The 115343-nt window shown below is 63.2% G+C and carries 103 protein-coding genes (2 of these 103 cut by a window edge); 47 read left to right on the forward strand and 56 right to left on the reverse strand.

Translation table 11 applies throughout. From position 1 onward, the window contains the following. A protein-coding gene (locus tag HU772_RS19500) for a PhoX family protein (protein ID WP_186658477.1) crosses the window boundary here: on the forward strand, positions 1–1711 show its 3' portion. Its footprint begins 341 nt before the window's first position; 1711 of the gene's 2052 nt are visible here — the last part of the coding sequence; the start codon falls outside the window, past its left edge; it ends in the stop codon at positions 1709–1711. A 182-nt stretch (positions 1712–1893) separates the two neighbouring features. Here HU772_RS19500 and gspK read toward each other — a convergent pair whose 3' ends face one another. Continuing rightward, positions 1894–2859 (reverse strand): type II secretion system minor pseudopilin GspK, encoded by a 966-nt coding sequence (gene gspK, locus HU772_RS19505; RefSeq protein ID WP_186658475.1) that lies wholly within the window; start codon positions 2857–2859, stop codon positions 1894–1896. A gap of 135 nt (positions 2860–2994) precedes the next feature. Between gspK and tatA the strand changes: the two genes are divergently transcribed. The 3 genes from tatA to tatC are packed head-to-tail and all read left to right on the forward strand — an operon-like array spanning position 2995 to position 4225. After that, complete coding sequence (tatA, locus tag HU772_RS19510) at positions 2995–3213, forward strand: twin-arginine translocase TatA/TatE family subunit (protein ID WP_186658473.1); 219 nt, start codon at positions 2995–2997, stop codon at positions 3211–3213. Further along, the gene (tatB, locus tag HU772_RS19515; RefSeq protein ID WP_186658471.1) at positions 3213–3491 is read left to right on the forward strand and encodes a Sec-independent protein translocase protein TatB; all 279 of its coding nucleotides are present in this window, start codon (positions 3213–3215) and stop codon (positions 3489–3491) included. Before tatA ends, tatB begins: the two co-directional genes overlap by 1 nt. After that, positions 3491–4225 carry a twin-arginine translocase subunit TatC gene (tatC, locus tag HU772_RS19520; protein ID WP_186658469.1) on the forward strand — a complete coding sequence of 245 codons (735 nt, stop codon included), beginning with the start codon at positions 3491–3493 and terminating at the stop codon, positions 4223–4225. Before tatB ends, tatC begins: the two co-directional genes overlap by 1 nt. Positions 4226–4284: 59 nt before the next feature. On the opposite strand, the gene HU772_RS19525 is transcribed toward tatC, so the two are convergent. Both HU772_RS19525 and HU772_RS19530 read right to left on the reverse strand, forming a co-directional pair. Then, positions 4285–4527: a DUF3077 domain-containing protein gene (locus tag HU772_RS19525; RefSeq protein WP_225923058.1), complete on the reverse strand. Its 243-nt coding sequence runs from the start codon at positions 4525–4527 to the stop codon at positions 4285–4287. Continuing rightward, a complete protein-coding gene (locus HU772_RS19530) occupies positions 4524–4754 on the reverse strand; it encodes a DUF3077 domain-containing protein (RefSeq protein ID WP_186658454.1) in 231 nt (76 codons plus the stop codon). Before HU772_RS19530 ends, HU772_RS19525 begins: the two co-directional genes overlap by 4 nt. Before the next feature lie 529 nt (positions 4755–5283). Between HU772_RS19530 and HU772_RS19535 the strand changes: the two genes are divergently transcribed. The 6 genes from HU772_RS19535 to HU772_RS19560 all read left to right on the forward strand — a co-directional run bounded on the left by HU772_RS19535 (position 5284) and on the right by HU772_RS19560 (position 14573). Then, positions 5284–6015, forward strand: a complete 732-nt coding sequence (locus HU772_RS19535; RefSeq protein ID WP_186658451.1) for a GntR family transcriptional regulator — start codon at positions 5284–5286, stop codon at positions 6013–6015. 11 nt (positions 6016–6026) lie between these two features. Beyond that, entirely contained in the window at positions 6027–7115 is a 1089-nt protein-coding gene (nagA, locus tag HU772_RS19540) for an N-acetylglucosamine-6-phosphate deacetylase (protein WP_186658448.1), read from the forward strand. Between the two features lie 8 nt (positions 7116–7123). Continuing rightward, positions 7124–8134: an SIS domain-containing protein gene (locus HU772_RS19545; protein WP_186658646.1), complete on the forward strand. Its 1011-nt coding sequence runs from the start codon at positions 7124–7126 to the stop codon at positions 8132–8134. Positions 8135–8152: 18 nt separating this feature from the next. Beyond that, on the forward strand, positions 8153–10696 hold the full coding sequence (ptsP, locus tag HU772_RS19550; protein WP_186658437.1) for a phosphoenolpyruvate--protein phosphotransferase: 2544 nt from the start codon (positions 8153–8155) through the stop codon (positions 10694–10696). Between the two features lie 12 nt (positions 10697–10708). Next, positions 10709–12373 carry an N-acetylglucosamine-specific PTS transporter subunit IIBC gene (gene nagE / locus HU772_RS19555; RefSeq protein WP_186658435.1) on the forward strand — a complete coding sequence of 555 codons (1665 nt, stop codon included), beginning with the start codon at positions 10709–10711 and terminating at the stop codon, positions 12371–12373. A gap of 214 nt (positions 12374–12587) precedes the next feature. Next, on the forward strand, positions 12588–14573 hold the full coding sequence (locus HU772_RS19560) for an HET-C-related protein (RefSeq protein WP_186658433.1): 1986 nt from the start codon (positions 12588–12590) through the stop codon (positions 14571–14573). Positions 14574–14648: 75 nt separating this feature from the next. On the opposite strand, the gene HU772_RS19565 is transcribed toward HU772_RS19560, so the two are convergent. Both HU772_RS19565 and purL read right to left on the reverse strand, forming a co-directional pair. Further along, entirely contained in the window at positions 14649–14960 is a 312-nt protein-coding gene (locus HU772_RS19565) for a YqfO family protein (protein WP_186658431.1), read from the reverse strand. Positions 14961–14963: 3 nt separating this feature from the next. Then, positions 14964–18863: a phosphoribosylformylglycinamidine synthase gene (gene purL, locus HU772_RS19570; protein ID WP_186658429.1), complete on the reverse strand. Its 3900-nt coding sequence runs from the start codon at positions 18861–18863 to the stop codon at positions 14964–14966. 289 nt (positions 18864–19152) lie between these two features. Between purL and mltF the strand changes: the two genes are divergently transcribed. Continuing rightward, positions 19153–20610 (forward strand): membrane-bound lytic murein transglycosylase MltF, encoded by a 1458-nt coding sequence (gene mltF, locus HU772_RS19575; RefSeq protein ID WP_186658426.1) that lies wholly within the window; start codon positions 19153–19155, stop codon positions 20608–20610. A gap of 127 nt (positions 20611–20737) precedes the next feature. Here the strand turns inward: mltF and tadA are convergent, their stop codons facing one another. The 3 genes from tadA to HU772_RS19590 all read right to left on the reverse strand — a co-directional run bounded on the left by tadA (position 20738) and on the right by HU772_RS19590 (position 23310). Further along, a complete protein-coding gene (tadA, locus tag HU772_RS19580; protein ID WP_186658423.1) occupies positions 20738–21217 on the reverse strand; it encodes a tRNA adenosine(34) deaminase TadA in 480 nt (159 codons plus the stop codon). After that, entirely contained in the window at positions 21217–22599 is a 1383-nt protein-coding gene (locus HU772_RS19585) for a multicopper oxidase family protein (protein WP_186658419.1), read from the reverse strand. Before HU772_RS19585 ends, tadA begins: the two co-directional genes overlap by 1 nt. Positions 22600–22722: 123 nt before the next feature. After that, positions 22723–23310, reverse strand: coding sequence for a TetR/AcrR family transcriptional regulator (locus HU772_RS19590; RefSeq protein WP_186658417.1), 588 nt, complete (start codon positions 23308–23310; stop codon positions 22723–22725). A gap of 122 nt (positions 23311–23432) precedes the next feature. Between HU772_RS19590 and HU772_RS19595 the strand changes: the two genes are divergently transcribed. Beyond that, entirely contained in the window at positions 23433–24632 is a 1200-nt protein-coding gene (locus tag HU772_RS19595) for an MFS transporter (RefSeq protein ID WP_186658415.1), read from the forward strand. Between the two features lie 208 nt (positions 24633–24840). Here HU772_RS19595 and HU772_RS19600 read toward each other — a convergent pair whose 3' ends face one another. From HU772_RS19600 to HU772_RS19640, 9 genes are all read right to left on the reverse strand, one after another. Further along, positions 24841–26589 carry an ATP-binding protein gene (locus tag HU772_RS19600; protein WP_186658412.1) on the reverse strand — a complete coding sequence of 583 codons (1749 nt, stop codon included), beginning with the start codon at positions 26587–26589 and terminating at the stop codon, positions 24841–24843. Then, the gene (locus tag HU772_RS19605) at positions 26586–27623 is read right to left on the reverse strand and encodes an SIR2 family protein (protein WP_186658410.1); all 1038 of its coding nucleotides are present in this window, start codon (positions 27621–27623) and stop codon (positions 26586–26588) included. The genes HU772_RS19600 and HU772_RS19605 overlap by 4 nt, the downstream gene beginning before the upstream one ends. A 268-nt stretch (positions 27624–27891) precedes the next feature. After that, positions 27892–28458: a hypothetical protein gene (locus HU772_RS19610; protein WP_186658408.1), complete on the reverse strand. Its 567-nt coding sequence runs from the start codon at positions 28456–28458 to the stop codon at positions 27892–27894. Positions 28459–28463: 5 nt separating this feature from the next. Next, complete coding sequence (locus HU772_RS19615) at positions 28464–28682, reverse strand: hypothetical protein (RefSeq protein ID WP_186658406.1); 219 nt, start codon at positions 28680–28682, stop codon at positions 28464–28466. A gap of 14 nt (positions 28683–28696) precedes the next feature. After that, a complete protein-coding gene (locus HU772_RS19620; protein ID WP_186658404.1) occupies positions 28697–29257 on the reverse strand; it encodes a mobilome CxxCx(11)CxxC protein in 561 nt (186 codons plus the stop codon). Further along, positions 29257–30219, reverse strand: a complete 963-nt coding sequence (locus HU772_RS19625) for a BsuBI/PstI family type II restriction endonuclease (RefSeq protein ID WP_186658402.1) — start codon at positions 30217–30219, stop codon at positions 29257–29259. The genes HU772_RS19620 and HU772_RS19625 overlap by 1 nt, the downstream gene beginning before the upstream one ends. Continuing rightward, the gene (locus tag HU772_RS19630; protein WP_186658400.1) at positions 30216–31685 is read right to left on the reverse strand and encodes an Eco57I restriction-modification methylase domain-containing protein; all 1470 of its coding nucleotides are present in this window, start codon (positions 31683–31685) and stop codon (positions 30216–30218) included. The genes HU772_RS19625 and HU772_RS19630 overlap by 4 nt, the downstream gene beginning before the upstream one ends. Positions 31686–31698: 13 nt before the next feature. Then, positions 31699–32268, reverse strand: a complete 570-nt coding sequence (locus HU772_RS19635) for a recombinase family protein (RefSeq protein WP_186658396.1) — start codon at positions 32266–32268, stop codon at positions 31699–31701. Positions 32269–32833: 565 nt separating this feature from the next. Further along, positions 32834–33205, reverse strand: coding sequence for a plasmid mobilization protein (locus HU772_RS19640; protein WP_225923061.1), 372 nt, complete (start codon positions 33203–33205; stop codon positions 32834–32836). Between the two features lie 518 nt (positions 33206–33723). On the opposite strand from HU772_RS19640, the gene HU772_RS19645 reads away from it, so the two are divergent. From HU772_RS19645 to HU772_RS19665, 5 genes are all read left to right on the forward strand, one after another. Next, entirely contained in the window at positions 33724–33921 is a 198-nt protein-coding gene (locus HU772_RS19645; protein ID WP_437182450.1) for a TraC family protein, read from the forward strand. Further along, positions 33887–34111: a hypothetical protein gene (locus tag HU772_RS19650; RefSeq protein ID WP_186658394.1), complete on the forward strand. Its 225-nt coding sequence runs from the start codon at positions 33887–33889 to the stop codon at positions 34109–34111. The genes HU772_RS19645 and HU772_RS19650 overlap by 35 nt, the downstream gene beginning before the upstream one ends. A 265-nt stretch (positions 34112–34376) precedes the next feature. Next, on the forward strand, positions 34377–35165 hold the full coding sequence (gene trbJ, locus HU772_RS19655) for a P-type conjugative transfer protein TrbJ (RefSeq protein ID WP_186658391.1): 789 nt from the start codon (positions 34377–34379) through the stop codon (positions 35163–35165). Between the two features lie 192 nt (positions 35166–35357). Continuing rightward, positions 35358–36965: a P-type conjugative transfer protein TrbL gene (trbL, locus tag HU772_RS19660; protein WP_186658382.1), complete on the forward strand. Its 1608-nt coding sequence runs from the start codon at positions 35358–35360 to the stop codon at positions 36963–36965. Beyond that, positions 36962–37282, forward strand: a complete 321-nt coding sequence (locus tag HU772_RS19665; RefSeq protein ID WP_186658368.1) for a hypothetical protein — start codon at positions 36962–36964, stop codon at positions 37280–37282. Before trbL ends, HU772_RS19665 begins: the two co-directional genes overlap by 4 nt. A 396-nt stretch (positions 37283–37678) precedes the next feature. On the opposite strand, the gene HU772_RS19670 is transcribed toward HU772_RS19665, so the two are convergent. The 8 genes from HU772_RS19670 to HU772_RS19705 all read right to left on the reverse strand — a co-directional run bounded on the left by HU772_RS19670 (position 37679) and on the right by HU772_RS19705 (position 46104). Continuing rightward, a complete protein-coding gene (locus tag HU772_RS19670; protein ID WP_225923062.1) occupies positions 37679–38272 on the reverse strand; it encodes a hypothetical protein in 594 nt (197 codons plus the stop codon). Between the two features lie 232 nt (positions 38273–38504). Beyond that, positions 38505–39383: a helicase RepA family protein gene (locus tag HU772_RS19675; RefSeq protein ID WP_186658365.1), complete on the reverse strand. Its 879-nt coding sequence runs from the start codon at positions 39381–39383 to the stop codon at positions 38505–38507. Positions 39384–39386: 3 nt separating this feature from the next. Then, the gene (locus tag HU772_RS19680) at positions 39387–39617 is read right to left on the reverse strand and encodes a helix-turn-helix transcriptional regulator (protein ID WP_186658362.1); all 231 of its coding nucleotides are present in this window, start codon (positions 39615–39617) and stop codon (positions 39387–39389) included. A 305-nt stretch (positions 39618–39922) separates the two neighbouring features. Then, the gene (locus tag HU772_RS19685; protein ID WP_186658640.1) at positions 39923–41131 is read right to left on the reverse strand and encodes a tyrosine-type recombinase/integrase; all 1209 of its coding nucleotides are present in this window, start codon (positions 41129–41131) and stop codon (positions 39923–39925) included. 305 nt (positions 41132–41436) lie between these two features. Next, positions 41437–43014 (reverse strand): glutamine-hydrolyzing GMP synthase, encoded by a 1578-nt coding sequence (gene guaA / locus HU772_RS19690; RefSeq protein WP_186658345.1) that lies wholly within the window; start codon positions 43012–43014, stop codon positions 41437–41439. 112 nt (positions 43015–43126) lie between these two features. Then, positions 43127–44596, reverse strand: coding sequence for an IMP dehydrogenase (gene guaB, locus HU772_RS19695; RefSeq protein ID WP_186658334.1), 1470 nt, complete (start codon positions 44594–44596; stop codon positions 43127–43129). A 147-nt stretch (positions 44597–44743) separates the two neighbouring features. Continuing rightward, a complete protein-coding gene (locus HU772_RS19700; protein WP_186658323.1) occupies positions 44744–45298 on the reverse strand; it encodes a sugar ABC transporter ATPase in 555 nt (184 codons plus the stop codon). Positions 45299–45348: 50 nt separating this feature from the next. Further along, the gene (locus HU772_RS19705) at positions 45349–46104 is read right to left on the reverse strand and encodes a sulfite exporter TauE/SafE family protein (protein ID WP_186658637.1); all 756 of its coding nucleotides are present in this window, start codon (positions 46102–46104) and stop codon (positions 45349–45351) included. 97 nt (positions 46105–46201) lie between these two features. Between HU772_RS19705 and HU772_RS19710 the strand changes: the two genes are divergently transcribed. The 4 genes from HU772_RS19710 to leuA all read left to right on the forward strand — a co-directional run bounded on the left by HU772_RS19710 (position 46202) and on the right by leuA (position 51473). Continuing rightward, positions 46202–47080 carry a LysR family transcriptional regulator gene (locus tag HU772_RS19710; protein WP_186658321.1) on the forward strand — a complete coding sequence of 293 codons (879 nt, stop codon included), beginning with the start codon at positions 46202–46204 and terminating at the stop codon, positions 47078–47080. A gap of 89 nt (positions 47081–47169) precedes the next feature. Next, entirely contained in the window at positions 47170–48549 is a 1380-nt protein-coding gene (xseA, locus tag HU772_RS19715) for an exodeoxyribonuclease VII large subunit (protein ID WP_186658319.1), read from the forward strand. 3 nt (positions 48550–48552) lie between these two features. Continuing rightward, positions 48553–49380: a M23 family metallopeptidase gene (locus HU772_RS19720; protein ID WP_186658317.1), complete on the forward strand. Its 828-nt coding sequence runs from the start codon at positions 48553–48555 to the stop codon at positions 49378–49380. Positions 49381–49799: 419 nt separating this feature from the next. Beyond that, entirely contained in the window at positions 49800–51473 is a 1674-nt protein-coding gene (gene leuA, locus HU772_RS19725; protein ID WP_186658313.1) for a 2-isopropylmalate synthase, read from the forward strand. A 215-nt stretch (positions 51474–51688) separates the two neighbouring features. Here the strand turns inward: leuA and HU772_RS19730 are convergent, their stop codons facing one another. The 3 genes from HU772_RS19730 to zwf are packed head-to-tail and all read right to left on the reverse strand — an operon-like array spanning position 51689 to position 54550. Further along, positions 51689–52363: a bifunctional 4-hydroxy-2-oxoglutarate aldolase/2-dehydro-3-deoxy-phosphogluconate aldolase gene (locus HU772_RS19730; RefSeq protein ID WP_186658310.1), complete on the reverse strand. Its 675-nt coding sequence runs from the start codon at positions 52361–52363 to the stop codon at positions 51689–51691. 17 nt (positions 52364–52380) lie between these two features. Beyond that, positions 52381–53094, reverse strand: coding sequence for a 6-phosphogluconolactonase (gene pgl / locus HU772_RS19735; protein WP_186658306.1), 714 nt, complete (start codon positions 53092–53094; stop codon positions 52381–52383). After that, positions 53081–54550 carry a glucose-6-phosphate dehydrogenase gene (gene zwf / locus HU772_RS19740; protein ID WP_186658290.1) on the reverse strand — a complete coding sequence of 490 codons (1470 nt, stop codon included), beginning with the start codon at positions 54548–54550 and terminating at the stop codon, positions 53081–53083. Before zwf ends, pgl begins: the two co-directional genes overlap by 14 nt. A gap of 191 nt (positions 54551–54741) precedes the next feature. Between zwf and hexR the strand changes: the two genes are divergently transcribed. Continuing rightward, the gene (gene hexR / locus HU772_RS19745) at positions 54742–55605 is read left to right on the forward strand and encodes a DNA-binding transcriptional regulator HexR (protein ID WP_217858795.1); all 864 of its coding nucleotides are present in this window, start codon (positions 54742–54744) and stop codon (positions 55603–55605) included. On the opposite strand, the gene HU772_RS19750 is transcribed toward hexR, so the two are convergent. The 11 genes from HU772_RS19750 to edd form a co-directional block, all read right to left on the reverse strand. Then, complete coding sequence (locus tag HU772_RS19750) at positions 55598–56452, reverse strand: D-hexose-6-phosphate mutarotase (RefSeq protein WP_186658284.1); 855 nt, start codon at positions 56450–56452, stop codon at positions 55598–55600. The genes hexR and HU772_RS19750 overlap by 8 nt on opposite strands. Positions 56453–56569: 117 nt before the next feature. Further along, the gene (locus HU772_RS19755; protein ID WP_186658281.1) at positions 56570–57913 is read right to left on the reverse strand and encodes a carbohydrate porin; all 1344 of its coding nucleotides are present in this window, start codon (positions 57911–57913) and stop codon (positions 56570–56572) included. Between the two features lie 187 nt (positions 57914–58100). Further along, entirely contained in the window at positions 58101–59249 is a 1149-nt protein-coding gene (locus tag HU772_RS19760; protein ID WP_186658278.1) for an ABC transporter ATP-binding protein, read from the reverse strand. A gap of 3 nt (positions 59250–59252) precedes the next feature. After that, on the reverse strand, positions 59253–60098 hold the full coding sequence (locus HU772_RS19765; protein WP_186658275.1) for a carbohydrate ABC transporter permease: 846 nt from the start codon (positions 60096–60098) through the stop codon (positions 59253–59255). Further along, positions 60091–60999 carry a carbohydrate ABC transporter permease gene (locus HU772_RS19770; RefSeq protein WP_186658273.1) on the reverse strand — a complete coding sequence of 303 codons (909 nt, stop codon included), beginning with the start codon at positions 60997–60999 and terminating at the stop codon, positions 60091–60093. Before HU772_RS19770 ends, HU772_RS19765 begins: the two co-directional genes overlap by 8 nt. Positions 61000–61144: 145 nt before the next feature. Continuing rightward, entirely contained in the window at positions 61145–62431 is a 1287-nt protein-coding gene (locus tag HU772_RS19775; protein ID WP_186658271.1) for an ABC transporter substrate-binding protein, read from the reverse strand. Between the two features lie 115 nt (positions 62432–62546). Further along, positions 62547–63764, reverse strand: a complete 1218-nt coding sequence (locus HU772_RS19780; RefSeq protein WP_186658269.1) for a D-mannose isomerase — start codon at positions 63762–63764, stop codon at positions 62547–62549. A gap of 245 nt (positions 63765–64009) precedes the next feature. Further along, positions 64010–65464, reverse strand: coding sequence for an ATP-binding protein (locus HU772_RS19785; protein WP_186658267.1), 1455 nt, complete (start codon positions 65462–65464; stop codon positions 64010–64012). Then, on the reverse strand, positions 65448–66170 hold the full coding sequence (locus HU772_RS19790) for a response regulator (protein ID WP_186658265.1): 723 nt from the start codon (positions 66168–66170) through the stop codon (positions 65448–65450). Before HU772_RS19790 ends, HU772_RS19785 begins: the two co-directional genes overlap by 17 nt. 84 nt (positions 66171–66254) lie before the next feature. After that, positions 66255–67211, reverse strand: coding sequence for a glucokinase (locus HU772_RS19795; protein ID WP_186658263.1), 957 nt, complete (start codon positions 67209–67211; stop codon positions 66255–66257). After that, on the reverse strand, positions 67208–69034 hold the full coding sequence (edd, locus tag HU772_RS19800; protein ID WP_186658261.1) for a phosphogluconate dehydratase: 1827 nt from the start codon (positions 69032–69034) through the stop codon (positions 67208–67210). The genes HU772_RS19795 and edd overlap by 4 nt, the downstream gene beginning before the upstream one ends. 265 nt (positions 69035–69299) lie before the next feature. Here edd and gap point away from each other — a divergent pair, with 265 nt between their 5' ends. The 7 genes from gap to HU772_RS19835 all read left to right on the forward strand — a co-directional run bounded on the left by gap (position 69300) and on the right by HU772_RS19835 (position 77399). Next, entirely contained in the window at positions 69300–70301 is a 1002-nt protein-coding gene (gene gap / locus HU772_RS19805; protein ID WP_186658259.1) for a type I glyceraldehyde-3-phosphate dehydrogenase, read from the forward strand. Positions 70302–70469: 168 nt separating this feature from the next. Next, positions 70470–70982, forward strand: coding sequence for an RNA polymerase sigma factor (locus HU772_RS19810; RefSeq protein ID WP_186658244.1), 513 nt, complete (start codon positions 70470–70472; stop codon positions 70980–70982). 60 nt (positions 70983–71042) lie between these two features. Next, positions 71043–72038 (forward strand): FecR family protein, encoded by a 996-nt coding sequence (locus tag HU772_RS19815; RefSeq protein WP_186658242.1) that lies wholly within the window; start codon positions 71043–71045, stop codon positions 72036–72038. A 126-nt stretch (positions 72039–72164) separates the two neighbouring features. Then, on the forward strand, positions 72165–74774 hold the full coding sequence (locus HU772_RS19820) for a TonB-dependent receptor (protein WP_186658240.1): 2610 nt from the start codon (positions 72165–72167) through the stop codon (positions 74772–74774). Positions 74775–74919: 145 nt separating this feature from the next. Further along, positions 74920–75525: a biliverdin-producing heme oxygenase gene (locus HU772_RS19825; RefSeq protein ID WP_186658238.1), complete on the forward strand. Its 606-nt coding sequence runs from the start codon at positions 74920–74922 to the stop codon at positions 75523–75525. Positions 75526–75574: 49 nt separating this feature from the next. Further along, the gene (locus tag HU772_RS19830; protein ID WP_186658236.1) at positions 75575–75988 is read left to right on the forward strand and encodes a YbaN family protein; all 414 of its coding nucleotides are present in this window, start codon (positions 75575–75577) and stop codon (positions 75986–75988) included. A gap of 58 nt (positions 75989–76046) precedes the next feature. Then, positions 76047–77399, forward strand: coding sequence for a CoA transferase (locus HU772_RS19835; protein ID WP_186658234.1), 1353 nt, complete (start codon positions 76047–76049; stop codon positions 77397–77399). Between the two features lie 313 nt (positions 77400–77712). Here the strand turns inward: HU772_RS19835 and arcD (HU772_RS19840) are convergent, their stop codons facing one another. Continuing rightward, positions 77713–79140, reverse strand: coding sequence for an arginine-ornithine antiporter (arcD, locus tag HU772_RS19840; protein ID WP_186658232.1), 1428 nt, complete (start codon positions 79138–79140; stop codon positions 77713–77715). Between the two features lie 426 nt (positions 79141–79566). Between arcD (HU772_RS19840) and arcD (HU772_RS19845) the strand changes: the two genes are divergently transcribed. The 12 genes from arcD (HU772_RS19845) to HU772_RS19900 all read left to right on the forward strand — a co-directional run bounded on the left by arcD (HU772_RS19845) (position 79567) and on the right by HU772_RS19900 (position 93878). After that, positions 79567–80994 carry an arginine-ornithine antiporter gene (gene arcD, locus HU772_RS19845; RefSeq protein ID WP_186658230.1) on the forward strand — a complete coding sequence of 476 codons (1428 nt, stop codon included), beginning with the start codon at positions 79567–79569 and terminating at the stop codon, positions 80992–80994. Positions 80995–81027: 33 nt separating this feature from the next. Next, on the forward strand, positions 81028–82281 hold the full coding sequence (arcA, locus tag HU772_RS19850) for an arginine deiminase (RefSeq protein ID WP_186658227.1): 1254 nt from the start codon (positions 81028–81030) through the stop codon (positions 82279–82281). A 71-nt stretch (positions 82282–82352) separates the two neighbouring features. Continuing rightward, entirely contained in the window at positions 82353–83363 is a 1011-nt protein-coding gene (locus HU772_RS19855) for an ornithine carbamoyltransferase (RefSeq protein WP_186658225.1), read from the forward strand. Between the two features lie 130 nt (positions 83364–83493). Continuing rightward, on the forward strand, positions 83494–84423 hold the full coding sequence (gene arcC, locus HU772_RS19860) for a carbamate kinase (protein WP_186658223.1): 930 nt from the start codon (positions 83494–83496) through the stop codon (positions 84421–84423). 56 nt (positions 84424–84479) lie between these two features. Continuing rightward, positions 84480–84848, forward strand: a complete 369-nt coding sequence (locus tag HU772_RS19865; protein ID WP_186658217.1) for a DUF5064 family protein — start codon at positions 84480–84482, stop codon at positions 84846–84848. A 165-nt stretch (positions 84849–85013) separates the two neighbouring features. Beyond that, positions 85014–86522, forward strand: coding sequence for a transcriptional regulator GcsR (gene gcsR / locus HU772_RS19870; protein ID WP_186658216.1), 1509 nt, complete (start codon positions 85014–85016; stop codon positions 86520–86522). Between the two features lie 282 nt (positions 86523–86804). After that, the gene (gene gcvH / locus HU772_RS19875) at positions 86805–87188 is read left to right on the forward strand and encodes a glycine cleavage system protein GcvH (protein ID WP_186658215.1); all 384 of its coding nucleotides are present in this window, start codon (positions 86805–86807) and stop codon (positions 87186–87188) included. Between the two features lie 11 nt (positions 87189–87199). After that, complete coding sequence (gcvP, locus tag HU772_RS19880; protein ID WP_186658213.1) at positions 87200–90055, forward strand: aminomethyl-transferring glycine dehydrogenase; 2856 nt, start codon at positions 87200–87202, stop codon at positions 90053–90055. Positions 90056–90209: 154 nt separating this feature from the next. Beyond that, entirely contained in the window at positions 90210–91586 is a 1377-nt protein-coding gene (locus HU772_RS19885) for an L-serine ammonia-lyase (protein ID WP_186658211.1), read from the forward strand. A 26-nt stretch (positions 91587–91612) separates the two neighbouring features. Continuing rightward, positions 91613–92734 carry a glycine cleavage system aminomethyltransferase GcvT gene (gene gcvT / locus HU772_RS19890; RefSeq protein ID WP_186658209.1) on the forward strand — a complete coding sequence of 374 codons (1122 nt, stop codon included), beginning with the start codon at positions 91613–91615 and terminating at the stop codon, positions 92732–92734. Positions 92735–93081: 347 nt separating this feature from the next. Continuing rightward, a complete protein-coding gene (locus HU772_RS19895) occupies positions 93082–93294 on the forward strand; it encodes a cold-shock protein (protein WP_043196865.1) in 213 nt (70 codons plus the stop codon). Between the two features lie 95 nt (positions 93295–93389). Then, on the forward strand, positions 93390–93878 hold the full coding sequence (locus tag HU772_RS19900; protein WP_186658207.1) for an RDD family protein: 489 nt from the start codon (positions 93390–93392) through the stop codon (positions 93876–93878). Between the two features lie 228 nt (positions 93879–94106). Here the strand turns inward: HU772_RS19900 and lptG are convergent, their stop codons facing one another. Next, positions 94107–95168, reverse strand: a complete 1062-nt coding sequence (gene lptG / locus HU772_RS19905) for an LPS export ABC transporter permease LptG (protein WP_186658205.1) — start codon at positions 95166–95168, stop codon at positions 94107–94109. Continuing rightward, positions 95161–96276, reverse strand: coding sequence for an LPS export ABC transporter permease LptF (gene lptF, locus HU772_RS19910; RefSeq protein ID WP_186658201.1), 1116 nt, complete (start codon positions 96274–96276; stop codon positions 95161–95163). Before lptF ends, lptG begins: the two co-directional genes overlap by 8 nt. Positions 96277–96566: 290 nt before the next feature. Between lptF and HU772_RS19915 the strand changes: the two genes are divergently transcribed. The 5 genes from HU772_RS19915 to rlmF all read left to right on the forward strand — a co-directional run bounded on the left by HU772_RS19915 (position 96567) and on the right by rlmF (position 103079). Continuing rightward, positions 96567–98060: a leucyl aminopeptidase gene (locus HU772_RS19915; protein WP_186658200.1), complete on the forward strand. Its 1494-nt coding sequence runs from the start codon at positions 96567–96569 to the stop codon at positions 98058–98060. 52 nt (positions 98061–98112) lie between these two features. Then, positions 98113–98541, forward strand: a complete 429-nt coding sequence (locus HU772_RS19920; protein ID WP_186658198.1) for a DNA polymerase III subunit chi — start codon at positions 98113–98115, stop codon at positions 98539–98541. Positions 98542–98546: 5 nt separating this feature from the next. Then, positions 98547–98909, forward strand: a complete 363-nt coding sequence (locus tag HU772_RS19925; RefSeq protein WP_186658196.1) for a DNA polymerase III subunit chi — start codon at positions 98547–98549, stop codon at positions 98907–98909. Between the two features lie 209 nt (positions 98910–99118). Next, entirely contained in the window at positions 99119–101965 is a 2847-nt protein-coding gene (locus HU772_RS19930; protein ID WP_186658193.1) for a valine--tRNA ligase, read from the forward strand. A 163-nt stretch (positions 101966–102128) separates the two neighbouring features. Further along, the gene (rlmF, locus tag HU772_RS19935) at positions 102129–103079 is read left to right on the forward strand and encodes a 23S rRNA (adenine(1618)-N(6))-methyltransferase RlmF (protein ID WP_186658185.1); all 951 of its coding nucleotides are present in this window, start codon (positions 102129–102131) and stop codon (positions 103077–103079) included. Positions 103080–103129: 50 nt separating this feature from the next. Here rlmF and HU772_RS19940 read toward each other — a convergent pair whose 3' ends face one another. Beyond that, entirely contained in the window at positions 103130–103411 is a 282-nt protein-coding gene (locus HU772_RS19940) for an HU family DNA-binding protein (protein WP_166883664.1), read from the reverse strand. A gap of 391 nt (positions 103412–103802) precedes the next feature. On the opposite strand from HU772_RS19940, the gene yejK reads away from it, so the two are divergent. Further along, positions 103803–104810, forward strand: a complete 1008-nt coding sequence (gene yejK, locus HU772_RS19945) for a nucleoid-associated protein YejK (RefSeq protein WP_186658183.1) — start codon at positions 103803–103805, stop codon at positions 104808–104810. A 332-nt stretch (positions 104811–105142) separates the two neighbouring features. Here yejK and HU772_RS19950 read toward each other — a convergent pair whose 3' ends face one another. The 13 genes from HU772_RS19950 to mlaE form a co-directional block, all read right to left on the reverse strand. Then, positions 105143–105433 carry a GIY-YIG nuclease family protein gene (locus HU772_RS19950; RefSeq protein WP_186658180.1) on the reverse strand — a complete coding sequence of 97 codons (291 nt, stop codon included), beginning with the start codon at positions 105431–105433 and terminating at the stop codon, positions 105143–105145. A 43-nt stretch (positions 105434–105476) separates the two neighbouring features. After that, complete coding sequence (locus tag HU772_RS19955; RefSeq protein ID WP_186658178.1) at positions 105477–105947, reverse strand: nuclear transport factor 2 family protein; 471 nt, start codon at positions 105945–105947, stop codon at positions 105477–105479. 94 nt (positions 105948–106041) lie between these two features. Beyond that, positions 106042–107322, reverse strand: coding sequence for a CynX/NimT family MFS transporter (locus HU772_RS19960; RefSeq protein WP_186658176.1), 1281 nt, complete (start codon positions 107320–107322; stop codon positions 106042–106044). 13 nt (positions 107323–107335) lie between these two features. Then, on the reverse strand, positions 107336–107983 hold the full coding sequence (locus HU772_RS19965) for a FadR/GntR family transcriptional regulator (RefSeq protein ID WP_186658174.1): 648 nt from the start codon (positions 107981–107983) through the stop codon (positions 107336–107338). A gap of 1039 nt (positions 107984–109022) precedes the next feature. Beyond that, positions 109023–110072: a histidinol-phosphate transaminase gene (gene hisC / locus HU772_RS19970; RefSeq protein ID WP_186658172.1), complete on the reverse strand. Its 1050-nt coding sequence runs from the start codon at positions 110070–110072 to the stop codon at positions 109023–109025. Positions 110073–110074: 2 nt separating this feature from the next. Beyond that, positions 110075–111397: a histidinol dehydrogenase gene (gene hisD / locus HU772_RS19975; RefSeq protein ID WP_186658170.1), complete on the reverse strand. Its 1323-nt coding sequence runs from the start codon at positions 111395–111397 to the stop codon at positions 110075–110077. 126 nt (positions 111398–111523) lie between these two features. Beyond that, positions 111524–112159, reverse strand: a complete 636-nt coding sequence (hisG, locus tag HU772_RS19980) for an ATP phosphoribosyltransferase (protein WP_186658168.1) — start codon at positions 112157–112159, stop codon at positions 111524–111526. A gap of 85 nt (positions 112160–112244) precedes the next feature. After that, entirely contained in the window at positions 112245–113510 is a 1266-nt protein-coding gene (murA, locus tag HU772_RS19985) for a UDP-N-acetylglucosamine 1-carboxyvinyltransferase (protein ID WP_186658158.1), read from the reverse strand. Positions 113511–113533: 23 nt separating this feature from the next. Next, entirely contained in the window at positions 113534–113773 is a 240-nt protein-coding gene (locus HU772_RS19990) for a BolA family protein (RefSeq protein WP_186658139.1), read from the reverse strand. A 118-nt stretch (positions 113774–113891) separates the two neighbouring features. Beyond that, entirely contained in the window at positions 113892–114194 is a 303-nt protein-coding gene (locus tag HU772_RS19995; RefSeq protein ID WP_186658136.1) for an STAS domain-containing protein, read from the reverse strand. Next, positions 114191–114844 (reverse strand): MlaC/ttg2D family ABC transporter substrate-binding protein, encoded by a 654-nt coding sequence (locus tag HU772_RS20000; RefSeq protein ID WP_186658134.1) that lies wholly within the window; start codon positions 114842–114844, stop codon positions 114191–114193. The genes HU772_RS19995 and HU772_RS20000 overlap by 4 nt, the downstream gene beginning before the upstream one ends. A 9-nt stretch (positions 114845–114853) precedes the next feature. Further along, positions 114854–115339, reverse strand: coding sequence for an outer membrane lipid asymmetry maintenance protein MlaD (gene mlaD, locus HU772_RS20005; protein ID WP_186658131.1), 486 nt, complete (start codon positions 115337–115339; stop codon positions 114854–114856). Continuing rightward, positions 115339–115343 carry the 3' end of a lipid asymmetry maintenance ABC transporter permease subunit MlaE gene (mlaE, locus tag HU772_RS20010; protein ID WP_186658128.1) on the reverse strand. The gene runs 793 nt beyond the window's last position, so the window shows 5 of its 798 coding nt (coding positions 794–798); its start codon lies beyond the right edge, outside the window; its stop codon occupies positions 115339–115341. The genes mlaD and mlaE overlap by 1 nt, the downstream gene beginning before the upstream one ends.

Genomic DNA, 115343 nt, shown 5'->3' on the forward strand with positions numbered 1-115343 from the left:
GTGGAAGGCCGACGGCAGCAACACCTCCACCGACCAGGCCAACGCCATGGGCATGCACCATGACGGCATGCACTTCTTCCCCATCAACGGCAGCTCCAGCGACGGCCTGCTGGCGATCAACTTCGAGTACATCGACACCGCCGCCCTGCACCCGAGCGGGCCCACCACCGTCGCCGGCAAGCGCCCGGTCGAGGAGGTGCGCAAGGAGATCAACGCCCACGGCGCCGGCGTGGTGCGCATCAGCAAGGTCGCCGGGCGCTGGCAGGTGGTCGACAACGACCCGCTCAATCGCCGCTTCACCACCGTCTCGCTGATGGATATCGCCGGCCCCATGCGCGGCACCGACCACGTCAAGACCAAGTTCTCGCCCACCGGCACCCAGTGCCGCGGCACCAACAACAACTGCGGCAACGGCTACACCCCGTGGGGCACCTACCTGACTTGCGAGGAGAACTGGCCCGGCATCTTCGTCAACAAAGGCACGCGCCCGGCCAACCAGGTGCGCATCGGCGTGTCCAGCAGCAGTGGCCAGTACAAATGGGAGACAGCCGCCGGTGACGCCAGCGAAGTGGCCGGCGAATTCGCCCGCTTCGACATCACCCCCACCGGCGCCAGCGCCACCGACGACTTCCGCAACGAAGCCAGCACCTACGGCTACATCGTCGAGATCGACCCCTACAACGCCGCCACCCTGGCCGTGAAGCGCACCGCCCTGGGCCGCTTCCGCCACGAAGGCTGCTGCCCGGGCCTGCCGGTGGCCGGCAAGCCGCTGGTCTGGTACACCGGCGACGACTCCAACAACGAGTACCTGTACAAGTTCGTCTCCGACGCGCTGTGGGACCCGGCCGACGCCAACCCGGCCGACCGCCTGGCCACCGGCGCCAAGTACCTGGACAAAGGCAAACTGTACGTGGCCCGCTTCGACGCCAACGGCACGGGTGTCTGGCTGCTGCTCGACGTCGCCACCGCGACCACCGCTGGCAGCACCCTGGGCGCCCAGTTCGGCGACCTGCCGGGGATCATCCTCAACACCCGCGGCGCCGCCGACGCCGTGGGTGCCACGCCCATGGATCGCCCGGAGTGGACCGCCGTCAACCCGCTCAACGGCGACGTCTACCTGACCCTGACCAACAACAGCGCGCGCACCGCCGCCAAGGTCGACGCGGCCAACCCGCGCGGGCCGAACCGCCACGGCCATATCATTCGCTGGCACGACAGCGCCGACCACAAGACCTTCACCTGGGACATCTTCGTGTTCGGTGCCAACGCCGCTGGCACCCCGGACATCAACCGCTCGGGCCTGACCGAACTGAACCAGTTCGCCAGCCCCGACGGCATGAGCTTCGATAGCCGTGGCGTGCTGTGGTTCGAGACCGACAACGGCGAAGCCACCTTGACCAGCTATACCAACGATCAGTTGCTGGCGGTGATCCCCACCGACCTGGTGGATGCCAACGGCAAGCAGATCCCGATCAACGCCACCAACCAGGTGGACCTGCGCCGCTTCTTCGTCGGGCCGAATGGTTGCGAGGTGACGGGCATTACCTTCACCCCAGACAACAAGACGCTATTCGTCAACATCCAGCACCCGGACAACTGGCCGAGCACCGACAAGGCCACCGACGTCACGCCGGCCGGCAGCTCGGTGCGGCCACGTTCGTCGACCGTGGTGATCCAGCGTAACGATGGCGGGGAGATCGGCACCGCCTGAGCGACTGTCTTGCTCAACTGCTAAAGCTAGCGCGGTCGCTGTAGGAGCGGCCTTGCGTCGCGAAAGGGCTGCGCAGCAGCCCCGGCGATTTTGATGGTGGCTCAGTATCTGGGGCCGCTGCGCGCCCCTTTCGCGACGCAAGGCCGCTCCTACACAGATTGCGCATAGCCTGCGATTGCCTGCTACCAGGCCACCGGCTCCCGCCCCCTGACCCGCACCTGCTGCGCCGGCACCCGCGCATGCCACTGCACCACGCCCAGCGCCTCGATCTGGAACTGACTGCGCAACGTGCGCCCCTCCTCCTCGAACGACAGCTGCAACAAAAAATGCCCGCTGTTGAGCAACAACCCTTCGCTCAACCGGGCAAACGTCTCGTCATCCACGGCGCCCAAGGCCTGGCGCAACGCTGCCGCATCCACATACCCCGCCGCCGGCCGGCCGCTGATGATGCGGCTGAGCATCGACCGCGAGAACCGCCCCTCGTACATCGCCTCCAGCAACGGCAAGTGCTCCAGCCCCAGGGCATTGGCATTGAGCCGCCAGCCCGTGGTCACGGGCAGCGCGCAGAGCATCCGGTAGCGCCCCTGCCGGCCACTGTCGGGCGCCAGCAGCAGGTTCAATTCGCTGCTGTCGAGCATCGGCTGGTTGGCCGCCAGGCGCGGCGGTTGCTGGCGCAGGTACTGGGCACTCTCGGCCCCCTGCAGGCGGGTATCGCTGTCGGCGTCCAACCAGTCGACCAAGGTATCGACCAGTTGCTCGGCGGCCATGTCGCCTCCCAGTAGATAAAGCAATTGCCGCTCGGCCCGCGGGCCGTCCTCGCTCACCAAGGCATTGACGTTGAAGCAGCTGTGCTGGTCGACGACCCGCAACTGCGCCTTGCCGGCCCCAAAGTCATAAGCCAGCGCCTGCCCGCGCAGGGCCTGCCAGAACAGCGGGCTGGCACGCCATGCGGGATCGCGCAGGGCCTGGGAGGCATAGGCCAGGCCAGCCTGTTCCATGGCCCGCACCTGCACTCGCTGCTGCAGCAGGCGCAGCGCATCCACCTGGCGCCGGCCATCCTCCACCAGCCAGGCCAGCCCCGCCGCGAGCATCGCCACTGCCACCAGCACCATCAACAGTGCCGCGCCCTGTTGTTGCCTGCGCCCCATCCTTGCCTTCCTGTCGCCGGTAAAAACGCCAGTCAACACGCCGGTTGTTGCAGGCACATGGCAGTCATGTGCCCGTCATCTGCGCAGGGCAGGATTGGCCTTCCCTTTTTATCGACCTGACAGGAGTTGTCTGACATGGGTGGCATCGGAATCTGGCAATTGGTGATTGTGCTGTTGATCGTCTTCCTGCTGTTCGGCACCAAGCGCCTCAAGGGGCTGGGCAGCGATGTGGGCGAGGCGATCCAGGGCTTTCGCAAGTCCATGGGGCCCAACACTGGCGAACCGGTCGCGCAGCAACAATCGCCCCAGAACAACCCGCCGCTGCAACAGGCGCAAACGGATCGCCAGGCCTGATGTTCGAGATCGGCTTCACCGAACTGCTGCTGGTGGGCATCGTCGCCCTGCTGGTGCTCGGCCCCGAGCGCCTGCCGATGGCCGCGCGCGGCCTCGGCCGCGGCCTGGGCCAGGCGCGCCGGGCAATGAACGCGCTCAAGGCCCAGGTACAACGGGAAATCGACATGCCCGCCCTGGACGCGGCACCGCTGCAACGCCTGGAACAGCAGATCCGCCAGGGCATCCAGCTCGACGCGGCGCCCGCCCATGATGCGGCCCCAGCCAAGGAGCAGGCCTGATGTCGGTTGCCCTCGAACAACCGGGCCGCATGCCGCTGACCGAGCATCTGCGCGATCTGCGCAAGCGCCTGGTACGCTGCCTGCTACTGATCGCACTGGTGTTCTGCGGTTTGTTCCCCTTCGCCCAGACGCTCTACACCTACATCTCCGAACCGCTGCGCCGCTACCTGCCCGAAGGCGCCAGCATGATCGCCACCAGCGTCACCTCGCCGTTTCTGGCGCCGTTCAAGCTGACCGCAATGTGCGCGCTGTTCCTCGCCATGCCGCTGTTGCTGCACCAGGCCTGGGGCTTCATCGCCCCGGGGCTGTACCGCCGCGAGCGGCGCATCGCCCTGCCGTTGCTGCTGTCGAGCATCGTGCTGTTCTACGGCGGCATGGCGTTCGCGTTCTTCCTGGTGTTCCCGATGATGTTCGGCTTTTTCGCCAGCGTGACCCCGGAAGGGGTGGCGATGATGACCGATATCGGCTTGTACCTGGACTTCATCCTGGCGCTGTTTTTGGCGTTCGGCCTGGCCTTCGAGATCCCGGTGGCGACCTTCATCGTGGTCTGGGCGGGGTTGACCGACGTGGCCACCCTGCGGCGCAGCCGGCCCTATGTGATCGTCGGGTGTTTCGTGGTGGGGATGATCCTGACGCCGCCGGATGTGTTTTCCCAGACCATGCTGGCGGTGCCGATGTGGGTACTGTTCGAGGTGGGGTTGCTGGCGTGCGGGTGGGTGCGCCGGGCGGGGTAGACCGATGGATTGCCGGGGCTGCCTTGTGCCGCGAAAGGGACGCAAAGCGGCCCCAGGTGTCATGAGGTCTTCCTGTTCAACCCCACCTCCATATCATCGATCAGCGCCTTGGCCATGGCGCTGAGCATGCGCGCCGAACTGCCGGCCAGCAGGTCGCCTTCCATCTCGGCCTCGGCGGTGAGGTGACGGATGCAGCCAAGCAGGATCGACAGCTCGCTGAAGGCATCGTCGAAGGCAATGCCCGGGCGCACGCTGAACAGCTCCATGCAGGTGGTCCGGCCGGCGGTATGAGCTTGGCTCATGGCGTGAGCCTCCCGATGTGCTGCTGCAAAGGGGCAAGCGTATGGGCGAGGTAGAACAGGCCAGTGAGCAGCGTGTCGCGCTGGCTGGGCTCGTCGGTCCGGTAATAGAGTTCGCAGACGTCGTTGATGCAATCCATCAGGCCGGCGGCCCGGTTGCGGGCGTCTTCGAGGGAGATATCGGGGGAAACGCTGAGGTAGAAGGGCGGATCGGGGACGATCTTTTTCATGGTGAAACTCCTTCGTGGATAACAGGAGCCGCCACTTGATCGTTCTCACATGATTTGGGTGGCAGCCGTGCACGGAGTGAGAACCCGGCCACGAAGTAAACCGGTCAGGAAGAACCTGCCCGCGCACGGCTGCCATAGCAGAGCGGCGATCATCGTGGAGCGGGTTCTCACACCCGGTCACCCTATGAGGCGACCCGGTGAAGTTATCCCTGGGGTATCTCCCCGACAACGCGGCAGCTTCCGGCAAGCGCGTAGGATAGTTCCCAAGCAGGCCTTGCTGAAGCATTTGGATTCAGGTTCGGAAATGTCTGACAGCCTTCAAGATCGCCGGGGCTGCTGCGCAGCCCTTTCGCGACACGAGGCCGCTCCTACAGGAGTACGCGCATCCCTGTAGGAGCGGCCTTGTGTCGCGAAAGGGGCGCAAAGCGCCCCCAGAATCAAAAACGAGATTCCTGATCAGACCAGTGGTATTGACCTGGTATTAAAGTGGTATTAATTTTCCACCCAACAACAATACCGGACTCCGCCCATGCGTCCTCTCTCGGCCCTGCGCCCCGACGACACCAGCGCCACCCCGCTCTACCTGCAACTGGCGCGCAACCTCGAACAGGCCATCCACGCCGGCCAGTGGACCGCTGACCAGGCCCTGCCCTCGGAGCGCACTCTCAGCGACACCCTGGACATCTCCCGGGTCACCGCGCGCAAGGCCCTCGAAGTCCTGCTCGAACAAGGCCTGATCCACCGCATCCAGGGCTCCGGCACCTTCATCACGCCCCGCCTGGAACAACCCCTGTCGCGCCTGTCGAGCTTCAGCGAAATGCTCCGCATGAAAGGCTTCGTGCCCAGCTCCCAGTGGCTTGAACGCCGCATCGGCACCCCGAGCAACGACGAACTGATCCGCCTCGGCCTGTCGCCCACCGACCAGGTGGTCCACCTCAAGCGCCTGCGCAAGGCCGACGACATCGTCATGGCGGTGGAGGTCAGCACCTTGCCCGCGCGCCTGCTCGGCGACCCACAGGCGATCGGCGACTCGCTCTACCAGTACCTCGATCAACTCGGCCGCCCGGTGGTCCGCGCCCTGCAACACATCCGCGCGATCAATGCCAGCGACGAACTGGCCGCCCAGGTGGGCATCGCCCCCGGCACCGCCATGCTGCTGATGACCCGGATCGGCTACCTCGACGACAACACCCCGATCGAGCTGACCGACACCTACTGCCGCAACGACTACTACGACTTCGTCGCCGAACTGCGACGCTGACCGGAGCCCCCATGGACATCGCCAACATCCTCACCCCCGACGGCTGGGTGCGCGGACAACTGCACCTCGAAAACGGCCGCATCCAGGCCATCGACGGCACGCCGTGCGACCCGCAGGCCAACGACCTGCCGTACCTGCTGCCCGGCTTCATCGACCTGCATGTGCACGGCGGCGGTGGCAGCGACATCATGCAGGGTGGCGACGCCTTCGCCACCATCGCCCGCACCCACCGGCGCTTCGGCACCACTTCGCTGCTGGCCACCACCATGACCGCGCCGCGCGAGGAGCTGGCCTGCGTGCTCGCCGAACTGGGCGCGCACCTCAAGCAGCCACGCCAGGGCGCGCGCATTCTCGGCGTGCACCTGGAAGGCCCGTACATCAACCCCGGCAAGCTCGGCGCGCAGCCAAACTTCGCCCACCAGGCGCTGCTCGAAGAAGTGGAGCACTACCTGGCCCTGGCGCCGATCAAGGTCATCACCATTGCCCCGGAAGTCGCCGGCCACCTGCCGTTGATCCAGGCCCTGAGCCAGCGCGGCATCCGCCTGCAGATCGGCCACACCCTGGGCAGCTATGAGGAAGGCGTTGCCGCCCTTGAAGCCGGCGCCACCAGCTTCACCCACCTGTACAACGCCATGAGCCCGCTGCACCACCGCGAGCCGGGCATCGTCGGCGCGGCCCTGGCCCATGCCCGCTACGCCGAGCTGATCCCCGACCTGCTGCACGTGCACCCCGGCGCCATGCGCGTGGCCCTGCGTTCGATCCCGTGCCTGTACTGCGTGACCGACTCCACCGCCGCCGCCGGCATGCCCGATGGCGAGTACCGCCTGGGCAGCCACACCGTGACCAAGTGCCTGGGTGGCGTGCGCCTGGCTGACGGCACCCTGGCCGGCAGTACCCTGACCATGGACCAGGCCCTGCGCAACCTGGTGAAGATCGGCCTGCCGCTGGCCGAAGCCTCCGCGCGCCTGTCCCGCTATCCCGCCGATTACCTCGGCATCGCCGACCGTGGCCGCCTGCAACCGGGCGCCTGGGCCGACGCGGTGCTGCTCGACCGCCAACTGAACCTGACCGCCGTGATGGTCGAAGGAGAAACCGCATGAGTTCAAGGATGCTCGAAGAAGCCCGCGCCTGCGCCGATGTCGTCGCACGCCAGATGCACACGCTGGACCCACGCCTGGAAACCCTGGGCGAGCAGTTGCGCCGGCTCGACCCGCAAGTGGCGCTGACCGTGGCCCGGGGCAGCTCGGACCACGCCGCCAGCTACTTCGCCTACATCGCCATGCAGCAGCTGGGCCTGCCGGTGGCTTCGCTGCCGATGTCGGTGGTGACCCTGCAACAAGCGCCGCTGCGTGTACGTGGCCAAGTGGCGCTGGGCTTTTCGCAGTCGGGCCAGAGCCCCGACCTGGTCGACAGCCTGCGCCGCTTGAACCAGTGCGGTGCGACCACGGTTGCGCTGGTCAATGCCGAAGGCTCGCCCCTGGAGCAGGCCTGCCAACACCACTTGCCGCTGTGCGCCGGCCCCGAGCTGTCGGTGGCCGCGACCAAGAGCTTCGTCGCCACCCTCAGCGCCAGCGCGCGCCTGGTCGCCCACTGGGACCAGGACCGCGCCCTGCTGGACGCTGGCCTGGCCCTGCCCGAACAACTACGCGAGGCCACCGCCCAGGACTGGAGCCTGGCCATCGACACCCTGCGCGATGCCGAACGACTGATGGTGATCGGCCGCGGCGCGGGCTTCGCCATTGCCCAGGAGGCCGCGCTGAAGTTCAAGGAAACCTCGGTGATCCAGGCCGAGGCCTTCAGCAGCGCCGAGGTACGCCATGGTCCCATGGCGCTGATCGACGCGCAGTACCCACTGCTGGTGTTCGCCCCCCGTGGCGTCGAGCAGGCCGGCCTGCTGCAACTGGCCACCGACATGCGCCAACGCGGCGCCCGGGTGCTGCTGGCGGCGCCGGCCGATATCGTCGGGCGCGACCTGACCCTGAGCTGCGCCGAGCATCCGGCCCTGGACCCGCTGCTGGCGATCCAGAGCTTCTACATAATGGCCGCGGCCCTGGCCGAGGCCCGTGGCCTGGACCCTGACCAGCCGCGTCACCTGAGCAAAGTGACCTGCACGCAGTGAAGCCGCGAGGAACGACGCATGCCCAACAATAACAAGATCATCCTCCATGCCCCGCTCGCCGGCCCGCAGGTACCGCTAGACCAGGTGCCGGACCCGGTATTCAGCAGCGGCACACTGGGCGACGGCGTCGCCATCGACCCGGTGAACGACGTGCTGCACGCGCCCTGCGCGGGCGAGGTGGTGCAACTGGCCCGCACCGGCCACGCACTGACCCTGCGCGCGGCCAACGGCGCGGAGGTCCTCCTGCATATCGGTGTCGACACCGTGCAGCTACAGGGCCGTGGTTTTTCGCCGCTGGTGGCGCTGGGTGACCAGGTAACCCAAGACCAACCGCTGATCCGCTTCGACATGGACCTGGTGGCACAGCACTGCGTCAGCCTGGTCACCGTGATGCTGATCAGCAATGGCCCGGGCTTTGGCCTCAAGCGTTTGGAGACCCGCTGCGCGCAGCTGGGCGTGGCCTTGCTGGAAGTCGAGGCCACGGGCAACACGGTGCAGGCGCAGGCGGCCAGCCATGAAAGCGCCCGAGGCCATGCCCGGGTCGCCCATCACGGCGGCCTGCACGCACGCCCTGCCGCCCTGCTGCGCCAGACTGCGCAAGGCTTCCAGAGCCAGGCCGTGCTGCGTTTCGCCGAGCGCGAGGCCGACCTCGGCAGCCTGGTGGCAGTCATGGGCCTGGGCGTTGGCGAAGGTGCCGAGGTCGAGCTGATCTGTCGCGGGCCGGATAGCCAGGCCGCGCTCCAGGCGTTGATCGCCGCCGTGCAGACCGCCTCGGTCAGCGAACACGCCGCCAAGCCGGCCCCCTTGCCAGCCATCAAGCCCTCGCCGAATGCCGAGCCGGGCATGCTCAACGGCGTCTGCGCCGCCCCAGGCCTGGCCTTGGGACCACTGGCACGCCTGGATGGCATCAGCCTGCCAGCGGACAGCGGCGACAACGACCCCGCCGAGCAGCACCAGGCACTGAACAGCGCCCTGGCCGAGGTCCGCCATGCCATCGACCGGGACTGGCGCCATCTGCCACGCGGCCAGGAAGACGCGGCGGCGATCCTCGAGGCCCACCTGGCGTTGCTCGACGATCCGGCCCTGCTCGGCGACGCCCGCCAGCACATCGCCAGTGGCGTTGCCGCCGGCCATGCCTGGAGCCACGCCATCGATACCCAGTGCCAGGTCCTGCGCAGCCTCGGCAACCCATTGCTGGCCGAGCGCGCCAACGACCTGTACGACCTGCAGCAACGGGTGCTGCGCGCCTTGCTCGGCGAAACCCGCCAGTTGCGCCTGCCGCCCTCGGCCATCGTCGTCGCCCACGAACTGACCCCCTCCGACCTGCTGCTGCTCGCCCGCCACGATGTCGCTGGGCTGTGCATGGCCGCCGGTGGGGCTACCTCGCACGTCGCCATCCTCGCCCGTGCGCGCGGCCTGCCGTGCCTGGTGGCCGTGGGCGAAGCGCTGCTCGAACTGCCTGCCGGCACGCCGCTGGTGCTGGATGCCGACCAGGGCCGCCTGGAAACCCAGGCCACCGCACAGCGCCTGGCCGAGGTCCAGCGCCAGGTGCAGCAGCGCCGCGAAATCCGCCAGCGCCAGCAGGCCGCCGCCCAGGCCAGCGCCCGCACCCGCGATGGCCAGCTGATCGAGGTGGCGGCCAACGTCGCCAGCGCCGAAGAGGCCGCCCAGGCCTTGGCCGAAGGCGCCGACGGCATCGGCCTGCTGCGCAGCGAATTCCTGTTCATCGACCGCCCCACCGCGCCCGACGAAGCCGAGCAACGCAGTGCCTACCAGGCAGTGCTCGACGCCATGGCCGAGCGCCCGGTGATCATCCGCACCATCGATGTGGGTGGCGACAAACAGCTCGACTACCTGCCGCTGCCCGCCGAGGCCAATCCGGTCCTGGGCTTGCGCGGCATCCGCCTGGGCCAGATGCGCCCGGAACTGCTCGACCAGCAACTGCGCGCGCTGCTGCAAGTCAGCCCGCAGCAGCGCTGCCGGATCATGCTGCCGATGGTCACCGAGGTCGATGAGCTGGTCGCCATCCGCCAGCGCCTGGACCGCCTGGCCGACGAACTCGGCGTGACCGCGCGCGCCGAACTGGGGGTGATGATCGAGGTGCCCGCCGCGGCGCTGCTCGCCGAGCGCCTGGCCGAACATGCCGACTTCTTCTCCATCGGCACCAACGACCTGTCGCAGTACACCCTGGCCATGGACCGTGACCATGCCGGGCTGGCGGCGCGGGTCGATGCCCTGCACCCGGCGCTGCTGCGCCTGATCGAGCTGACCTGCCAGGGCGCGGCAAAGCATGATCGTTGGGTGGGTGTATGCGGCGCGTTGGCGTCCGACCCACTGGCCACCCCGGTGCTGGTCGGCCTGGGCGTGGCCGAACTGTCGGTCAGCGCGCCGCAGATCGGTGAGATCAAGGCCCTGGTCCGCCAGCTCGACGCCAGTGCCTGTCGCCGCTTCAGCCAAGGCCTGCTGGGCCTGTCCAGCGCCGCCGCGGTACGCCAGGCCTGCCGCGACTTCGCCGCCCTGGCCCATGCCCAACCCGCCGCCGCCGCGGCCCTACAACAATAATCGGAGCGCACCATGTACCAGCACTTCATCCAGGGCCTGCAACGGCTGGGCCGCGCCTTGATGCTGCCCATCGCCATCCTGCCCATCGCCGGCCTGCTGCTGCGCCTGGGCGATACCGACCTGCTCGACATCGCCCTGGTGCATGACGCCGGGCAAGCGATCTTCGCCAACCTGGCACTGATCTTCGCCGTCGGCATTGCAGTGGGCTTCGCCCGCGACAACAACGGCACCGCCGGGCTTGCCGGCGCCATCGGCTACCTGGTGCTGGTGGCGACGCTGAAGGTGATCGATCCGCAGATCGACATGGGCATGCTCGCCGGCATCATCTGCGGCTTGCTCGGTGGCGGCCTGTACAACCGTTTCAAGGACATCCAGCTGCCGGACTACCTGGCGTTCTTCGGCGGCCGGCGCTTCGTGCCGATCGCCACCGGGGTGTCGGCGGTGTTCCTCGGCCTGCTGTTCGGCTTGATCTGGCCGCCGATCCAACACGGCATCAACGCGCTCGGCCAACTGATGCTGGAGAGCGGCAGCATCGGCGCATTCTTCTTCGGCGTGCTCAACCGGCTGCTGATCATCACCGGCCTGCACCATATCCTCAACAACCTGGTGTGGTTCGTCTTCGGCAGCTTCCAGGCGGCCAGCGGGCAAGTGGTCACCGGCGACCTGGCGCGTTATTTTGCCGGCGATCCGAACGCCGGGCAGTTCATGACCGGCATGTTCCCGATGATGATCTTCGGTTTGCCCGCCGCCTGCCTGGCCATGTACCGCCATGCCCTGCCGGGCCGACGCAAGCTGATCGGCGGGGTGCTGTTGTCGATGGCGCTGACCTCGGCGCTGACCGGGGTGACCGAGCCGATCGAATTCGCCTTCATGTTCCTGGCGCCACTGCTGTACCTGATCCATGCCGTGCTGACCGGGCTGTCCATGGCCATCTGCGACCTGCTGGGCATCCGCCTGGGCTTCACCTTCTCCGGCGGCGCCATCGACATGGCCCTGGGCTGGGGACGCTCGAGCAACGGCTGGCTGGTGTTCCCGGTGGGTGTGCTGTATGGCCTGCTCTACTACTTCGTGTTCGACTTCTGTATTCGCCGCTTCGACCTGAAGACACCGGGGCGTGAGGAGCAGCCCGCCACGCAGAACGAGAGTGATATCAATAGCTCTCGCGCCCGACGCTTCATCGACGCCCTCGGCGGCGCCGTCAATCTGAGTGGCGTGGATGCCTGCACCACCCGTTTGCGCCTGGTCGTGGTCGATCGCAATCTGGCAGACGACCAGGCGCTGAAAGCGCTTGGCGCCATGGCGGTGGTCCGCCCCGGTAGCGGCGGCAGCCTGCAAGTGGTGGTGGGGCCGATGGCCGACGCATTGGCGGACGAGATTCGCAGCGAGCTGCCTCATGCCCTGGCGCCGATCAGCACCACCGAGCGCACCTGTGCCGACGCTCTTCCAACGTTGCCCAAGGAAGCCTGGTTGCAAGCATTGGGAGGGCACGACAACCTGAGCAAGGTAGAGTGCGTGGCGCACAGCCGGGTAAGGTTGCAGGTCAAGGACGATACCCGGGTACAACGTGAACAGCTCGTCGCACTAGGCTGCCAAGGCATCAGCCCACAGGCAGGTGGCGTCTGGCACCTGCTGATGGGGTCACAGGCTCGGGCCCTGAGCCTGGCCCTGCAGCGCTGACCTATCCTGAAGGATGGCCGAAGATTCGTCAGGTGCTCGACCTGCCGGCCTCGGCCCCTCTACACTGTAGGCAAATTCAACATTGTGCGTGCGCAATGCAAGAGGTAGCCCGTAGCTTCAGTCCTGCATAGCCGTAGGGCAGTGGTTCCATATTTTTCTACCACCGCCAACAGCTCAACCTGAGCGTCCCCATTTATTGATAAGGGATGCTCCCATGAACGACCTGCAAACCTCCCCCGTGCTGGAAAGCACATTCGCCCTGGACCAGCTCACCCACATTGCCAACGATATGGACGAACATCAGTTCGCACTCCTGTTCAAACCCATCTTTGGTAGCGACATATCCGAATCGATCTACCTGGACATCTGGCAGGCACTGCGTGACGGCACGTTCCAGGGGCCTGCATACACCGTGGCCGAGCAAAGCGAAGCGTTTCGCAGCGCTCGCTATGACCACGAGAATGACACGCTGCTTGTCACCCGCGATGTCATCGAGCTGGCCCTGAACCAGCCAAATACTTCTCCTGGCCTGCTGCTGGCGTTGATCGGTGGGTTCGGCCAATACCTGGCGGACTACATCCACACCAAGCGCTTCGCCAAAGATGAAACCGACTTACCCGAGCTGGAGGTCGAGGATACCAAGGAGGCAGGATCGAAATATGCGAGCCTGATGGCATTCCTGGACAGCTCTCCCACAGACGGTACAGAGTTTGCCCATTACACCCAGAACGATCTGCCGGCGCCGTTGGTCTTGGACCTGAGTGATGCACCAGATCTTAAAGAAATTCTTCCCAAGCCCCCTCTACAATTTAGCGTAGGCGACGGCGGTCACGAGACGATCGAGCACGTGCTCAAGGAAGTCGGCTTTGATGACCAGGAAATCAAGTCCATCTATTTTGGCAACTGGCTGCGCGATCACTCGCAACTGGTAGATCCCAAGTTGGTCAGGCGCGAAGATGAGCCAAGGAATTTCCCCAACCAGTTTTCCCGGAAAGCACTCACTGAAATCGTCGATATCCTGGCGGCCAAGGCATTCCGTAGCCAACTGAATGACGATGAAAAGCAAGATGATTTCCGAGTATCACCTGAAATCCTGGGGGTCTATAAGGCCTCCGAGCACATCGATAACCCCACCAACCACGATGAGTCACCTGTCGACCCGACAGAAATCGATCCTGACTTCGAGGAACCGGTGCTTCCGGGCACCGAAAGGACAGGGGTGTATTACACAAGCTCGATGAAGGTGTACATCGAAAAGCCGATTGTACAAATGCGCGCCAAGATCTGGGAGGCTGCCAGGGAGGGCAAGACCGCCGCCGGCATGCGTGCCTTCGGTGAGGCGCTGCATATATTGGAAGACTACTTCGCGCATTCCAACTTCGTGGAATTGAGCCTGCACAAACAAGGGCGTACCCAAGTACTGCCCTGGACGACTAAAGCCAAATGCGAACATGGCCTGCCGGTGGTCACCGGCCTGTTCTCCGGTACAGATATTCTCGGCAGCCTGGCCGAGCCATTGGGCAAGGCACTGTTCCCCGATAAATATCCGGACTTCAAGGAGATCGCCCCTGGCTACCGCAGCCCCTCCGAGAAAATCCTGCTGATTCTGCTCGGTGAGCTGGAAAGCCCGATGTGGCTGGATGCTTTCAACAAGCTACTGGCATTGCGCGACCGATTTGCCGACAATCCACTGTTCAGGTTCGTCCGACGCGTGGCCTGGACCTTGCTGTTGCCGCTGAATCTGATTCGCTACTACGGTCGCGACCTTTTCCAGAAATTGTTCCAGTGGCTGGGAGACCGCGTAGGTAAGGAACAGGCGCGGTGGGATCGCAATCCCAACATCGACGCCGATGTCGACGCCACCCACTCACAATTGTCCAAAGATCATGATTCGCATCCGCTCTTCGAACTGGCGACCGATATGGCGCGCCATGCGGTCAAGCAGGTTGGTAAAGAAATGTTCAAATTCTGGAATGGTGAAATCGAATACCCGCCGGTGCAGCTGGCCCATGACTTCATCTGCCACCCCTTTGACTCATGCTGGCAGGACAAACTTGTAGTCGAGTGGTTGAAAGAACATGAAAAAGAACTTGAGTCAGTCAGTGCCTTCGACAGCCTGAAGAAGATCTCCGCAACACAAATCGATGTCTTCTTGAAAAGGCTTAAGGCATTGGATATAAATTCGACGCACAGGGCCTGACGGCAAGTGCTGAAAAACAACAGGGTGGACTTTCGTCCACCCTGTCGATCTACTCACCCAGCAACTAATACACGCTCAGAAATCCAGCAAACGCCAGACCTCGTAAGCCGGTGTCTCGTACGGATGGCTCTGCTTGAGCGCGGCGACAACCTGAGCGATCAGCTCATCAGCCACAACCAGCTCCACCTTCCACTCCTCGACCACCTCGACCTGGCCGCTCTGTCCAATGTACGGCTGGCTGCCGTCCAATGGGCGGAACTGGCCCTGGCCGAGGGTCTGCCAGGCGCAGTGGTCATAGTCGCCGATACGTCCGCCGCCAGCGGCGAACACAGCGGCCTTGACCACCTCGACATGGCTGTCGGGGACGAAGAAGGCGAGCTTGTACACGCCTTAGTTCACCCAGACGCGCGCGTTGCGGAACATGCGCATCAGTGCCGCGTCTTCCTGCCACTCATCCGGGCGCCAGGAGTTCTGCACGGCGCGGAACATCCGCTCCGGGTGCGGCATCATGATGGTCACGCGGCCGTCGCGGCTGGTCAGGCCGGTGATCCCGCGCGGCGAGCCGTTCGGGTTGGCCGGATAGGCTTCGGTGACCTTGCCATGGTTGTCGACGTAGCGCAGGGCCACGCAACCGGACAGGTCGGCTTCGAGCAGCGCTTCTTCGCTGGCGAACTCGGCATGGCCTTCACCGTGGGCGATGGCGATCGGCATGCGCGAACCGGCCATGCCCTGCAGGAAGATCGAGTTGGACTTCTGCACCTCGACCATGGCCACGCGCGCCTCGAACTGCTCCGAGCGGTTGCGCACGAAGTGCGGCCAATACTCGGTGCCCGGGATCAGCTCGTGCAGGTTGGACATCATCTGGCAACCGTTGCACACGCCCAGGGCGAAGCTGTCGGTACGCTCGAAGAAGGCCTGGAAGGCATCGCGGGCACGGGCGTTGAACAGCGCCGACTTGGCCCAGCCTTCACCGGCGCCCAGCACGTCGCCGTAGGAGAAGCCACCGCAGGCTACCAGGCCCTTGAACGCTTCGAAGTCGACGCGGCCAGAGAGGATGTCGCTCATGTGCACGTCGACGGCGGCGAAGCCGGCACGGTCGAAGGCCGCGGCCATCTCGACCTGGCCGTTGACGCCCTGCTCGCGCAGGATCGCCACTTGCGGGCGCACGCCTTTCTTGATGTACGGCGCGGCAATGTCTTGGTTGACGTCATAGCCCAGCTTGACCGACAGGCCTGGGTTGTCTTCCTCGAGCAGCAGGTTGAACTCCTGGTCGGCGCAATCGGCGTTGTCACGCAGGCGCTGCACCTGGTAGCTGGTCTCGGCCCATTGGCGCTGCAGCAGGCGACGCTCGCCCTTGAACAGCTCTTCGCCTTCGAACTGGATCAGCACTTCACCGTTATTGATCGGCTGGCCGATCACGGCAACGCAATCTTCGCCCAGGCCTGCGGCGCTGAACTGCGCCAACACGTCTGGCGTGGCGTCCTGGCGGACCTGGATCACCGCGCCCAGCTCTTCGTTGAAGAGGATGGCCGCGACTTTCTCACGCTTGCTGGTCAGGTTGCCCAGTTCCAGGTCAAGGCCGCAGTGGCCGGCAAAGGCCATTTCCAGCACGGTGGTCATCAGGCCGCCGTCGGAACGGTCGTGGTAGGCCAGCAAGTGACCGTCTTCGTTCAGGCCCTGGATCACGGCGAAGAACGCCTTGAGGTCCTCGGCGTCGTCGACGTCCGGCGCCTGAGCCGCCAGCTTGCCGTGGGTCTGGGCAAGGATCGAGGCGCCCATGCGGTTCTGGCCACGGCCCAGGTCGATCAGGATCAGGTCGGTTTCGCCCTTGTCCATGCGCAGTTGCGGGGTCAAGGTCTTGCGAATGTCGGTGACCGGGGCGAAGCCGGTGATGATCAGCGACATCGGCGAGGTGACGCTCTTCTGCTCGCCCGCCTCGCTCCACTGGGTCTTCATCGACATCGAGTCTTTGCCGACCGGGATGGTGATGCCCAGCTCCGGGCACAGCTCCATGCCGACGGCCTTGACGGTGTCGTACAGGCGGGCATCTTCACCCGGGTGACCGGCAGCGGACATCCAGTTGGCCGACAGCTTGATGTCGGACAGCTTCTCGATGCGCGAGGCGGCCAGGTTGGTCAGGGTCTCGCCGATCGCCATGCGCCCGGAAGCCGGGGCGTCGAGCAGGGCCAGCGGAGTGCGCTCGCCCATGGCCATGGCTTCACCGGTGTAGACGTCGAAGCTGGTGGCGGTCACGGCGCAGTCGGCCACCGGCACCTGCCACGGGCCGACCATCTGGTCGCGGGCCACGAGGCCGGTAATGGTGCGGTCGCCGATGGTGATCAGGAAGCTCTTGCTGGCCACGGCCGGGTGACGCAGGACGCGCTCGACCGAGTCGTTCAGGTCCAGGGTGCTCGGGTCGAATTCATCGCCCAGTTCCGCTTCGCGGGTGACCGAACGGTGCATGCGCGGCGGCTTGCCCAGCAGTACATCCAGCGGCATGTCCACCGGGGTGTTGTCGAAGTGGCTGTCGGTAACGGTCAGGTGTTTCTCTTCGGTGGCCTCGCCAACCACGGCGAACGGGCAGCGCTCACGCTCGCAGATGGCCTGGAAGCGCTCGAAGTCCTCGGCGCTGACCGCCAGCACGTAACGCTCCTGCGATTCGTTGGACCAGATCTCGTGCGGGGCCATGCCCGGCTCGTCGTTAGGTACGTTGCGCAGCTCGAAGCGGCCACCGCGGCCACCGTCGTTGACCAGCTCGGGGAAGGCGTTGGAAATACCACCGGCACCGACGTCGTGGATGAAGGCGATCGGGTTCTTGTCGCCCAGCTGCCAGCAGCGGTCGATGACCTCCTGGCAACGGCGCTCCATTTCCGGGTTTTCACGCTGCACCGAGGCAAAATCCAGGTCGGCGGAGCTAGCACCGGTGGCCACCGACGAGGCGGCGCCGCCGCCCAGGCCGATGAGCATGGCTGGGCCGCCAAGCACGATCAGCTTGGCGCCGACGGTGATCTCGCCCTTCTGCACGTGGTCTTCACGGATGTTGCCCATGCCGCCGGCGAGCATGATCGGCTTGTGGTAGCCACGGACTTCCTCGCCGTGCGGGGTGTTGATGCCCTGCTCGAAGGTACGGAAGTAACCGGTCAGCGCCGGACGGCCGAATTCATTGTTGAACGCGGCGCCGCCCAGTGGGCCTTCGATCATGATGTCGAGGGCATCGACGATGCGCTCGGGTTTGCCGTATGGCTTCTCCCAAGGCTGCTCGAAGCCGGGGATACGCAGGTTGGACACGGTAAAGCCGGTCAGGCCGGCCTTGGGCTTGGCGCCACGGCCGGTGGCGCCTTCGTCGCGGATCTCGCCGCCGGAGCCGGTGGAGGCGCCGGAGAACGGGGCGATGGCGGTCGGGTGGTTGTGGGTCTCGACCTTCATCAGGATGTGCACCGGCTCCTGCACCGCGCCGTACTGGCGGGTCTCAGGATTCGGGAAGAAGCGCCCGGCAACGCTACCGACGATCACCGAGGCGTTGTCCTTGTACGCGGACAGCACACCTTCGTTGTGCATCTGGTAGGTGTTCTTGATCATGCCGAACAGGCTCTTCTCCTGCGCCTGGCCGTCGATGTCCCAGCTGGCGTTGAAGATCTTGTGGCGGCAGTGCTCGGAGTTGGCCTGGGCGAACATCATCAGTTCGATGTCGTTCGGGTTGCGCTTGAGCCCCTGGAAAGCGTTGACCAGGTAGTCGATTTCGTCTTCGGCCAGGGCCAGGCCCAGGTCGGTGTTGGCTTGCGCCAGGGCGGCGCGGCCACCGGCGAGGATATCCACCGAGGTCATCGGCTTGGGCTGGGCGTGGCTGAACAGGTCGGCGGCGTCTTCCAGCTTGGCCAGCACGCGCTGAGTCATGCGGTCGTGCAGCTCGGCGGCGAGCACCTGGGCGTCGGCGTCGGAAATGTTACCAGCGACGTAGTAGGCGATGCCGCGCTCCAGGCGCTGGATCGACTGCAGGCCACAGTTGTGGGCGATGTCGCTGGCCTTGGATGCCCAAGGCGAGATGGTGCCCAGACGCGGCACTACCAGGAACAGGCGGCCAGTCGGCTCCTGCACCGGCACGCTCGGGCCGTACTTGAGCAGACGGCCCAGCACCTGCTGCTGGTCGGCGGTCAGCTCGCCGTCGACGTCGGCGAAATGGGCGAATTCGGCATACAAACCAGTAACAGCGGGGACTTTCTGGCTCAGTTGCTCGAGTAACTTACCGTGGCGAAAGGCAGAAAGGGCAGGAGCGCCGCGCAGGATCAACATCGTCGGGACAGCCTCAGGAAGGGGTGTGCTTAGAGGCCGTGCATTCTAGCCTAATTCGCAGGCTTTCGGCACCCGCTCAAAGCCAATGCTGCCGGGCGGTGGAACCGGACTTGCGGGTCAAAAAAGCAGCTACAAGCTGCAAGCTCCAAGCCACAAGAAAAAAGCGGGTATGCATGCCCTGCTTTTGCTTGCAGCTTGCAGCTTGTCACTTGCAGCTCAGGTCAGCTAGCAGACCTGCCAACCATTGTCGAGATATGGCACCGCCGGTCCTTTGCGTATACTGCACCCTATGCTCGCCCACACTGCTTTGCGCCAGCGTTGCGCCAAATGGCTCTTCGCAACCGGACTCTTCCTGATGCTCGGTGCCTGTGTTGAAAAACCCAGCACCCTCGAACGCGTCAAGGAGGATGGCGTATTGCGCGTGATTACCCGCAACAGCCCGGCCACCTATTTCCAGGACCGTAACGGCGAGACCGGCTTCGAGTACGAACTGGTCAAGCGCTTCGCCGACGACCTGGGGGTGAAGCTCGAGATCGAGACCGCCGACAACCTCGACGAGCTGTTCAACCAGCTGGGCAAGCCCTCCGGCCCGGTGCTGGCCGCCGCCGGCCTGGTCAGCAGCGAACGCCGCGCCAGCCAGGCGAAGTTCTCCCATCCCTACCTCGAGGTGACCCCGCAGGTCATCTACCGCAACGGTCGCTCGCGCCCCACCGACGCCAAGGGCCTGGTGGGCAAGAAGATCGTGGTGCTCAAGGGCAGCAGCCACGCCGACCAGTTGGCCGAGCTGAAGAAGCAGTACCCTGGCCTGGAATACGAAGAGTCCGACGCCGTCGAGGTGGTCGACCTGCTGCGCATGGTCGACGAAGGCCAGATCGACCTGACCCTGGTCGACTCCAACGAACTGGCCATGAACCAGGTGTACTTCCCCAACGTGCGCGTGGCCTTCGACCTGGGCGACACCCGCGACCAGCGCTGGGCCGTGGCGGCCGGCGAAGACAACAGCCTGCTCAACGAAGTCAACGAATTCCTCGACAAGTCGCAGAAGAACGGCACCCTGCAACGCCTGAAGGACCGCTACTACGGCCATGTCGACGTGCTCGGCTATGTCGGCGCCTACACCTTCGCCCAGCACCTGCAGCAACGCCTGCCCAAGTACGAGAAGCACTTCAAGGCCTCGTCGAAGGTCGAACAGGTGGACTGGCGCCTGCTGGCCGCCATCGGCTACCAGGAATCGATGTGGCAGCCCGAGGTGACCTCCAAGACCGGCGTGCGCGGCCTGATGATGCTCACCCAGCGCACCGCCCAGGCCATGGGCGTGTCCAACCGCCTGGACCCCAGGCAGAGCATCCAGGGCGGCGCCAAGTACTTCATGCTGGTCAAGGACCAGCTCGACGCCAGCATCAAGGAGCCGGACCGCACCTGGTTCGCCCTGGCCGCCTACAACGTCGGCAGCGGCCACCTGGAAGACGCCCGCACCCTGGCCCGGCGCGAAGGCCTGAACCCGAACAAGTGGCTGGATGTGAAGAAGATGCTGCCGCGCCTGTCGCAGAAGCAGTGGTACAGCAAGACCAAGTACGGCTACGCCCGTGGCGGCGAGCCGGTGCATTTCGTGGCCAACATCCGTCGTTACTACGACATCCTCACCTGGGTCACGCAGCCGCAGCTCGAAGGCCAGACGCCTACCGGCAACCTGCAGGTGCCGGGGATCAACAAGGACAAGCCAGCGGAGCAGCCGGCGCCGATGTGAGCAGGGCATGTCCTGGCGCCTGCCGTGGCCCTTTCGCGGGTAAACCCGCTGCCACAGGGCGCGCACCCGAGCATGGAACCTGTGGGAGCGGGTTTACCCGCGAAAGGGCCAGCAGGCTGCCTGAGCGCTAGGCCTTCGCCCGCCGGGCCTTGAAGAACTCACTCAGGATCGCCCCGCATTCCTCGGCCAGCACCCCGCCCTCGACCATCACCCGATGATTGAGAAAGCCCTGGGCAAAGAACTGTCCCTGGCTCTGCACGATCCCCGCCTTGGGCTCCAGCGCCCCGTAGACCACCCGCGCCACCCGCGAATGGACGATCAGCCCCGCGCACATGCTGCACGGCTCCAGCGTCACGTACAGGGTGCTGCCCGGTAGCCGGTAGTTGCTGGCGGCTTTGGCCGCGGCGCGAATCGCTACCATTTCAGCATGGGCGCTGGGGTCGCTGTCGACGATCGGCCGATTGAAACCCTGGCCAATCACCTGGCCATGCTGCACCAGCACCGCCCCCACCGGCACTTCGCCCATGGCCGCGCCTTGGGCGGCCAGGTCCAGGGCCAGGCGCATGAATTCCTGGTCGCGGCTGCGATTGATGATCTGCGGGCGCATCAGACCACCGCGATCGCGGCCATCAGGCCGGTTTCCATATGGTCGATGACGTGGCAGTGGAACATCCAGGTCCCCGGGTTATCGGCCACCAGCGCCACCTGGGCACGCTCGTTCTTGCCCAGCAGGTAGGTATCGGTGAACCAAGGCTCGACGATCTTGCGGCGATTGGAGGCGATCACCTTGAAACTCATGCCATGCAGATGGATCGGGTGCTGGTACTGGGTCATGTTCTTCAGTTCGAAGATGTAGCTCTTGCCCTTGTGCAGCGTGGCGATGGGGCGGTCGGCGCAGGTCTTGTCGGTGATGTCCCAGGCCTGGCCGTTGATCTGCCACAGGCTCGGTGGCTTGCCGTTGTCGGTGTTCACCGAAACCTTGCCGGCCCACTCGAAATTGAAGTTGAGCTTCTCGGCATTCTCCAGATCCGGCTCGGCGATGGGGTTGGCCGGTAACGCCTTGGGCCAATTGCCCGGCGTCTCGCTGCTGGCCACCGAACGCAGGGTGCCCAGGCGCACGAAGCCATCGCGCAGGGAGATTTCCTCGCCGGCCTCGGGAATCCGGATCGCCAGGCAAATGCGCATGCCCGGGCCAAGCCAGTAGTCTTCGTCCAGCGGACGCGGGGTGATCGGGTTGCCATCGAGGGCGTAGATCATCGCCTCGCAGTTGCCCTTGAGGTTGAGGCGGTAGGTCCAGGTGTTGTCCAGGTTCAACAGGCGCACCCGCACCACCTGCCCGGCAGGCAGTTCGGTGACGGCGTCGGCCTGGCCGTTGATGGTGATCAGGCGCCCGGCGGTGCCGTTGCGCGCGGCCTCGCGCGGTACGCTGAAGGGCATCCAGGCGCCCTGCTCGTCGACATGCCAGGTCTTCAGGCTGAGCGTGCGCTCGTGGACGAAGCCGGTGGGCTCGCGCTCCTCGACGATCAGCGGGCCGACCAGGCCGCGCCCCAGTTCCTCGGAACTGCTGACATGCGGGTGGTACCAGTAGCTGCCGGCATCCGGCACACGGAACTTGTAGTCGAAGAATTCGCCCGGCTTGACCGGCAACTGCGAGACATAGGGCACGCCGTCCATCTCCAGCGGCAGACGGATGCCATGCCAATGGATGGTGGTTTCCACCGGCAAGTGGTTGATGAAGCGCACACGCAACCAGGTGCCCTGGCGCACCCGCAATTCGGTGCCCGGCGCCGAGGGGCCGAAGGCCCAGGCCTCGGTCTTGTAGCCGGGCACCAGTTCGACGTCCAGCGGCGCGGCGATCAACTCATAATCGTGCCCGGCGTTGTCATCCTCGACCTTGCCCAGCCAGTAGCGCGCCGCGCCGCCGGCGCCCAGGCCTACCACCACGAGGCCGGTAAGGCCCTTGAGCATTTGTCGACGGGTAAAGGACATCGGTGCGGGTACCTCATTTTGGCGCGGTCAGTCTGCCAGCAGGCCTGGCAATGAAGGGCGAATACGATACACCTGCATTTGCGAAAGATTAAGTGAACAATCGTATCGAGGCAGCAGGTCGACTCATTTGCTGGCCAGCAAGCCGCGCAACAGCAGGTCCAGTGCCTCCAGGCTCTGCGCCAGGCGCGCATCCCCAACCTCCCCTTGGGCAATCCACACCGCTGCTTCGGCCAGGCTGCCGTAGATCAGCGCCGCCAGGGCCCGCGGCTCGGCCTGGACCATCACGCCCTCCTCGACCAGGCGCTGGACCAGTCGCTGCATGGTCCCCAGGCAGTGTTGGTGCGACGCTTGGGACGCGCCGCCGAGCACCGCGCGGGCATCGCGCAGCACGATGCGTTGGATATCCGGCTCCAGTGCCATCTCCAGGTAGGCCCGGCAACGACGGCGGAAACCGTCCCAGGCATCGCTCGCGGTGTCGGTGATGCTGTTCAGGCGCACGTCCACTTCGCCATCGATCTGCTCCACCACGGCGGCCAGCAAGCCTTGCTTGTCGCCGAAATGGTGATACAGCGCGCCGCGGGTCAACCCCGCGCGGGCGGTCAGGTCGTCCATCGAAGTGCCGACATAGCCATGCTCACTGAATACCTGGCGCGCCGTGGACAGCAGCGTGGCACGGGTTTCTTCCATCTCGGCGCGGGTGCGTCGGACCATCCTGCCTCTCCTTTACCTACGGATTGCATGATTGCTTACATTCAAAGCGTATGTATATGATCTATTCATACGCGCTGCACGTATTCTCCCCAAGCCCCCTCACCGTGACAAGGGACTGAATCATGAGCACCTCCACGCTTGCCCCAATCGCCACCCCACGCCACCCCTGGCTCGCGGTCGGCGCGACCGGCCTGGCCACCTTCTCGGTAGTGACCACGGAAATGCTGCCCGTGGGGCTGCTGACCCCGATCGCCAACGCCTTGGGCACCAGCACCGGTTCCGTCGGCCTGACCCTGACCTTGCCCTCGCTGCTGGCGGCCCTGTTCGCGCCAGTGGTGGTGGTGGCCGCCGGTGGCATGGACCGACGGCGGATCCTGTGCGGCCTGCTGGTTCTGCTGGTGCTCGCCAACCTCGCCTCGGCGCTGGCGCCGGGCATCAGCTGGCTGTTGGCGGCGCGGGTGTTGGTCGGCTTCTGCATCGGCGGCATCTGGGCGATAGCCGGCGGCCTGGCCACGCGCCTGGCCCCCGAGCACGCCATCGGCCTGGCCACGGCAATCATTTTCGGCGGCGTGGCCGCCGCCTCGGTGCTGGGCGTCCCGCTCGGCGCGCTGATCGGCGAACTGGCCGGCTGGCGCTGGGCGTTCGCGGCCATGGCGGTGCTCGGCCTATTGGCGTTGATGCTGCTGATTGCCTTGTTGCCCCCACTGCCCGTCACCAGCGCCATCACACCCGGCGATTTTTTCGCGCAATCCGGCAACCGCGCCCTGCAAGCGGGGCTGTTGTTGACCCTGCTACTGGTGGCCGGGCATTTCATGGCATTCACCTTCGTGCGTCCGCTCTTGCTGTCGCTGTCCGGCTTCGACGGGCCATGGATCGGCGCCTTGCTGTTCGCCTACGGGATCGCCGGCCTGCTCGGCAACTTTCTGGTCGGCCTGATGGCGGCCAAACGGCTGGGCATGACCCTGGCGCTGATCGCGCTGGGGTTGCTGCTGGTACCCCTGGTCTTCCTCGGCATTGGCAACGCGCCTGTCGGTGGCGGTATCGCCTTGCTGGCCTGGGGCCTGGCCTATGGCGGGGTATCGGTGGGCCTGATGACCTGGATGATCAAGGCAGCGCCGGCCGCCGTGGAAGTGGCCACGGCCCTGTTCATTGCCCTGTTCAATGTCGGCATTGCCCTGGGCTCATGGGCCGGGGGCCAGATCGTCGACCACTATGCGCTGCAGCACTTGCTGTGGCTCACGGCGACGGTCTTCGCCGCGGCGCTGCTGCTGACCCTGACCCAGGGGGCACGTCAGGCCAGCAGGGTCGGCGACTGCTGCTGACAAAAAGCAAAAGCCCGCCAATAGGCGGGCTTTTGCGGTTATCGAGTGCCGACCGTGGCCGACTGCTCGATCATTCCCACTCTATTATCAACTGACGACGTAAACACCTTTAAACAAGATCTTTAAAGCCACCACCATTGGTCAATACCATTATAAGTGCCATGCTTCGCACTCCATTGATCTGGCGGTGCGTGGGTAGGGTATAGCTCTAGCTACCCGCCCGCGACTGGCTGCGCAGAGACTCGACTGCGGCCTCAAGCAGCTTCTCATCGGGCATGAGGGTGCCCCACTCCCTCCAGAAGTCTCGTGTCGCGCTATCAGGCTTCACTCGAGGTTTGTCCAGTTTGATTCGCGTGGGGAGAAGTACAGCATCACCCAGTAGGAGAGCTTCGCCCGTGTCGAGCAGAGGAAGCATAGCCGTCAAGCCAACTAGAGAATCTGGCATTAGCCTCTTGATGACATTCTGATCGCTGTCGTTCGTCAGTCTGAGGGCTAGGAAATTATTGCATTGAGAGAGGATCGTTCGGCTGACATCCGATGGCCTCTGGCTCACCACAAGTAAGGAGAACCCATACTTTCGCCCTTCCTTTGCTATGCGCTCAAATGACCATAGGGCCTGTCGTTGGACGGCGTCAGCGTCATCCTTAACTGGCAGATAGAGGTGAGCCTCATCGCAAAGCAATGTGATCGGCGTGCGAGCATCCGAGGTCATCCAAAACTGGACGTCGTAAAGCAAACGGGCCAGTGTCCCAGTGACGACAGGAAGCACATCAGCCGGTACCTCGGAGAAATCAATGATCTTAATCCCATTATTTGAATCAGCGCGAAGAAGCTTTACGATCTGCTTTGCTAGCCATCCGTAATCCAACGACTCTCGTGGTGGCGAGAACATAAAGCCATATCGACGATCCTCTAGCTTTGCCTCCAGTCGGGAAATGAAACGCGTGAGCTTATCTTCCCATTCACCTTTAACGGCGTTACCCGTTGCCCCAATCCCTTTCTTGGTATTGTCGACCTTCAATCGAGCAACCAAGTCGGATACTGCGTAAGGGATTGGGGAGTCGACTGTGAATGTCTCTTTAACTTTCGCCTTGCCCGAAGCATCCAGGGTCATTCCCTTCAGTTCACGCACGTGCCGGGTAAAGCGAGAGGCTTGGTTGGGAGCGTTCTGATCACTGCGGTCCAAGACCATCGACAGCATCTCGTCACGGTTAAGCAGCCAGTATGGAAGAAACAACGCATCATCCGTAGGCGCAGCTAAGTCGCTAGGTCCCGCGATCCGAAACCGTTGCGCAAACCCGCCTTTGCTTTCGTCCGCGAGCGGTTGGTATTCGCCATGCATGTCGAAAACCACTATGTTGGGAAACTTGAGTTTGGCTGCCCTCTCAAGGATGAGCGCAACTGCCCAACTCTTGCCGGACCCGGTACTGCCGAGGATCGCAGCATGTCGTTGAAAAAATTTGTCACCGCTAGCGATCGCTTCAGCGCTTCGGTCGGCGACGAAAGTACCTAGCTTTAAGCGCTCGTCGTCCGAGAGGTCTGCACCCAAAATGCCCATGAAGCGTTGTAAGTTAGCTCCTTCGATGACGAAGCACTCCCGATCAATCTGAGGGAAGCTATCTGCTCCGCGCTTAAAAGTGTTTGATTTGTCACCATCAATCGTCCGATACGTACCGATAACAAAAGCCTGCATGTGATCAGCAGGCGAGACCGTCAGCGTTCCAAAATCACCATCTGCTGGGTCGGGAAGCTCCTCACGGAGTGAACGTGTAACCCGATCAGCCATCGCGATCAGGAACTCAGCCTGTGTCACCCCCCTAATCGCAATGAGCTGCCCAATACCAACACGTGTCAGCATTTCGGAGTTGTTGACGTCAATGGCTACACGGCTGGTGTCAACACCGGCGACGCGTCCAATTTGATCATTATCTGTAAAGTCAAGCGCTGCACCAGTCATGCGGATAGAACTCCTTTCACGAATCCGTCTAGGTCCCAATAATCGACATCGGGATAAAAATTTTCTGCGCCGTCGATGATGAAACGGGTGCCAAGAATGCCACCCTCCTGGTGAAACTCTGCCGCGATCACGTTTTTGTGCCCGATGGCCAACTCCCGCGCCTTAGGAGAAAGCCAATAGGTCAAGATTACGGTCTTCACACCTGACTTGATCCGCGGGGTCAGATGCGTTTCTAAATGATCGTCATTGAAGCCGTAACCGAGAATCAGAAAATAGCGAGCCTTGTCGATAGCATCGTTGGCTTTTTCACGGTGCTTATCGAACGGGCTCTCGTAACCGCTCCTGAATTTGTTTAGCCCCGGCGTGATGATGAGTCGAGGAAGCGGCAGTGATCCTGCGTAGCGTACCGGATTGCCTTCACGGTGATACCAGTCAAGACTACCGTGCGGTTTGTAGACGTTTGCCTTTGGCGCGAATTTGTACCGTACATTCTTACCGACTAGTTTGACGCTACGGCAGAAGCCCCAGTAGCTATCTTGAGGATCAAGCCGCGCAGCAAAATGGCCAGAGAACATCGTGTCAACACCTAGCCCAGCCTCTTCGCAGGCAAGCTCAACAAGACGGTCATAGTTCGTCGTCACGATTGATATCCCTGTATCCGGTTTCAACAGATGGGGGATAAGCCTGGTTAGACGAAGGGTCTTTGCGTTGCAGAACACCTCGGAAATAATCCCCGTTTCGGCAGAAGCAATAAAATCGCCCGTGCTTTGCACGATAGCCGCCTCAAGGGATGGCGTTGGAGCATGTTTTAGCAACGCAGCTTCCAGCCCCTCAGTTTCAATGAGCGGATAGATCTCTTGCCAAAGGTTGTTATCGTCCGCGGAGAGGCTCGCTGGAATATGCGTGACAAGATGCCGTCCAAGCGGCCCCATCCCCGGCACACCCTCCGCGCATGACAGTCCGGAACCAACGACCAGAACGAGACCATCACCAAGCTGTTTCTGCAGCTGCTTCTTTAACGCACTCAGTTCCATGTGCCCCTACCAATGTGAACGCGCCGAGTCTCCACGAAAGGTAGCATGGCCCGCGTCCACTCGACAGATTATTACTCTGACACCGAGGAAGCGCCCTGGCACGCAAGCCTCAAAGCATGACTCTGGGAATGGTGAAGCTACTCAGGCACGGTACTCATAGAAAAAATTCGCCAGACGTGTAGTCAGGGGAGTCACTACATACCGTCCAGTCCAAGAAACTCATCCAAATTTCAGCGGCCGCTTCCCGCAGGTCTGGCCTTGCACTCTCCTATGTGACTTGAGCGATCCAGTCCTTTGGGGGATTCAGCTTCGATATTTCGATGTTGTAAATCTCGTGTCCCCTCCGAATTTGGTAGTTAGGATGTACCCATTCACCAGCCGAGTAGTAGCGTGACTCCTCCAAAAAACGCTCGCGGCCTATGCCTCCCAGCAACCACATGCGGCGCTCGGCAATTTCGTATGTCATGAAGAAGTAATGGTCGATTGGCTCTTCCGCATGACGGGCGGTGATTTGAGCGGTGTAGTCGTTGCGGGGCGGGACCTTACGCTTCACGGTTTTGACGCCGACTCGGATATTCAGACCCGTTACAAAGTCAGGTTGACCAGCGGCATCGTCCAATATCCACCTAAAGCTTTGGATGCCCTCGTGCTTGAACCAAGAGTTGAAAACCATCTCGCCCAAGTCACCCACCCAACGCTCATCAGTGGCGACTTCGGTGTAGATGTTCCCATACTGGCGATCACGCTCTGCCCGCATCTGCTTGGCCCGCACTTCATGCTCTGGCGCTATTAAGACAGAAATCCACCCTTGCGGGTGGACTTGGCTATTCGTCATCCCCATTATTTCCCGCAGTACGGGCATTCGCCACCGAGAGGTCCGAAGTTCATTGTTGTTGACTTCGCAAACCAGTGGGATTCATTAAGAGACTCAAGACTAATCTCTTTCTTCTTCCTTTCATCTGCATTTTGATATTCATTTATAAGCTTGACTGCCTCTTCTCGTTCCTCTGGCGTCAACGACACCCAGACAGACAAAACCCGTTTTGCTTTCTCACTCATCTACCTTCCCCTTTTTAAAAATCGCCACAAGTGGCACAAGAACTTCCCTTAACGGACATCGAAATAGGCTGAACGCCACAAGTCGCACACTTGCGGCGATACTGAATGAGGCTTGCCCTCATCATCCGCCTTTTTTCTTTTGCAGTGACATCCTGCTTCTTGTCGATTTCCTCTTGAACTCGGTCACGTTCAAGAAGAGCACTGAATTTTTCTTCCGCATCAGCACCCTTGTACCGCGCCAAATCCTCCCAGCCGTTTTTAAGTTCGCTATTAGCTTTGCAGGCATTCTCTGAAGCGGCAAGGCGTTCTTCCCACCGAAAAACCAGTGACCACAAAGTTATAACAAACAGCGGAATACTCAATAGTCCGCTGATAGTCACAATGACAGGCAGCAGCTTTGCATTTGCCGCAGCCATTGCTATCCCCCCAACACTCACGGGAACCGCCAACGATAGGAAACTAAGTATCCGAAGCCCGAACCGCAGTGACCGTGAACGCGACTCGAAGATATATGCTGTTCCATAGGCATATATCTCCTTCTCAGCGCATCGCTTGATGAACTCAGAATCCCCCATTATTTGCCCTCTTCCTCATACGGGCCAAGGAAGCGCACACCGTTGAAGTGGATCAAGTGTGACGGCGCATCGGCTACCCAAACCTCCGTCTCCCATGCGATTTCTCCAAGGTAGCGGCCCATAATAGTGCGGTTCGGGAAGGCGGTCACATAGACCAACCCGGCATTGGAGCCGGCGAAGAGCTTGGCTAGTTCGGAGTGGCGCTTGCCATCGACCGGCCCATGACTAGTGACGGACTCGACCAGCAGCAGCCAATTCTTCTCCACGAAGTGCAAGACCACATCGGGCATCTTGCCGTGCGAGTCCACGGCCACGCCCAGTTCGGCGAGCAGTGCGGCGTCGAAGTAGCCCCACTTGTCGCCGGTATCGCCGGCGTAGACGAGCAAGCTACCCGGCGCAAAGCGGGGTGCAAAGTCCTCGACGATGGCTCGGATCAGTTCGCTGTGTTCGCCTGGGCTGAGAGTGATTTCCTTCCCCGGCGCGATCTCAACCGGGATGCGGTTATGCTCGCGCTCCATAGCGTATTTAGCAATTAGTGTTTCACGCTCGGCCAGGTAGGCAGTGAGATTATCGTGCCACTGTTCGCTACCGAAGCTGCGCAGCAGCTTGAGAGCTGAGGGCTCGACCTGATAGACCGCCCTCGGGCTGTTCACCGGGCGGTCTGGCTTGTCCGGGTTGTATAGAGCCACACCAGCGTCGCAGAACTGATGCATAGTCTGTCGACGGAAAGCCTCGCGAGAGTTAGGAGCGTACTCCTTGCCGTAATGCTCTCGCGCCCAATCCATGATAGGGGTGATGCCTACCAGCGGATTCTCTGCCTCCGCCCACGACCTACCGGGTGTGAGGTTCAGCAGGGCTAGCAGTGACAGGGCGGAGCGCTCGCTCTGCTGCGCTCGCGGCAGCCCCAGAGAAATGATGATCTGGTGTGCGGCCTCGATGTATTCGTGCTTTTTGTCCGTCATGCGGTCAGCTTCCCTAGCTGTTCGTCCATCATTTCCTGCGTAATTTCGTTGTGCTGCTTCGCCCACTGCCCAAGCTTGATTAGCGCCTCACGGCTGGGGTACTTCATCAGTTTGAGGTCGGTTGCGTTGACCTGCGTATGTCCATTGAAGCGGCGGAAGCTCTCATCCACGGCGGTGGTGTTCAAAAACACGGCCAGCCCTCGGGTCAGCAGCTCCGGCAAGCCGCGTTTGTTCTCGTGGAAGAGATTCATGTGGTTTTCAAACCCCAGCACGGTGTGGTCGCCAAAGGCCGCAGGATCAACCACGCTGGCCACCACCCGGCGCTTCTCTTCCTTCGATGAGAACCGTCGTACCACGCAGTAAAAACCGTTCGGATAAAGCCACTTTTCCGTCTCGGCGTTGCGCAAGATCGCGTTCGGCTTCTTCAAGCCCGGCACCGGCCAAACCGTCCCAGTAATGCTCAGGTGTCCAGGGTAGATCAGCGGCACAGCGCCTTCTTCGGGCATCTCGCGCAGTTGCTCTTTCAAGCGGAAGTCCACCACAGGCCCGGTCGATACCTTGATGCCAAGATCGGCAAGGGAGTAGCGCACCCCGCGCAGTAGCTCAATGGTGCTTTTTTCGGTGGTAGTGGGCACATGGATGAACCGCTCTGGGTCATCCGGGAACACGATACGGTCGAACGGGTGTTCATTCGTGGCAAGGTCGGTGAAGCCGTCATCGGTCGATGTGGTGACCGTCACTGGTCCCTGCTGCCCGCCTCGTTCAAGGCGGATGATGACATTCTCTTGAAGCACTTCATCGTCTTTGAACGCCTTGTTGCGCGACTCGAAGAGGTGCATGTGGCGGATGGCCGCACGCTCAAGAATGAAGTCACGGAACGGGCGGTAGTACGGCCCATTGCAAAAGCTGCGCGGGATGATCGCGACGATCTGGCCGCCCGGTGCGGCCTGTGCTACAGCGAGCGCAACGAAGGCCGAATACAGGTTCACCGTCTCAATACCGACAGAGCGCAGGGCCAGGCGGTGGGCTGAATTGCTGTTGATCTTCTTGTAGGGCGGATTGAGGATTGCGTGGGTATAGCCTTGGGCCTGCGGATCCTCTGCGGTTGCTAGTTCGATGTAGTCCCCAGCGATGACTTCGGCCTTGACCTTGCTGTAAGCCGTCAAATGCTGTTTGAGGTGCCCCCGCAACTTGTCGTCCACCTCGTAGGCCGTCGCCTCTACCTCCGTGAAGTCGAAGCCACCGGCCACCCAGCGGTCAAGGAAGGCGCAAGAAAGTGCACCTACGCCCGCGCCCGCATCCAGCAAGCGGCAGGTCTGCATGGTGCTAGGGGGGAACATGCCCGCCATGAAGCGGGCTACGCTCGAGGGCGTCATGAACTGGCCCAGCTCAGACTTATGCTTCTGGGCGGTGCGGGGGGCAACCTCACGGCGCACGCTGTCTGCCGTGTCAAGTTGTTGGAGCATTCCGTCTCGACCTCTATTGGCGCGGCGCGATGACGCCGACGTGTTTGTAAAGTGTGGTGCGGGACACGCCATAACGGCGGGCCACGTCAGCCACTTGAATGTCTGGGTCGCGCAAAAGCGCCTTGATTTCCCGCACCTGCTGTTCGTCCAGCTTCGGCTTACGGCCACCAGCCCGGCCACGTGCGCGAGCGGCAGCCAGACCGGCCTGTGTGCGCTCGCGGATCAAATTCCGCTCGAACTCGGACAGGGCGGCGAACACATGTAAAACCAGTCTACCCGCTGCGTTGTCCGTCTCGATCTTCTCGGTCAAGCTCTCGAAGCCAACGCCGTGCTGTTCCAGCTCGGCCACGATTCGCACCAAGTCCGGCAGACTGCGCCCGAGCCGGTCCAGTCGCCAAACCACAAGCGTGTCGCCCTCTCGCAGCGCCTTGCGGCACTGCTCAAGCTCCGGTCGAGCCGTCGATTTCCCGCTGGCCGCTTCCTCATAGATGACGCTGCAACCCGCTTTCGTTAGTGCGTCCCGTTGCAAGTCAAGGTGCTGGTCATCTGTCGAAACGCGGGCGTACCCTATGCGTTGTTTCATTGACAGTACCCAAACATAGAAAAAATGACGGCAATCTTAACAGCTTGGGAAGAGTTGGGGGTAGGACAAACCGGCGATCCTGCGGACCGTTCAGAAAACGACCGTTTTGTGAACACCCAGCCCCCCTCTAGGCTCACGCTACGAACTGCAAGCGCACCGAGGCCGCTCGAGGAAGCAGCAAAAAGTTTGGAATGAGCGTCTGTAAAAAAATAAGGGGATGGTGCACAGCCACTATTCGTGCCTGCTCTGGTCGTGCGCTCCAACCGCGAGGGCTAGCTGTCGCAACAAAATATCCAGCTCTGCTGGGTCGCCCTCGCGTATTACATCAGCGAGCAATTCAGCTGCATATGAAGGGTCTGCTCTTAGCTGCTCGGACATCGCCTCGTCGTGCAATCGATCCCTCATTCGGTCCTGCCCTCTCGCGTCAAAACACATGGACTAAAGCAACCCAGCACACATTGAGCAAGGCAGGATGGCATCGAGCCTAGGAGTCAAACGGAAGGCAGCAAATTGGCCATCAATTTTTATAGGCTCCATATCCCAAGAACCGATCAGAACTGAGAGTTCATTTGTGAGTCTTGACAATATCTCCCATCTTCATTCCGATGGCCACCTGTAACCTCCTAAACTCCATCATCACACCTTCTACGTCAATCGCGCTCGCGCCTTCTCCACGCTTCTCGGCAAGCCAGAGTTTTAGCAAACCAGCAACCCGCCCGAGGTCGCCACTCACCTTAGCCAAGTCACCCACGGCGGTCAGGTCAACGACCGACCGAATAGGCGTGTTCATGCCTATGGCGCGAAGGTAGCCCGAACGAGACATGCCGGCTTCTTTGGCCTTATCAGTAATCGCCGCCTTTTCCTCGTCAGTAACCCAAACTTCAATTGGCTTGCCGCGTCGGCGAATCGTCGTTTTCTCTTTAGCGCTGCTTGTCATAGGCGCTCCATTTCTAGCGGTATTTTTGCCTTTAGACGCGGCAGCGACTGTACGCCTCGCAGAGCACGATGCCGTTGAGCCGCAGGCGAATAAGGGGCGGTGTTGGATGGGTTCGGGCTTTGCCCGTACCCGTACAACACACATCTTGCCGTCCAGCCAAGTGCAATTCAAGGCTACTTCACACTTTAGCTACGCAACCTTCCTAAACAATTTCCTTAAATTTATCTGATTATCCTAAAGTTGCCTTGAGCTGCATTAACCTCCTCCAGAGTTGCCTTAAATTTCCTTAAATTGCGCTCAAGTGCTTTCGATTTCCTTCAATTGCACTGATTTTATTATCTGAGGGCTCCATAGCGCACGCGTTGCCCTGCGAAAGGAGAATCCCATATGATCATCATTCAGGCACCGCTAGAATTTTATGTACCGCGTCAAAATCAGAGCATTAGACCGACACCAAAAGGAGAGTCCAATTGGCAAGAAAGACCCTTTCAGAACGTAGGAGCGATGCGCTTTCCGAATTGGAAACAGCTAAAGCTCGTCTTGCAAAACTCGACAACGAGACTGCTGACAGAATCGGAAGAATTGCAATAAAATCAGGATTGGTTAATCTTGAACTTACGGATGATCAAGTCCGAAAGGAATTTGACAGAATCGTCGAAAAGATTAGTAAGGGAATTGACCATGAAGACAGCTCATCGCATCAACGAATTAGCTAATCAACTCAACGAGCTGCAAGCTTGTCTAGGCCGGCCCAGCAGGCGCACTAGAGAAAAGATTGTGGCAGCTCAACGCCTTGCGGCCGAGCTGGCTTTTCTAGTTGAAGAATGGCAGCTCGAAACACTGCGTATTCCTGAAGCAGAGCGTGGCATGTATCGCACACCAAACCCCTACTGTGCACTCCACTGACGGCTTGGTTATCACCAAAAAGCCCACTTCGGTGGGCTTTTTTTCCTAAACTTCACACTAAGTCAGACGGCCACATGAACGCCCCACCCGACTGAAATCCTCAATAAAATCAATTTTCTGCGCCCGAAAACCGTTTTGATTTCGGGACACTTCCGGGACTCAATCCATTGATTTGTATGCGGATAGAAACTTATCCGCATATTCATAAACTGACCATATAGGTGAATAATTGAGCGTCGGATGATGGCAAAACGAGGAATTCAAGATGAAACCAGAACCGGGGAAATTATCGGCGTACACCGCCAGAGATCTTAGGCGAAGCGTGAGGCTTATCGTAGCGAGCTTATGCATTGGTTCGAGTCTCTACATAGCACCAAGCCCGGCTTATGCCATCTACTGCTCAAACTGCTCAACGTTTTACCAGCAAATGTTCGAATACGCCGAACAGGTAAATACTGCTTTGAACACTGCTGAGCAACTCCAAACCCAAATCCAGCAGTACCAAAATATGCTCACTCAGGGCTCGGGCTTACCCAACTCTATGTTTGGTAGCATCGCCGCCGACCTGAGAAGCGTGCTGAACATCTATCAGCGTTCACAAGCACTCGGCCGTCTTATTCAGAACATGGACGCGCAGTTCAACACAGCCTATCCCGCTTTCGAAGACTATCTAGCTCAAGCTGCTATCTCTGGAGAGGCGCAGACGCGGGATCGTTATGAAAGGTGGTCTGAACAAGGTCGAGACAACGTTAGAAGCGCTTTGGGTGCAGCAAATATAAACACCAGCACTTTTGAATCGGAAGATGCCCAACTCGAACGCATGATGGCTCGTTCACATAATGCCGCTGGAAGGATGCAGGCGATTCAGGCGGGCAACGAAATCGCATCGCAGAACGTGCAGCAACTGCAAAAGCTACGCGATCTCGTTGCCACGCAAATCAACATGCAGGGCAACTACCTGGCTCAGGAAGGGGACCGGAAGGCAGCTAGCGAAGCTGCCGAACAGCAGTTTGAAGCGCGCAAAAGCACACGCGGCGGCGTGAAGGGATACTGAAATGACTATTTCAAGATGGCTCATCGTATTGATGTGCGCCGGGTCCGCAATGGCCGGTGCCATTTTCACCGTAGTCGTTCATAGCGACAGCGCATGTACTGCGATGACCGAGCAACAACGGCAACAGCATGACGCTGATGCCTCATTTGATGCGCGCCCGAACACTCGCGGCGGCGTCAAAGGGTACTAGCTATGGATCGTCGCCTATTTTTGTTACTCGCTATGGCGAGCGTGTTTGTTAGTGCGGATGCTATGGCCTCGACTGACCTTGCCCAGGCAGATACATCCGTCCAGGGCCTACTCGACCTCGTTTTGCAACAGTCGCACCAGTGGTCAGGAAAGCTGTATGACTATGCGATCAGACTGTTTTGGCTGCTGGCCTCGATCCAGTTCATTTGGACTTTCATGCCCTTAGTTATGAAGCAGGCTGATTTCGGCGAGATTGTCGGCGAGCTGCTGCGCTTTGTACTGGTAATCGGTTTTTTCCTCGCAGTCATGAAGTACTCGGTGGAATGGTCGACTGCCATTGTCGACAGCTTCCGAGATGCGGCGGCATCAGCGAGCGGTCTCGGGCGGGCATTAGAACCCGGCGATATGCTGGCAGTTGCGCTGGATTTTGGCCGGACTATGGTAAAGGGCATTTCGGTGTTCTCTCCGGCCAAGGGACTTCTGATCGCCGTGTGCGCGATCCTTGTACTGGCATGTTTCGCCTTCATCGCTGCGTTCATGTTTGTGACGCTCGTGGAGTCTTACGTCATCATCAATGCTTCGGTGCTCTTCCTCGGCTTCGGCGCTTCGCAATGGACGCGAGATTTTGCGATTGCACCTATGCGCTTCACCGTTGCGATTGGTACCAAGCTATTTGTACTAACTCTGATTGTTGGCCTGATCGTACAGTCGGCAAAACAGTGGTTGGCCGCTTACACCAATGACGAAGCGTCATTAATGACTATGGTCGGTTTGGCCTTGGTTTGCTGTTACCTCACTAAAACTATTCCTGACGTAATCGGCGGCATGATTAGCGGCACCTCAATGGGCGGCGGCTCGGCCATAGGCGGGATGGCAGTGGCCGGTGCTGCTGGTGCAGCTGCGGCAATGGCCACGATCGCAACAGCCGGTGCAGCGGCTCCAGCGGCGGCCAGCACGCTCGGTGCAGCCGGGGCGGGTACAGGTGTGGCCGGGGCAAGTGGCAGTCTGGCCAGTGCAATCAACTCCAGCTTTGCCGGCGCCAGCTCGGCCGGGGAAGTGGCGTCTTCCGCAGGGGGCATGGCCTCATCCGCGAGCGTTGGCACCAGTACAGGCGGCAGCGCTGCCGCCAAAGGGGCTAGCACCGCCGGTTCGCGGGTCGGCGGCGGCACCGCCAATACGGCCCCATCACCATCGCTCTCTCAACCTAGCAGCAGCGTACAGCAGGCCGTCAAACATGCCGGAAAGTCAGCGCAGGGAAATGATGGCAAGGAACAGCCTACGACACCAAAAGGTGGAGCCACCGGCTCCAATAACACGCTTTCGCAAGCGGCTAGTGGTGCAGCAAAAATGCTCGGCGTAATGGCATCAATGTCAGTGCCGGGTATGGAGAACGCGCATGCCTTGCATCCTGGCTCAGGATCTCCAGCACCTCTTCCAGAGGGTAACGGTTCGGTGAGTCCGACTAATGAAGTGGAGTTAGCTGCTAAATCCACACAAGAGGAATCCAATGTCATCCGTCCCGCCTCCGACACCAGCCCTACCCCCGGCCGCCTCGCAACGCTCCAGTTGCCCGGCATGACCTCGAACAACCAATCGGAAAACCAACCATGAGAGAAGTCCTTATGTTTGCTGGATTCATAGTACTCGCCTCAACGTTAGCCATAGGCATGTGGGCACTCGGTCGGTGGCTGCGCTGCAAAGGCTATGGGCCGCAGCTCGATAAGCTGCATCGCCAATACACAGCCTTGCAGCTTCGGGTAAGCCCGCTCGCTTTATCGGCTTCCCATCGTATGTTTGCCGGGGCACAGATCATCAATCGTTTACCAATGCTGGGAAGCAAGAGTAGCGCCTGCCTAAACCAGCAAGTATTAGCGGCCATCCAAGCTGCGAAGGAAGCGGCGAAACATGAGAACCGCGAAAAACTGTGACCGATGACCAGTCCCACGCTCCCCGCCCCAGGGCGGGGCTTGCCTTCCAAACGGCGCGCAACTTACTCGTGAAATTTCATCACGGGAGCTTCGCCGTTAGTAATACGCACGGCCTTCATACACCTACCCCGAGGCTGCAAGATTAGTAATACGCACGGACTTGTCTCAGCCCCCATTGACCAAACATTGCTGCTTGGCCATACGCCGCGGTCTGATCAACTTCTAGCCGTTCAGCAACACTGACCATCACGTAAGCGTCTAGGCACTCCTGTGGCGCCTCGACGGATAACCGCCCTTTCCTTTTGGTGCTAAAACGGCCGTAGGCCGACTGTGCAAGGCCTGACCGCGCCTAAGCGCGGGCTGTGCCGCGCAGGACTGAATATCCTGAATATCCTGTTAACTCCGGGCGGGTGTGGCACGCACCGGGCGGGTGTGAAACGCTTCCGGGCGGATGTGACACGCCATCGGGCGAGTGTGAAACGCTTCAGGAGTTGCGAGCACCGCCTTTGTAATACGATCACCATTGAGCACAAGCCCAATTCGTCGTAGATCTTCAGCATCCTCCCTAAGCCTCTTTCGCGCATTGCGCATGTCTTGACTTGAGGCTTGTCCGGCAACCGCCACGATAACGGTGTCTAGATACCAACCGCCCGCTGGAACTACTTTGTGGCTTAAAAGGTGCCGAGCTATCGCTTGACTGATGCCGTGCCGGAGGCGAGCTATTGGGGCCGGGTCGTAATACAGGCTCAGATCATGTTCAAGGAGCATCATCAACGCAATTCCGAGCCGCACCCGCCATAGGTTCCGCTCTCCTCCTGTCAGAGGATCGGGACGTGTCATGGGGGAAGGGATAACGTGATCAATCAACCCGCCGATGATGGGAAAATCAAATTGCGTCGTTTCAATTGTGATCGTTGCAGCGCGAAGCTCGGCCAGCAGCTTTTCGAGCTGTGAGAAGCTGTAGCGGCTATCGGAAAGTGTCTTTCTCACTCGCGCGGGATCTACTAGAAGTTCTACGCCACCATCGGAGACAGGCCGCCGACGTTCTGCGCAGTACAGAACCGCTTCCAATACATCCGCGTGTCTCTGCCCCAGTCGACCTGCTACACGGCAGCGCCCAAATGATGTCTCAGCCCAATCACCTTCGCGCAGACGCGGGCGCTGGCTAGGCTGATAAAGCATCACTCTGGCCTGTGCGATAGTACTGGTGGGGACCACGGAGTTACCACCGCTCATCATCACTTCCGTTTGCGAATTGCAGCGGGCTCCCCTTCCTCACTTCCGCCAGTTCAACCGGCACAAGAACGCCTCCTTCCTGGCGTTGGTACCACTGGTCGAGCGGGGTGGCATCGTAGTTCTGCTTGCTTACACCAAAACGGACAAAAAAACTGCGCCTGTCGTTGCCAATAGGCTGTCGCTCATAGGTGCGGTCACTCAGTCGCTTTGCTTCGTCCTCGGTCATCTTGGCCACGAAGCCGCACCAACGGGCATTGTCGATTAGAGCTGATGCACCACGCGCTGCCTGCTGCTGATCGGTTTGCCCCTCGCGGGCGCTACCCTTACTGACATGATGAAGGTACAACACCGATGCTCCGGTGTTGGCAGCAACGTGCTCAAGCGTAGCGACAAGCCGCGACATGTCACCGTTGCTATTCTCGTCACGGTCGTGAATCCGGCTGAGTGTGTCCAGTACGATCAACCGGGCACCGTCGCAAAACTCGTTGACCCGGGCAAGATGCCGATCATCCATTACGTTCAGCCGCTTACCCATTATTGGCTCAAGGGTAAGGTTCCTCGCGATGGATTCACGTGCCTGCTGATTCAGGTGCCGACCGATGGCATGAATCCGGCGCACGAGTGCGGCTTCTGGGTCTTCTCCTGCGAAGTAGACGACGCGGCCAGTACATGCTGGGGCGAGCCCTACAAGATCCCCGCCTGCAACGCTGCATGCGATGGCCATTGCAGCTTCCAAAGCCCAAAAGCTTTTGCCTGTAGCTCCGGGAGCTACCAAAGCTCCTACTGTACCAGCGAGGAATCCCGGCCAAATAAAGTCTAGAGTGGGAGGCTCACTCTCGAACGCTTCCCGTAAGTCAATTGCCACAATTCAGGCTCCCATTCCTGGCCGCGGAGCCGGGCCACTGCCCTTGCATGCATCAATCCATTCTTCGACCTCGCACAGATCCCACACGACCTTGCGGCTACTGAGCGCAATCCGGCGAGGGAATTTTCCCTGCTTTTCAAAGTTGTAGATCGTGCGCTCGCATAGCGGAATCATTGCCAGCAACTGTTTCTTACTGATCAATACTTTGCGCTCTTTTCTCGATTCTTTTTCCACACCGAATACCTCGTTCCGTCATCACTCGAGGTTCGATTATTGCCCCACATTTCCGGTAATTTCCAGCATGCATTCTATTTTTTCCTTTACAAATCAATAACTTAACTGTCCGAAAAACGTCTAGTTTCGGGACAGGGACAGTCACGCAATGCCTTGTTTTATCTGCAGTTTTATTAAGGAAATTCGATAGAAAAAAAGTGTCCCTAAAACGCCTATTTCGGGACGAAAAAAAACCCACCGAAGTGGGTATGTCGCCACAAACACATGCGAAGTCGTGTGCTCTGTTTGGCCAGTGAGGCTCAGAATCAATCCGCTACACGAGGTTTCCTAAGCGTCCACTCGTCAATCATGTCCGCCCAATCCTGCAACATCGCACGGCGCTGATCCCGATACTCGGCCTTGTTGTAAACGGCTCGCACACCTTTCTGTTCGTGCGCGAGGCACTTCTCGATCCAGTCGGAGTTGTAGCCCGCCTCATGCAACAGCGTGCTAGCCGTGCGGCGCAGGTCGTGGGGGCCGAATTTACCTAGCGGCACCCCCTCCTTTTGGGCAAGGCGATAGGTGAGCGTCAGTACCTGGTTGATTGTGGCGGCACTCATTGGCAAATCGGAGTCGTAGCGTGACGGCAGGATGTAATCAGAGCCTCCGGCCAAAGTTTTCAACGCAATGAAGAAATCCAATGCCTGCCGGGACAGAAACACCAAATGAGGGTTTCGGCGCTTCATCCGCTCTTTGGGGATCGTCCATAGCGCCTCGCTGAAATTGATTTCACTCCACGTAGCATTGGTCAGCTCGCTTTTGCGCACCATCGTCAGCAGCAGGAGTTTGGCTGCGGCACGAACCGACGTCGCTGTTCCGATCCGATCCATGTACTGGTACATCAGCGCAATTTCATCAGGCGTCAGCGCCCGATCGCGTGGCTCAAATTTGGCGATGCTGGCAGACCTCACTAGGTCCGCTGGGTTTTCAACCTTCTGGCCACGCTCAATGGCCCAGCGATAGACCTGTAGCACGATCTCACGGGAGTGGACAGCAGTTGCAGGCGCCCCCCGCTCCACTATCGCATCAGTCAGCGCCCGCAGATCCTCATGAGTGATTTCAGCCAGCTTCTGATTGCCAAACTTCGGCTTCAATTCTCGCTCGTAGACTGATCGGCGCATGTCGCGTGTCGAATCCGCCATCTGATAGCCGCGCAGCCATTTTTCAGCCCAATCATCAAATGTCTCAGCCCCCTTCGTGCGCGCCTTCGCACGCGCCTTCTCCTTAGCTGGCGACTTACCTCCGGCGATCATCTTCTTCGCCTCCCCTAGCTTCTCACGCGCCTCCGCCAGGGTGATCCCGCCCAAGCCATAACGACCGAAGGTGACGGTCTCCTGCCGGCCATTGATGGAGTAGTTGTAGCGAAAGGAGATTGAGCCGGCCGGTGTAACCGCCACGTACAAACCATCGCGGTCAATCACCTTGTAGAGCTTGTCTTGCGGTTTGAGGTTTCGAAGCTTGGTATCAGTGAGCATGGCTTCCACTTTTCCCATGAAAAATACCATGCTCTAAAAAGCGCGGAAGAATGGGGTTTCCCCCAGTAAAACCGGGCCTGTTGGCTATCTCGATACCATGCCCGTCCTGATAAGACGAGCATGGTATCAAGCCTCATGCATGGCATCGGATGCAGTTAGTACCCCGTACCATGCCATAAAAAATAGATGCTTGGCGATGCAAAACCCTGCCTGAACTTGCCAGACCCAAAAAGCCAAAAGCCCGCAATTACGCGGGCTTCAGGGCATTTTTTGCTAGATCGTGCCGGGCAGTGCCGGACGTGGGATCATTCCCACTCGATAGTGGCCGGCGGCTTGCTCGACACGTCGTAGGTAACGCGGGAGATGCCGTCGATTTCGTTGATGATACGGCCGCTGACGGTTTCCAGCAGCTCGTACGGCAGGTGTGCCCAACGCGCGGTCATGAAGTCCACGGTCTCGACCGCACGCAGGGCCACGACCCAAGCGTAGCGACGGCCATCACCGACAACACCGACCGACTTGACCGGCTGGAACACCACGAACGCCTGGCTGGTCTTGTGGTACCAGTCGGCCTTGCGCAGTTCTTCGATGAAGATGTGGTCGGCGCGACGCAGGATGTCGGCGTACTCCTTCTTCACTTCACCGAGGATGCGCACGCCCAGGCCCGGGCCCGGGAACGGGTGACGGTAGACCATGTCGTACGGCAGGCCCAGCTCCAGGCCGATCTTGCGCACTTCGTCCTTGAACAGTTCACGCAGCGGCTCGACCAGCTTGAGGTTCATTTCCTCCGGCAGGCCACCGACGTTGTGGTGCGACTTGATCACGTGGGCCTTGCCGCTCTTGGCGCCGGCCGACTCGATCACGTCGGGGTAGATGGTGCCCTGGGCGAGGAACTGGATGTTTTCCAGCTTGCTGGCCTCGGCATCGAACACGTCGATGAAGGTGCGGCCGATGATCTTGCGCTTCTTCTCTGGGTCGGCTTCGCCGGCCAGGTTGTCGAGGAACTGCTTCTCGGCATCGGCACGGATCACCTTGACGCCCATGTTCTCCTTGAACATGGCCATCACCTGGTCGCCTTCGTGCAGGCGCAGCAGGCCGTTGTCGACGAACACGCAGGTCAGCTGGTCGCCGATGGCGCGGTGCAGCAGCGCGGCAACCACCGAGCTGTCGACGCCGCCGGACAGGCCCAGCAGGACGTTGGCCGAACCCACCTGGGCGCGTACCTGGGCGATGGCGTCTTCGACGATGTTCGAAGCGGTCCACAGGGCTTCACAGCCACAGATGTCCTGGACGAAGCGCGACAGGATGCGACCACCCTGCTTGGTGTGGGTCACTTCCGGGTGGAACTGCACGCCGTAGTAGCCCAGGGCGTCGTCGTACATGCCAGCGATCGGGCAGCTCGGGGTGCTGGCCAGCACGCTGAAGTTGCCCGGCATCTGGGTGACCTTGTCGCCGTGGCTCATCCACACGTCCAGGCCCAGTACGCCGTCGTCGTCGACGTGGTCTTCGATGCCGTCGAGCAGGCGGCTCTTGCCGACCACGTCAACGCGGGCGTAGCCGAACTCGCGCAGGTCGGAACCTTCGACCTTGCCGCCCATCTGCTCGGCCATGGTCTGCATGCCGTAGCAGATGCCCAGTACCGGGACCTTCAGGTCGAACACGGCCTGCGGAGCGCGTGGGCTGTTGGCTTCGTGGACCGACTCGGGGCCACCGGCCAGGATGATGCCGCGCGGGTTGAATTCGCGGATCGCTTCATCGTCCATGTCGAACGGGTGCAGTTCGCAGTACACGCCGATTTCGCGCACGCGGCGGGCGATCAGCTGGGTGTACTGGGAACCGAAATCGAGGATCAGGATGCGGTGAGCGTGAATGTCGAGGGCCATGACTCAATCTCTGATGCAGTTGCAAGCTTCAAGCCGCAAGCTGCAAGTTGATCGGGGAAAACGCGGTAGTTGCTGCAGCGCAACTACCGCTTGTAGCTTGTAGCTTGAGGCGTCAGCCTACGCGGTAGTTAGGGGCTTCTTTGGTGATCTGTACGTCATGCACGTGGGACTCGGCCATGCCGGCGCCGGTGATACGCACGAACTCCGGCTTGGTGCGCATCTCTTCGATGGTTGCGCTACCGGTGTAGCCCATGGACGAACGCAGGCCGCCCATCAGCTGGTGGATGATCGCGGCCAGGGCGCCCTTGTACGGCACACGGCCTTCGATGCCTTCCGGGACCAGCTTCTCGGCGCCGGCCGAGGAGTCCTGGAAGTAACGGTCGGAAGAGCCTTGCGCCTGTGCCATGGCACCCAGCGAACCCATGCCACGGTAGGCCTTGTAGGAACGGCCCTGGAACAGCTCGACTTCGCCCGGTGCTTCTTCGGTACCAGCGAACATCGAACCCATCATCACGCAGGACGCACCGGCGACGATGGCCTTGGACAGGTCACCCGAGAAACGGATGCCGCCGTCGGCGATCAGGGGCACGCCAGTGCCTTCCAGGGCGGCGGCGACGTTGGCGATGGCGCTGATCTGCGGCACGCCGACACCGGCGACGATACGGGTGGTGCAGATCGAGCCTGGGCCGATGCCGACCTTGACCGCGTCGGCGCCGGCCTCAGCCAGGGCCTTGGCGGCAGCGCCGGTGGCGATGTTGCCGCCGATCACCTGCACTTGCGGGTAGGTCTCTTTCACCCAGCGAACGCGGTCGATCACGCCTTTGGAGTGACCGTGGGCAGTGTCGACCACCACCACGTCAACGCCGGCGGCTACCAGGGCGGCAACGCGCTCGCCGGTGTCCTTGCCGGTGCCGACCGCGGCGCCGACGCGCAGGCGACCTTGGTCGTCCTTGCTCGCCAGCGGGTAGGCCTTGGCCTTTTCGATGTCCTTGACGGTCATCATGCCCTTGAGGGCAAAGTTGCCGTCGACGATCAGGACTTTTTCCAGGCGGTGCTTGTGCAGCAGCTCGCGGACTTCGTTCTTGTCGGCGCCTTCGCGGACGGTGACCAGACGCTCTTTGGGGGTCATCACGTCGCGGACCTTGGCGTCCAGGCGGGTTTCGAAACGCACGTCACGAGAGGTGACGATGCCGACCAGGTCACCGTTCTCCAGCACCGGAACACCGGAGATGTTGTTCAGGCGGGTCAGGTCGAACAGGTCGCGCACGGTGGCGTCGGCGTCGATGGTGATCGGGTCCTTGACCACGCCAGCCTCGAACTTCTTGACCTTGCGTACTTCGCCGGCCTGCTGCTCGATGGTCATGTTCTTGTGGATGATGCCGATGCCGCCTTCCTGGGCCATGGCAATGGCCAGGCGCGCTTCGGTCACGGTATCCATGGCGGCGGAAACCAGGGGAATGTTCAGCTCGATGCCACGAGTCAAACGGGTCTTGAGACTGACTTCATTGGGCAGTACCTCGGAGTAGCCAGGTACAAGGAGGATATCGTCGAAGGTCAGGGCTTCTTGGCTGATACGCAGCATCGCGGGGGCTCCCGGGAGGGAAAAATGGAAGCGCGCCATTATACCTATCCAGGGCGCGCCGCTCAATGTAATTCAAGCTTCAAGTTACAAGCGGCAAGCTACAAGAATCAGCGTCCGAGCAAAGCGCGCATGCTTGAAGCTTGCGGCTTAAAGCTTGCAACTGACTTGCACCACCGCCACCGGCTGGTCCAGCCAGTCGGCGAAGCTGTCGAGAAAGGCCTGGGTAAACCCGGCCTCGCCCCAGTTGTTGAAGATGAACCCCAGGTTGGAAAAGGCACATGGCTGCAGGTACAAGAAGCCATTGATGTCGTCTTCGAAGCCGCACAGCGGGCAGGTGAAGTTGTCGCTGACCCCGGGCATCCACTCTTCCAGGCTCTCGAACAGCGGCTCGCCGACTTCGCGCCGGCATTCCGGGCACCCGGCCTCTTCGAGAAAACCCTCGGTAGGGGTATAGATGCAGCGCTTGAGCATCACCTCAAGGCCATTGACCTGCTGGCCAAGCGGCAGCTTCTCGGGGTGCAGCGCGACCTTGCGCGCGCCTGCGGCCAGGGCATGGCCCATGCGGTTGCCGGTACGGCCACAGGTGGTCAGTGCCTCCTCGACGATCTTCTCGCGTACCAGCCAACGCAGGATGGCGCGGGCACGGGCTTCGTGAACCGGCACGGTGGACAGCTTGGGGACGATGATGCTCTGGGTGTTCATGCGTGAGACGGGCCTGGGGACTGCGGTAATCGCGTAATTCTACCGCCTGCTCAGGCACTCAGGTAGCGACCGATCAACGCCAGGCCGCTGGCCAGCACCAGCCAGGTGACCAAGCGAATGAAGGCTTCGCGGGATAGCCTCAGGGTCAGGCAACGGCCAATCCACGAGCCGATGAACATCACCGGCAGCAAGCAGGCCGCGAGCAGCAGCAAGCTGCTGTCGGCGTACACCCCGGCAATCAGGAACAACGATAGCCGCACCACAGTGCTGCAACTGATCAGTGCAACCTGGGTCGCCCGCGCCTGATCCTTGGCCTCCAGCCGTGCACTCAGATAGATCGCATACAGGAAGCCGCCGCTGCCGAACAAGGCGCCGAACAGCCCGCCCAGCGTGCCCATTGGCAGTGCCCACCAGCCCGACAGGTGCGCCGGCCGCACCTTGACCGCCAATCCATAAAGGGCATAGCCGGTGACGAACAGCCCCATCAGCAACAGCAGCAGGTCGGACTTCAGGTGCAACAGGAACACCACGCCCAAGGTACAGCCGACAAACATGCACGGCAACAGCCGCAACAACTCGCCGCGCACTACATCCCGGCGCGACGGCAGCAGGTTGCCAAAGGCAGCGACGAAATCCAGCAGCACCAGCAGCGGGATGATCCGAGACAGCGGCATGAAATGGATCAATACCGGACCGGCCACCAGCGCGGTGCCAAAGCCGGCAATGCCAAAGACGATGTAGGCCAGTGCAACACCGAGCAGGATGGGCAGCCAGTCGAGGGCCGAGAACGACAGTTGAGCGAGCATCATGGCGATTCCTGGGAGAACAATCGAAGGTTAGCCAGGCGCGACCCATGCCGACTAATATGCCTTTTCGCCATGAGTCATCTGAAAAAGGCATGACATGACTTCGATCCGCCAGTTGCGTTACTTCGTCGAAATTGCCGAGAGCGGCAGCTTCAGCGCGGCGGCTGAACGGCTGTACATCGCCCAGTCGGCCCTGAGCCGACAGATCAAGGAGCTGGAGCTGCAGCTCGAAACGCCCTTGTTCGAGCGTACCGCGCGCCAGCCCCGATTGACTGCCGCCGGGCTGGCCTTCCTTGACCGCGCCCGGCGCCTGCTGGCCGACCTGGACAAGGCCGAGCGCCTGACCCGCGAGGTCGGCCAGGGCCTGCGCGGCAGCCTGCGGCTGAACCACTCCAGTACCGTGCCCTTGACCGGTCGCCTGCTCGAACACCTCGGCGGCTACCTGACCGCCAATCCCGGCGTATCGCTGGAAATCGCCCAGCAATCGTCGGAAGCGCAACTGCAGGACATCGCCGAAGGCCGCCTGGAGATCGGCCTGCTGCGCCTGCCGGTGCTGCGCCAGCATGAGGGCGTGGAACTGCATGCGCTGTTCGACGAGCCGCTGCTGCTGGCGGTGGCGACCGACCATCCGCTGGGCATGGCGAGCAGCGTTCGACTGGGGCAGTTGCGCGAAGAGCGCTTCATTTCCATCCCTCATCGCGAACGCGGCGGCTTGAGCTACCTGTCGGCATCGCTGTGCATGAACGAAGGCTTCTTCCCCCGAGCCGCTCAGGTGGTGTCGCGCAAGACGACACAACTGCAACTGATCCAGGCCGGATTCGGGGTGGCCTTGCTGCCGGCGAGCATGCGTGAGATTGCGCCGCCTGCGGTGCGTTTCGTACCGCTGGCCGAGGCCTGCCAGAGCACCGTGGCGCTGGCTTGTCGGCGCGATGCCGGGGAGCTGGTGCGGCAGTTTGTGGCGGCGATGAAAAACTGAGGTTTCGACGCAAACACCCTGAGCGGCCATGCCGCGACGACCGGGCCAGGAACAGACAACCGGGACCGATGTCCTTTATGATGCCCGCCATGATCAGAGACCCTTTCGAACGACTCGGCCTGGACCGCGAGGTCCTCACCGTCAGCCAGCTCAACGGCCGCGCCCGTGTGCTGCTCGAGGATGTGTTCCGCAGCGTCTGGGTGGAAGGCGAAATTTCCAACCTCGCCCGCCCAGCCTCCGGCCACATGTACTTCACCCTCAAGGACAGCGGCGCACAGATCCGCTGCGCGCTGTTCCGGCAGAATGCCGCGCGGGTACGCCAGGCGCTGCGCGACGGCCTGGCGGTGAAGGTGCGCGGCAAGGTCTCGCTGTTCGAAGGCCGCGGTGACTACCAGTTGATCCTCGACACCGTCGAGCCGGCCGGCGACGGCGCCCTGCGCCTGGCCTTCGAGGCGCTGAAGGAAAAACTCGGCGCCGAAGGCCTGTTCAGTACCGAACGCAAACAGCCCTTGCCCGCGCATCCGCAGCGCATCGGCATCATCACCTCGCCCACCGGCGCGGTGATCCGCGACATCATCAGTGTGTTCCGGCGCCGCGCGCCGCAGGTCGAGCTGAACCTGATCCCCACCGCCGTGCAAGGTCGCGAAGCCATCGCGCAGATCGTCCGCGCGCTGCAGATGGCCGATCGCCAAGGCTTCGACGCGCTGATCCTGGCCCGTGGTGGCGGTTCGCTGGAAGACCTCTGGTGCTTCAACGAAGAGGCCGTGGCCCGAGCCGTGGCTGACTGCGTGACGCCGATCGTCAGCGCCGTCGGCCATGAAACCGATGTGTCGATCAGCGACTTCGTCGCCGATGTGCGCGCCCCCACGCCGTCTGCCGCCGCCGAACTGCTCGCCCCCGACAGCAGCGGCCTGCAACAGCGCCTTGATGGCCTGCAACGGCGCCTGCTGCTGCGCATGCAGAACCGCCTGGCCCACGACCGCCTGCGCGTGGATGGCCTAGCCCGACGCCTGCGCCACCCGGGCGAACGCCTGCGCCAGCAGGCCCAGCGCCTGGACGACCTGGACATGCGCCTGCGCCGCGCCTTCACCCTGGCCATGCGTCAACGCCACGAACGCCTCGGCCGCCTCGACACGCGCCTGGCCGCGCAGCATCCGGGACGCAACCTGAAGCTCCTCAAGCAGCGCCTGGACAGCCTTGCCAAGCGCCTGCCACGGGCCATGCGCGAGGTGCTCAAGGACCGCCGCCAACGCTTCCAGGCGCAACTGCAGACGCTGCAGGTGGTCAGCCCCCTGGCCACCCTCGCCCGCGGCTACAGCATCCTCCTGGATGAACGCGGCCAGGCCATCCGCAGCGCCGCGCAGACCCACAACGGCCAACGCCTGACCGCCCGCCTCAACGAAGGCGAGCTCAAGGTGCGGGTCGAGGACAACCACCAGACCCCGGTCACCCTCTCGCTACTGGACTGACACATGCCCCGCCTGTTCGCGCTCTTGCTTACCCTCGCCCTGCTGCTGCCGGTCACCGCTGCCCAGGCCAGCTACATCACCCGCACCCTGAACAAACCGGTGCCCGGCGGCGTCGCGGTGGTCGACCTGGGGCCAGCCGCCAGCGCCCCGTCGGCGCGCTTCGACGGCAAGCCGGTGCTGGTGGTCAATGAGCAGGGCAACTGGCTGGCGATCGTCGGCATCCCGCTGACGCAAAAGCCCGGCAATGCCGTGCTGACCCAAGGCGGACGCAGCATTGCCTTCAGTGTCGGCAACAAGAAATACCCCGAGCAGCACATCACCTTGAAGAACAAGCGCCAGGTCAATCCCGAGCCCGATGACCTCAAACGCATCGACCGCGAGCTGGCCGAGCAGGTCAAGGCCTACCGCAGCTTCAGCCCGGCCCTGCCGAGCAACCTGATCCTCGACAAGCCGGTCAATGGTCCGCTGTCGAGCAAGTTCGGCGTGCGCCGCTTCTTCAACGGCGAGGAACGCAACCCTCACGCCGGCCTGGACTTCGCCGTGCCGGCCGGCACGCCGATCAAGACCCCGGCCAACGGCAAGGTGATCCTGGTGGGGGATTACTTCTTCAATGGCCGCACGGTGTTCGTCGACCATGGCCAGGGCTTCATCAGCATGTTCTGCCACATGTCGAAAATCGACGTGAAACCGGGGCAAACGCTGCGCCGGGGCGAGGTGGTGGGCCGCGTGGGCTCGACCGGCCGGGCCACCGGGCCGCACATGCACTGGAATGTCAGCCTCAACGATGCGCGGGTCGACCCGGCGATCTTCATCGGCGCGTTCCAGCCCTGAGTCCTGTGCCATCTGAGCCGGCCTCTTCGCGGGTAAACCCGCTCCCACAGGTACGGCGCAATTCCTGTGGGAGCGGGTTTACCCGCGAAGAGGCCGGCACCGCCAACATCAATCCCTTTTAGTTGCGCCTTCGAAAAATACTGCGCAAAAACAAATAATCACGCCGTAAATATCGGCAATAAAATCTCGCCTAAAAGCATTTTTTGAGCATTTATCTCAATTTCCCCGCAGTGCTTGCCATCCCCCAACCCACTGGTTAGGGTTGAGCCTATGAACATCTTCAGCACCCTGCTCCGACAACATCGCAGCCTTTGCCTGGTCAGCGCCCGACTACCAGGCTGAATCGCGTCGCCTCGCCTTTTTTCTCTTGTTTTCGCTTGGCAGGCCCGATCACGGCCGCACATAAAAGGATTGCTTCCATGACCATGCTCAAAGACCCATCGAAGAAGTACCGCGCGTTCCCGACCATCGACCTGCCCGACCGTACCTGGCCGTCGAAGGCCATCACCCAGGCGCCGATCTGGTGCAGCTCCGACCTGCGTGATGGCAACCAGTCGCTGATCGAGCCGATGGACTCAGAGAAGAAGCTGCGCTTCTGGAAGACCTTGGTGCAGGTGGGTGTGAAGGAAATCGAAGCCGCCTTCCCATCGGCCTCGCAGACCGACTTCGACTTCGTGCGCAGCCTCATCGAGGATGGCCACATCCCCGACGACACCACCATCCAGGTGCTCACCCAGGCCCGTGAAGACCTGATCGCCCGTACCTTCGAGTCCCTGCGCGGGGCGAAGAAGGCCATCGTCCACCTGTACAACGCCACCTGCCCGTCGTTCCGCCGCATCGTCTTCAACCAGGACAAGCAGGGCGTGAAGGACATCGCGGTGAACGCCGCCAAGCTGTTCGTCAAATACGCCGCGCAGCAGCCGCAAACCCAATGGACCTTCCAGTACTCGCCGGAAACCTTCAGCGCCACCGAGCTGGAGTTCGCCAAAGAGGTGTGTGACGCGGTGATCGAGGTGTGGAACCCGACCCCCGAACACAAGATCATCCTCAATCTGCCGGCCACCGTCGAAGTCGCCACGCCGAACGTCTACGCCGATCAGATCGAGTGGTTCTGCCGCAACATCAACCGTCGCGACAGCGTGATCATCAGCCTGCACACCCACAACGACCGTGGCACCGGCATCGCCGCCACCGAGCTGGGCTTGATGGCCGGTGCCGACCGTGCCGAAGGCTGCCTGTTCGGCAATGGCGAGCGTACCGGCAACGTCGACCTGGTGACCCTGGCGCTGAACCTCTACACCCAGGGCATCGACCCGCAGCTGGACTTCTCCGACATCGACGGCGTGCGCAAGGTCGTCGAGGAGTGCAACCAACTGCCGGTACACCCGCGTCACCCGTATGTCGGCGACCTGGTCCACACCGCGTTCTCCGGCTCGCACCAGGACGCCATCCGCAAGGGCTTCGCCCAGCAGAAGGATGGCGAACTGTGGGAAGTGCCATACCTGCCGATCGACCCGGCCGACATCGGCCGCAGCTACGAGGCGGTGATCCGCGTCAACAGCCAGTCGGGCAAGGGCGGCATCACTTACCTGCTCGAGCAGGAGTACGGCATCAGCCTGCCACGGCGCATGCAGATCGAGTTCAGCCAGGTGGTGCAGGGCGAGACCGACCGTCTTGGCCTGGAAATGACCGCCGAGCAGATCTACAAGCTGTTGCAGAAGGAGTATCTGCAGGCCAACGCGCCGTATGCACTGGTCAGCCACCGCCTGCAGGAAGAGAACGGCAGCAGCCATGTACAGGTGGAAGTCTCCGGTGAAGGCGAAACCACCCTGCACTGGCACGGCAAGGGCAACGGCGCCCTGGAAGCGCTGGTCGCCGGCTTGCCGGTCAACGTCGAGATCATGGACTACAACGAGCACGCCATCGGTGCCGGCACCAACGCCAAGGCGGCGGCCTACATCGAACTGCGCGTGGCCGGTGGGCGTCCGGTGCACGGCGTGGGCATCGACGAGAACATCACCACCGCCAGCTTCAAGGCGCTGTTCAGCGCGCTGAACCGCTCGCTGAGCCAGCAGCAGGCCAAGGCGGCGTAAGCCATCGCAGAAAAACAAAGCCCGCATCCTTGATGCGGGTTTTTTTTGCCTGTCCCGGCCCTTTCGCGGGTAAACCCGCTCCCACAGGCACCAGGCGCCCCCTGTGGGAGCGGGTTTACCCGCGAAGAGGCCGGCACAAGCGCTACAAACATTTCAGGCAAAAAAAGGGGCGCCGACCAAGCGCCCCATAACCGTGTAGCACACAACGAAATCGGTCAGTCCAGCAACGCCATCGCCTCAGCGCTGCACGCCTCGATCCGCGCCCAGTCGCCGTTCTTGATCCAGCTGCTGTCGAGCATCCAGGTGCCGCCCACGCACATCACATTGGGCAAGGCCATGTAGTTGCGCACGTTGGCCGGGCTCACCCCACCGGTGGGGCAGAAACGAATGTCGCCGAACGGGCCGGCAAAGGCCTTGATCGCCGCCACGCCACCGCTGATCTCCGCCGGGAACAGCTTGAAGCGGCGGTAGCCCAGGGCATAGCCCAGCATGATTTCCGACGGCGTACTGATGCCGGGCAGCAGCGGAATGTCGCTTTCCACGCCGGCCTGGAGAACGTCCGGGGTGATGCCCGGGGTCACCACGAACTGCGCGCCTGCTGCCTCCACGGCAGCGAACATGCCGCGGTCGAGCACGGTTCCGGCACCGACGCACAGCTCCGGGCGCTGCTCGCGCAGCACCTGGATGGCCTTCAGGCCATGCTGCGAGCGCAGGGTCACTTCCAGGGTGCGGATGCCGCCAGCGGCCAGGGCGTCGGCCAGGGGCAGGATGTCTTCCTCACGGGCGATGGTGATCACCGGCAGGATGCGCGCCTTGTCGCAGATCGCATCGATGCGGTCGGCTTTCTCGGCCATCGAGAGCAAAGGCTGGGGGCGTTCGAGGGTGGTCATGACAATGGGTCCTTGGCTCATGGGCACCAGTAGATGTGCAGAGGGTCGTGAAGAAAGGCGCGAATCGGCATTTCGGTAGGGTCTTCGGCCGCCAGCGCGGTGCGCAGGGTGGCGAGCTTGCCCGCGCCTTGCACCGACAGCAGGGTAAGGCCGGCAGTGGCCAGCAACGCACGGGTCATGCTCAGGCGCTGGTGCGGCACGCTCGGCGCCAGCATCGCCAGGCAGCGGCGCTCACCGACCTTGGCCAGGCCCTGGCGCAGGTTGGGGCTGGCCGGGAACAGCGAGGCGGTATGGCCATCGTCGCCCATGCCCAGCACCAGCACGTCGATCGGCGGCAGGTCGGCCAAGACCTGGTCGGCTTGCTCGGCAGCGGCCTCAAGCGTGGCGGCAGGCTGGTAGAGCCCGATGAACCGCGCCTTGGCCGCCGCGCCCTTGAACAGGTGGCGGGCCAGCAGGCCGGCGTTGCTGTCGTCGTGCGCCACCGGTACCCAGCGTTCGTCGGCCAGGCTGACGGTCACCTTGGACCAGTCCAACACTTCGGCGGCCAGTTTCTCGAGGAACGGCACCGGGCTGCGTCCACCCGACAGCACCAGGCAGGCCTGGCCCTTGCTGGCGATGGCCTGGCGCAAGCGCTCGGCCACATCATGGGCTTGCGTGGTCGCCAGGGTTTTCGAATCGGCCAGCGCGTGAACCTTCACGGTCGCCGGCAGTTGCAGTTCAGATATCGCCATACCAGGCCCTCCCATCACGGGTGATCAGTGCAATCGAGCTCATCGGCCCCCAGGAACCTGCCGCGTAGGGCTTGGGCGCGTCGCCGGTGTGCTTCCAGCCGGCGATCAGCTGGTCGCACCATTTCCAGGCGTACTCGATCTCGTCCTTGCGCACGAACAGGTTCTGGTTGCCACGCATCACTTCCAGCAGCAGACGTTCATAGGCGTCCGGGATCCGCGCGCTGCGCCAGGTGTCGGAGAAATTCAGCTGCAGCGGACCGCTGCGCAACTGCATGCCTTTGTCCAGGCCCTGCTCCTTGGTCATCACCCGCAGTGAAATGCCTTCGTCCGGCTGCAGGCGAATGATCAGCTTGTTGCCGATCTGCAAGCGCTGTTCCGGGGCGAAGATGTAGTGCGGGGTTTCCTTGAAATGGATGACGATCTGCGACAGTTTCTGTGGCATGCGCTTGCCGGTGCGCAGATAGAACGGCACGCCCGACCAGCGCCAGTTGCGGATGTCGGCGCGCAGGGCGACGAAGGTCTCGGTGTCGCTCTGGGCGTTGGCGTTGTCCTCTTCCAGATAGCCCGGCACCGGCTTGCCATCACTGAAGCCAGCGATGTACTGGCCGCGCACCACATGGGTGCTCAGGCCTTCGCCGGTGATCGGTGCCAGGGCCTTGAGCACCTTGACCTTCTCGTCGCGGATGCTGTCGGCCGACAGGTCGCTGGGCGGGTCCATGGCGATCAGGCAGAGCAGCTGCAGCAGGTGGTTCTGGATCATGTCGCGCAGCTGGCCAGCCTTGTCGAAGTAGCCCCAGCGGCCCTCGATACCGACCTTCTCGGCGACGGTGATCTCCACATGGGAAATGGAGTTCTGGTTCCACTGGGTCTCGAACAGGCTATTGGCGAAACGCAGGGCGATCAGGTTCTGCACCGTCTCCTTGCCCAGGTAATGGTCGATGCGGTAGACCCGGCTTTCGGGGAAGAACCGCGCCACCGCGTCGTTGACCCGACGCGACGACTCCAGGTCATGGCCGATGGGCTTCTCCAGCACCACCCGGGTGCGCGACGCCAGGCCGGCCTTGTCGAGGTTCTCGCAGATCGCGCCATAGACCGCCGCCGCCGTGGCGAAATAGGCAATCAGCGGCTGTTCGCCCGGCGCCTGTTCGGCCAGGGCCTGGTAACCCTCGGGCTCGACGAAGTCCAGGTGCAGGTAGCTCAGGCGACCGAGGAAACGGCCCAGGGAGGCGGCATCGATCTCCGCCTCCGGCACGTGGCGGCGCAAGTGGGCTTCGATGCTGTTCAGGTGTTCCTGCGCGCTGCCCGACTCGCGTGCCAGGGCCAGCAGTCGGGTATCTGGGTGCAGGAGGTCGGCGCGGTCGAGCTGGTAGAGCGCGGGGAACAGCTTGCGCAATGCCAGGTCGCCGAGGGCGCCAAAGAGGGCGAAGGTGCAGGGTTCGACACTGATCGCAGCCATGATGTTGGTTCTTTTATAAATGTTGGACTAGAAATACCGGTTTCAACCCTGCTTTTCAAGGGCTAATGTAGTAAAAACCACAACATCCAATACAGCCATTACAGACAAGTGGTGTGACAATCTTACCGACAGTACGATACACGCCATCGCAAAAAGCCTGCTTCCCGACCCAAGGACACACCATGGACCGCGTGCGCAACCTCCTGGAACAGATCCAGGGCCGCCTCGACGAGCTGAACAAGGCCGAACGCAAAGTCGCCGAAGTCATCCTGCTCAACCCGCAACAGGCCACCCGCTTCAGCATCGCCGCCCTGGCCCAGGCGGCCAAGGTCAGTGAGCCGACCGTCAACCGTTTCTGCCGCTCGTTCGGCGTCAGCGGCTACCCCGAGCTCAAGCTGCAGTTGGCCCAGAGCCTGGCCAGCGGCGCCGCCTACGTCAGCCGCGCGGTGGAGGCCGACGATGATCCGGCCGCCTACACCCAGAAGATCTTCGGCAGCGCCATCGCCTCGCTGGACAGCGCCTGCCAGGCGCTCGACCCGCAACAGGTCAGCCGCGCCGTGGACATGATGATCCAGGCCCGGCAGATTCATTTCTTCGGCCTCGGCGCCTCGGCCCCGGTGGCCCTCGACGCCCAGCACAAGTTCTTCCGCTTCAACCTGGCCGTGTCGGCCCATGCCGACGTGCTGATGCAGCGCATGCTGGCCTCGGTGGCCCATACCGGCGACTTGTTCGTGATCATCTCCTACACCGGGCGCACCCGCGAACTGGTCGAGGTGGCGCGCCTGGCGCGGGAAAATGGCGCCTCGGTGCTCGGCCTTACCGCCGCCGGTTCGCCGCTGTCCCAGGCCTGCAGCATGAGCCTGCATATCCCGCTGCCGGAAGACACCGACATCTACATGCCGATGACCTCGCGAATCATCCAACTCACCGTGCTCGATGTACTGGCCACCGGCATGACCCTGCGCCGCGGCGTGGACTTCCAGCCGCACCTGCGCAAGATCAAGGAAAGCCTCAACGCCAGCCGCTATCCGGTCGTCGACGACGACCTCAACTGAGCCGGTGCGCCTGCAAGCGCAGGTGCGCCCGCTCGCCCGGGGCCAGGCTCAAGCCTTCGTCGCTGCCGCTGGCGGCTTCCACGCAGACGAACCCCTGGCACTCACGCCCGCTCACGCCCATCAGTGGGCGATTGCCCGGGTGCCAGACCACGGTGTCGTCGCTGTCGCCGGTATCAATGCACAGCGCGCGTTGCCAGGCCGGGTCCTGCAGTTGCACCCGGGGCGTGCCCGGGTAGACCTTCTGGCATCCGCCCTTGAGCGTCAGCGCGCCATCTTCGCGGCAGGCCTGGCGATTGAGGCGGTCATAGCCTTGGATATCCTCGAGCCCAGACAGCGCTATCTTCGACACGTCGCTGATGCGCCAGTAGGCCAGCAACGCGTGGCTCAGCTGGCAGGGTTGGCTGTCCTGGTGCTCGGTGCTCAAGCGCAGTTCCATGCTTGCGCCCAGCCGGGCGTGCAGGTCGACCTGCCAGTCGCACAGGTCCAGGCGCCACTGCAAGGACACGCCCTGCTCGTCCTCGCTGCTGTCGATCAACTTCCAGTCCAGCAACCGCGCCCAGCCATGGGCCGGCCACAGGTCTTCACTGGGATGGCGGCCATACCAAGGCCAGCACACCGGCACGCCACCGCGGATGGCACCGACTTGCGGCCATTGCTCGGCGCACCATAGCCAGGGCTTTTCGCCGGCCGGCTGAAAGTGCAGCAACTGGCCGCCCTGGCGGCTGAACACCGCCTGGCAGCGCGGATGGTCGATGATCAGGACATCGCGCTGCTGGTAACGCTCCCACTCGAAGGTCGGCCTGGGCCGTTGCGAGGTGAAGAAGCGATGTAGCGGATGTTCAGGCATGGTTCCAAGCTCTTTTGTTGTTCGAGATAGCGCTGTCTTGACCTGTGCTCGCTCACCACTGCGAACCAGTGGTGAGCGGGAGGCCAAATGGATGGCGTAAATTTACAACAATTTTTCTCAGAATGACGACTGAATCTTCAGGCCGGCGACCAGCGCGTTATCCACCTGATCCACGCCGCCCGGGCTCTTGATGTACTGCAAGTTGGGCCGCACGGTCAGCCAGTTGGTGACGTGGAAGCCGTAGTAGAGCTCGGCGTTGTATTCAGTGCGCTGCAGCGGCACGAAGCCCGGGTTGTCGTAGTCGTCGATGCCGCTCTGGGCATTGAGCAGTTCGGCGCGCTTCTTCACGTCGTCGTTGACGTGGATACGGGCGATACCAAAGCCAATGTCATCCTTGGGCCGGGCATCGAAGGCACCTTTGTAGACCAGGCCAACCTGCTGGTAGTTGTCGACCACGTTGGTGGCTTTGTCGTGCACGGTGAAGTTGGCGAACAGGCTCAGGCCGCGGTTGACGTCACCGGCCTGGGCGGTGACCTGCTGCTGCGCCACCACCCACCAGCCGTGCTTGCTGGAGTGCGACTTGAACGCCGCGCCCGTCAGTGCCTGCGGGTTGCCGTTGATGTCGTCGTACACATCGTCGGCCTTGGCGGTGCTGTAGTAGTAGCCCAGGCGGTACTCGCCGGGCAGGCCATTGACCTTGGGCGACCACACCGCCTCCACCGGCAGGATGGCGCCCTTGGTGCCGCTGCCGCTGAGCTTGAAGCCGTTGCCGGTCTCCAGGTTCGACGGGTTCTGCTCGAAGGCGCCGACCTGGACGAAGAATTCCGGGGTGATGTTGTACTTGACCCGCAGCGCCCACTGGCTGACCGGCCAGTTGTACCAGATGCCGCCCACCCAGTTGCCCACCTGCGAGCCGCAGAACGCCAGGTTCTGGAAATCGCAGGGGAAGCTGTTGAAGTCCTCGCCCTCGCCGAAGCGGCCGAATTTCACATCCAGCGCGCCGTCGAAGTACTTCTGCTTGATCCACATCTGGGTCAGGCGCCAGGTCTGGCCCCGGCCCCACACCTCCTGCACCGAGCTGAACTGCCCGGCGCGCGGGTCGCTGATGCGGTCGTTGGACAGGTTGCGACCGCTACGCTCGGTGATCGCCAATTTGAACTCGGTGTCCTTCCAGCCGAAGATCTTCTCCAGGTCCAGGTGCGCGCCCAGGGCGAACTGGTCGCTGTAGCGCGCGGTCTTGTCGTTGTTGTAGCCCCCGTGCAGGTTGCCGGCCACCTCACCGACGTAGTCGAGGGTGAAGTCGTAGCCCTTCTCCAGCAGCTCGGTGCGGGTGCCGCCCCAGTCGCCGGTCATCCATTTCGATTCCGACGAGAAAGCCTCGGCGGCCTGGGCTCCGCTGCTGCCGACCACGGCCAGCAGTGCCAGCGAGCCCAACGTCCTGATGCGATTGCGCTGTTCCATCCCTTTGCGTCCTCTTTTCTTGTTATTAACAGAACGAATCAACGGCCAGGTCTTTTCTGTAGGAGCGGCCTTGTGTCGCGAAAGGGCTGCAGAGCAGCCCCTGCGATTGTGGGCGTTGCTCAGATCCTGGGGCCGTTACGCAGCCCTTTCGCGACACAAGGCCGCTCCTACAGGGACCGTGTCCGGTTTAACGGCCTTTGAAGCGTGTCACGTTGTCCTTTACGGCAGTAGTGACCAGGTCCAGGCGTTCGCCGCTGCTGGCGTCGAACAGCAGCACCCGTGCCGGGTCGAACTGCAGGTTGAGGCTGTCGCCGACCCGGCACGCCACATCCGGCGCCAGGCGGCAACAGACCTTGGTCTGGTTGAGGGTGACGAACACCAGCAGGTCCGGGCCGGTGGGCTCGGTGACCTGGATTTCGGCGCGAATACCGGGCAGGCCATTGCCCTGCTCCGCCCCCAGCGCGATCTGCTCGGGGCGCACGCCGAGAATGATCTCGCGGCCTTCCAGCTCATCCGCCGCCACGCCCAACGGCAGCTCGCAGCGCGCCTGGCCGCTGTCGAGCAGCGCCAGCACGCGCCCGTCCTGCTTGGTCAGGCGCACGGGGATGAAATTCATCGGCGGCGAGCCGATGAAGCTGGCGACGAACAGGTTGGCCGGATCGTTGTAGATCTGCTGCGGGGTGCCGAACTGCTGGATGATGCCGTCCTTCATCACCGCCACTTTGTCACCGAGCGTCATCGCCTCGATCTGGTCGTGGGTGACGTACACCGTGGTGGTCTTCAGGCGCTGGTGCATCAGCTTGATCTCGGTGCGCATCTCCACCCGCAGCTTGGCGTCGAGGTTCGACAGCGGCTCGTCGAACAGGTAGATCTTCGGCCGCCTAGCCAGCGCCCGGCCCATGGCCACCCGCTGCTGCTGGCCACCGGAAAGCTGGCCAGGCTTGCGTGCGAGCAGGTGCTCGATCTGCAGCAGCTTGGCCACCCGCGCCACTTCCTCGTCGATGGCCGCCTGGGGCAGCTTGCGGATCTTCAGGCCGAAAGCGATGTTGTCGCGCACATTCATGGTCGGGTACAGCGCATAGGACTGGAACACCATGGCGATGTCGCGGTCCTTGGGGCTCATGCCGCTGACATCCTCTTCATCGATGAGGATCGCCCCGCCGCTGATGTTCTCTAGCCCGGCGATGCAGTTCATCAGCGTCGACTTGCCACAGCCCGAGGGGCCGACCAGGATCAGGAACTCGCCGTCCTTGATCGCCAGCTGGATATCCTTGAGCGTGTCGGGCAAGCCCGCGCCGTAGGTCTTGTGCACATTGCGAAGTTCAAGTGTTGCCATGACTTACCCCTTGACCGCGCCGGCAGTCAGCCCGCGCACGAAATACTTGCCCGCGACCACGTAGACCAGCAGCGTCGGCAGCCCGGCGATCATCGCCGCGGCCATGTCGACGTTGTATTCCTTGGCCCCGGTGCTGGTGTTGACCAGGTTGTTCAGGGCCACGGTGATCGGTTGCGAATCGCCACTGGAGAACACCACGCCAAACAGGAAATCGTTCCAGATCTGGGTGAACTGCCAGATCAGGCAGACCATGATGATCGGCGTCGACATCGGCAGGATGATCCGCCCGAAGATGGTGAAGAACCCGGCACCGTCCAAGCGCGCGGCCTTGACCAGCGCCTCGGGAATGCTCACGTAGTAGTTGCGGAAGAACAGTGTGGTGAAGGCCAGGCCGTACACCACGTGCACCAGCACCAGGCCGCCGGTGGTGCTGGCCAGGCCCAGTTTGCCGAGGGTGAACGAGGCCGGCAGCAGCACGGTCTGGAACGGCAGGAAACAACCGAACAGCAGCAGCCCGAAGAACAGCTGCGAACCACGGAAGCGCCACATCGACAGCACGTAGCCGTTGAGCGCGCCAATGGCGGTGGAGATCAGCACCGCCGGCACGGTGATCAGGATCGAGTTGACGAAGTAGCCGCTGACCGTGGCCCAGGCCTTGCTCCAGCCAATGGCGGTGAATTCGGTGGGCCAGCTCAGCAGGTTGCCGCTGCCGATGTCCTCGGGGGTCTTGAAGCTGGTCAGCAGCATCACCACCAGCGGCACCAGGTACAGCAGCACGGCCAGCAGCAGCACGCCGTGGATGGCAATGCGGCTCAGGTTCAGCGCTGGTTTGTCGGCCAGGCTAGTCATGGCGTTTACCCCGCAGTTCGGAATACAGGTACGGCACCAGGATGGCCAGGATCGCCCCCAGCATCAGGATCGCGCTGGCCGAGCCCATGCCCATCTGCCCGCGACTGAAGGTGAACGAGTACATGAACATCGCCGGAAGGTCCGAGGAATAGCCCGGGCCGCCGGCGGTCATTGCCGCCACCAGGTCGAAGCTCTTGATGGCGATGTGCGCGAGGATCATCAGCGAGCTGAAGAACACCGGGCGCAGGCTGGGCAGCACCACGGTCCAGTAGATGCGCGGCAGGCTGGCGCCATCGAGCTGGGCGGCGCGGATGATCGACGGATCGACGCCCCTGAGCCCGGCCAGGAACATCGCCATGATGAAGCCCGAGGCCTGCCACACCGCGGCGATCACCAGGCAATAGACCACGCGGTCCGGATCGATCAGCCAGTCCAGGCGAAAGCCTTCCCAGCCCCAGTCACGCAGCAGCTTGTCCAGGCCCATGCCGGGGTTGAGCAGCCACTTCCAGGCGGTGCCGGTGACGATCATCGACAAGGCCATGGGGTACAGGTAGATGGTGCGGATAAAGCCTTCGCGGCGGATGCGTTGGTCGAGCAGCACGGCGAGGAACACGCCGATGGCCAGGGTGATGCCGATGAACAGCCCGCCGAACAGCAGCAGGTTCTTGCTCGCCACCCACCAGCGGTCGTTGTCGAACAAGCGGGCGTACTGTGCCAGGCCCGCCCACTTGTAGGTGGGCAGGAAGGTCGAGGTGGTGAACGAGAGGACGAAGGTCCACAGGATGTAGCCGTAGAAGCCCACCAGCACGATGAACATGCTTGGCGCCAGCACCAGCTTCGGTAGCCAGCGCTGCAGCGCATCCAGGGGGGAGGCCCGCAGGCGGGCGGTTGCTGTGGTCATGGTCAGATACCGGAAAAGAGGGCCAACACATCACCTGTGGGAGCGGGTTTACCCGCGAAGCAGACACCGCGGTGCCTGGCACCGGCCATGCCGGTGTTCGCGGGTAAACCCGCTCCCACAAGGATTTCGCCAGCCTCGGCGTTGGCTATTGGGCGGCTTTGACTGCGGCGTAGAGTTTCTTCGCCGCATCCGCCGGATCAGCCTTCGGGTCGTTGATGTAGTTAGTCACCACATCGAAGAACGCGCCCTGCACCGCCAGCGTGGTGGCCATGTTGTGCGCCATGCTCGGTTGCAGGCCGCCAGTCTTGGCGTCGGCCAGGAAGTCCTTGGCCGCAGTCTGGGCGCAGCTGTCGAAGCCGTACTTGCCCATGTCGGCGAGCATGTCGTTGCGTACCGGGATCGAGCCCTTGTTGATGCTGAAGACCTTCTGGAAATCCTCGCCCAGCACCTTGCGTGCGATATCCTGCTGGCCCGCCGCGGTGCCCTTGTCCTTCTGCTTGAACACCACCAGCGAGTCGATGTTGTAGAGGAAGGCCTGGTCGGTGCCGGGGAAGGCTACACATTGGTAGTCCTTGCCGGCAGTCTTCCTGGCCAGGGTCCATTCGCTTTTGGCCCAGTCGCCCATGATCTGCATGCCGGCCTTGCCGTTGATCACCTTGGCCGCCTCCAGGTTCCAGTCCTGGCCCTTGCCGTCGGGGTCCATGTAGGTGGCGACTTTCTTCAGCTCGGTGAGCGCCTTGACCATCTCAGGGCCGGTCAGGGCCTTTTCGTCCAGCTCGACCAGCGCCTTCTTGTAGCCGTCGACGCCCATCACCGAGAGCACCACGCTCTCGAACACGGTGCTGTCCTGCCACGGCTGGCCACCGTGGGCGAGCGGGATGAAGCCAGCGGCCTTGAGCTTGTCACCGGCGGCATAGAATTCCGCGAGGGTGGTCGGCGCCTTGTCGATGCCGGCCTTCTTGAACACCTCGGGGTTGATCCACAGCCAGTTGATGCGGTGGATGTTCACCGGCACCGCCACGTAGTCACCGTCGTACTTCACGGTATCGGCCACTTTCTTGTCGAGCAGGCTGTCCCACTTTTCGTCCTTGGCCACATCCTTGAGCACATCGGGATCAAGCAGTCCGGTGGCGGCCCAGTCCTGGATATCCGGGCCCTTGATCTGCGCCACCCCCGGTGGGTTGCCGGCCACTGCGCGGCTCTTGAGCACGGTCATGGCGGTGGCGCCACCGCCACCGGCCACGGCGCCGTCCTTCCAGGTGAAGCCGTCCTTCTCGACCTGGGCCTTGAGCACATCGACCGCGGCTTTTTCGCCACCGGAGGTCCACCAATGGACGACCTCCACGCTGCCTTTGGAGTCGGCGGCCTGGGCGCTGAGGGAGAACAGGGAAGCGAGGGAAATCGCAGCGGCGAGACGAAGCGTCGGATACATGGGAATACCTTTCTTGTTGTTATGCGAGGCAAGACTGTCGCTTGCATGGCATGCAGTGTAGGGAGCGCGCGCCCGGCGCCAGGTAACGAACGGATGCGCGATTGTCATCGTCTGGTTACATAGCCAGGGCACTGGCCAGGCTCGGCGCCAACGGCAGGCGTGGCAGCAGAAGGGCCTGGTAGGCGTGATAGAGATCGGGCTTGCCGCCCCAGATCCGCGCGCTGGGCTGGTTAGTTGGGTCGAGCTCGTGGTGCCAGCTGCCCTGGGCACGATCGATGAAATGCTCGCCAATGAAATCCCAGAAGCAGCGATACCAGCCCTCGTAGCGCGCCTCGCCCGTGCGCTGGAGCAAGGCGGCGGCGCAAGCGCTGGCCTCGGCATGCACCCAGTGCAGCCGCTCGCGCACCACCGGGCGGTCGTGCCAGTCGAGGGTGTAGACCAGCCCCGGCGCGCCGTCGACCTGCCAGGCATGGCGGCAGGCACTGTCGAACAGCCCCCTGGCGGCGGGCAGCAAGGACTCCGGAGCAGGCTGTTGCGCCCGTTGCAGCGCCGCCTCCAGGTGCAGCACCAGGCGCGCCCACTCGAAGGCATGGCCCGGCGTGGTGCCGTAGGGGCGGAAGCCGTCGGCGGGGTTGTCTCGGTTGTAGTCGGGCAATGCCTGCCAATGCTCGTCAAAATGCTCGCTGACCCGGAAACCGTCGGCGGCGGCCTGGTTGAGGATCAAACGCTCGACCATCCGCAGGGCGCGGGCCAGCCAGCGGCTGTCGCCGGTCACATCGGCCAGGGCGAGAAACGCCTCGACGCCGTGCATGTTGCTGTTGGCGCCACGGTAGGCTTCGGCCTGTTGCCAGTCACGGGAGAACGACTCGCGCAAGCCCCCTTCCTGCTCGCACCAGAAGCGCTGTTCGATCACCCGGATCACCGCGTCCAGCAGCGCCTGGGCCTGGCCGACGCCCACTACCACCGCCGAGCTGGCGGCCAGGGCGACGAAGGCGTGCAGGTAGGCGGCCTTGCCACTGTCGCCGTGGCCTTCGGGCCGCGCGTACCAGCCGTCGTGTTCCTGATCGCGCAGCGGCCCTAGCAGGGCGCCGACGCCATGCTCGACCAGCTCGCGACACCCCGGAACGCCCTGGAGATGGGCCAGGGCAAAGCTGTGGGTCATGCGCGCGGTGTTCATGGTCTCGGCCAGGGCGCAGCGGGGCAGCCGACCTTCATCGTCGAGGTTGCCGAAGCCTTGGGGCAGACGGGATGCCCGGGCGAACGCCAGCAGGCGCAGGGCCTCGGCGTCGAGCCAGGCATGGTGTGTCGGGGAATCGAGCCAGTGGTGGGCCATGGGCTTGGTCTTCCTTGTTGTTGTCAGCCGATTCTAGTCAGCCGTCCTGGCTGGCATGTCACGAAGACTGGCTCGATTGTCACCATTTAGTGACATCAGTCCCGTGTAGGAGCGGCCTTGCCGAGGCGTCGGACCGGCCGGAAAGGGCTGCAAAGCAGCCCCGGCAATTTCAGCTCTGCGCCGAGATCCCTGGGGCCGCTCTGCGGCCCTTTCGCGGCGCAAGGCCGCTCCTACAGGGGATCGCGTCATTCGGCTGTACGGGGTAGGTACAAGGTCACCCGCAACCCACCCTCGCGCAGGTTCAACAGGCTCACCTCCCCCCCATGACTGTGGGCGATGTTGCGCGCGATCCCCAGCCCCAACCCATAACCCTGCTGCTGCCCGGCCAGTCGGAAGTGCGGCTCGAACACCTGCTCCAGACGCTGCTCCGGCACCCCCGGCCCCTGGTCGTCCACCTGCAGGACGAAGCTGTCGGCACTGTCGAGGATCCGCAAGTGCGCCCGCTCGCCGTACTTGATGGCATTGTCGATCAGGTTGCCGATGCAGCGGCGCAACGCCAGCGACTTGCCCGGATAAGGCGCCAAGGCGCGCCCCTCCAGGGTGATGCGGCCATCGCCCAGGTAAGGCTCGGCCAACATCTCCAGCACCTGGTTGAGGTCGATAGGCTCGATGTTCTCGTGGATGTCGGTGTCCTTCACGCACTGCAAGGCGCCCTTGACCAGCAGCTCCAGCTCGTCGAGGTCACGGCTGAACTTCGCTTGCAGCTGCTCGTCCTCGAGCAGTTCGACCCGCAGGCGCAGGCGTGTGATCGGCGTGCGCAGGTCGTGGGACACCGCGCTGAACAACTGCGCACGTTCGGTCAGGTAGCGGCTGATGCGCTCGCGCATGCTGTTGAACGCCCGCCCGACCTCGACCACCTCGCTGCCGCCGCCCTCGGCCACCGGCGCCACATCGGCACCCAGCGACAACTCCCGCGCCGCCCGCGCCAGGCGCTTGAGCGGCCGGCTCTGCCAATGCACCAGCAGGCCGATGAACACCAGCAGCATTACCGTGGTCATGGCCATGAAGCCGATCTGCTGGCGCGGCAGGCGCTCGGCCTCGAGGCTGGTGTAGGGCTCGGGCAGCAACGAGGCGATGTACAGCCACTCGCCTTCGTCCAGGCGGATCTGGGTCACCAGCACCGGCGGATTGAGCGGCTCCAGGGTCAACGAGTAATGCGCCCAGGAGCGCGGCAGTTCGTCGAGCTTCAGGCCACTGTTGAAGATACGCAGGTCGTCCGGGCGGACGAATTCGACGGAAATGTCCATCTGTTGCCCAAGGCGTTCGTGCAGCACTTGCTGGAACACCTCGATCACCGCCTGCTTGCGCGGCGTGACCGGTAAAACCGGCATATCCAGGGGCTTGACGTTGAGCGAGACGAAAAAGCGCGTGCCACCCATGCTGCGCAATTGGTCAAGGACCATGGGCCGGTAGGCCACCGGTAGCGAGCGGAAGTAACTGACGCTGGCGCTCATCGAGTGGGCCAGGCTGCCGGCGCTGGCGCGCAGGCCTTGCAGCTGGCTGGCGCGCAGCTGGGCCACCCAGATCAGGCTGGACAGCCCCTGTGCCAGCAACACCACCAGCAGGGTCAGCAGCAGCATGCGCCCCAGCAGCGAGCGCGGCAGCAGGCGCCAGCGGCGCTCGCTAGGCCGGGCAGACATTGGCCGCCAGCAGGTAGCCGCTGCCACGCACGGTGCGTATCAGCCGAGGGGGCTTTTCGGTGTCGCGCAGGCGCTGGCGCAAACGGCTGACCGCCATGTCGACGATCCGGTCCAGCGGCATCGGTTCGCGGCCACGGGTGGCGTTGCCGATGGTGTCGCGGTCGAGAATCTGCTGCGGGTGGTCGAGGAACAGCTTGAGCAAGGCGAAATCGGCGCCGGAGAGAATCACCTCCTCGCCATCGCGGTGGAACAGGCGATGGCTGACCGTGTCCAGGCGCCAGTCGTCGAAGGCCAGCACCGCGCTGGCCGGCACTGCCTGGCCGAAATCGGCGCGGCGCAGCAGCGCCTTGATGCGTGCCTGCAATTCGCGCGGGCTGAAGGGTTTGCCCAGATAGTCGTCGGCGCCCAGTTCCAGGCCAATGACCCGATCGGCCTCATCGGAGCTGGCGGTGAGCATAATGATCGGCACCCGCGCCTGGCGTGGGTGCTCGCGCACCCAGCGGCACAGGCTGAAACCGTCCTCGTCGGGCAGCATCACGTCGAGGATCACCAGGTCGTAGGGGCTGGCGTCCAGGGCGCGGCGAAAGCCCTGGCCATCGGGTTCGGCATGGACCTGCAGGCCGCAGCGGGCCAGGTAGCTCTGCAGTAATTCGCGGATGTCCTGATCGTCATCGACCATCAGAATCGATTTGCCGGCAGTGCTCACAATGGTCAGTCCTCTTGTAAACGCAGGTCTTCATGCCTGCTGTACGGGCTGCTGTGGGAGCCGGTTTACCTGCTCCCGCAGGGCTCAGTGTTGCATTGACTGCTGCAGTGCCACCCCGGCGCCCAGCAACCCGGAAAACTCCGCCGTCACCAGCCATACCGGCACCCCGGCGAAATAGCCGCTCATGCAGCCCTTGTCGGCGAAACTCGCGGCGAACCCACTGCGCAGGAACAGCTCGGCAAAACGCGGGATCACCCCGCCGACGATGTACACCCCGCCTCGAGCGCCCAGGGTGAGCACATTGTTGCCCGCCACCCGCCCAAGAAACCGGCAGAACTGCTCGATCACCGCCAACGCCCGAGGCTCGCCGGCCAGGGCCGCGTCAGTGAGCTGCGCCGGGCTCTTGTGCGTCGGCGTGGCGCCATCGAGCGTGCAGATAGCCTGGTACAAGCGCACCAGCCCGCCACCACTGAGCACGGTCTCGGCGCTGACATGGCCGATCTGCCGATGGATCTCCTGGTGGATCGCCGCCTCGCGGGCATTGCCCACCGGCAGGTCGACATGCCCGCCCTCCCCCGGCAGCGCCAGCCACTGCTCGCCCAGGCGCAGCAGGCTGCCCACGCCCAGGCCGGTGCCGGGGCCGATCACCAGCGCCGGGCGCGACGAGTCGGCCTTACCGGCGCAGACCTCGCGGCACTCAGCGTCACGCAGGCGGGTCATGCCCAGGGCCATGGCGGAGAAATCGTTGATCAGCAACAGCCGCTCGACCTGCAGCGCCTGGCAGAAGGCGCTGCGGCTGAGCCGCCAGTGGTTGTTGGTAAAGCGGAACTCATCGCCATCCACCGGCCCGGCCACCGCCAGGCATACCGCCGCCAGGCCGCCACGGGCGATGCCCTGATCGGCCAGGTAGGCCTCGATGGCCTGCTCGGGGCTGGTGAAGTCGGCGGTGGCCAACACTTGCACCGCATGCAGATCATTGTCCCGCCACAAGGCGAAACGTGCGTTGGTACCCCCGATATCACCAACCAGCAGGGCATTCATTCAAGGTGCTCCAGAGCCGAGGTAAAGGCGCTCGCGCCCTTTTCGGCGGAACTGAACGCCACGCGCATGAAGCCGAACAGCTCGCGCCCGCATCCCAGGTCGTTACCCTTGGGTGGCTCGGGCAGCTCACGGCTGGCCAGTTCCTCGGCCGAAACCATGATCCGCAGCGTGCCTTCGGCACCATCGACACGCACGATATCACCATCGCGCACCCGCGCCAGCGGGCCGCCGTCGAAGGCTTCCGGGCACACGTGGATGGCCGCCGGGATCTTGCCCGAGGCGCCAGACATGCGCCCGTCGGTAACCAGCGCCACCTTGAAGCCACGGTCCTGCAGCACGCCGAGGAACGGTGTGAGCTTGTGCAACTCAGGCATGCCATTGCAACGCGGGCCCTGGAAACGCACCACGGCGACGAAGTCGCGCTCAAGCTCGCCGGCCTTGAATGCATCGGCCAGGGCCTGCTGGTCATGGAACACCCGGGCCGGCGCCTCGACCACCCGATGCTCGGGCGCCACGGCAGAAACTTTCATCACCCCGCGCCCGAGGTTGCCATCCATCACCCGCAGGCCACCCTCGGCGGAGAATGGCCGCGCCACCGGGCGCAGGATGCTTTCGTCGAGGCTGTCCTTAGGCCCTTCGCGCCAGACCAGTTGGCCATCCTCGAGGAACGGCTCCTGGGTGTAGTGGCGCAGGCCATGCCCGGCCACGGTGTTGACGTCCTCGTGCAGCAACCCGGCGTCGAGCAGTTCGCGAATGAGGAAGGCCATGCCGCCGGAGGCCTGGAAGTGGTTGATGTCGGCCTTGCCGTTCGGATAGACGTGGGACAGCGTCGGCACCACCTCGGACAGGTCGGCCATGTCTTGCCAGGTCAGCTGGATGCCGGCGGCCTGGGCGATGGCTGGAATGTGCAGGGTGTGGTTGGTCGAGCCGCCAGTGGCGTGCAGGGCAACGATCGAGTTGACCAGCGCCTTCTCATCGACGATCTCGCCGATGGGCATGAAGTTGCCGCTGGCCTTGGTCATGCGCGTGACCTGACGCGCGGCCTCGGCGGTGAGGGCGTCGCGCAGCGGCGTGTAGGGATTGACGAACGAAGCGCCCGGCAGGTGCAGGCCCATCACTTCCATCACCAGCTGGTTGGTGTTGGCGGTACCGTAGAAGGTACAGGTGCCCGGGCCGTGGTAGCTCTTCATTTCCGATTCGAGCAGTTCCTCGCGGCTCGCCTTGCCCTCGGCGTAGCGCTGGCGCACATCGGCCTTCTCCTTGTTGGAGATGCCCGACACCATCGGCCCGCCCGGCACGAAAACGGTGGGCAGGTGGCCGAAACGCAGCGCGCCCATCATCAGCCCAGGCACGATCTTGTCGCAGATGCCCAGCATCAGGGCAGCGTCGAACATGTTGTGCGACAGGGCGATGGCGGTAGACATGGCGATCACTTCGCGGCTGGCGATGGCCAGTTCCATGCCCGGCTCGCCCTGGGTCACGCCGTCGCACATGGCTGGCACGCCACCGGCGAACTGGCCGACCGAGCCGATCTCGCGCAGCGCCTGTTTGATTTGTTCGGGGAAGTGCTGGTACGGCTGGTGGGCCGAGAGCATGTCGTTGTAGGCCGAGACGATGGCCACGTTGGCGGCGTTCATCAACCGCAGGGTCTGCTTGTCGTCCCCGCCGCAACCCGCCACGCCATGGGCGAAGTTGGCGCACTGCAGGTGGGCGCGCATGGGTCCGTCACTGGCCGCGCCGCGGATCAGCTCAAGGTAGCGTTCACGGGTACGGCGGCTGCGGGCGATGAGCCGTTCGGTGACCTCAAGGATGCGCGGGTGCATGTACTGGACTCCAGGCTAACGGTAAGGGTGGTTTTACCAGGGACTGTCCCTCCAAACGATTGCGACCTAGGCTCTGGATAGAGGCTTCTGGTCCGTTTGCGACGGTGTAATCCGACCACTCGTTGTATGTTTAAACAAAATACTGCCAGCAAAAAGGCTTGTTTTCTATCTCTCGGTGAATAATCTTGTTATTCCAACAACAAAACCGTTTCAGTGAAGCTGTCCTTTGTGCCACAGCCTTCACCCGACTGCCAGAGGTAACGTCATGACCCTACGCATCGCCATCAACGGATTCGGCCGCATCGGACGCAACGTTCTGCGCGCACTCTACACCCACGGCTACCGCCAGGACCTGCAGGTCGTCGCCATCAACGACCTGGGCGACAGCGCGATGAACGCCCACCTGCTCAAGTTCGACAGCGTCCACGGCATCTTCGACGCCAGTGTCGAGGCCGACCACGAAAGCCTCACCGTCAACGGCGACCGCATCGCCGTCAGCGCCATCCGCAATCCCGCCGAACTGCCATGGAAAGCCCTGGGCATCGATGTGGTGTTCGAGTGCACCGGGCTGTTCACCGAACGCGCCAAGGCGGCCGCGCACCTGGCCGCTGGCGCCGGCAAGGTGATCGTCAGCGCCCCGGCCAAGGGCGCCGACGCCACCGTGGTCTACGGCGTCAACCACGACGTGCTGCGGGCCTCGCACCAGGTCATTTCCAACGCCTCGTGCACCACCAACTGCCTGGCGCCGATCGCCCAGGTGCTGCACCGCGAGTTCGGTATCGAGCAGGGCCTGATGACCACCATCCATGCCTACACCAACGACCAGGTGCTCACCGACGTCTACCACAGCGACCCCTACCGCGCGCGTTCGGCCACCCAGTCGATGATCCCGAGCAAGACCGGCGCCGCCGAGGCGGTGGGCCTGGTGCTGCCAGAGCTGGCCGGCAAGCTCACCGGCATGGCGGTGCGGGTGCCGGTGATCAATGTGTCGTTGGTCGACCTCACCGTGAACCTGCAGCGCGAAACCACGGTCGATGAGGTCAACCAGCTGTTCCTCGAAGCCAGCCGGCATTCGCGGGTGCTGGGCTACAACGCCCTGCCGCTGGTGTCGTGCGACTTCAACCACAACCCGCTGTCGTCGATCTTCGACGCCAACCATACCCGCGCCAACGGGCGCATGCTCAAGGTCTTGGCCTGGTACGACAACGAGTGGGGCTTCTCCAACCGCATGCTGGACAACTGCCTGGCGTTGTTCAACGCCAGGTGAATACTTGCGCGGCCCCTGTGGGAGCGGCCGGTCCGACGCCTCGGCAAGGCCGCTCCTACACGGATCGCGTTGACCGCAATATTTACCTGTTCGTGACATTTCCGCGCTTGACCTTCAGCATGGATGATAAGCATTATCATTCACCCGAAAAGCGCCCCAGGTTTCCCCGTGAGTCAGTCCCGGTTCAACTCGATTTTCCTCGTCCAGCGCCTCAGCCTGCTGCGTACCCTGCAACGCATGGTAGGCAATCCGAGCACGGCCGAGGACCTGCTGCAGGAAACCTACCTGCGGGTGACCCGCGCCCTGGGTGAACGCCCCATCGAGCACCTTGAGCCGTTCGTCTTCCAGACCGCGCGCAACCTCGCCCTGGACCACCTGCGCGCGCGCCGTGTGCAGGCCCGCACCCTGGTCGACGACGTGCCCGAACAGGTGCTGCACAACGTCGCAGCCCCGGCGGGCAGCAGCGAAGATGCCGCCCACGCCGAACAACTGCTCAAGCACCTGAGCGTGAGCCTGGGCCAACTCAGCGAGCGCCAGCAACGCATCTTCATCCTCAGCCGCCTGCACGGCGCCAGCTACCTGGAGATCGCCGAACAATTGCAGGTCTCCGCCAGCACGGTGCAGAAGGAGCTGAAACTGATCATGGCCATCTGCATGGGCGTGGCCGATCGTCACCAGTGACGCGACCGCTCGCCGCTGGCATGCGCAAAGCCCTTGCCATGCGCCGGGCCTGCACCGATCATGCGCAAAAAACGCACCCCGCAAGGATCCCCCGTGACTCAGCCGTCCCCGCCTCGCCCGACAGCCGCCGCGCCTGACGCCCGCGCCCGTGCCCGCGAAGAAGCGCTGGACTGGTTGATCCGCCTGCAATGCGCCGACGCGCACGACACCCAAGCCTTCGAACACTGGCTCGGCGCCAATGCCGAAAACGCCGAGGCCTATGTCGAGGCCGAGGCATTGTGGAACGGCGCACCGCTGCGCCAGGCCGCCGGCCAGTTGCACCAGCGGCGCAGACACTCGCTGGGCGGGCGCCTGCGCCGCCACTGGAAACCACTGGCCAGCGCCGCGGTGCTGCTGGTCGGGCTGTTCACCTTCGGCAACCTGCCGGTGCGCTTGCAGGCCGACCACCTGACCGTGGTCGGCGAGCGCCAGCGCCTGCAGTTGGAGGACGGCGCCAAGGTGCTGCTCAACACCAATTCGGCCTTTGCCAGCGATGTGCGCGAAGGCCGCCAGGTCGCCCGTCTGCTGCAAGGCGAGGCGTATTTCCAGGTGCCAGCCAGCAGCCAGTCGGTACTGGAGGTACAAGCCGGGCCGTTGCGCGCCAGCGTGCACGATACCGACTTCGCCGTGCGTTACCTCGACGGCGAGGCCCAGGTCCGCGTGCAACGCGGCGATGTCGACCTGCAAGGCGCGCGCGACCAGCGCATCCGCCTCAGTGCCGGTGACAGCATCAGCGTCGGCCCCCAGGGCTTCGGTCAGCGCCAGCGCCCCGACCTGCGCCACGACCTGGCCTGGATCGAAGGCCGCCTGGTGTTCGAGAACTGCCCGCTGAGCCAGGTGCTCGCCGAGGTCCGCCGCTATTACCCGGGCTGGATCATCAGCCGCAACGCGCAACTGGAGCAGGTCGCGGTCACCGGCAACTACCGCCTCGACCAGCCGCTGGAAACCCTGCGCGCCCTCGCCCACATCACCTCGGCGCAACTGCACGAGTACCCGGCGCTGGTCATTCTCAACTGACGGCAAAGTTTTTTTACGCGATCACCCTGCCTAGCCCGTCTCGTTATAGCCAATACGATTGATTCTCGTTCGAAAACGAGAACAGCCACTTGCCTATGACACTTCGCGCGACAGGGAGCGCTCTCGATGCCCACAGGTCAAACCCGCCCGTCCTCTTCTTCCCGCCGCCGCGGGCAATTGTCCCTGTTGACCCTGGCGCTGCTCGCCAGCGGCGCCTGCAGCCTGCCGGCCCTGGCCGCGGAACCGGCCCAGGCCAGCAGCCCACGCATGGGTGACTATCGCTTTGCCATTGGCCAGCAGCCGCTGGTCGAAGCAATCAACGCCTTCAGCAAGGTCACCGGCTGGCAGGTCGGCTTCAGCGCCGAGCTCGCCGACGGCGTGGCCTCGCCCGGTGTGCAGGGCGCGCTTGCACCGGAAGCGGCGCTGCAGCGCCTGCTGCGCGGCACCGGCCTGGGCTATCGCAAGATCGGCAACGGCAATGTGGTGCTCGAGCGCCAGTCCGCCGGCAATGCCATCGCCCTGCAACAGATGACCGTCAGCGCCACCCGCAGCGCCCAGGACGTCAGCCAGGTGCCGAGCACCGTCAGCGTGCAGACCCGTGAGCAACTGGACCACCAGAACGTCAACGACATCAAGCAGTTGGTGCGCTACGAACCGGGTGTTTCGGTGTCCGGCACCGGCCAGCGCAGCGGCCTGAACGGCTACAACATCCGCGGTATCGACGGCGACCGGGTACTGACCCAGGTGGACGGCGTGTCGGTCCCCGACAGTTTCTTCTACGGGCCTTACGCCCAGACCCAGCGCAACTACGTCGACCCCGAGATCGTCAAGCGCGTGGAGATCCTGCGTGGCCCGGCCTCGGTGCTGTACGGCAGCAACGCCATCGGCGGCGCGGTCAGCTACTTCACCCTCGACCCCGAGGACATCATCAAACCCGGCAAGGACGTCGGCGCGCGCCTGAAGACCGGCTACAGCTCGGCCGATGAAAGCTGGCTGACCTCCGCCACCATCGCCGGACGCCACGGCGATTTCGATGGCCTGCTGCACCTGAGCCAACGCAACGGTCATGAAACCGACGCGTACGGCGAGCATGGCGGCACCGGCCTGTCCCGCAGCGAGGCCAACCCCGAAGACGTACGTACCACCAACGTGCTGGCCAAGCTGGGTTGGAACTACGCCGACGACGCACGCCTGGGGCTGACCTACGAGCGCTACAAGGACGACCGCGACCAGAACGTCCTGAGCGCCGTTGGCGGCCCCTTCATTCCTGGCATTCCGGCGATGAACTCCTACCGCGGGCGCCAAGGCAACGATACCGTCACCCGCGAGCGGTTCGGCATCAATCATGAGTTCGGCCTCGACAGCCTGCTGGCTGACACCGTGAAATGGAGCCTGAACTACCAGATCGCCAAGACCGACCAGACCACCGACGAGCTCTATTTCGCCCGAGGCCGTCAGGTCGCCCGCGACCGCCAGACCACCTACAAGGACCGCCAGTGGGTGTTCGATGCGCAACTGGACAAGGCCTTCAGCATTGCGGCCACCGACCACCTGCTGACCTACGGCACCACACTCAAGCGCGAGAAGATCACCGGCTCGCGCAGTGGCACCGGCACCTGCCTCAACATCGGCGGAAGCTGCCGCGCGATCGGCCAGATCAGCACCGATGACACCCAGGCGCGTGTCAGCGATTTCCCGGATCCGACCGTCGACACCTACAGCCTGTTCGCCCAGGACGAAATCCGTTGGAACCAGTGGACCTTCCTGCCCGGCCTTCGCTACGACTACACCCGGCTCGACCCACGCATGACCGACGAGTACCTGCTGGGTCTGCAAAATGGCGGCACCGCCCCGGCACGCCGGGTAGACGACGCAGAAAAGAAATGGCACCGCCTTTCGCCCAAGCTGGGCGTCACCTACGCCTTCAATGACCACTACACCTGGTACGGCCAATACGCCGAGGGCTTCCGTACACCGACCGCCAAGGCGCTGTACGGCCGCTTCGAAAACCTTGCCGGTGGCTACGTGGTCGAGCCCAACTCGAGCCTGGAGCCGGAAAAGAGCAAGAGCTACGAGACCGGGCTGCGCGGCAACTTCGACGCCGGCAGCTTCGATGTGGCGGTGTTCTACAACAAGTACCGGGACTTCATCAACGAAGACGCCGTACAGTCCAGCAACCTGGGTTCGACGTTCCAGGCCAACAACATCAAGCATGCAACCATCAAGGGCGCGGAAATCAAGGGACGCTTGAACCTCGATCGCTTCGGCGCGCCTGAAGGCCTGTACTCGATCGCCTCGGTGGCCTATGCCTATGGCCGCAACAATGACACCGGCCAGCCACTCAACAGCGTCAACCCGCTGACAGGCGTGTTCGGCCTTGGCTACGAGCAGGTGGACTACGGCACCCAGCTCAGCTGGACCGTGGTCAAACGCAAGAACCGCGTGGACGACACCCAGTTCTTCGCCCCCGATGGCTCCAGCTCCGAGTTCCGTACTCCAGGCTATGGCGTGCTCGACCTGACCGGGTTCTACCGGATCACCGACGACCTGACCATCAACGGCGGCCTGTACAACCTGACCGACAAGAAATACTGGCAGTGGGACGATGTGCGCAAATACGCCAGCGTCGGCAACAACACCGGCATCAGTGAAGCGGCCGTTACCCAGCCGGCCAACCTCGACCGCCTGACCGCCCCGGGCCGTAACTTCGCCATCAACCTGGTGTGGGACATCTGATCGGCTGAGGCCGCCATCGCGGGCTTGCCCCGCGATGCGCTGCCCCCGTGAGAATGATTTCACTTCGCAGGTGAGGTTTTTTTACTGTTCCGCGTCTTCTCTTTCGTCTTGTCACTAGACAGCCCCATTTTCCAAGGATGCCCCCATGACCGCCCCTTCCTCCGAACGCGCCGCCCTGCGCTCCCAACGCCTGAACCAGGTCACCCACGCCCCGCACACCGAGCTGGACGCCCTGGTCAAGTCGCACAAGCCGTTCGACAGCCGCGAAAGCTTCGCCCGCTTCGTCGTCGCCCAGTACCTGTTCCAGTCCGAGCTGCAGGCGCTGTACACCGACCCGAATCTGATCGCCATCGTGCCTGACCTGGCCGAACGCTGCCGCGCCGAACAGGCCCGCCTGGACCTGGCCGATCTGGACACCGAAGTCCCTGCGCCGTTCGGCGGAGCCCTGGGCAACCCGAGCCTGGGTGAAGCCCTGGGCTGGATCTTCGTCTCCGAAGGCTCCAAACTGGGCGCCGCGTTCCTGATCAAGCGTGCCGTGGCCCTGGAACTGTCCGAGACCTTCGGTGCCCGCCACCTGGGCGAGCCGGCCGGTGGCCGTGCCGAGGGCTGGAAACAGTTCACCCGTATTCTCGACAGCCTGGAACTGTCGCCCGAGGAAGACGCCGCTGCCGAACGTGGCGCGGTTGCCGCCTTCGAGCGCTTCACCGAGCTGCTCAAGCATGCCTACGCCGCCGACGCGGCACTGGCCTGACACGCTTTACCCGGCCGCCTGCGGGCGGCCGCACCGTTGCAGTGAGACCATGACCCGAATCGCCCGCTCCAAAGTATCCCGCCTGCTGTATGCGATCCTGGCCTATGTCAGCCTGGGGATAGGTCTGGTCGCCATCGTCATCCCCGGCTTGCCGACCACCGAGTTCATCCTCCTCGCCGCCTGGGCCGCCACCCGCAGTTCGCCGCGCCTGTCCGCCTGGCTGGAGAACCACCGACTGTTCGGGCCGATCCTGTACAACTGGCGCAATGGCAAAGTGATCCAACGCCGCGCCAAGGTCAGCGCGACGATCAGCATGCTGCTGTGCGCCGGGTTGATGCTGACCTTCCTCGAACACCGCTGGCCGGTGTTCCTCGCCATCAGCGGCATGGCCCTGGGCAACCTGTGGATCTGGTCGCGCCCGGAACGGCCTGTGCCGACGGCGTCCATCGAGCTGCAGCGCTGAGGGGTTTGCACCGCGCCGGCGAATAGACTGAAATGGGATCCACGAAGGAGGATCCTGCATGCCAACGTTGCTCGACACCATCGCCCAGGCCCTGGGCCTCGACTGCGCCCCGATACGCTGGCAGGGCATTGGCGCCCTGCCCTCGACCTTCGCCGTGACCGAACTGGCCGGTGCCAGCATTGCCGCCTGCGGCCTGGCCCTGGCGCACCTGCTGGAAAGCCAGCAGCACAGCTGCCCGTTGGTCAGCGTCGATCGGCGCCTGGCCTCGTTCTGGTTCGCCACCAGCCTGCGCCCCCATGGCTGGCAAACGCCGCCGCTGTGGGATGCCATCGCCGGCGACTACCGCACCCGCGACGGCTGGATTCGCCTGCATACCAATGCCCCGCACCATCGCGACGCCGCCTTGCAGGTGCTTGGCAGCCCTGCCGATCGGGCGAGCGTGGCCAGCAGGGTCGCTAACTGGGATGGCGAGACCCTCGAGGCTGCCGTGGTCAAGGCAGGCGGTTGCGCGGCGCAGATGCGCGCCTGGCTGGACTGGTGCCTGCACCCGCAGGGCCGCGCGGTCAACCATGAGCCGTTGATCCTGCGCGAGCGCTACCCAGGACAGCCCGGCCGCTGGCTCGGCAACGCCAGCAGGCCGCTTGCCGGGGTCAAGGTACTTGATCTCACCCGCATCCTCGCCGGCCCCATTGCCACACGCTTGCTGGCCAGCTTCGGCGCCGAGGTGCTGCGCATTGATCCACCGGGTTGGGACGAGCCGGCGGTGGCGCCGGAAGTGACACTGGGCAAGCGCTGCGCGCGTCTGGACCTGCGCACCAGGGAGGACCATCAGCGCTTCGAAGCCTTGCTGGCCGACGCCGATATCCTGGTGCACGGCTACCGCGCCGATGCCCTCGAACGCCTGGACCTGGGCACCGAGCGGCGCCGCCAGCTCAACCCCGGGCTGATCGATGTAAGCCTCAATGCCTACGGCTGGAGCGGCCCCTGGCAGCATCGGCGCGGCTTCGACAGCCTGGTGCAGATGAGCACCGGCATTGCCCGTGAAGGCATGCGCTGGCAGCAGGCCGAGCGGCCGGTGCCATTGCCGGTGCAGGCCCTGGACCATGCCACGGGTTACCTGATGGCGGCGGAGGCCATACGGGCGCTGGCCGCACGGCTGCGCAACGGCGAAGGTTGCGACAGCCGGTTGTCGCTGGCGCGTACCGCCAAGTTGCTGGTCGAGCATGGGACAGTGGAGGAAGACCTGCCGCTGGCAGCGGAATCGCTCGACGATCTTGCCCAGCCCATCGAGCACACGCCCTGGGGCGAGGCGCAGCGGCTCAAGGCACCGCTGAGGGTGGGCGAAACATTGATGGGCTGGGGCTCAGGGGCCGCGCAACTGGGCTCGGTGCCAGCACGGTGGCTGCCATGATCGCGGGCAAGCCCTTATCAGCCGCGCGCCAAGCCTGTCGAGGCGGGTCTACCCGCGAAGCAAGCAACACAGTGCCTGGCACCGGCTACGCCGGTGTTCGCGGCTAAAGCCGCTCCCACAGCGACCGCGCTGACCTCGGGGCATGCACCACACCAGTGGGAGCGGGCTTGCCCGCGAAGCAGGCGACGCGGTGCCTGGCACCGGCTACGCCGGTGTTCGCGGCTGAAGCCGCTCCCACAGCGACCGCGCCGGCTTCATGGCATGCACCACACCTGTGGGAGCGGGTTTACCCGCGAAGCATGCAACACGGTGCCTACAGGCTCAACAACCCCGAGTACAACGCATACGCCGCCAAGCCCGCCCCTACCAGCACCGCCGCGAAGATCAACTTCTCCCACGCGCTGAACAACGCCTGGCCCTGCTCACGCTTGGCCTGGGCGAACAGGATCGCCCCCGGCGCATAGAGCAAGGCTGACAGCAGCACATACTTCAGCCCGCCGGCATACAGCAGCCACACCGCATACAGCAGAGCGACCAGCGCCACCAGCAGGTCCTTGCGCCGCAGCCCCGCCTGCCCCTGGTAACCTTCGCCGCGCAACGTCAGCAACACCGCATAGGCCGCCGACCAGAAGTACGGCACCAGGATCATCGACGACGCCAGGTAGATCAGGCTGGTATAAGTCCCGGCCGAAAACAGGGTGATCAGCAGGAAGCCCTGGATCATCACATTGGTCAGCCACAAGGCATTGGCCGGCACATGGTTGGCGTTCTCCTGCGCCAGGAACCGCGGCATGGTCTTGTCACGCGCGGTGGCGAACAGGATCTCGGCACACAGCAGCGCCCACGACAACAAGGCCCCCAATAACGAAACCGCCAGGCCGATGCTGATCAGCAGCGCCCCCCATGGCCCGACGATATGCTCCAGCACCGAGGCCAGCGACGGGTTCTGCAAGCCGGCCAGCTCAGGTTGGGTCATCACCCCCAGAGACAACACGTTGACCAGCACCAGCAGCGCCAGCACCCCGATGAAACCGATCACCGTGGCCTTGCCCACATCCGAGCGGCGCAACGCGCGCCCCGAGTAGACGCTCGCGCCCTCGATGCCGATGAACACGAACACCGTCACCAGCATCATGTTGCGCACCTGCTCCAGCACACTGCCGAACTGCGGATTGCTCAGGCCCCAGATGTCGCGGGTGAAGATATCGGCGCGAAAGGCCAGCGCAGCAATGACGATGAAGATCAGCAACGGCACCACCTTGGCCACGGTGGTCACCTGGTTGATGAACGCCGCCTCCTTGATGCCGCGCAGTACCAGAAAATGCACCGCCCACAGCAGCAGCGAGGCGCAGCCAATGGCCACCGGGGTATTGCCCTGGCCGAACACCGGAAAGTAGAAACCCAAGGTGCTGAACAACAGCACGAAATAGCCGACGTTGCCCAGCCAGGCGCTGATCCAGTAGCCCCAGGCCGAGGAAAAGCCCATGTAGTCGCCAAACCCGGCCTTGGCGTAGGCATACACCCCCGAATCCAGTTCGGGCTTGCGGTTGGCCAAGGTCTGGAACACGAAGGCCAGTGCCAGCATGCCCACCGCGGTGATACCCCAGCCGATCAACACCGCCCCCACATCGGCCCGCGCCGCCATGTTCTGTGGCAGCGAGAAGATCCCCCCGCCAATCATCGATCCGACCACCAGTGCGATCAGCGCGCCAAGGCGCAACTTCTGTCCCGGTTCGCTCATGGGGCTCCTTGCGCGCGCGTGCGCGTGAACGTATTAACCAACAAAAATGTTACAAATTCTTTATTGAATCGAGCCATTAAACCTATAGCACTCATAACCGAAATGTCTATAGCCGGCGCCTGTTAATTATGACAGTTGCGAAGTGTCTCGCGGCTCGACTAAACCTGTCGCTGTTTACTGTGAAAAATTTGCGAAAACCCTAAAAGAGACTAACTTCACAGTTCGCAGGCGAAACGGAGCGTTTGCTCTAGAAGGACATGGAGGTGCCAGCGCACAAGGCCTGCGGACCAGAAGTCGGCATCCTCCAGGAGACGCTTGAGGGATTTTTCTTACCTTCAATGCGGGCATGAACTGATCTAAGTCAGCGAATGCTCCAGGCGTCAGATTTATTCTGAGGTCAACTTTCTCCTGGTACGGAGTCGTTAAATGTCTGATTCTTCCGGAAAACTAAAACTGGGTGCACTTGTTGCACTTGTCGTCGGTTCGATGATTGGCGGCGGGATCTTCTCGTTACCGCAAAACATGGCCGCCAGCGCAGGCGTCGGCGCCGTGCTGATCGGCTGGGCCATCACCGCGGTGGGCATGCTCACCCTGGCCTTCGTGTTCCAGACCTTGGCCAACCGCAAGCCTGACCTCGACGGCGGGGTGTACGCCTACGCCAAGGCCGGTTTCGGCGACTACATGGGCTTTTCCTCGGCCTGGGGCTACTGGATCAGTGCCTGGCTGGGTAACGTCGGTTACTTCGTGCTGCTGTTCAGCACCCTGGGGTACTTCTTCCCGGTATTCGGCGAAGGCAACACCCCGGCGGCGGTGATCGGTGCGTCGATCCTGCTGTGGGCGGTGCACTTCCTGGTGCTGCGCGGCATTAAAGAAGCGGCGTTCATCAACCTGGTCACCACCGTGGCCAAGGTCGTGCCGCTGGTGCTGTTCGCGCTGATCTGCCTGTTCGCCTTCAAGCTCGATGTGTTCACCGCCGACATCTGGGCCGTTGGCACGCCGGAACTGGGCAGCGTGATGAACCAGGTGCGCAACATGATGCTGGTCACCGTGTGGGTGTTCATCGGCATCGAGGGTGCGAGCATCTTTTCCTCCCGTGCGGAAAAACGCTCCGATGTGGGCAAGGCCACGGTCATCGGCTTCGTCACCGTGCTGCTGTTCCTGGTGCTGGTCAACGTGCTGTCGCTGGGGGTTATGACTCAACCGGAACTGGCCAAGCTGCAGAACCCGTCGATGGCCGCGGTGCTGGAACACGTGGTCGGCCACTGGGGCGCGGTGCTGATCAGCGTCGGCCTGATCATCTCGCTGCTCGGTGCCCTGCTGTCGTGGGTGCTGCTGTGCGCCGAGATCATGTTCGCCGCCGCCAAGGACCACACCATGCCGGAGTTCCTGCGCCGCGAGAACGCCAACCATGTGCCGGCCAATGCCCTGTGGCTGACCAACGCCATGGTGCAGATCTTCCTGGTCATCACCCTGTTCTCCAACAGCACCTACCTGTCGCTGATCTACCTCGCCACCTCGATGATCCTGGTGCCCTACCTGTGGTCGGCGGCCTATGCCTTCCTGCTGGCCTGGCGCAGCGAGACCTACGAACAGGCCCTGGCCGAACGCAAGAAAGACCTGATCATCGGCGGCATCGCCCTGCTCTATGCGATCTGGCTGCTGTACGCCGGCGGCGTCAAATACCTGCTGCTCTCGGCCCTGCTCTATGCCCCTGGCGCGATCCTGTTCGCCAAGGCCAAGCGCGAGGTCGGCCAACCGATCTTCACCAGCGTCGAGAAACTGATCTTCGCCGCCGTGGTCGCGGGCGCCCTGGTGGCGGCCTACGGCCTGTACGACGGCTTCCTGACTCTCTGAACCCCACGTCTTCGCTTTACAGGAGGATTCACCATGTCCACTGAGAAACAGAAATACGGCGTTCATTCCGAAGCCGGCAAGCTGCGCAAAGTGATGGTCTGCAGCCCGGGCCTGGCGCACAAACGCCTGACCCCGAGCAACTGCGACGAGCTGCTGTTCGATGACGTGATCTGGGTCGACCAGGCCAAGCGCGACCACTTCGACTTCGTCACCAAGATGCGCGAGCGCGGCGTCGACGTGCTGGAAATGCACAACCTGCTGACCGACATCGTCCAGCAGCCCGAGGCGCTGAAGTGGATTCTCGACCGCAAGATCACCTCCGACACCGTCGGCGTTGGCCTCACCAATGAAGTGCGCAGCTGGCTCGAAGGCCTGGAACCACGCCACCTGGCCGAGTTCCTGATTGGCGGCGTGGCCGGTCAGGACCTGCCGCAAAGCGAAGGCGCCGACGTGATCAAGATGTACAACGACTACCTTGGCCACTCCAGCTTCATCCTGCCACCGCTGCCCAACACCCAGTTCACCCGCGACACCACATGCTGGATCTACGGCGGTGTGACCCTGAACCCGATGTACTGGCCGGCGCGACGCCAGGAAACCCTACTGACCACCGCCATCTACAAGTTCCACAAGGAGTTCACCAACGCCGACTTCCAGGTCTGGTACGGCGACCCGGACAAGGACCACGGCAACGCCACCCTCGAAGGCGGCGACGTGATGCCGATCGGCAAGGGCGTGGTCCTGATCGGCATGGGCGAGCGCACCTCGCGCCAGGCCATCGGCCAGCTGGCGCAGAACCTGTTCGCCAAGGGCGCGGTGGAGAAAGTCATCGTCGCCGGCCTGCCTAAATCCCGTGCGGCGATGCACCTGGACACCGTGTTCAGCTTCTGCGACCGCGACCTGGTCACGGTCTTCCCGGAAGTGGTCAGGGAAATCGTGCCGTTCATCATCCGCCCGGACGAAAGCAAGCCGTATGGCATGGATGTGCGCCGCGAGAACAAATCGTTCATCGAAGTGGTCGGCGAACACCTGGGGGTCAAGCTGCGCGTGGTCGAGACCGGCGGCAACAGCTTCGCCGCCGAGCGCGAACAGTGGGATGACGGCAACAACGTGGTGGCCATCGAGCCCGGCGTGGTCATCGGCTACGACCGCAACACCTACACCAACACCCTGCTGCGCAAGGCCGGCATCGAAGTCATCACCATCAGCGCCGGCGAACTGGGCCGTGGCCGCGGCGGCGGCCACTGCATGACCTGCCCGATCGTGCGCGACCCTATCGATTACTAACGCCCATTGCACCCGGTCGCGTCCAACAGACAGCGGCCGGGCATACCTCACCGAATCCAAGGAGAACCGTCATGGCGTTCAACATCCACAACCGCAACCTGCTCAGCCTCGAACACCACAGCACCCGCGAGCTGCGCTACCTGCTCGACCTGTCCCGCGACCTCAAGCGCGCCAAGTACACCGGCACCGAGCAGCAGCACCTGAAGGGCAACAACATCGCCCTGATCTTCGAGAAGACCTCGACCCGCACCCGCTGCGCCTTCGAAGTCGCCGCCTATGACCAGGGTGCCAACGTCACCTACATCGACCCCAACTCCTCGCAGATCGGCCACAAGGAGAGCATGAAGGACACCGCCCGCGTGCTCGGGCGCATGTACGACGCCATCGAGTACCGTGGCTTCAAGCAGGAGATCGTCGAGGAACTCGCCAAGTTCGCAGGCGTGCCAGTGTTCAACGGCCTGACCGACGAGTACCACCCGACCCAGATGATCGCCGACGTGCTGACCATGCGCGAGCACAGCGACAAGCCGCTGCACGACATCAGCTACGCCTACCTGGGCGACGCCCGCAACAACATGGGCAACTCGCTGCTGCTGATTGGCGCCAAGCTCGGCATGGACGTGCGCATCGCCGCGCCCAAGGCCCTGTGGCCCCATGACGACCTGGTCGAGCGTTGCAAGAAGTACGCAGAAGAGAGCGGCGCACGCATCACCCTGACCGAAGACCCGAAAGCCGCGGTCAAGGGCGTCGACTTTGTCCACACCGACGTCTGGGTGTCGATGGGCGAGCCGGTCGAGGCCTGGGGCGAGCGTATCCAGCAACTGCTGCCGTACCAGGTGAACAAGGAGCTGATGAAATCCACCGGCAACCCACGGACCAAGTTCATGCACTGCCTGCCGGCGTTCCATAACTCCGAGACCAAGGTCGGCAAACAGATCGCCGAACAGTATCCGCACCTGGCCAACGGCATCGAAGTGACCGATGACGTGTTCGAGTCGCCGGCGTGCATCGCCTTCGAGCAGGCGGAAAACCGCATGCACACGATCAAGGCGATCCTGGTGTCGACCCTGGCTGATCTCTGAACACCCAGTAGCTGCACGCTGCAAGCTGCAAGCTGCAAGCTGCAAGAAGAAGCTAGACCGCGTGCGATCCGCTTTTTCTTGTAGCTTGAAGCTTGAAGCTTGAAGCTCCAACCAGACAAGGACATTCCCCATGCGTATCGTTGTTGCTTTGGGCGGCAACGCCCTGCTGCGCCGCGGCGAGCCGATGACCGCCGACAATCAGCGCGCCAATATCCGCACCGCCACCGAGCAGATCGCCAAGATCCACCCCGGCAACGAACTGGTCATCGCCCACGGCAACGGCCCGCAGGTAGGCCTGCTGTCGTTGCAAGGGCTGTCGTACAAGCCGGATGAAGCCTATCCGCTGGACGTGCTCGGCGCCGAGACCGAAGGCATGATCGGCTACATGATCGAACAGGAACTGGGCAACCTGCTGGACTTCGAGGTGCCGTTCGCCACCCTGCTCACCCAAGTCGAAGTGGACGCCAACGACCCGGCGTTCAAGGACCCGACCAAGTTCATCGGCCCGGTCTACGCCAAGGACGAAGCCGAGCGCCTGGCCAAGGAGAAAGGCTGGGTGGTCAAGCCCGACGGCGACAAGTACCGCCGCGTGGTGGCCAGCCCGAAACCCAAACGCATCTTTGAAATCCGCCCGATCAAGTGGCTGCTGGAAAAGAGCAGCATCGTGATCTGTGCCGGTGGCGGCGGTATCCCCACCATGTATGACGAAAACCGCAAACTCAAGGGCATCGAAGCCGTGATCGACAAGGACCTGTGCTCAGCCCTGCTGGCCGAGCAGCTGGACGCCGACCTGCTGATCATCGCCACCGACGTCGATGCGGCGTACGTCGATTTCGGCAAGCCGACGCAGAAAGCCATCGCCCAGGCGCACCCCGACGAGCTTGAGCGGCTGGGCTTCGCCGCCGGCTCCATGGGGCCGAAGGTCCAGGCCGCCTGCGATTTCGCCCGCCACACCGGCAAAGTGGCGGTGATCAGCTCGCTGGAGAACATCGAGGACATCGTCAAGGGCACCGCCGGTACCCGGGTTTCCACGGCCAAGCCCGGTATCAGCTACCGTTGAATGCAGTTGGCGGGTGCCTGGCGCCCGCCGTTTTCAACCTTCCGAAGGAGTTTGCCATGGCCCAGTACGCGCCCGGTCATGTACACATTGAGCGCACCGCGCTGAACAGCAACGACCACAGCTACGACCTCAATATCGACTACGAGGCGGCGACCGATCCCAAGGAAGGCAGAGGTATCCAGTTCCGCATGCACGGCCACATCGAGGGCAAGACCGTCGACGAGAAATTCTTCCTGGCCAAGGACCAGGTGCTGCCGAGCTTTCTGATGCAGTTGAGCCGCAAGGCCCAATCGTTCCTGCCACCGCCGAAGAAGTTCGAGAACCTCGGCTCGCCGCATAAGCTGTATGACTACATGTTCGAAGACATCCGCACCAAGCTGGATGTGAAGTCGGGCGACCCGATCAAGCCTGAACATCTAGAGTGAAGCATTCGCGGGTAAACCCGCTCCCACAGGTATCCCGTTACCCCTGAGACCTCGCGGTCCCTGTGGGAGCGGGTTTACCCGCGAATGGCCCAGTGCTGACCTTGGGCCTGAGCGCCGTCTCGGGGCATACTGTCGACCTCCCCGGCTACTTACGCCTCGCTCATCATGCGCATCCACGTCAGCTTCATCGACCGCGTCGGCATCACCCAGGAAGTCCTGGCCCTGCTCGGCGCCCGCAACCTCAACCTCGATGCGGTGGAGATGGTCCCGCCGAACGTCTACATCGATGCGCCAACTCTCAGCCCGGCCGTGCTCGAAGAACTGCACGACGCCCTCTTCGAGGTGCACGGCGTGCAGTCGGTGGAAGTGGTCGACATCCTGCCCGGCCAGCGCCGCCACCTGCAACTCGATGCCCTGCTCGCCGCCATGAGCGACCCGGTACTGGCCGTGGACAGCGCCGGCAAGATATTGCTGGCCAACCCGGCACTGATCGCCCTGTGCGGCCGTGAATCGGCCGGACGCTCGGTGGGCGAGCTGTTCGGCGACCCCGACCTGCTGCAAGCCCTGCAGGACAACAACTTTCACCTGCCCATGCGCGAGATGCAGCTCAACGGCCAGAGCCTGCTGCTCGATGCCACGCCGATCACCCACGCCGGCGGCCTGCTGACCCTGTATCCACCGAACCGCATGGGCGAACGCCTGTCGGCCCTGCACCACGACCATGCCGAAGGTTTCGACGCCATGCTCGGCGACTCCCCGGCCATCCGCACTCTCAAGGCCCGCGCCCTGCGCGTGGCCACCCTCGACGCGCCACTGCTGGTGCACGGCGAGACCGGCACCGGCAAGGAACTGGTGGCCCGCGCCTGCCATGCCATCAGCAGCCGCCATGCCGCGCCGTTCCTGGCCTTGAACTGCGCGGCGCTGCCCGAGAGCCTGGCCGAGAGCGAGCTGTTCGGCTATGCCCCCGGCGCTTTCACAGGCGCGCAACGCGGTGGCAAGCCGGGTCTGATGGAGCTGGCCAACCAGGGCACGGTGTTCCTCGACGAGATCGGCGAGATGTCGCCCTACCTGCAAGCCAAGCTGCTGCGTTTTTTGAGCGACGGCAGCTTCCGCCGGGTTGGTGGCGACCGCGAAGTGAAGGTGGACGTGCGCATCATCAGCGCCACCCACCGCGACCTGGAGCGCATGGTTGGCGAAGGCACCTTCCGCGAAGACCTGTTCTATCGCCTCAACGTGCTCAACCTGCAGGTGCCGCCACTGCGCGAGCGTGGCCAGGACATCCTTTCGCTGGCGCATTTCTTCATGCAGCAGGCCTGCACCCAGATCCAGCGCCCAGCCTGCCGCCTCGCTCCGGCCACGCACCCGGCACTGCTGGCCAACCCCTGGCCGGGCAACGTACGCCAGTTGCAGAACGTGATTTTCCGCGCCGCGGCCATCTGCGAAAGCAACCTGGTGGATATTGGCGACCTGGATATCGCCGGCACCTCGGTGGCACGCGGCCAGGATGGCGAGGTCGCCAGCCTGGAACAGGCCGTCGGCGACTTCGAGCGGGAGTTGCTGCAACGCCTGTATGCCAGCTACCCCTCGACCCGGCAGCTGGCCGGGCGCTTGCAAACCTCACATACGGCAATTGCCCAGCGCTTGCGCAAATACGGCATTCCAAGCAAAGGCTGAACCAAGCGCCACCCACAGTAACGAATTCATTCCACTGTATTCATATCGATACACACCCATTTGCATGCGCCTTTGCAAGGGTTTGATCCCGCAACGCTTTTCATTCCCCATCTAGCTGTATCGATTTCATTCCAATGGAATGACAAACAATCTACAGAATAATTTCAAACTACTGATTAATAAGGACTTTTATTATCTGGCCGCATTTTTGCTAAGGGAATTCCAACCTTAAGAGCGCGGAGCCTACCGCGCCCAACGCCCCCTGCTTCCCGAGGAATTCCCATGAGCGAGTTGCGTTTCACCGAAGATCACGAATGGCTGCGCGTCGAAGCCGATGGCAGCGTCACCGTGGGCATCACCGCCTACGCCCAGAACGCCCTCGGCGACGTGGTCTACGTGCAACTGCCGGAGCTGCAGCAGTACGACAAGGGCGCCGAAGCCTCAACCGTGGAATCGGTAAAAGCCGCCAGTGGCGTGTATATGCCGCTGACCGGTGAAGTGGTCGCAGTCAACGAAGGCCTCAACGACAGCCCCGAGCTGGTCAACGAAGACCCGCTGGGCGAAGGCTGGTTCTTCCGTTTCATCCCCGCTGACATGAACGAAGTAAGCGCCCTGCTCGACCAGGACACCTACGACCGCCTGCTCAAAGCCAACGACGACGCCTGAGGTACCGCACCATGACCATCAACCTCGGCACCGCCAACGAATTCATCGCCCGTCACATCGGCCCGCGCGCCGCTGACGAGCAGGCCATGCTTGCCACCCTGGGCTTCGACTCGCTGGAAGCGATGACCGCCGCGGTCATCCCCGACAGCATCAAGGGCACCAGCGTGCTCGGCAGCGAAGACGGCCAGAGCGAGGCCGACGCCCTCGCCGCATTGAAAGCCATCGCCGGCAAGAACCAGCTGTTCAAGAGCTACATCGGGCAGGGCTACTACAACACCCACACGCCAGCGCCGATCCTGCGCAACCTGTTGGAAAACCCGGCCTGGTACACCGCCTACACCCCCTACCAGCCAGAGATTTCCCAAGGCCGCCTGGAAGCACTGCTGAACTTCCAGACCCTGATCAGCGACCTCACCGGCCTGCCGATCGCCAACGCCTCGCTGCTCGACGAAGCCACCGCCGCGGCCGAGGCCATGACCTTCTGCAAGCGCCTGTCGAAGAACAAGGCCAGCCACGCCTTCTTCGCCTCCGTGCACTGCCACCCCCAGACCCTCGACGTACTGCGTACCCGTGCCGAGCCACTGGGCATCGAGGTAGTGGTGGGCGACGAGCGTGAACTGGGCGACGTCAGCGCCTACTTCGGCGCCCTGCTGCAATACCCAGCCAGCAACGGCGAGGTGTTCGACTACCGCGAAGTGGTGCAGCGCTTCCACGCCGCAGGCGCCTTGGTGGCCGTGGCCGCCGACCTGCTGGCCCTGACCCTGCTCACCCCGCCGGGCGAGTTCGATGCCGACGTGGCCATCGGCAGCGCCCAGCGCTTCGGCGTGCCGCTGGGCTTCGGCGGCCCGCACGCGGCCTATTTCGCCACCCGCGACGCCTTCAAGCGCGACATGCCGGGGCGCCTGGTTGGCGTGTCGATCGACCGCTTCGGCAAGAGCGCCCTGCGCCTGGCCATGCAGACCCGCGAGCAGCACATCCGCCGCGAGAAGGCCACCAGCAACATCTGCACCGCCCAGGTGCTGCTGGCCAACATCGCCAGCATGTACGCCGTGTACCACGGCCCGGCCGGCCTCAAGCGCATCGCCGAGCGCACCCACGCGCTGACCGCGATCCTGGCCACCGGCCTGACCAAGCTGGGCGTCAAGGTCATCACCGGTGAGTTCTTCGACACCCTGACCCTGGCCACCGGCGCCAGCACCAGCGAGCTGCACGACAAGGCCCGCGCCCAAGGCATCAACCTGCGCCAAATCGACACTGCCCAGCTGGGCCTGTCGCTGGACGAAACCAGCAGCCAGGCCGATGTCGAAAGCCTCTGGCAACTGTTCGCCAACGGCCAGGCCACCCCGGACTTCGCCGCCCTGGCCAGCCACATCGCCAAGCGCCTGCCGGCCAACCTGCTGCGCCAGTCAGCGATCCTCGAGCACCCGGTATTCAATCGCTACCATAGCGAAACCGAGCTGATGCGCTACCTGCGCCGCCTGGCCGACAAGGACCTGGCCCTGGACCGCAGCATGATCCCACTGGGCTCGTGCACCATGAAGCTCAACGCTGCCAGCGAGATGATCCCGGTGACCTGGGCCGAGTTCGGCAACCTGCACCCGTTCGCCCCGGCCGAACAGAGCCAGGGCTACCTGCAGATGACCACCGAACTGGAAGCCATGCTCTGCGCCGCCACCGGCTATGACGCCGTATCGCTGCAACCGAACGCCGGCTCGCAAGGCGAATACGCGGGCCTCCTGGCAATCCGCGCCTACCATCGCAGCCGCGGCGACAGCCACCGCGACATCTGCCTGATCCCGTCCTCGGCCCACGGCACCAACCCCGCCACCGCGCACATGGCCGGCATGCGCGTGGTGGTCACCGCCTGCGACGCCCGCGGCAACGTCGACATCGACGACCTGCGCGCCAAGGCCATCGAGCACCGCGAGCGCCTGGCGGCGATCATGATCACCTACCCGTCGACCCACGGTGTGTTCGAGGAAGCCATCGGCGAGATCTGCGCGATCATCCACGACAACGGTGGCCAGGTGTACATCGACGGCGCCAACATGAACGCCATGGTCGGCCTGTGCGCCCCGGGCAAGTTCGGCGGCGACGTCTCACACCTGAACCTGCACAAGACCTTCTGCATCCCCCACGGCGGTGGCGGCCCGGGCGTCGGCCCGATTGGCGTCAAATCGCACCTGGCGCCGTTCCTGCCTGGCCACGCAACGCTGGAAAACACCAGCGGCGCGGTCTGCGCCGCGCCGTTCGGCAGCGCCAGCATCCTGCCGATCACCTGGATGTACATTCGCATGATGGGTGGCGCCGGCCTCAAGCGCGCCTCGCAGATGGCGATCCTCAACGCCAACTACATCGCCCGACGCCTGGAAGAGCACTATCCTGTGCTGTACACCGGTGGCAACGGCTTGGTGGCGCATGAATGCATCCTCGACCTGCGCCCGCTCAAGGACACCAGCGGCATCAGCGTCGACGACGTCGCCAAGCGCCTGATCGACTTCGGCTTCCATGCTCCGACCATGTCCTTCCCGGTGGCCGGCACGCTGATGATCGAGCCGACCGAAAGTGAGTCCAAGGAGGAGCTGGACCGTTTCTGCAACGCCATGATCCAGATCCGCGAAGAGATTCGCGCCGTCGAGAACGGCAGCCTGGACAAGGACGACAACCCGCTGAAGAACGCCCCGCACACCGCGGCGGAACTGGCCGGCGAGTGGACCCACGGCTACAGCCGCGAGCAAGCGGTATACCCGCTGCCAAGCCTGGTGGAAGGCAAGTACTGGCCGCCGGTTGGCCGGGTCGACAACGTGTTCGGCGACCGCAACCTGGTCTGCGCCTGCCCGTCGATCGAGAGCTATCAGGACGTCTGATAGCGCTCAGGCCCGCCCACATTGTGAGGCGGGCCTCGGCCCCTGTGGGAGCGGGTTTACCCGCGAATGCGATAGTGAATTCACCGACGCATTCGCGGGTAAACCCGCTCCCACAGGGTCACCATCAACCCCAAGAGCCGGTTAGGAGATCACCATGTCCCTGAGCGTCTTTGACCTGTTCAAGATCGGCATCGGCCCCTCCAGCTCGCATACGGTCGGGCCGATGCGTGCCGCCGCGCGCTTTGCCGAAGGGCTGCGCCGCGATGGCCTGCTGGCCAGCACGGCCAGCGTCAAGGCCGAACTGTATGGCTCGCTCGGCGCCACCGGCAAAGGCCACGGCAGCGACAAGGCCGTGCTGCTGGGGCTCGAGGGTGAACACCCGGACACGGTCGACACCGAATCCATCCCAGCTCGCCTGCAAGCCATTCGTGACAGCGGCAGGCTCAGCCTGCTCGGTGAGCACGGCATAAATTTCGTCGAGAAACAGCACCTGGCGATGATCCGCAAACCGTTGGACTACCACCCCAACGGCATGATCTTCCGCGCCTTCGACGCCGCCGGCCTGCAGATCCGCAGCCGCGAGTACTACTCGGTGGGTGGTGGCTTCGTGGTCGACGAAGAAGCCGCGGGCCACGACCGCATCGTCGAGGACAGCACCGTGCTGGCCTACCCGTTCAAGACCGGCAAGGAACTGCTGGCCCATTGCACCGCGCAACAGCTGTCGTTCAGCCAGGTAATGCTGGCCAACGAGGCGGCCTGGCGCCCGGAGGCCGAGACCCGTGCCGGCCTGCTGCGCATCTGGCAGGTGATGCAGGACTGCGTCGAAGCCGGTTGCCGCCACGAGGGCATCCTGCCTGGCGGACTCAAGGTCAAGCGCCGGGCGCCGGCGCTGTATCGCCAGCTCAGCCGTCATCCGGAGGCCAGCCTGCGCGATGCGCTGTCGGTGCTCGACTGGGTCAACCTCTACGCCCTGGCGGTGAATGAGGAAAACGCCTACGGCGGCCGCGTGGTCACCGCACCGACCAACGGCGCGGCGGGCATCGTCCCGGCAGTACTGCACTACTACATGCGCTTCGTCCCCGGCGCCAGCGAGGACGGCGTGGTGCGCTTCCTGCTCACTGCCGCGGCCATCGGCATCCTCTACAAGGAAAACGCCTCGATCTCCGGCGCCGAGGTGGGCTGCCAGGGTGAAGTCGGCGTGGCCTGCTCGATGGCCGCCGGCGCCTTGTGCGAAGTGATGGGCGGCACCCCGCAACAGGTGGAGAACGCTGCCGAGATCGGCATGGAACACAACCTGGGCCTGACCTGCGATCCCATTGGCGGCCTGGTCCAGGTGCCCTGCATCGAGCGCAACGCCATGGGCTCGGTGAAGGCGATCAACGCGGTGCGCATGGCCCTGCGCGGCGACGGGCAGCACTATGTGTCCCTCGACAAGGTCATCCGCACCATGCGCCAAACCGGCGCCGACATGAAAAGCAAATACAAGGAGACCGCCCGCGGCGGTCTGGCCGTCAACATCATCGAATGTTGACCCGAACAAAAAACGAGGAGTCACCGATGTCCGAAACACTGCACAAGACCCCGCTGCACGCCCTGCACCTGGAACTGGGCGCGCGCATGGTGCCCTTCGCCGGCTACGACATGCCGGTGCAGTACCCGTTGGGCGTGCTCAAGGAGCACCTGCACACCCGCGAACAGGCCGGTCTGTTCGACGTATCGCACATGGGCCAGATCATCCTGCGTGGCATCGATGCCACCCGTGCCCTGGAAACCCTGGTGCCGGTGGACATCGTCGACCTGCCGGTAGGCATGCAGCGCTACGCCATGTTCACCAACGCGCAAGGTGGCATCCTCGACGACCTGATGGTCGCCAACCTCGGTGACGACACGCTGTTCCTGGTGGTCAACGCGGCCTGCAAAGACCAGGACCTGGCGCACCTGCGCAAGCATCTTGGTGATCGCTGCGAGATCCAGCCGCTGTTCGAAGAGCGCGCCCTGCTCGCCCTGCAAGGCCCGGCGGCGGTCAAGGTCTTGGAGCGCCTGGCCCCGGAAGTGGCCAACATGACCTTCATGCAGTTCCGCCCGGTTACGCTGCTTGGCGAGGATTGTTTCGTCAGCCGCTCGGGCTACACCGGCGAGGATGGCTACGAGATCTCGGTGCCGGCCGCCGCGGCCGAAGCCCTGGCCCGCCGCCTGCTGGCCGAGCCTGAGGTTCAACCGATCGGCCTGGGCGCCCGCGACTCGCTGCGCCTGGAAGCTGGGCTGTGCCTGTACGGCCACGACATGGACACGACCACTACCCCAATCGAAGCCAGCCTGCTGTGGGCCATCTCCAAGGTGCGCCGTGCCGATGGCGCGCGCGCGGGCGGCTTCCCCGGCGCTGATGTAGTGTTCGCCCAGCAACAAGCCGGTGTGGCACGCAAGCGGGTCGGCCTGCTGCCCCAGGAACGCACACCTGTACGTGAAGGCGCGCAGATTGTCGACGAGGCCGGCAAGGTGGTCGGCGAAGTGTGCAGTGGCGGCTTCGGCCCGACGCTCGGCGCGCCCGTGGCCATGGGCTATGTCGATAACGAACATGCGGCCCTCGACACGGCACTGTTCGCCGTCGTCCGTGGCAAGCAAGTTGCCCTTAAAGTCAGCAAAATGCCTTTCGTGGCACAACGTTACTACCGTGGCTGAATGAGGGGGTTGGACAGGTTCGACATATTCGTTTTCGAACCTGTCCAATAACTTCTGAACATAGCGCCAGGCCAGGCGCCACGCCGTTTCCGACAAATTGCTAGGTTATAGAAAAAAGCCTGGTTTTCACCCGCTGGAAGGGCTTGTTTTTCGCTCGGCAGTTGGCGTAGAGTCATCGCACTGTGTTTGCATGGGTCGCAACAGTTCGTGACCTGGGCCAGTAGCCGCAATCTGCTACAACCCGTTCGACGTCTCTTACTTTCCTGCAACCCAGCCCAGTAGTCTTTCACTTACAAAAGCGTGAAAGAAACTGTCATCAAAATTCAAGTTTCATAGGAAATAAGACAATGTCCCAACGTCAGAACGGTACCGTCAAGTGGTTCAATGACGAGAAAGGTTACGGTTTCATCACCCCAGAAAGCGGTCCGGATCTGTTCGTACACTTCCGCGCCATCCAGGGCAACGGCTTCAAGAGCCTGAAAGAAGGCCAGAAAGTGACCTTCGTTGCTGTCCAGGGCCAGAAGGGCATGCAGGCTGACGAAGTCCAGCCAGAAGCCTGATATTCCGTACAAAAAAGCCCCTGTGTTGACCCACAGGGGCTTTTTTGTGCGCGCAATTCCATAAAATGGGCCTTTGCCATCTGGAGCCGTCCTGCATGTCCAAGCCTCTGCTCAATCCTCAGGGTGACTTCCCACCGGTCGGCCTGGGCCGGCGCCTGGCCGCCATGTTCTACGACTTCCTGCTGTGCACCGCCCTGCTGATCGTCACCGCCGGCGCTTACAAAATGATCCAGATGGCGATCATCGGCGAGGCGCGCATGCGTGAACTGACCGAGGCCGGCGCGCTGGATGGCGACCCGCTGCTTTCGACCATCCTGCTGTTCGCCCTGTTCGGCTTCTTCGCCAAGTTCTGGACCCATGGCGGCCAGACCCTGGGCATGCAGGTGTGGGGCATGCGGGTACAGAACGCCGACGGCAGCGCCATCAGCCTGTGGCAGGCGCTGCTGCGCTTCGTGGTGTCGATCGCCTCGTGGCTGTGCCTGGGGCTGGGGTTCTTCTGGTCGCTGATCGACAAGCGCCAGCGCAGCTGGCACGACATCTACTCCGAGACACAGCTGGTGCGCCTGCCCAAGCGCAAGAAGTAGCCTGGGCCAACAAGGATCGTGTAGGAGCGGCCTTGTGTCGCGAAAGGGCCGCAAAGCGGCCCCGGTGATCTGACTTGTGGCGCAGACCCTGGGGCCGCTTCGCGCCCCTTTCCGACCGGTCCGACGCCTCGGCAAGGCCGCTCCTACAAGAGCAAGGGTAATCCTGCTCTTCCTGTTACGCACAAAAAAGCCGACCCAAGGGTCGGCTTCTTTGTGCAGCTCAGGCCATCAACCCGCCCGACGCATCAACCACAAGCCCGCCAGCGCACAGATCCCCGCCGGGATCACCACCGCCAGCAGCGGCGGGAAGCCGAACACCTGGCTCGATGGGCCCAGCAAATCACCGGCAATACGGAACACGAAGCCCACCAGCACACCGGTGAACACCCGTTGGCCGAGGGTCACCGAACGCAGTGGCCCGAAGATGAAGGAAATCGCCATCAACACCAGCGCCGCGGTCACTGCCGGCTGCAGCACCTTGGTCCAGAACGCCAGCCAGTAACGGGAGTTGTTCAGGCCCTGGTCGGACAGGTAATGAATGTAGTCCCACAGCCCGGTGATCGACAGCGACTCCGGTGCCAGCACCACGGTATTGAGCAATTCCGGGGTCACCGACACATCCCAGACTTCTTCAGGCGCATTGACCACTTCGGTGTGGTCGCCACGGAAGTAGGTGGTGGCCACATCGTTCAGTATCCACTTGCCGTCCTGATACTGTGCCCGTCGGGCAAAGCTCGAGGTCTGGATCTTGCGCTCGTCATCGAAGCGGTAGCGGGTCACGCCCAGCAGCAGGCCGTTGGGCTGCACCGAGTTGATGTGCACGAACTCCTCGCCCTGGCGGTGCCACATGCCACGCTTGGAGCTTTGCGCCTCGCCGCCGCCCTGGGCCAGGGAACGGTCGGCCTGGGCCTTGTTCTCGGTGACCGGAGCCACGTACTCGCCAATCAGCAGGCCGACCAGCATCAGCACCAGCATCGGTTTCATCACTGCCCAGACGATACGCCCGATCGACACGCCAGCGGCGCGCATGATGGTCAGTTCACTGCTACTGGCCAGGCTGCCCAGGCCGATCAGGCAGCCGATAAGCGCGGCCATCGGCAGCATGTCGTACAACCGGCGCGGCGCCGTGAGCAGCACGTAGGCACTGGCGTCCATCACCGAATAGGTATTGCTCAGGTCGCTCATCTCGTCGATGAAGGCGAACAGCGAGGCCAGGCCGAGGATGATGCCGAGCACGGCGAGAATCGCCAGCAGCACGCTCTTGCCGATATAGCTATCCAGTTTAACCACGGGCCACCTCCGCACGACGGGCCGCGCGCTTGAGGCGCAGCGGCTCCCAGTACATCAGCCCGAGGCCGATCAACAGGAACAGGGCATGGACCCACCAGATACCCAGCGAAAGCGGCAGCTTGCCCTTCTCCAGAGCGCCGCGCACGGAAATCAGCATTGTCAGATAAGCCATGTACAGGAGGATCGCCGGCAGCAGCTTGAGGAAGCGGCCCTGGCGAGGATTGACGCGCGACAGCGGCACCGCCAGCAGGGTCACCACGAACACCAGCAGCGGCAGCGACAGGCGCCACTGCAGCTCGGCACGCTCACGCACACCGTCATGACCTATCAGGTCGCGGGTCGGGATAGCCTCACGCTCGGTCACCTCTTCGGCGACCTCAGGCTTGGGCAGCAGCACGCCGTAGGTGTCGTACTTGATCGCGCGGTAGTCGGCCTGGCCGGGGTTGCCGTCGTAACGGTAGCCGTTTTCCAGCACCAGGTAGCGATTGCCGTCGGCCTGCACTTCCTGGTGGCCTTTCTCGGCGACCAGCACCGAAGGCGCACGGTCCTTGGTCTTGTCCTGGTTGAAGCGCTTCTCGGAGATGAACACCCCGGCCAGGTTGATGCGGTCATCGGACAGCTGCTCGGTGTAGGTCACCCGCGAACCGTCGCGCAGCGTCTGGAAGCGGCCCGGCACCAGGGTGTCGAACTCGGTCAGGGCGTCCTGCTGGGCGATGATCTTCTGCACCTGGGCCACGCCCAGGGGCGCCAGGCTCAGGCTCAGCCAGGCCACCAGCAGGGCGACCAGCGCCGCCGGCGCCAGAGTCATCGCCAGCAGGCGTTGCTGGCTCATGCCGGTCGCCGAGAGCACGGTCATCTCGCTTTCGAGATAAAGCCGGCCGTAGGCAAGCAGGATACCGAGGAACAGCCCCAGCGGCAGGATCAGTTGCAGGAACCCCGGCAGGCGGAAGCCCATGATCATGAACAGCACGCTCGGATCGAGCACGCCCTGGGCCGCCTGGGCCAGGTACTTGATGAAGCGCCCGCTCATGATGATCACCAGCAGCACGGCGCTGACGGCGCTCAAGGTCACCAGGACCTCGCGGGACAGATAACGGAAGACGATCAAACCAGACACTCCTGGGTTGTCAGGGGCTCAAAGCCAGACGAACGATGCGGGCAGCCAAGCCCCATGCCGGTTCGCCAAGGCGAACCTCCATGTAAAAGTGCGCGCATTATCCTGTGATTGACCGCGCCTGTCACTTGGCGGCGCATGACGCCGCATGTCGGGGTTGTCACGAAGGTCGCCGCAGGCTCAAACTGGCAGCTTTTCCGCAGCCCGGCAAAGGCCGCCGGGGCGGTTTTCCGGGCGCGTTCACAAGACAGCGCCAACTGACAGATCATTCGGGGACTCCAGACATGGAACTGGTTGTAAAAAGCGTAGCCGCTGTATCCGTCAAGACCGCCACCCTGGTCGTACCGGTCGGTGAAAACCGCAAGCTCGGGGCCACCGCCAAGGCCGTCGACGAAGCCTGCGCAGGCGCCATCAGCGCCCTGCTCAAACGCGGCGACCTGGCTGGCAAGCCGGGCCAGACCCTGCTGTTGCACAACCTGCCGGGCCTGAAAGCCGAACGCGTGCTGCTGGTCGGCAGCGGCAAGGACGAAGCCCTCGGTGATCGTACCTGGCGCAAGCTGGCCGCCAGCGTCGCCGGCGTGCTCAAGGGCCTGGGCGGCAGCGACGCGGTGCTGGCCCTGGACGACCTGGCCGTCAGCGGCCGCGATGGTAACTACGGCAAGTACCGCCTGCTGGCGGAAACCCTGCTCGACAGCGCCTATGTGTTCGACCGCTACAAGAGCCAGAAGGCCGAGCCACGTGCCCTGAAGAAAATCACCGTGCTCACCGTCAAGGCCGGTCAGGCCGAGGTCGAGCGCGCGGTCAAGCATGCCAGCGCCATCGCCGCCGGCATGGCCTTCACCCGCGACCTGGGCAACCTGCCGCCGAACGTCTGCCACCCCAGCTTCCTCGCCGAACAGGCCAAGGACCTGGGCAAGGCCCACAAGGGCCTCAAGGTCGAAGTGCTGGACGAGAAGAAGATCAAGGACCTGGGCATGGGCGCGTTCTATGCCGTGGGCCAGGGCAGCGACCAGCCGCCACGGCTGATCGTGCTCAACTACCAGGGCGGCAAGAAGAGCGAGAAGCCGTTCGTGCTGGTCGGCAAGGGCATCACCTTCGACACCGGCGGCATCAGCCTCAAGCCGGGCGCCGGCATGGACGAGATGAAGTACGACATGTGCGGCGCCGCCAGCGTGTTCGGCACCCTGCGCGCGGTGCTCGAGCTGCAGCTGCCGATCAACCTGGTGTGCCTGCTGGCCTGCGCCGAGAACATGCCGAGCGGCGGCGCTACCCGCCCGGGCGACATCGTCACCACCATGAGCGGGCAGACCGTCGAGATCCTCAACACCGACGCCGAAGGCCGTCTGGTGCTGTGCGACGCACTGACCTACGCCGAGCGCTTCAAGCCACAGGCAGTGATCGACATCGCCACCCTGACCGGCGCCTGCATCGTCGCCCTGGGCAGCCACACCTCCGGCCTGATGGGCAACAGCGACGCGCTGGTCGGCCAATTGCTGGACGCCGGCAAGCGCGCCGACGACCGCGCCTGGCAACTGCCGCTGTTCGATGAGTACCAGGAGCAGCTGGACAGCCCGTTCGCCGACATCGCCAACATCGGTGGACCGAAAGCCGGCACCATCACTGCCGGCTGCTTCCTGTCGCGCTTCGCCAAACAGTACAACTGGGCGCACCTGGACATCGCCGGTACCGCCTGGGTCAGCGGCGGCAAGGACAAGGGCGCCTCGGGCCGCCCGGTGCCACTGCTCACCCAGTACCTGCTGGACCGCGCAGGCGCCTGATGGCGCCGATCGGGTGGCGCCCTGCCGCGCCACCCGATTGCACTGGAAAATCATGAGCCAAGTCGATTTCTATATCCTGCCCACCGACGCGCTGTCGGCGCGGCTGGATTTTGCCTGCAAGCTGTGCGAAAAGGCCTGGCGCCTCGGCCACCGGGTCTACCTGCACTGCGCGGACGACGCACAACGCGCCGAGCTGGATGAACGCCTCTGGTGTTTCAAGGGCGAAGCCTTCATCCCCCACGACCACGCCGAGGCGCAAGCCGATGCCCAGGTCGCCCTGGGAATTGGCGACAGCACTGGCGAGCACCGCGACCTGTTGATCAACCTGGGCACTGACGTGCCAGGCTTCGTCGGGCAGTTCGAGCGGGTCGCCGAGATCGTCGTCGAGGCGCCGGCCATCCGCCAAGCCGCCCGCGAGCGATTCCGTTTCTACCGTGAACAGGGCTATGCTCTGCAAGACCACCGCTTACAGCGACTTTGACGACGATGGACAAGCAGCTGAACTCCCTCACCCATTCCGCCCACCTGCTCGACGACCTCGAATCGATTCGCGAGCTGCTGGGTGACGCCGACCTGCAACCGCCCCTGCTGACCGAGACGGTGGAGCAGATCCCGTTGCTGCTCGACGAGCCTGCCGGCACCGCGCCGGCCGCCACGCCAGCACCCGCGCCCGAAGAAGATGCCCAGACCCGCCGCCAGGACACTCTGCTGCACCTGGACGCCGAGCTGCGCACCGCCGCACAGCAGATCATGCAGGACGTGATCAACGACTTCACCCCGCATATCGAAACCGAGATCAAACGGCGCCTCGATGCGCGGCTGGAGCGCTTGCTCAAGCGTTCCGAGTAAGCAGGGTCCTTCGCCGCATCCTCTTCGCGGGCAAGCCCGCTCCCACAGGTACAGCGCTGTCCTTGATAGCAGCGCCAAATCTGTGGGAGCGGGCTTGCCCGCGAAGAGGCCATCACCTGCGTACAAGATAACGACACCATGTCGCCCACCGCCTGCGCGTTGTATACTTCCCGGCTTTCCCGAATTAATGCCTAAGGGTCCCGCCGCGCATGGATAAGACCTACCAGCCGCACGCCATCGAAACTTCCTGGTACAACACCTGGGAGTCCGAGAACTACTTCGCTCCACAAGGTGCAGGCGAGTCCTACACCATCATGATTCCGCCGCCGAACGTGACCGGCAGCCTGCACATGGGCCACGGCTTCAACAACGCGATCATGGACGCCCTGATCCGTTTCCGCCGCATGCAGGGTCGCGACACCCTGTGGCAGCCAGGCACCGACCACGCCGGTATCGCCACCCAGATGCTGGTGGAACGCCAGCTCGAGGCGAAAGGCCAGAACCGCCACGACCTGGGTCGTGAGAAATTCCTGGAGAAGGTCTGGGAGTGGAAGGACCAGTCGGGTGGCAACATCAGCCGCCAGATCCGTCGCCTGGGCTCTTCGGTGGATTGGAGCCGCGAGCGCTTCACCATGGACGATGGCCTGTCCGAAGCGGTCAAGGAAGCCTTCGTGCGCCTGCACGAGGATGGCCTGATCTACCGCGGCAAGCGCCTGGTCAACTGGGATACCAAGTTGCACACGGCAATTTCCGACCTCGAAGTGGAAAACCACGACGAGAAGGGCCACCTGTGGAACCTGCGCTATCCGCTGGCCGACGGCGCCAAGACCGCCGAAGGCAAGGACCACCTGGTGGTCGCCACCACGCGTCCGGAAACCCTGCTCGGTGACGTCGCCGTTGCCGTCAACCCGAGCGACGAGCGCTATCAGGCACTGATCGGCAAGTTCGTCGAACTGCCGCTGGTCGGCCGGCGCATCCCGATCGTCGCCGACGACTACTGCGACCCCGAGTTCGGCACCGGCTGCGTGAAGATCACCCCGGCTCACGACTTCAACGACTATGAAGTCGGCAAGCGCCACAACCTGCCGCTGCTCAACATCTTCGACAAGAACGCCACCGTGCTGGCCGCCGTGCAGGCGTTCAACCTCGACGGCAGCGTCAACGAAGGCATCGACACCTCGCTGCCGGCCCAGTACGCCGGCCTCGACCGCTTCGTCGCGCGCAAGCAGATGGTTGCCGACCTCGACGCCCAAGGCCTGCTGGTCAGCATCGACGACCACGCCCTGAAGGTACCGAAGGGCGACCGTTCCGGCACCGTCATCGAGCCGTGGCTGACCGACCAATGGTACGTATCCACCAAGCCGCTGGCCGAGCCTGCCATCGCCGCCGTGGAAGACGGCCGCATCCAATTCGTGCCCAAGCAGTACGAAAACATGTACTTTTCCTGGATGCGCGACATCCAGGACTGGTGCATCAGCCGCCAGCTGTGGTGGGGCCACCGCATCCCGGCCTGGTACGACGAGGCCGGCCAGGTCTACGTCGGCCGCGACGAAGCCGAAGTGCGCGCCAAGCACAACCTGGGCAGCGAAGTGAAACTGCGCCAGGACGACGACGTGCTCGACACCTGGTTCAGCTCGGGCCTGTGGACCTTCTCCACCCTGGGCTGGCCGGAACAGACCGAGTTCCTGAAGAAATTCCACTCCACCGACGTACTGGTCACCGGCTTTGACATCATCTTCTTCTGGGTCGCCCGGATGATCATGTTGACGATGCACCTGATCAAGAACGAGGACGGCACCCCGCAGGTACCGTTCAAGACCGTCTATGTCCATGGCCTGGTGCGCGACGGCCAGGGCCAGAAGATGTCCAAGTCCAAGGGCAACGTCCTCGACCCGCTGGACATCGTCGACGGCATCACCCTCGATGCCCTGCTGGAAAAACGCACCAGCGGCATGATGCAGCCCAAGCTTGCCGAGAAGATCGCCAAGCAGACCAAGGCCGAGTTCCCTGAAGGCATTGCCAGCTACGGCACCGACGCGCTGCGCTTCACCTTCTGCTCGCTGGCCTCCACCGGTCGTGACATCAAGTTCGACATGGGCCGCGTCGAAGGCTACCGCAACTTCTGCAACAAGATCTGGAACGCCGCCCGCTACGTGCTCGACAAAGGCGAGGACTGCGGCCAGAACGGCGAGGCCTACGAGCTGTCGCTGGCCGACCGCTGGATCATCTCGCAGCTGCAGCGCACCGAGGCCGAAGTGACCCGCCAGCTCGAGCAGTTCCGCTTCGACCTGGCCAGCCAGGCGCTGTACGAGTTCATCTGGAACCAGTACTGCGACTGGTACCTGGAACTGTCCAAGCCGGTGCTGTGGGACGAAAACGCTCCGGTCGAGCGTGCCAGAGGCACCCGTCGCACCCTGGTGCGTGTGCTGGAAGTCGCGCTGCGCCTGGCCCATCCGTTCATGCCGTTCATCACCGAAGAGATCTGGCAGCGCATCGCGCCGCTGGCCGGCATCGAAGGCAAGACCATCATGCTGCAGCCATGGCCGGTGGCCGTCGAGGCCCGCATCGATGCCGCCGCCGAAGGCGATATCGAGTGGCTCAAGGAACTGATGGTCGGCCTGCGCAACATCCGCGCCGAGATGAACATCGGCCCTGGCAAGCCGCTGCCGCTGTTCCTGAAGAACGCCAACGCCGACGACCAGCGTCGCCTGCTGGAAAACGAAGCCCTGCTGAAGAAACTGGCCAAGGTCGAGTCGTTCACCGTACTGAGCGAACAGGACGAAGCACCACTATCGGCCACCGCCCTGGTGGGTGACCTGCAAGTGCTGGTGCCGATGGCCGGCCTGATCGACAAGGACGCCGAGCTGGCTCGCCTGAGCAAGGAGATCCAGCGCCTGCAGGGTGAAGTCCAGCGCGTGGGTGGCAAGCTGTCCAATGCCGCCTTCGTCGACAAGGCACCGCCCGCGGTGATCGAGAAGGAACGCGCCAAGCTGGCGGAGTCGGAGCAGGCCCTGGCCAACTTCACCGAGCAGCATGCGCGGATTGCTGCGCTGTAACAACCTGATAGACCGCTGGGGCCGCGTTGCGGCCCTTTCGCGACACAAGGCCGCTCCTACAGGGACGGCGCCAGCTTGAAAGGCGCCGCTATCCTGTAGGAGCGGCCTTGTGTCGCGAAAGGGCTGCAAAGCAGCCCCAATGCCGGCAACACCGGATCCGACCATGACCGAAAAACCCACCCTGCACCCGCGCAACCGCCACCAGGGCCGCTACGACTTTCCCGCCCTGATCAAGGTCCACCCGGACCTGGCCCGCTTCACCATCACCAACCCCCACGGCAAGCCCAGCATCGACTTCGCCAACCCTGAAGCGGTACGGGTGTTCAACCGCGCCCTACTCAAGGCCCAATACGGCATCCAGCACTGGGATATCCCCGCCGACTACCTGTGCCCTCCGATTCCCGGGCGGGCCGACTACATCCACGTGCTGGCCGACCTGCTGGCCGAGGACAACGGCGGCGAGATCCCCCGTGGCGCCCAGGTACGCGCCCTGGACATCGGCGTCGGCGCCAACTGCATCTACCCACTGCTGGGCCACAGCGACTACCGCTGGCGCTTCCTTGGCTCGGACATCGACCCTGTCGCCCTGGCCTCGGCCAAGGCCATCGTCCAGGCCAACAAGCTCGACAAGGCCATCAGCCTGCGCCAGCAAGCGCAGCCCAAGCACATTCTCAGTGGCCTGCTGCTGGCCAACGAACGCTTCGACCTGAGCTTGTGCAACCCGCCGTTCCACGCCTCCCGCGAGGAAGCCACCCGCGGCAGCCAGCGCAAATGGAAAAACCTCGGCAAGCAGGACCCCAAGCGCAAGCTGCCGGTGCTGAACTTTGGTGGGCAGAACAACGAACTGTGGTGCGAAGGCGGCGAGATCCGCTTCGTCAGCCAGCTGGTCGCCGAGAGCGTGCAGTACTCAGCCCAGGTGCTGTGGTTCACCAGCCTGGTGTCCAAGGCGAGCAATCTGCCGGGTATCGAGGCGGCCTTGAAAAAGGCCGGGGTGAAAGCCCTGCGCATCACCGAGATGGGCCAAGGGCAGAAGCAAAGCCGCATGGTCGCCTGGAGCTTCCAGGACGACAGCGCACGCCAGCAGTGGCATGCCGCGCGCAAATCACAGGCATGAAAAAACCGCGCCCGGGCAAGCCGGGCGCGGTTCTTGTCACGCAGCAACAATTACTTGTTGATAGCGTCGCTCAGGACCTTGGCAGGTACGAACTTGACGACTTTCTTGGCAGCGATTTCGATGGCGGCGCCAGTCGAAGGGTTGCGGCCGGTACGGGCAGGACGCTCGGAGACTTTCAGTTTGCCGATGCCTGGCAGGGTGATTTCGGCGCCGTTTTCCAGTTGGTCGGCAACGATCTGGCCCAGTTGCTCCAGAGCAGCGCGCGCGGTGGTTTTCGGCGCGTCGATGGATTCAGCGATATCGGCAATCAGTTGGTCTTTGGTCAGTGCCATGGTGGTGTTCCTTCCCTATCAAATCAGAGGTTGTGCAGCGTGCTTGTCGTTGGTCGGGCCAGCCCGGGACATTCCAGAGGCCGCGTCGATCGCGTATGTAGATACGCAAATCGGCGTTTGGTTCGACACACCGCAAGCGATCTGCCAGCAATGCGCCACTCACGGGGCGCAAGACCGCGCAAAGCTACCACAGGAATCGATAAATATCCGCTCCCGACATTGATTTTGTGCAGGTTTTTCGGGGGTTTCAGAAAAAACCGCAAAAAATTGAACAAAAAACGAACAACCGGCATTTACGCCAACATCTGGCCACTGCAGCGTCCTCACCCTGGGGTAAACTTAACGCCTTTTGCAGCGTGGCCCCAGGCCGCCATAGACCACCGAGAATTCCATGCCAATCCGTCATTGCATCGTTCACCTGATCGACAAGAAGCCCGATGGCAGCCCCGCCGTGCTCCACGCCCGCGACAGCGAACTGGCAGCCTCCGATGCCATCGAGAACCTGCTGGCCGACCTCAACGACAGCTACAACGCCAAGCAAGGCAAAGCCTGGGGGTTCTTCCATGGCGAGTCCGGCGCCTATCCATTCAGCGGCTGGCTCAAGCAGTACCTGGATGAGGAAAAGGACTTCGCCGCCTTCAGCCGCGTCGCGGTCGAGCACCTGCAGAAGCTGATGGAAGAATCCAACCTGTCCACCGGCGGCCACGTGCTGTTCGCCCACTACCAGCAAGGCATGACCGAGTACCTGGCCATCGCCCTGCTGCACCACAGCGAAGGCGTGGCGGTGAACGCCGAACTGGACGTGACCCCCTCGCGCCACCTGGACCTGGGCCAGTTGCACCTGGCGGCACGGGTCAACCTGTCGGAGTGGAAGAACAACCAGCACTCCAAGCAGTACATCTCGTTCATCAAGGGCAAGAATGGCAAGAAGGTCTCGGACTATTTCCGCGACTTCATCGGCTGCCAGGAGGGCGTCGACGGCCCGGGCGAAACCCGCACGCTACTCAAGGCGTTCAGCGACTTCGTCGAAAAAGAAGACCTGCCGGAGGAAGCGGCCCGGGAAAAGACTCAGACCCTGGTCGACTACGCCACCACCCAGACCAAGCTGGGCGAACCCATGGCACTGGAAGAACTCTCCAGCCTGATCGACGAGGACCGCCCCGAGGCGTTCTTCGATCACATCCGCAACAGCGACTACGGCCTGTCGCCGGAGATTCCGGCCGACAAGCGTACCCTCAACCAGTTCCGCCGCTTTACCGGGCGCGCCGAGGGGTTGTCGATCAGCTTCGAGGCGCATTTGCTCGGTTCGAAGGTGGAGTATGACGAAGAGGCTGGGACGCTGGTGATCAAGGGCTTGCCGACCCAGCTGATCGACCAGCTCAAGCGTCGCAAGGACTGATTCTGAGGGAGCGGGCTTGTCGGACCGCCGCACCGCCGCGAAGCAAGCAACACGGTGCCTGGCACCGGCTGCGCCGGTGTTCGCGGCTAAAGCCGCTCCCACAGGGATCGCGCCGACCTCAGGGCATGCACCACACCTGTGGGAGCGGGCTTGTCGGACCGCCGCACCGCCGCGAAGCAAGCGACGCGGTGCCTGGCACCGGCTGCGCCGGTGTTCGCGGCTGAAGCCGCTCCCACAGCAACCCCGCTAGCTTTAGCAGTTGAGCAAGACAGTTGCTCCCACAGACAAAAGGCAGGGCTTGAGGTCGGTGCGGGAGCCAGCAAGGCTGGCGCCTAGCGGCTGGCTAGCGCATAGGACGCCACCAATGCCTCCTTCGCCGCCTTGCGCAGCTTCTTCACCAAGCGTTCCTGGCGCAATGCCTCGCCCTTGTCGGGCCATTGCTCGACGTACACCAGTGCCTGCGCCGGGCTGGTCTTGAAATAGCGCGCGCCCTGCCCTTTTTGATGCTTGATGAAGCGCCGCTGCGGATCATCGCTGATCCCGCAGTACAGCGAGCCGTTGGCGGCGCGCACCAGGTAGACGTACCAGGGCTTGCTCTCGGCGGTTGCAGGTCGTTCGCTCACGGCTCGGTTCGATACAGCTGAAGGTGCGCGCCAGCTTACCTGTTCAACGCCCCTGCTGGAATGCGCGCAAGCCCTTGAACGCCTGCTGGCGCACCTTGTTCTGCAACATCGGCGACCAGCCCAGCAGCACCCCGGGCATGCCCAGGGCCTGGCGTGCCCAGCGCCACAGGTCGAAGCTGTCGTCATGCTGGCAGATCAAGCCGTCGCGAATCACGAAGCGTGCCTGGATATCGTTGACCACCACTCGGCCAGTCTGGCTGAACAGGTAGGTTGCCACCCAGTGCGCGCCGCCGCCGCGCTCATCGCTGCGAACGCTGTCGAAGGTCAGGCTGAAGTCCTTGGCCCGCTGGGTGAGCATGCGCCACATGTCACCCGCGTCCTGGCCACGCAATGTGCCGAACACCGGATCGCTGAAGCTGATGTCGGCGCTGTAGCAGGCCACCATGGCCTCGGCATCCAGGCGCTGGAAGGCCTGGTAGAAACGGCTGATCAGGGCGCTGTTGGCATCACTCATGGGCTGTTCCTGCACAAGTCGGAACTCGCAAGATACTGCCTGGCCGGCCGCCGCACCATGCCCATTCGCGTCATGAATGACCAGCGTGGGGCTGTCAGATCCGCTCGCTGCTCACCTGCACATGCAGCGAACGCCCCGCGCCCAGGCCAAAGAAGATGGCGCCAACACCCAGCACTGCGAAAATCCAGCCCACGGCCGCCCAGCCACCGGTCAGGTCGTGCACCAGGCCCACGGCGAACGGCCCCATGGATGCCAGGGTGTAACCGACGCCCTGGGCCATGCTCGACAGGTTGGCGGCGACATGGGCGTCCTTGGAGCGCAGCACGATCAGGGTCAACGCCAGGGCAAAGGTGCCGCCCTGCCCCAGCCCGAGCAGGATCGCCCAGCCCCACAGCCCATCGAGCGGCGCATACAGGCAGCCGAACAATCCGCCCAGGGTCACCAGCATCACCAGTACGATCGCCAGGCGCTGGTCCTTGCCGCGTGTCGCCAGCCAAGGCGCGCTCAACGCGCTGACCAGTTGCACGATCACCGAGCCCGACAGTACCAGCCCCGCCTCGGTGGGGCTCAGGCCACGGCCGATCAGGATCGATGGCAGCCAGCCGAACACGATATAGGCCAGCGACGACTGCAGCCCCATGTATAGGGTGACCTGCCAGGCCAGTGGATCGCGCCACAAGCCACGCACGCGGTAGGCCACCTTGTGCTGCCCGTGCCCCTGACGAGCCTGGGGCAGCCAGACCAGCATCGCCAACAACGCCGGCAGCAGCCAGAACCCCAGGCCGATGGCCCAGCTGTCGTCGAAGTGCCGGGTCAAGGGCACCGTGGCCCCGGCGGCCATTGCCGCGCCCAGGCAAAGCGCCATGGTGTAGACCCCGGTCAGGGTGCCGGCGTGTTGCGGGAAGTCGCGCTTGACGATCCCCGGCAGCAGTACGCCAATGATGCCGATACTGGCACCGGCCATCAGGCTGCCGAGAAACACCCCGGCGCTCCCCAGCGCGCTGCGCACCAGGATGCCCAGGGCCAGGGTCAGCAGGATGCCGAGAATCACCCGCTCGCTGCCAAACCGACGCGCCAGGATCGGCGCCAGGGGCGCGAAGAGCCCCAGGCACAATACTGGCAATGTGGTCAGCAGACCTGCTTGCGAGGCATTCAGGCCAAGGCCCTCGGAAACCTGGCCGAGCACTGGGGCCATGCTCGACAGTGCCGGGCGCAGGTTCAGCGCCACCAGCACCAGCCCCAGCAGCAGCAACCAAGGCCGGCGTAGCAGTACCGGCTGTTGCTGGACCTGCTCGTCGTCGGCTTCGGCGTCGATCAGCAGTTCTTCGAGTTCCGCCTCACGTGGGGCGGTGTCGTAGTTCGATTGTTCGGCCATGGCTCGCTCGTTGTCAGGATTCGATGAGGGTCCGGCTCAGGTGCTTGGCCCGTTGCGGATCGCGTTGCTCTAGGGCGTCGAGGATCTGCCCGTGCAGATCGAACACGACCTGGCAGCGAGGCACGGTGGTCATGTTGTGCTGCAGGGCCGCGCCGACCACGCTGGAGAAGTAGCGGTACAACTCGCTCAGGGCGGGGTTGTGGGCGGCGTCCACCAGGCGCTGGTGGAAGACCAGGTCGCATGCGACGTAGGTATCCACATCGCCATGGAAGTGCTGCTCGCTATGGTGCAGGGCCTCGCGCAGGGCCTGGAGGTCGGCTTCGGTACGGCGCAGTGCCGCCAGGCCGATGGCCTCTGCCTCGAGGATATGGCGGGTTTCGCGGGCGTGTTCGACGGCGCAGCGGGACATGGCTTGCACCGCCTGCAATGGGTCCACGGCGGTGCGCAGGTAACTGCCGTCGCCCTGGCGGATCTCCACCAGGCCGCTGAAGGCCAGGACGCGCATGGCCTCGCGGACGGTGTTGCGGCTGATGCCCAGGTCGCTGGCCAGCTCAGGTTCGGTGGGCAGGCGCTGGCCTACCGACCAGGCGCCTTCGGCGATGCGGGCGCGGAGCTGGTCTACGGCTTGTTCTACCAGGGAGCGCTTGATGAGCGGGGTCATTGGGGTTACGTCCAGTCATCGGATGAATTTTCTTGGGGAGGGAGGATAGCGGAGTGTTGGGGGGTGGGGCAAGGGTTCGGGTTCGGGTTCGGGTTCGGGTTTTCTAGCGTGGGTTTTGATTTCTTTATGCGCATTCGTAGACGATGCCGACATTTAGTCACCTTTTCGCCCTTACGGCGACCTACTTTTGCACGCGGGCAAAAGTAGGCAAAAACCGCTCGCTCCATTCATCCGGCCCCTGCGCTTCGCTTCGGGGTCCCCTCGCTCCGTTCTTGCTCCCGGGAGGACCGCGTTGAACGCCCCATCCTGGGGCGCAGCGCTTGACGGGCATCCATGCCCGTCACCTCCCTACGCAAGAACTCCGCTCGGCCTCCTGAAGTCGCAATTGATGGCGCCTGAACTATTGCGCGCTTAGAAGCAAGAGCAAGAGCAAGAGCAAGAGCAAGAGCAAGAGCAAGAGCAAGAGCAAGAGCAAGAGCAGAAGTTTTAAATTGATTTCTGGCAGTTGTTTAAATATTGACTGCTCCGGCCCTTTCGCGGGTAAACCCGCTCCCACAGGGTTATGTATATTTTCAACTTCCACCACTCTCCTGTGGGAGCGGGCTTGCCCGCGAAAGGGCCCTGGAGATCACAGATATGCAACTAGCGACAGCTGCGCCAGTGCAGGCGCCGCCCCTAACTTCGCGACTTCAGGAGGCCGAACGCAGGCCTTGCGGAGGGAGGTGACGGGCATGGATGCCCGTCAAGCGCTGGGGCCCAGGATGGGCCCTACAGCGCGGTCCTCCCGGGAGCAAGGCCGGAGTGAGGGAACCCGGAGCGAAGCGTAGGGCCGGATGAATGGAGCGAGGATTTTTTGGTGACTTTTTGATCCTTCAAAAAGTTACCCGCCGTAAGGGCGGAAAGGTGACTATGTGTCGACATCGCAAATGAATGCGCATAAAACTCTCAAAACCACCCAACAACAACAACAACAACAACAAGGGGTGAATCAGAAGTCAGTACAACCACTTCCAATCCACCCCCAGTCACCCCCCTGAAATCAATTCAAAGCATCAAGCAAAGCCTGGTTCATCTCCGGCGTCCCAACGGTAATCCTCAGGAACTGCGCAATCCGCTCCTGCTTGAAGTGCCGAACAATCACCCCCTGCTCACGAAGCCGCGCCGCGATCCCCGCAGCATCCTCCCCGGGATGCCGGGCAAAGATGAAGTTCGCCGCCGAAGGCAACACCTCGAACCCACGCGCCAGCAACTCGGCAACCAACACCTCCCGGCTGTCGATAACCTTACGGCAGGTCTCAGCGAAATACTCCCGGTCATCGAACGCCGCCGCCGCCCCGACAATCGCCATGCGATCCAACGGGTAGGAGTTGAAGCTGTTCTTGATCCGCTCCAACGCCTCGATCAGGTCAGGATGCCCAACCGCCAGGCCAACCCTGAGCCCCGCCAGCGAACGCGACTTGGACAAAGTCTGGGTCACCAGCAGGTTGTCATAGCTATCCACCAGGCTGATGGCCGTCTCGCCGCCGAAATCGATGTAGGCCTCATCGACCACCACCACCGAATCCCGGTTGGCCTGCAACAACTGCTCGACTGCTTCCAGCGGCAACAGGCAGCCGGTCGGCGCATTAGGGTTGGGGAAGATGATCCCGGCATTGGGCTTGCCGTAGTCCGAAACCCGAATCTGGAACTGCTCATCCAGCGCCACCTGCTCGAACGCAATGCCATACAGGCCGCAATACACCGGGTAGAAGCTGTAGCTGATGTCCGGGAACAACAGCGGCCCACGGTCATGCTGGAACAGACCGTGGAAGATATGCGCCAACACCTCATCCGAGCCGTTGCCAACGAACACCTGCGCCGACGTCACGCCGTAATACTCGGCCACCGCCTGCTTGAGCCGATCACCGTTCGGGTCCGGGTACAACCGCAGGTTGTCGTTGAGCTCGCCACGCATGGCCTCCAGCGCCTTGGGCGACGGACCATAGGGGTTCTCGTTGGTGTTCAGCTTGACCAGCCGCGCCAGCTTGGGCTGCTCGCCCGGCACGTAAGGCACCAGGTCCTTGACGAAGGGACTCCAGAAACGACTCATGCTCAGTTCCCCTTCTCGTTGAGGATGCGGTATTCGGCGCTGCGCGCGTGGGCGGTCAGCGATTCGCCCCGGGCCAGCACCGAAGCGGTGTGACCCAGCTCGGACGCGCCCTGCTCGGAGCAGAAAATGATCGACGAACGCTTCTGGAAGTCATACACGCCCAACGGCGAAGAGAAGCGCGCGGTGCCGGAAGTCGGCAGCACGTGGTTGGGGCCAGCGCAGTAGTCTCCCAGCGCCTCGCTGGTGTGGCGGCCCATGAAGATCGCGCCAGCGTGGCGGATCTGCGGCAGCCAGGCCTGCGGGTCAGCCACCGACAGCTCCAGGTGCTCGGGGGCGATGCGGTTGGCCACCTCGATGGCCTGCTGCATGTCACGCACCTGGATCAGCGCGCCGCGGCCGTTGATCGATTTCTCGATGATCTCGGCACGCTCCATGGTCGGCAGCAGTTTGTCGATGCTGGCGGCCACACGATCAAGAAACTCGGCATCCGGGCTGACCAGAATCGCCTGGGCGTCTTCGTCGTGCTCGGCTTGGGAGAACAGGTCCATGGCGATCCAGTCCGGATCGGTCTGGCCGTCGCAGACCACCAGGATCTCCGAAGGGCCGGCGATCATGTCGATGCCGACCTGGCCGAACACATGGCGCTTGGCGGTAGCCACGTAGATGTTGCCCGGGCCGACGATCTTGTCCACCTGCGGCACGCTTTCGGTGCCGTAGGCCAAGGCCGCGACCGCCTGGGCGCCACCGATGGTGAACACCCGGTCGACACCGGCGATGCAGGCGGCAGCCAGCACCAGTTCGTTGACCTCGCCACGCGGGGTCGGCACCACCATCACCACCTCGGCCACGCCAGCCACCTTCGCCGGAATCGCGTTCATCAGCACCGACGAGGGGTACGACGCCTTGCCACCCGGCACGTACAGGCCGGCGCGATCAAGCGGAGTGACCTTCTGGCCGAGCACGGTGCCGTCGGCCTCGGTGTACTGCCAGGAGTCCTGCTTCTGCCGCTCGTGGTAGATGCGAACGCGATTGGCGGCTTTTTCCAGGGCTTCGCGCTGCACCGGGGTGATGCGGGTCAGGGCCAGTTCCAGGCGCGCGCGATCCAGGATCAGATCATTGATCGATGCGGCATCGACACCGTCGAAACGTTGGGTGAATTCCACCAGCGCCGCATCGCCGCGCTCACGCACGGCCTTGATGATGTCGAGTACGCGCTGGTTGACCGCGTCATCGGACACACTTTCCCAGCTCAGCAGATGATCCAGATGTCGGGCGAAATCCTGGTCAGCGGCGTTGAGACGGGCAATTGCAGTGGACACGGTCATGGCGAGGGCCTCGTTATTAGCGGATGTTCAGGCGCCCTAAAGCTACCACTCCATCCGCGCGGGCACCTGAGAAAGAAGGCTATGACGCGGATAGACGGGCGCGACAGCGGAGGTCGCGCGCAGAAGTCAGCCGCGGTGTCGCGATTCGACAGCGTTGCGCAGGGTGTCGATCAGATTCTGGATACGGGCGTGCTGCATCTTCATGGAGGCCTTGTTGACCACCAGGCGCGAGCTGATCGTGGCGATCAGTTCCTGTGGCTCGAGGCCATTGGCACGCAGGGTGTTGCCGGTGTCAACCACGTCGATGATCTTGTCGGCAAGGTTGATCAGCGGGGCCAGCTCCATGGAGCCGTACAGCTTGATGATGTCGACCTGGCGGCCCTGCTCGGCATAGTAGCGCTTGGCTACATTGACGAACTTGGTGGCCACCCGCAGGCGACCCTTGGGCTCAGGGGCGCCGGTGACGCCGGCTGTCATCAGCTTGCATTGGGCGATCTGCAGGTCCAGGGGCTCGTACAGGCCCTGGCCGCCGTATTCCATCAGCACGTCCTTGCCAGCCACCCCAAGGTCGGCGGCACCATGCTCGACATAGGTCGGCACGTCGGTGGCACGCACGATGAGCAGGCGTACGTCGTCCTGCGTGGTGGGAATGATCAGCTTGCGGCTCTTGTCCGGATTCTCGGTCGGCACGATACCGGCTTCGGCCAGCAACGGCAGGGTATCGTCGAGAATGCGGCCCTTGGATAGCGCGATGGTCAACATTGGAACGTCGGTCCTTAAGCAGCTATAGCCAGCCGGGCACAGCCCGGCCGCATAAAATTCGGGGCGCGTCCCTGCGCCATGCAGACTAGCCCGGCACGCGACGGATCTTCGCGCCCAGCATCTGCAGTTTTTCCTCGATGCACTCGTAACCACGGTCGATGTGGTAGATGCGGTCGATCAGGGTATCACCCTCGGCAACCAGCGCCGACAGCACCAGGCTGGCGGAAGCGCGCAGGTCGGTGGCCATCACCGGGGCGCCCTTGAGCTTGTCGACGCCAGTGACGATGGCGGTGTTGCCTTCGACCTGGATCTGCGCGCCCATGCGGTGCATCTCGTACACGTGCATGAAGCGGTTTTCGAAGATGGTCTCGATCACCGCGCCAGTGCCTTCGCCGATGGCGTTCAGCGAGATGAACTGCGCCTGCATGTCGGTCGGGAACGCCGGGTACGGCGCGGTGCGCAGGTTCACGGCCTTAGGACGCTTGCCGTGCATGTCCAACTCGATCCAGTCTTCACCGGTGGTGATGTCGGCGCCGGCTTCCTTGAGCTTCTCGAGGACCGCTTCAAGAATGGTCGGATCGGTGTCCTTGACCTTGACGCGACCACCGGTCACGGCAGCGGCAACCAGGTAGGTGCCGGTCTCGATGCGGTCGGGCATGACACGGTAGGTGGCCGAACCCAGGCGCTCGACGCCATCGATGGTGATGGTATCGGTGCCGGCGCCCTGGACCTTGCCGCCCATGGCGTTGATGAAGTTGGCCAGATCGACCACCTCCGGCTCGCGGGCGGCGTTTTGCAGCACGCTGCGCCCCTTGGCCAGGGCGGCGGCCATCATGATGTTCTCGGTACCGGTGACACTGACGGTGTCGAAGAAGAAGTGCGCGCCGCGCAGGCCGCCTTCAGGCGCCTTGGCCTTGATGTAGCCGCCTTCGACTTCGATCTTCGCGCCCATGGCTTCCAGGCCACGGATGTGCAGGTCGACCGGGCGCGAGCCAATGGCGCAACCGCCGGGCAGGGCCACTTCGGCCTCGCCGAAACGAGCGACCATCGGCCCGAGCACCAGGATCGAGGCGCGCATGGTCTTGACCAGCTCGTACGGAGCGACCAGGGTCTTGATGGTGCGCGGATCAATTTCCACCGAGAGCTTTTCGTCGATCACAGGCTCGATGCCCATGCGCCCGAACAGCTCGATCATGGTGGTGATGTCGTGCAGGTGCGGCAGGTTACCGACCGTGACCGGGCCATCGGCCAGCAGGGTGGCCGAGAGAATCGGCAGGGCCGCGTTCTTCGCGCCGGAAATGCGGATCTCGCCGTCGAGGCGCGGGCCGCCAGTGATAATCAGTTTGTCCATACGTATCTCGCCGCCAAGTTGGCTCAGGTGCGCTCAGCCCAGGCTGCGCTGCTGAAGAATTTCATGGTTACCGCGTGGATGCTGCCGTCGGCGATCCAGGGATTGAGGTGAGCATAGATCGCCTGCTGACGCTTGACCGGGCTCTGGCCCGCCAGCTCGTCGCTGATCACGTTCAACTGGAAGTTGCAGCCTTCGCCTTCAACTTCAACCCGGGTTCCCGGCATTTTTTCTTCCAGAAAGCTTTTAACTTCTACGGCCTGCATGCTCAACCTCGATCGGCGCCCAACGCGCGCGGGTCGGCCATCATACAAAAAAGCCCCTCGCCTGCGAAGCCCATGCGCGGGCTCGCTGACCGAGGGGCTTTCACCTTGGCCCAGGCCATCAGCCTGCCAGTACTTCAGCGAGGTCGTAGACCTCGGCGATTTCCCGCATGTCGTCGGGGATCCCGCGCAGCTCCCAGGCCTTGCCAGCCGCCTGGGCATCACGCATGAACGCCAGCAGCAGCGACAGGCCGACACTGCTCGACTTGACCACCGCGGTGCAATCGAGCACCAGGCGCGACTCGCGGCTCGCGGCGATCAACGCCTTGCCCTGCTTGCGCAGGGCCGGGCCGCTGCGGTAGTCCAGCACGCCGGCCAGGGCGAGTATCCCCGGCTCGGCCATGCTCACGGCGGCGTCGCTCATTTGACTTCCTTATCCGGCGAGCTGTCGGCGGTGGCCTTGGCCTTCGCCACTTCGCCGGCCCAGCCGTCGATGGTCTTGTCCAGGTTGTTGCCGTTGCGCTGCATGGCATCCTGGAACTGGTCGCGGAACAGCTTGCCGATATTGATGCCGTTGACGATGACGTTGCGCACTTTCCACTGGCCATCGAGCTTCTGCATGGTGTACTGCACCGGGTAGACCGCGCCGTTGTTGCCGGTGATCTTCATGCCGACGCTGGTGCGGTCGCCGTCCTCGGCGCGCGCCGGGTCGACGGTGATGCCCTGGTTGTTGTACTCCAGCAAGGCATTGCCATAGAACTGCATCAGGCTGCGCTTGAAGTTTTCCTGGAAGCGCTGCATCTGCTCAGGCGTCGCCTTGCGCGAGTACTTGACGGTCATGATGCTCTTGGAAATGCCATCGGCATCGACCACCGGCCCGAGGTTGTCGTTCAGGGCGTTGTAGAACGCCTCGGGGTTGGCCTTGTACTGCGCCTTGTTGGCCTTCAGGTCGCTGAGCAACTGGGTGGTGGTGCCCTGGATCACGTCGCGGGCGGATTGCCCTGGCGCCGCCAGGGCCAGCAGGGGGAAGGCCGCCAGCAAGACCAGCAAGCCACGTCGCAGGATCGAAATCATGGAAACTCCTTAGTTAGCCGGTTGCGCTTCTTTCGGTTCCTTGCCCACTGTATTGAGCAGGAACTTGCCAATCAGATCTTCCAGCACCAGCGCCGACTGGGTGTCGTGGATGGTGCTGCCATCCTTGAGCACCGCGTCTTCACCGCCCACGCTGATGCCGATGTACTTCTCGCCCAGCAGGCCAGCGGTCAGGATCGAGGCCGTGGAGTCGGTCGGCAGGTTGTCGACGCTCTTGTCCAGTTGCAGCGTTACCCGACCAGTGTACGAATCACGGTCCAGATCGATGGCCGTGACCTTGCCGATGGTCACACCGGCCATGGTCACTTTAGCTCTGACCGTCAAACCGGCGATATTGTCGAAGTAGGCGTAAACTTTGTACGTGTCGCTGCTCGGGCTGGCCGACAGCCCGCTGACACGCAGGGCCAGCAGCAGCAGCGCCAGGATCCCGGCCAGGAGGAACAGGCCGACACCGATTTCCAGGGTGCGGTTTTGCATCAGA

Origin of the sequence: Pseudomonas xantholysinigenes (assembly GCF_014268885.2) — a bacterium.
Classification (GTDB): Bacteria; Pseudomonadota; Gammaproteobacteria; order Pseudomonadales; family Pseudomonadaceae; genus Aquipseudomonas; species Aquipseudomonas xantholysinigenes.

Excerpts from the sequence above, each read along its gene's own strand:
- HU772_RS19610 (WP_186658408.1), bottom strand. The coding sequence starts at position 28,458 with ATGACGAATAGCCAAGTCCACCCGCAAGGGTGGATTTCTGTCTTAATA.
- HU772_RS19990 (WP_186658139.1), bottom strand. The coding sequence starts at position 113,773 with ATGCAGGCCGTAGAAGTTAAAAGCTTTCTGGAAGAAAAAATGCCGGGA.
- HU772_RS19635 (WP_186658396.1), bottom strand. The coding sequence starts at position 32,268 with ATGAAACAACGCATAGGGTACGCCCGCGTTTCGACAGATGACCAGCAC.
- HU772_RS19770 (WP_186658273.1), bottom strand. The coding sequence starts at position 60,999 with ATGACCACAGCAACCGCCCGCCTGCGGGCCTCCCCCCTGGATGCGCTG.
- HU772_RS19780 (WP_186658269.1), bottom strand. The coding sequence starts at position 63,764 with ATGGCCCACCACTGGCTCGATTCCCCGACACACCATGCCTGGCTCGAC.
- HU772_RS19545 (WP_186658646.1), top strand. The coding sequence starts at position 7,124 with ATGCTCGAAGAAGCCCGCGCCTGCGCCGATGTCGTCGCACGCCAGATG.
- arcD (WP_186658232.1), bottom strand. The coding sequence starts at position 79,140 with ATGAGCGAACCGGGACAGAAGTTGCGCCTTGGCGCGCTGATCGCACTG.
- HU772_RS19685 (WP_186658640.1), bottom strand. The coding sequence starts at position 41,131 with ATGCTCACTGATACCAAGCTTCGAAACCTCAAACCGCAAGACAAGCTC.
- gcvT (WP_186658209.1), top strand. The coding sequence starts at position 91,613 with ATGTCCGAAACACTGCACAAGACCCCGCTGCACGCCCTGCACCTGGAA.
- HU772_RS19600 (WP_186658412.1), bottom strand. The coding sequence starts at position 26,589 with ATGACTGGTGCAGCGCTTGACTTTACAGATAATGATCAAATTGGACGC.
- HU772_RS19855 (WP_186658225.1), top strand. The coding sequence starts at position 82,353 with ATGGCGTTCAACATCCACAACCGCAACCTGCTCAGCCTCGAACACCAC.
- HU772_RS19925 (WP_186658196.1), top strand. The coding sequence starts at position 98,547 with ATGGACAAGCAGCTGAACTCCCTCACCCATTCCGCCCACCTGCTCGAC.
- mltF (WP_186658426.1), top strand. The coding sequence starts at position 19,153 with ATGCTCGCCCACACTGCTTTGCGCCAGCGTTGCGCCAAATGGCTCTTC.
- HU772_RS19710 (WP_186658321.1), top strand. The coding sequence starts at position 46,202 with ATGACTTCGATCCGCCAGTTGCGTTACTTCGTCGAAATTGCCGAGAGC.
- HU772_RS19835 (WP_186658234.1), top strand. The coding sequence starts at position 76,047 with ATGCCAACGTTGCTCGACACCATCGCCCAGGCCCTGGGCCTCGACTGC.
- HU772_RS19920 (WP_186658198.1), top strand. The coding sequence starts at position 98,113 with ATGAGCCAAGTCGATTTCTATATCCTGCCCACCGACGCGCTGTCGGCG.
- tatB (WP_186658471.1), top strand. The coding sequence starts at position 3,213 with ATGTTCGAGATCGGCTTCACCGAACTGCTGCTGGTGGGCATCGTCGCC.
- HU772_RS19765 (WP_186658275.1), bottom strand. The coding sequence starts at position 60,098 with ATGACTAGCCTGGCCGACAAACCAGCGCTGAACCTGAGCCGCATTGCC.
- arcC (WP_186658223.1), top strand. The coding sequence starts at position 83,494 with ATGCGTATCGTTGTTGCTTTGGGCGGCAACGCCCTGCTGCGCCGCGGC.
- HU772_RS19755 (WP_186658281.1), bottom strand. The coding sequence starts at position 57,913 with ATGGAACAGCGCAATCGCATCAGGACGTTGGGCTCGCTGGCACTGCTG.
- HU772_RS19525 (WP_225923058.1), bottom strand. The coding sequence starts at position 4,527 with ATGAGCCAAGCTCATACCGCCGGCCGGACCACCTGCATGGAGCTGTTC.
- arcA (WP_186658227.1), top strand. The coding sequence starts at position 81,028 with ATGTCCACTGAGAAACAGAAATACGGCGTTCATTCCGAAGCCGGCAAG.
- gspK (WP_186658475.1), bottom strand. The coding sequence starts at position 2,859 with ATGGGGCGCAGGCAACAACAGGGCGCGGCACTGTTGATGGTGCTGGTG.
- HU772_RS19940 (WP_166883664.1), bottom strand. The coding sequence starts at position 103,411 with ATGGCACTGACCAAAGACCAACTGATTGCCGATATCGCTGAATCCATC.
- HU772_RS19915 (WP_186658200.1), top strand. The coding sequence starts at position 96,567 with ATGGAACTGGTTGTAAAAAGCGTAGCCGCTGTATCCGTCAAGACCGCC.
- HU772_RS19815 (WP_186658242.1), top strand. The coding sequence starts at position 71,043 with ATGCGCAAAAAACGCACCCCGCAAGGATCCCCCGTGACTCAGCCGTCC.
- HU772_RS19955 (WP_186658178.1), bottom strand. The coding sequence starts at position 105,947 with ATGAGTGATGCCAACAGCGCCCTGATCAGCCGTTTCTACCAGGCCTTC.
- HU772_RS19560 (WP_186658433.1), top strand. The coding sequence starts at position 12,588 with ATGAACGACCTGCAAACCTCCCCCGTGCTGGAAAGCACATTCGCCCTG.
- HU772_RS19705 (WP_186658637.1), bottom strand. The coding sequence starts at position 46,104 with ATGCTCGCTCAACTGTCGTTCTCGGCCCTCGACTGGCTGCCCATCCTG.
- HU772_RS19535 (WP_186658451.1), top strand. The coding sequence starts at position 5,284 with ATGCGTCCTCTCTCGGCCCTGCGCCCCGACGACACCAGCGCCACCCCG.
- pgl (WP_186658306.1), bottom strand. The coding sequence starts at position 53,094 with ATGGCGATATCTGAACTGCAACTGCCGGCGACCGTGAAGGTTCACGCG.
- HU772_RS19795 (WP_186658263.1), bottom strand. The coding sequence starts at position 67,211 with ATGAATGCCCTGCTGGTTGGTGATATCGGGGGTACCAACGCACGTTTC.
- gcsR (WP_186658216.1), top strand. The coding sequence starts at position 85,014 with ATGCGCATCCACGTCAGCTTCATCGACCGCGTCGGCATCACCCAGGAA.
- HU772_RS19960 (WP_186658176.1), bottom strand. The coding sequence starts at position 107,322 with ATGGCCGAACAATCGAACTACGACACCGCCCCACGTGAGGCGGAACTC.
- guaB (WP_186658334.1), bottom strand. The coding sequence starts at position 44,596 with ATGCTGCGTATCAGCCAAGAAGCCCTGACCTTCGACGATATCCTCCTT.
- gcvH (WP_186658215.1), top strand. The coding sequence starts at position 86,805 with ATGAGCGAGTTGCGTTTCACCGAAGATCACGAATGGCTGCGCGTCGAA.
- tatC (WP_186658469.1), top strand. The coding sequence starts at position 3,491 with ATGTCGGTTGCCCTCGAACAACCGGGCCGCATGCCGCTGACCGAGCAT.
- HU772_RS19615 (WP_186658406.1), bottom strand. The coding sequence starts at position 28,682 with ATGAGTGAGAAAGCAAAACGGGTTTTGTCTGTCTGGGTGTCGTTGACG.
- ptsP (WP_186658437.1), top strand. The coding sequence starts at position 8,153 with ATGCCCAACAATAACAAGATCATCCTCCATGCCCCGCTCGCCGGCCCG.
- HU772_RS19665 (WP_186658368.1), top strand. The coding sequence starts at position 36,962 with ATGAGAGAAGTCCTTATGTTTGCTGGATTCATAGTACTCGCCTCAACG.
- trbJ (WP_186658391.1), top strand. The coding sequence starts at position 34,377 with ATGAAACCAGAACCGGGGAAATTATCGGCGTACACCGCCAGAGATCTT.
- murA (WP_186658158.1), bottom strand. The coding sequence starts at position 113,510 with ATGGACAAACTGATTATCACTGGCGGCCCGCGCCTCGACGGCGAGATC.
- trbL (WP_186658382.1), top strand. The coding sequence starts at position 35,358 with ATGGATCGTCGCCTATTTTTGTTACTCGCTATGGCGAGCGTGTTTGTT.
- tatA (WP_186658473.1), top strand. The coding sequence starts at position 2,995 with ATGGGTGGCATCGGAATCTGGCAATTGGTGATTGTGCTGTTGATCGTC.
- HU772_RS19760 (WP_186658278.1), bottom strand. The coding sequence starts at position 59,249 with ATGGCAACACTTGAACTTCGCAATGTGCACAAGACCTACGGCGCGGGC.
- HU772_RS19640 (WP_225923061.1), bottom strand. The coding sequence starts at position 33,205 with ATGACAAGCAGCGCTAAAGAGAAAACGACGATTCGCCGACGCGGCAAG.
- zwf (WP_186658290.1), bottom strand. The coding sequence starts at position 54,550 with ATGGCTGCGATCAGTGTCGAACCCTGCACCTTCGCCCTCTTTGGCGCC.
- HU772_RS19730 (WP_186658310.1), bottom strand. The coding sequence starts at position 52,363 with ATGACCACCCTCGAACGCCCCCAGCCTTTGCTCTCGATGGCCGAGAAA.
- mlaD (WP_186658131.1), bottom strand. The coding sequence starts at position 115,339 with ATGCAAAACCGCACCCTGGAAATCGGTGTCGGCCTGTTCCTCCTGGCC.
- HU772_RS19995 (WP_186658136.1), bottom strand. The coding sequence starts at position 114,194 with ATGAGCGACGCCGCCGTGAGCATGGCCGAGCCGGGGATACTCGCCCTG.
- HU772_RS19930 (WP_186658193.1), top strand. The coding sequence starts at position 99,119 with ATGGATAAGACCTACCAGCCGCACGCCATCGAAACTTCCTGGTACAAC.
- HU772_RS19630 (WP_186658400.1), bottom strand. The coding sequence starts at position 31,685 with ATGCTCCAACAACTTGACACGGCAGACAGCGTGCGCCGTGAGGTTGCC.
- HU772_RS19820 (WP_186658240.1), top strand. The coding sequence starts at position 72,165 with ATGCCCACAGGTCAAACCCGCCCGTCCTCTTCTTCCCGCCGCCGCGGG.
- HU772_RS19865 (WP_186658217.1), top strand. The coding sequence starts at position 84,480 with ATGGCCCAGTACGCGCCCGGTCATGTACACATTGAGCGCACCGCGCTG.
- xseA (WP_186658319.1), top strand. The coding sequence starts at position 47,170 with ATGATCAGAGACCCTTTCGAACGACTCGGCCTGGACCGCGAGGTCCTC.
- hisG (WP_186658168.1), bottom strand. The coding sequence starts at position 112,159 with ATGTTGACCATCGCGCTATCCAAGGGCCGCATTCTCGACGATACCCTG.
- HU772_RS19885 (WP_186658211.1), top strand. The coding sequence starts at position 90,210 with ATGTCCCTGAGCGTCTTTGACCTGTTCAAGATCGGCATCGGCCCCTCC.
- edd (WP_186658261.1), bottom strand. The coding sequence starts at position 69,034 with ATGCACCCGCGCATCCTTGAGGTCACCGAACGGCTCATCGCCCGCAGC.
- HU772_RS19895 (WP_043196865.1), top strand. The coding sequence starts at position 93,082 with ATGTCCCAACGTCAGAACGGTACCGTCAAGTGGTTCAATGACGAGAAA.
- HU772_RS19900 (WP_186658207.1), top strand. The coding sequence starts at position 93,390 with ATGTCCAAGCCTCTGCTCAATCCTCAGGGTGACTTCCCACCGGTCGGC.
- tadA (WP_186658423.1), bottom strand. The coding sequence starts at position 21,217 with ATGCGCCCGCAGATCATCAATCGCAGCCGCGACCAGGAATTCATGCGC.
- HU772_RS19785 (WP_186658267.1), bottom strand. The coding sequence starts at position 65,464 with ATGTCTGCCCGGCCTAGCGAGCGCCGCTGGCGCCTGCTGCCGCGCTCG.
- HU772_RS19590 (WP_186658417.1), bottom strand. The coding sequence starts at position 23,310 with ATGGTCCGACGCACCCGCGCCGAGATGGAAGAAACCCGTGCCACGCTG.
- HU772_RS19830 (WP_186658236.1), top strand. The coding sequence starts at position 75,575 with ATGACCCGAATCGCCCGCTCCAAAGTATCCCGCCTGCTGTATGCGATC.
- arcD (WP_186658230.1), top strand. The coding sequence starts at position 79,567 with ATGTCTGATTCTTCCGGAAAACTAAAACTGGGTGCACTTGTTGCACTT.
- nagA (WP_186658448.1), top strand. The coding sequence starts at position 6,027 with ATGGACATCGCCAACATCCTCACCCCCGACGGCTGGGTGCGCGGACAA.
- yejK (WP_186658183.1), top strand. The coding sequence starts at position 103,803 with ATGCCAATCCGTCATTGCATCGTTCACCTGATCGACAAGAAGCCCGAT.
- gap (WP_186658259.1), top strand. The coding sequence starts at position 69,300 with ATGACCCTACGCATCGCCATCAACGGATTCGGCCGCATCGGACGCAAC.
- HU772_RS19825 (WP_186658238.1), top strand. The coding sequence starts at position 74,920 with ATGACCGCCCCTTCCTCCGAACGCGCCGCCCTGCGCTCCCAACGCCTG.
- HU772_RS19965 (WP_186658174.1), bottom strand. The coding sequence starts at position 107,983 with ATGACCCCGCTCATCAAGCGCTCCCTGGTAGAACAAGCCGTAGACCAG.
- guaA (WP_186658345.1), bottom strand. The coding sequence starts at position 43,014 with ATGGCCCTCGACATTCACGCTCACCGCATCCTGATCCTCGATTTCGGT.
- rlmF (WP_186658185.1), top strand. The coding sequence starts at position 102,129 with ATGACCGAAAAACCCACCCTGCACCCGCGCAACCGCCACCAGGGCCGC.
- nagE (WP_186658435.1), top strand. The coding sequence starts at position 10,709 with ATGTACCAGCACTTCATCCAGGGCCTGCAACGGCTGGGCCGCGCCTTG.
- HU772_RS19650 (WP_186658394.1), top strand. The coding sequence starts at position 33,887 with ATGAAGACAGCTCATCGCATCAACGAATTAGCTAATCAACTCAACGAG.
- hisD (WP_186658170.1), bottom strand. The coding sequence starts at position 111,397 with ATGACCGTGTCCACTGCAATTGCCCGTCTCAACGCCGCTGACCAGGAT.
- HU772_RS19720 (WP_186658317.1), top strand. The coding sequence starts at position 48,553 with ATGCCCCGCCTGTTCGCGCTCTTGCTTACCCTCGCCCTGCTGCTGCCG.
- HU772_RS19625 (WP_186658402.1), bottom strand. The coding sequence starts at position 30,219 with ATGACGGACAAAAAGCACGAATACATCGAGGCCGCACACCAGATCATC.
- HU772_RS19605 (WP_186658410.1), bottom strand. The coding sequence starts at position 27,623 with ATGGAACTGAGTGCGTTAAAGAAGCAGCTGCAGAAACAGCTTGGTGAT.
- HU772_RS19775 (WP_186658271.1), bottom strand. The coding sequence starts at position 62,431 with ATGTATCCGACGCTTCGTCTCGCCGCTGCGATTTCCCTCGCTTCCCTG.
- HU772_RS19530 (WP_186658454.1), bottom strand. The coding sequence starts at position 4,754 with ATGAAAAAGATCGTCCCCGATCCGCCCTTCTACCTCAGCGTTTCCCCC.
- HU772_RS19620 (WP_186658404.1), bottom strand. The coding sequence starts at position 29,257 with ATGGGGGATTCTGAGTTCATCAAGCGATGCGCTGAGAAGGAGATATAT.
- HU772_RS19585 (WP_186658419.1), bottom strand. The coding sequence starts at position 22,599 with ATGTCCTTTACCCGTCGACAAATGCTCAAGGGCCTTACCGGCCTCGTG.
- HU772_RS19750 (WP_186658284.1), bottom strand. The coding sequence starts at position 56,452 with ATGCCTGAACATCCGCTACATCGCTTCTTCACCTCGCAACGGCCCAGG.
- leuA (WP_186658313.1), top strand. The coding sequence starts at position 49,800 with ATGACCATGCTCAAAGACCCATCGAAGAAGTACCGCGCGTTCCCGACC.
- hisC (WP_186658172.1), bottom strand. The coding sequence starts at position 110,072 with ATGAGTCGTTTCTGGAGTCCCTTCGTCAAGGACCTGGTGCCTTACGTG.
- HU772_RS20000 (WP_186658134.1), bottom strand. The coding sequence starts at position 114,844 with ATGATTTCGATCCTGCGACGTGGCTTGCTGGTCTTGCTGGCGGCCTTC.
- gcvP (WP_186658213.1), top strand. The coding sequence starts at position 87,200 with ATGACCATCAACCTCGGCACCGCCAACGAATTCATCGCCCGTCACATC.
- purL (WP_186658429.1), bottom strand. The coding sequence starts at position 18,863 with ATGTTGATCCTGCGCGGCGCTCCTGCCCTTTCTGCCTTTCGCCACGGT.
- HU772_RS19595 (WP_186658415.1), top strand. The coding sequence starts at position 23,433 with ATGAGCACCTCCACGCTTGCCCCAATCGCCACCCCACGCCACCCCTGG.
- HU772_RS19700 (WP_186658323.1), bottom strand. The coding sequence starts at position 45,298 with ATGAACACCCAGAGCATCATCGTCCCCAAGCTGTCCACCGTGCCGGTT.